The 112,500-nt window shown below is 59.0% G+C and carries 107 protein-coding genes, 1 tRNA gene, 1 other RNA gene and 1 pseudogene (1 of these 110 only partly in view); 53 read left to right on the top strand and 57 right to left on the bottom strand.

Going from position 1 to position 112,500, the window contains the following annotated elements:
• Both gabT and GHO03_RS03075 read left to right on the top strand, forming a co-directional pair.
• On the top strand, window positions 1-1,210 hold the 3' portion of the coding sequence (gene gabT, locus GHO03_RS03080; RefSeq protein ID WP_133143932.1) for a 4-aminobutyrate--2-oxoglutarate transaminase. Its footprint begins 74 nt before the window's first position; only the last 1,210 of its 1,284 coding nucleotides appear in the window; the start codon falls outside the window, past its left edge; it ends in the stop codon at window positions 1,208-1,210.
• Between the two features lie 145 nt (window positions 1,211-1,355).
• Window positions 1,356-2,597 carry an HDOD domain-containing protein gene (locus tag GHO03_RS03075; protein ID WP_133143931.1) on the top strand — a complete coding sequence of 414 codons (1,242 nt, stop codon included), beginning with the start codon at window positions 1,356-1,358 and terminating at the stop codon, window positions 2,595-2,597.
• Window positions 2,598-2,676: 79 nt separating this feature from the next.
• Here GHO03_RS03075 and desA read toward each other — a convergent pair whose 3' ends face one another.
• Entirely contained in the window at window positions 2,677-3,861 is a 1,185-nt protein-coding gene (gene desA / locus GHO03_RS03070) for a delta-9 fatty acid desaturase DesA (RefSeq protein WP_165446538.1), read from the bottom strand.
• 149 nt (window positions 3,862-4,010) lie between these two features.
• On the opposite strand from desA, the gene dibA reads away from it, so the two are divergent.
• Window positions 4,011-5,933 carry a phosphodiesterase DibA gene (dibA, locus tag GHO03_RS03065; RefSeq protein WP_095017810.1) on the top strand — a complete coding sequence of 641 codons (1,923 nt, stop codon included), beginning with the start codon at window positions 4,011-4,013 and terminating at the stop codon, window positions 5,931-5,933.
• Between the two features lie 7 nt (window positions 5,934-5,940).
• On the opposite strand, the gene GHO03_RS03060 is transcribed toward dibA, so the two are convergent.
• Window positions 5,941-6,225, bottom strand: coding sequence for a hypothetical protein (locus tag GHO03_RS03060; protein ID WP_016782995.1), 285 nt, complete (start codon window positions 6,223-6,225; stop codon window positions 5,941-5,943).
• Between the two features lie 125 nt (window positions 6,226-6,350).
• Between GHO03_RS03060 and GHO03_RS03055 the strand changes: the two genes are divergently transcribed.
• Window positions 6,351-7,010, top strand: a complete 660-nt coding sequence (locus tag GHO03_RS03055; protein ID WP_133143930.1) for a glutathione S-transferase family protein — start codon at window positions 6,351-6,353, stop codon at window positions 7,008-7,010.
• A gap of 143 nt (window positions 7,011-7,153) precedes the next feature.
• On the opposite strand, the gene argH is transcribed toward GHO03_RS03055, so the two are convergent.
• Window positions 7,154-8,548, bottom strand: a complete 1,395-nt coding sequence (argH, locus tag GHO03_RS03050; protein WP_095000670.1) for an argininosuccinate lyase — start codon at window positions 8,546-8,548, stop codon at window positions 7,154-7,156.
• Between the two features lie 257 nt (window positions 8,549-8,805).
• Between argH and GHO03_RS03045 the strand changes: the two are divergent.
• The 8 genes and pseudogenes from GHO03_RS03045 to rsd form a co-directional block, all read left to right on the top strand.
• Window positions 8,806-8,937 (top strand): annotated as a pseudogene (locus GHO03_RS03045) (sensor histidine kinase); the annotation flags it as partial.
• Window positions 8,934-9,680, top strand: a complete 747-nt coding sequence (locus GHO03_RS03040) for a LytTR family DNA-binding domain-containing protein (RefSeq protein ID WP_095000671.1) — start codon at window positions 8,934-8,936, stop codon at window positions 9,678-9,680. The pseudogene GHO03_RS03045 and the gene GHO03_RS03040, both read left to right, overlap by 4 nt.
• Before the next feature lie 126 nt (window positions 9,681-9,806).
• On the top strand, window positions 9,807-10,748 hold the full coding sequence (gene hemC, locus GHO03_RS03035; RefSeq protein ID WP_095000672.1) for a hydroxymethylbilane synthase: 942 nt from the start codon (window positions 9,807-9,809) through the stop codon (window positions 10,746-10,748).
• On the top strand, window positions 10,745-11,512 hold the full coding sequence (locus GHO03_RS03030) for a uroporphyrinogen-III synthase (RefSeq protein ID WP_133143929.1): 768 nt from the start codon (window positions 10,745-10,747) through the stop codon (window positions 11,510-11,512). The genes hemC and GHO03_RS03030 overlap by 4 nt, the downstream gene beginning before the upstream one ends.
• A 16-nt stretch (window positions 11,513-11,528) precedes the next feature.
• Window positions 11,529-12,656, top strand: coding sequence for a uroporphyrinogen-III C-methyltransferase (locus GHO03_RS03025; RefSeq protein WP_095000674.1), 1,128 nt, complete (start codon window positions 11,529-11,531; stop codon window positions 12,654-12,656).
• Window positions 12,653-13,894 (top strand): heme biosynthesis protein HemY, encoded by a 1,242-nt coding sequence (locus tag GHO03_RS03020; RefSeq protein WP_095000675.1) that lies wholly within the window; start codon window positions 12,653-12,655, stop codon window positions 13,892-13,894. The genes GHO03_RS03025 and GHO03_RS03020 overlap by 4 nt, the downstream gene beginning before the upstream one ends.
• A 220-nt stretch (window positions 13,895-14,114) precedes the next feature.
• Window positions 14,115-14,642, top strand: a complete 528-nt coding sequence (locus tag GHO03_RS03015) for a disulfide bond formation protein B (RefSeq protein ID WP_095017808.1) — start codon at window positions 14,115-14,117, stop codon at window positions 14,640-14,642.
• A 190-nt stretch (window positions 14,643-14,832) separates the two neighbouring features.
• Entirely contained in the window at window positions 14,833-15,303 is a 471-nt protein-coding gene (gene rsd / locus GHO03_RS03010) for a sigma D regulator (protein ID WP_095017807.1), read from the top strand.
• Window positions 15,304-15,362: 59 nt separating this feature from the next.
• On the opposite strand, the gene GHO03_RS03005 is transcribed toward rsd, so the two are convergent.
• Window positions 15,363-16,028: an FKBP-type peptidyl-prolyl cis-trans isomerase gene (locus GHO03_RS03005; protein ID WP_095000678.1), complete on the bottom strand. Its 666-nt coding sequence runs from the start codon at window positions 16,026-16,028 to the stop codon at window positions 15,363-15,365.
• A gap of 248 nt (window positions 16,029-16,276) precedes the next feature.
• Between GHO03_RS03005 and GHO03_RS03000 the strand changes: the two genes are divergently transcribed.
• Window positions 16,277-17,206: an AlgP family protein gene (locus tag GHO03_RS03000; RefSeq protein WP_133143928.1), complete on the top strand. Its 930-nt coding sequence runs from the start codon at window positions 16,277-16,279 to the stop codon at window positions 17,204-17,206.
• Here the strand turns inward: GHO03_RS03000 and GHO03_RS02995 are convergent.
• A complete protein-coding gene (locus GHO03_RS02995; protein ID WP_095024232.1) occupies window positions 17,203-17,667 on the bottom strand; it encodes a TIGR02444 family protein in 465 nt (154 codons plus the stop codon). The two genes, GHO03_RS03000 and GHO03_RS02995, sit on opposite strands and share 4 nt — an antisense overlap.
• A 50-nt stretch (window positions 17,668-17,717) precedes the next feature.
• Here GHO03_RS02995 and GHO03_RS02990 point away from each other — a divergent pair, with 50 nt between their 5' ends.
• The 5 genes from GHO03_RS02990 (at window position 17,718) to GHO03_RS02970 (ending at window position 22,624) form a co-directional block, all read left to right on the top strand.
• Window positions 17,718-19,628, top strand: coding sequence for an ATP-binding cassette domain-containing protein (locus GHO03_RS02990; protein WP_095000682.1), 1,911 nt, complete (start codon window positions 17,718-17,720; stop codon window positions 19,626-19,628).
• The gene (locus GHO03_RS02985) at window positions 19,628-20,185 is read left to right on the top strand and encodes a mechanosensitive ion channel family protein (RefSeq protein WP_133143927.1); all 558 of its coding nucleotides are present in this window, start codon (window positions 19,628-19,630) and stop codon (window positions 20,183-20,185) included. The genes GHO03_RS02990 and GHO03_RS02985 overlap by 1 nt, the downstream gene beginning before the upstream one ends.
• Before the next feature lie 100 nt (window positions 20,186-20,285).
• A complete protein-coding gene (locus tag GHO03_RS02980) occupies window positions 20,286-20,918 on the top strand; it encodes a LysE family transporter (RefSeq protein WP_095000684.1) in 633 nt (210 codons plus the stop codon).
• Window positions 20,919-21,039: 121 nt separating this feature from the next.
• Window positions 21,040-21,729, top strand: coding sequence for a cysteine hydrolase family protein (locus GHO03_RS02975; protein WP_232527664.1), 690 nt, complete (start codon window positions 21,040-21,042; stop codon window positions 21,727-21,729).
• A gap of 10 nt (window positions 21,730-21,739) precedes the next feature.
• Window positions 21,740-22,624 (top strand): LysR family transcriptional regulator, encoded by an 885-nt coding sequence (locus tag GHO03_RS02970; protein WP_095000685.1) that lies wholly within the window; start codon window positions 21,740-21,742, stop codon window positions 22,622-22,624.
• A 38-nt stretch (window positions 22,625-22,662) separates the two neighbouring features.
• On the opposite strand, the gene GHO03_RS02965 is transcribed toward GHO03_RS02970, so the two are convergent.
• The 4 genes from GHO03_RS02965 to GHO03_RS02950 are packed head-to-tail and all read right to left on the bottom strand — an operon-like array spanning window position 22,663 to window position 25,815.
• Window positions 22,663-23,409 (bottom strand): penicillin-binding protein activator LpoB, encoded by a 747-nt coding sequence (locus tag GHO03_RS02965; protein WP_095038701.1) that lies wholly within the window; start codon window positions 23,407-23,409, stop codon window positions 22,663-22,665.
• Between the two features lie 3 nt (window positions 23,410-23,412).
• The gene (lpoB, locus tag GHO03_RS02960; protein WP_095000687.1) at window positions 23,413-24,000 is read right to left on the bottom strand and encodes a penicillin-binding protein activator LpoB; all 588 of its coding nucleotides are present in this window, start codon (window positions 23,998-24,000) and stop codon (window positions 23,413-23,415) included.
• 35 nt (window positions 24,001-24,035) lie between these two features.
• Window positions 24,036-24,407, bottom strand: a complete 372-nt coding sequence (locus GHO03_RS02955; RefSeq protein WP_095000688.1) for a YcfL family protein — start codon at window positions 24,405-24,407, stop codon at window positions 24,036-24,038.
• A gap of 10 nt (window positions 24,408-24,417) precedes the next feature.
• Window positions 24,418-25,815, bottom strand: a complete 1,398-nt coding sequence (locus GHO03_RS02950; protein WP_133143926.1) for a COG3014 family protein — start codon at window positions 25,813-25,815, stop codon at window positions 24,418-24,420.
• Between the two features lie 372 nt (window positions 25,816-26,187).
• Here GHO03_RS02950 and GHO03_RS02945 point away from each other — a divergent pair, with 372 nt between their 5' ends.
• Both GHO03_RS02945 and GHO03_RS02940 read left to right on the top strand, forming a co-directional pair.
• Window positions 26,188-28,086, top strand: a complete 1,899-nt coding sequence (locus tag GHO03_RS02945; RefSeq protein WP_133143925.1) for a cytochrome c/FTR1 family iron permease — start codon at window positions 26,188-26,190, stop codon at window positions 28,084-28,086.
• A gap of 53 nt (window positions 28,087-28,139) precedes the next feature.
• Complete coding sequence (locus GHO03_RS02940; RefSeq protein ID WP_016783011.1) at window positions 28,140-28,592, top strand: YaiI/YqxD family protein; 453 nt, start codon at window positions 28,140-28,142, stop codon at window positions 28,590-28,592.
• Here GHO03_RS02940 and elbB read toward each other — a convergent pair whose 3' ends face one another.
• The gene (gene elbB / locus GHO03_RS02935) at window positions 28,593-29,258 is read right to left on the bottom strand and encodes an isoprenoid biosynthesis glyoxalase ElbB (RefSeq protein WP_133143924.1); all 666 of its coding nucleotides are present in this window, start codon (window positions 29,256-29,258) and stop codon (window positions 28,593-28,595) included. It lies immediately after the preceding gene.
• A 108-nt stretch (window positions 29,259-29,366) separates the two neighbouring features.
• Between elbB and GHO03_RS02930 the strand changes: the two genes are divergently transcribed.
• A complete protein-coding gene (locus GHO03_RS02930) occupies window positions 29,367-30,605 on the top strand; it encodes a sterol desaturase family protein (RefSeq protein ID WP_095020099.1) in 1,239 nt (412 codons plus the stop codon).
• Here the strand turns inward: GHO03_RS02930 and GHO03_RS02925 are convergent.
• A complete protein-coding gene (locus tag GHO03_RS02925) occupies window positions 30,583-31,203 on the bottom strand; it encodes a DedA family protein (RefSeq protein ID WP_086799407.1) in 621 nt (206 codons plus the stop codon). The two genes, GHO03_RS02930 and GHO03_RS02925, sit on opposite strands and share 23 nt — an antisense overlap.
• Window positions 31,204-31,657: 454 nt before the next feature.
• Between GHO03_RS02925 and ppk1 the strand changes: the two genes are divergently transcribed.
• Window positions 31,658-33,895, top strand: a complete 2,238-nt coding sequence (ppk1, locus tag GHO03_RS02920; protein WP_095000693.1) for a polyphosphate kinase 1 — start codon at window positions 31,658-31,660, stop codon at window positions 33,893-33,895.
• Window positions 33,896-33,956: 61 nt separating this feature from the next.
• Here the strand turns inward: ppk1 and ppx are convergent, their stop codons facing one another.
• The 5 genes from ppx to GHO03_RS02895 all read right to left on the bottom strand — a co-directional run bounded on the left by ppx (window position 33,957) and on the right by GHO03_RS02895 (window position 38,463).
• Window positions 33,957-35,459, bottom strand: coding sequence for an exopolyphosphatase (gene ppx, locus GHO03_RS02915; RefSeq protein WP_095000694.1), 1,503 nt, complete (start codon window positions 35,457-35,459; stop codon window positions 33,957-33,959).
• Window positions 35,460-35,631: 172 nt separating this feature from the next.
• Window positions 35,632-36,357: an amino acid ABC transporter ATP-binding protein gene (locus GHO03_RS02910; protein ID WP_095000695.1), complete on the bottom strand. Its 726-nt coding sequence runs from the start codon at window positions 36,355-36,357 to the stop codon at window positions 35,632-35,634.
• Window positions 36,344-36,994: an amino acid ABC transporter permease gene (locus GHO03_RS02905; protein WP_169916205.1), complete on the bottom strand. Its 651-nt coding sequence runs from the start codon at window positions 36,992-36,994 to the stop codon at window positions 36,344-36,346. Before GHO03_RS02905 ends, GHO03_RS02910 begins: the two co-directional genes overlap by 14 nt.
• On the bottom strand, window positions 36,991-37,656 hold the full coding sequence (locus GHO03_RS02900) for an amino acid ABC transporter permease (protein WP_095000697.1): 666 nt from the start codon (window positions 37,654-37,656) through the stop codon (window positions 36,991-36,993). Before GHO03_RS02900 ends, GHO03_RS02905 begins: the two co-directional genes overlap by 4 nt.
• Before the next feature lie 21 nt (window positions 37,657-37,677).
• Entirely contained in the window at window positions 37,678-38,463 is a 786-nt protein-coding gene (locus tag GHO03_RS02895) for a transporter substrate-binding domain-containing protein (RefSeq protein WP_095000698.1), read from the bottom strand.
• Window positions 38,464-38,720: 257 nt separating this feature from the next.
• Here GHO03_RS02895 and GHO03_RS02890 point away from each other — a divergent pair, with 257 nt between their 5' ends.
• From GHO03_RS02890 to GHO03_RS02865, 6 genes are all read left to right on the top strand, one after another.
• Window positions 38,721-39,428, top strand: coding sequence for a FadR/GntR family transcriptional regulator (locus GHO03_RS02890; RefSeq protein WP_095017797.1), 708 nt, complete (start codon window positions 38,721-38,723; stop codon window positions 39,426-39,428).
• A gap of 120 nt (window positions 39,429-39,548) precedes the next feature.
• A complete protein-coding gene (gene trxA, locus GHO03_RS02885; protein ID WP_016783018.1) occupies window positions 39,549-39,878 on the top strand; it encodes a thioredoxin TrxA in 330 nt (109 codons plus the stop codon).
• Between the two features lie 233 nt (window positions 39,879-40,111).
• A complete protein-coding gene (rho, locus tag GHO03_RS02880) occupies window positions 40,112-41,371 on the top strand; it encodes a transcription termination factor Rho (protein WP_016783019.1) in 1,260 nt (419 codons plus the stop codon).
• A 121-nt stretch (window positions 41,372-41,492) separates the two neighbouring features.
• Window positions 41,493-43,487, top strand: coding sequence for an acyltransferase family protein (locus GHO03_RS02875; protein ID WP_095020103.1), 1,995 nt, complete (start codon window positions 41,493-41,495; stop codon window positions 43,485-43,487).
• Window positions 43,488-43,556: 69 nt separating this feature from the next.
• Window positions 43,557-45,023 (top strand): 4-hydroxy-3-polyprenylbenzoate decarboxylase, encoded by a 1,467-nt coding sequence (gene ubiD, locus GHO03_RS02870; protein WP_095025174.1) that lies wholly within the window; start codon window positions 43,557-43,559, stop codon window positions 45,021-45,023.
• Window positions 45,023-45,991 carry a CDP-6-deoxy-delta-3,4-glucoseen reductase gene (locus GHO03_RS02865; protein ID WP_095000702.1) on the top strand — a complete coding sequence of 323 codons (969 nt, stop codon included), beginning with the start codon at window positions 45,023-45,025 and terminating at the stop codon, window positions 45,989-45,991. The genes ubiD and GHO03_RS02865 overlap by 1 nt, the downstream gene beginning before the upstream one ends.
• Here the strand turns inward: GHO03_RS02865 and GHO03_RS02860 are convergent.
• Window positions 45,988-46,470 (bottom strand): sn-glycerol-3-phosphate transporter, encoded by a 483-nt coding sequence (locus GHO03_RS02860; RefSeq protein ID WP_095020105.1) that lies wholly within the window; start codon window positions 46,468-46,470, stop codon window positions 45,988-45,990. The two genes, GHO03_RS02865 and GHO03_RS02860, sit on opposite strands and share 4 nt — an antisense overlap.
• 314 nt (window positions 46,471-46,784) lie before the next feature.
• Between GHO03_RS02860 and GHO03_RS02855 the strand changes: the two genes are divergently transcribed.
• Window positions 46,785-47,432, top strand: coding sequence for a gamma-glutamylcyclotransferase (locus GHO03_RS02855; protein ID WP_095000704.1), 648 nt, complete (start codon window positions 46,785-46,787; stop codon window positions 47,430-47,432).
• On the opposite strand, the gene glpT is transcribed toward GHO03_RS02855, so the two are convergent.
• Entirely contained in the window at window positions 47,429-48,784 is a 1,356-nt protein-coding gene (gene glpT / locus GHO03_RS02850; protein WP_095017794.1) for a glycerol-3-phosphate transporter, read from the bottom strand. The genes GHO03_RS02855 and glpT overlap by 4 nt on opposite strands.
• A 360-nt stretch (window positions 48,785-49,144) precedes the next feature.
• Here glpT and GHO03_RS02845 point away from each other — a divergent pair, with 360 nt between their 5' ends.
• The gene (locus GHO03_RS02845) at window positions 49,145-49,516 is read left to right on the top strand and encodes a hypothetical protein (RefSeq protein WP_095017821.1); all 372 of its coding nucleotides are present in this window, start codon (window positions 49,145-49,147) and stop codon (window positions 49,514-49,516) included.
• Between the two features lie 62 nt (window positions 49,517-49,578).
• The gene (locus GHO03_RS02840) at window positions 49,579-49,983 is read left to right on the top strand and encodes a flagellar basal body-associated protein FliL (protein ID WP_095000707.1); all 405 of its coding nucleotides are present in this window, start codon (window positions 49,579-49,581) and stop codon (window positions 49,981-49,983) included.
• Between the two features lie 128 nt (window positions 49,984-50,111).
• Here the strand turns inward: GHO03_RS02840 and GHO03_RS02835 are convergent, their stop codons facing one another.
• The 4 genes from GHO03_RS02835 to GHO03_RS02820 all read right to left on the bottom strand — a co-directional run bounded on the left by GHO03_RS02835 (window position 50,112) and on the right by GHO03_RS02820 (window position 55,620).
• On the bottom strand, window positions 50,112-51,230 hold the full coding sequence (locus tag GHO03_RS02835; RefSeq protein WP_095000708.1) for an ABC transporter permease: 1,119 nt from the start codon (window positions 51,228-51,230) through the stop codon (window positions 50,112-50,114).
• The gene (rbbA, locus tag GHO03_RS02830; protein ID WP_133143921.1) at window positions 51,230-53,962 is read right to left on the bottom strand and encodes a ribosome-associated ATPase/putative transporter RbbA; all 2,733 of its coding nucleotides are present in this window, start codon (window positions 53,960-53,962) and stop codon (window positions 51,230-51,232) included. The genes GHO03_RS02835 and rbbA overlap by 1 nt, the downstream gene beginning before the upstream one ends.
• The gene (locus tag GHO03_RS02825) at window positions 53,959-54,924 is read right to left on the bottom strand and encodes an HlyD family secretion protein (RefSeq protein WP_095000710.1); all 966 of its coding nucleotides are present in this window, start codon (window positions 54,922-54,924) and stop codon (window positions 53,959-53,961) included. The genes rbbA and GHO03_RS02825 overlap by 4 nt, the downstream gene beginning before the upstream one ends.
• 246 nt (window positions 54,925-55,170) lie before the next feature.
• Entirely contained in the window at window positions 55,171-55,620 is a 450-nt protein-coding gene (locus GHO03_RS02820) for an EVE domain-containing protein (RefSeq protein ID WP_095000711.1), read from the bottom strand.
• Between the two features lie 196 nt (window positions 55,621-55,816).
• Here GHO03_RS02820 and GHO03_RS25060 point away from each other — a divergent pair, with 196 nt between their 5' ends.
• Window positions 55,817-55,966 (top strand): hypothetical protein, encoded by a 150-nt coding sequence (locus GHO03_RS25060; protein WP_095000712.1) that lies wholly within the window; start codon window positions 55,817-55,819, stop codon window positions 55,964-55,966.
• A gap of 43 nt (window positions 55,967-56,009) precedes the next feature.
• On the opposite strand, the gene GHO03_RS02815 is transcribed toward GHO03_RS25060, so the two are convergent.
• The 4 genes from GHO03_RS02815 to GHO03_RS02800 form a co-directional block, all read right to left on the bottom strand.
• Entirely contained in the window at window positions 56,010-56,615 is a 606-nt protein-coding gene (locus GHO03_RS02815; RefSeq protein WP_095017791.1) for a 5-formyltetrahydrofolate cyclo-ligase, read from the bottom strand.
• Between the two features lie 85 nt (window positions 56,616-56,700).
• Window positions 56,701-56,878, bottom strand: a non-coding RNA gene (ssrS, locus tag GHO03_RS02810) — 6S RNA.
• A 31-nt stretch (window positions 56,879-56,909) separates the two neighbouring features.
• The gene (locus GHO03_RS02805) at window positions 56,910-57,227 is read right to left on the bottom strand and encodes a cell division protein ZapA (protein WP_095000714.1); all 318 of its coding nucleotides are present in this window, start codon (window positions 57,225-57,227) and stop codon (window positions 56,910-56,912) included.
• On the bottom strand, window positions 57,224-57,433 hold the full coding sequence (locus GHO03_RS02800) for a TIGR02449 family protein (RefSeq protein WP_095000715.1): 210 nt from the start codon (window positions 57,431-57,433) through the stop codon (window positions 57,224-57,226). The genes GHO03_RS02805 and GHO03_RS02800 overlap by 4 nt, the downstream gene beginning before the upstream one ends.
• A gap of 134 nt (window positions 57,434-57,567) precedes the next feature.
• Here GHO03_RS02800 and GHO03_RS02795 point away from each other — a divergent pair, with 134 nt between their 5' ends.
• The 8 genes from GHO03_RS02795 to gcvH all read left to right on the top strand — a co-directional run bounded on the left by GHO03_RS02795 (window position 57,568) and on the right by gcvH (window position 66,506).
• Window positions 57,568-58,125 carry a YecA family protein gene (locus tag GHO03_RS02795; RefSeq protein WP_095017790.1) on the top strand — a complete coding sequence of 186 codons (558 nt, stop codon included), beginning with the start codon at window positions 57,568-57,570 and terminating at the stop codon, window positions 58,123-58,125.
• 29 nt (window positions 58,126-58,154) lie between these two features.
• Complete coding sequence (gene pepP / locus GHO03_RS02790) at window positions 58,155-59,477, top strand: Xaa-Pro aminopeptidase (protein ID WP_095000717.1); 1,323 nt, start codon at window positions 58,155-58,157, stop codon at window positions 59,475-59,477.
• The gene (ubiH, locus tag GHO03_RS02785) at window positions 59,474-60,661 is read left to right on the top strand and encodes a 2-octaprenyl-6-methoxyphenyl hydroxylase (protein ID WP_133143920.1); all 1,188 of its coding nucleotides are present in this window, start codon (window positions 59,474-59,476) and stop codon (window positions 60,659-60,661) included. The genes pepP and ubiH overlap by 4 nt, the downstream gene beginning before the upstream one ends.
• A gap of 86 nt (window positions 60,662-60,747) precedes the next feature.
• Complete coding sequence (locus GHO03_RS02780) at window positions 60,748-61,965, top strand: 2-octaprenyl-3-methyl-6-methoxy-1,4-benzoquinol hydroxylase (RefSeq protein ID WP_176464258.1); 1,218 nt, start codon at window positions 60,748-60,750, stop codon at window positions 61,963-61,965.
• A gap of 94 nt (window positions 61,966-62,059) precedes the next feature.
• Entirely contained in the window at window positions 62,060-63,061 is a 1,002-nt protein-coding gene (locus tag GHO03_RS02775; RefSeq protein WP_095000720.1) for an extracellular solute-binding protein, read from the top strand.
• Window positions 63,062-63,207: 146 nt separating this feature from the next.
• Window positions 63,208-64,824: an iron ABC transporter permease gene (locus GHO03_RS02770; RefSeq protein WP_133143918.1), complete on the top strand. Its 1,617-nt coding sequence runs from the start codon at window positions 63,208-63,210 to the stop codon at window positions 64,822-64,824.
• Between the two features lie 153 nt (window positions 64,825-64,977).
• Complete coding sequence (gene gcvT / locus GHO03_RS02765) at window positions 64,978-66,060, top strand: glycine cleavage system aminomethyltransferase GcvT (RefSeq protein ID WP_095000722.1); 1,083 nt, start codon at window positions 64,978-64,980, stop codon at window positions 66,058-66,060.
• Between the two features lie 62 nt (window positions 66,061-66,122).
• Complete coding sequence (gcvH, locus tag GHO03_RS02760) at window positions 66,123-66,506, top strand: glycine cleavage system protein GcvH (RefSeq protein ID WP_095000723.1); 384 nt, start codon at window positions 66,123-66,125, stop codon at window positions 66,504-66,506.
• A 78-nt stretch (window positions 66,507-66,584) separates the two neighbouring features.
• On the opposite strand, the gene GHO03_RS02755 is transcribed toward gcvH, so the two are convergent.
• From GHO03_RS02755 to GHO03_RS02730, 6 genes are all read right to left on the bottom strand, one after another.
• On the bottom strand, window positions 66,585-67,727 hold the full coding sequence (locus GHO03_RS02755) for a DegT/DnrJ/EryC1/StrS aminotransferase family protein (RefSeq protein ID WP_133143917.1): 1,143 nt from the start codon (window positions 67,725-67,727) through the stop codon (window positions 66,585-66,587).
• 258 nt (window positions 67,728-67,985) lie between these two features.
• Window positions 67,986-68,300, bottom strand: a complete 315-nt coding sequence (locus GHO03_RS02750) for a DUF2388 domain-containing protein (RefSeq protein WP_095000725.1) — start codon at window positions 68,298-68,300, stop codon at window positions 67,986-67,988.
• A gap of 66 nt (window positions 68,301-68,366) precedes the next feature.
• Window positions 68,367-68,816 carry an NfeD family protein gene (locus GHO03_RS02745; RefSeq protein ID WP_095017786.1) on the bottom strand — a complete coding sequence of 150 codons (450 nt, stop codon included), beginning with the start codon at window positions 68,814-68,816 and terminating at the stop codon, window positions 68,367-68,369.
• Window positions 68,817-68,819: 3 nt separating this feature from the next.
• The gene (locus GHO03_RS02740; protein WP_153399109.1) at window positions 68,820-69,740 is read right to left on the bottom strand and encodes an SPFH domain-containing protein; all 921 of its coding nucleotides are present in this window, start codon (window positions 69,738-69,740) and stop codon (window positions 68,820-68,822) included.
• A gap of 95 nt (window positions 69,741-69,835) precedes the next feature.
• On the bottom strand, window positions 69,836-71,605 hold the full coding sequence (locus GHO03_RS02735; RefSeq protein ID WP_153399106.1) for a GspE/PulE family protein: 1,770 nt from the start codon (window positions 71,603-71,605) through the stop codon (window positions 69,836-69,838).
• Between the two features lie 106 nt (window positions 71,606-71,711).
• Entirely contained in the window at window positions 71,712-72,047 is a 336-nt protein-coding gene (locus GHO03_RS02730; RefSeq protein ID WP_095000729.1) for a hypothetical protein, read from the bottom strand.
• A 127-nt stretch (window positions 72,048-72,174) separates the two neighbouring features.
• Here GHO03_RS02730 and GHO03_RS02725 point away from each other — a divergent pair, with 127 nt between their 5' ends.
• Window positions 72,175-72,639, top strand: coding sequence for an Lrp/AsnC family transcriptional regulator (locus GHO03_RS02725; protein ID WP_095000730.1), 465 nt, complete (start codon window positions 72,175-72,177; stop codon window positions 72,637-72,639).
• A 164-nt stretch (window positions 72,640-72,803) separates the two neighbouring features.
• Here GHO03_RS02725 and GHO03_RS02720 read toward each other — a convergent pair whose 3' ends face one another.
• The 5 genes from GHO03_RS02720 to GHO03_RS02700 form a co-directional block, all read right to left on the bottom strand.
• Entirely contained in the window at window positions 72,804-73,736 is a 933-nt protein-coding gene (locus GHO03_RS02720) for a hypothetical protein (protein ID WP_153399103.1), read from the bottom strand.
• A gap of 240 nt (window positions 73,737-73,976) precedes the next feature.
• Window positions 73,977-74,450, bottom strand: a complete 474-nt coding sequence (locus tag GHO03_RS02715) for a glycine zipper domain-containing protein (RefSeq protein ID WP_095000732.1) — start codon at window positions 74,448-74,450, stop codon at window positions 73,977-73,979.
• A gap of 283 nt (window positions 74,451-74,733) precedes the next feature.
• A complete protein-coding gene (locus GHO03_RS02710; protein WP_372241700.1) occupies window positions 74,734-77,082 on the bottom strand; it encodes an FdhF/YdeP family oxidoreductase in 2,349 nt (782 codons plus the stop codon).
• Window positions 77,079-77,918: a formate dehydrogenase accessory sulfurtransferase FdhD gene (gene fdhD, locus GHO03_RS02705; protein ID WP_130872326.1), complete on the bottom strand. Its 840-nt coding sequence runs from the start codon at window positions 77,916-77,918 to the stop codon at window positions 77,079-77,081. Before fdhD ends, GHO03_RS02710 begins: the two co-directional genes overlap by 4 nt.
• Window positions 77,919-78,012: 94 nt before the next feature.
• Entirely contained in the window at window positions 78,013-78,900 is an 888-nt protein-coding gene (locus tag GHO03_RS02700; RefSeq protein ID WP_095000735.1) for a LysR family transcriptional regulator, read from the bottom strand.
• A gap of 103 nt (window positions 78,901-79,003) precedes the next feature.
• Between GHO03_RS02700 and lysM the strand changes: the two genes are divergently transcribed.
• Window positions 79,004-79,444: a peptidoglycan-binding protein LysM gene (gene lysM, locus GHO03_RS02695; RefSeq protein WP_095000736.1), complete on the top strand. Its 441-nt coding sequence runs from the start codon at window positions 79,004-79,006 to the stop codon at window positions 79,442-79,444.
• Window positions 79,445-79,520: 76 nt separating this feature from the next.
• Here lysM and yrfG read toward each other — a convergent pair whose 3' ends face one another.
• Entirely contained in the window at window positions 79,521-80,183 is a 663-nt protein-coding gene (gene yrfG, locus GHO03_RS02690; RefSeq protein ID WP_095000737.1) for a GMP/IMP nucleotidase, read from the bottom strand.
• A gap of 87 nt (window positions 80,184-80,270) precedes the next feature.
• On the opposite strand from yrfG, the gene nudE reads away from it, so the two are divergent.
• Together nudE and cysQ are read left to right on the top strand one after the other, a co-directional pair.
• Window positions 80,271-80,837: an ADP compounds hydrolase NudE gene (gene nudE, locus GHO03_RS02685; RefSeq protein ID WP_095000738.1), complete on the top strand. Its 567-nt coding sequence runs from the start codon at window positions 80,271-80,273 to the stop codon at window positions 80,835-80,837.
• Window positions 80,834-81,661, top strand: a complete 828-nt coding sequence (gene cysQ, locus GHO03_RS02680) for a 3'(2'),5'-bisphosphate nucleotidase CysQ (RefSeq protein ID WP_095000739.1) — start codon at window positions 80,834-80,836, stop codon at window positions 81,659-81,661. The genes nudE and cysQ overlap by 4 nt, the downstream gene beginning before the upstream one ends.
• Window positions 81,662-81,765: 104 nt before the next feature.
• Here the strand turns inward: cysQ and GHO03_RS02675 are convergent, their stop codons facing one another.
• From GHO03_RS02675 to rfbB, 5 genes are all read right to left on the bottom strand, one after another.
• Complete coding sequence (locus tag GHO03_RS02675) at window positions 81,766-82,221, bottom strand: thioesterase domain-containing protein (RefSeq protein WP_095017782.1); 456 nt, start codon at window positions 82,219-82,221, stop codon at window positions 81,766-81,768.
• 12 nt (window positions 82,222-82,233) lie between these two features.
• Window positions 82,234-83,625 carry a sigma-54 dependent transcriptional regulator gene (locus tag GHO03_RS02670; RefSeq protein WP_095000741.1) on the bottom strand — a complete coding sequence of 464 codons (1,392 nt, stop codon included), beginning with the start codon at window positions 83,623-83,625 and terminating at the stop codon, window positions 82,234-82,236.
• Window positions 83,622-85,436 carry a cache domain-containing protein gene (locus tag GHO03_RS02665; RefSeq protein ID WP_095017781.1) on the bottom strand — a complete coding sequence of 605 codons (1,815 nt, stop codon included), beginning with the start codon at window positions 85,434-85,436 and terminating at the stop codon, window positions 83,622-83,624. The genes GHO03_RS02670 and GHO03_RS02665 overlap by 4 nt, the downstream gene beginning before the upstream one ends.
• A gap of 146 nt (window positions 85,437-85,582) precedes the next feature.
• Window positions 85,583-86,455, bottom strand: a complete 873-nt coding sequence (gene rfbD / locus GHO03_RS02660; RefSeq protein WP_095001084.1) for a dTDP-4-dehydrorhamnose reductase — start codon at window positions 86,453-86,455, stop codon at window positions 85,583-85,585.
• A 17-nt stretch (window positions 86,456-86,472) separates the two neighbouring features.
• Complete coding sequence (rfbB, locus tag GHO03_RS02655) at window positions 86,473-87,555, bottom strand: dTDP-glucose 4,6-dehydratase (RefSeq protein WP_095000743.1); 1,083 nt, start codon at window positions 87,553-87,555, stop codon at window positions 86,473-86,475.
• Window positions 87,556-87,839: 284 nt separating this feature from the next.
• On the opposite strand from rfbB, the gene aguA reads away from it, so the two are divergent.
• Window positions 87,840-88,946 (top strand): agmatine deiminase, encoded by a 1,107-nt coding sequence (gene aguA, locus GHO03_RS02650; protein ID WP_095000744.1) that lies wholly within the window; start codon window positions 87,840-87,842, stop codon window positions 88,944-88,946.
• Window positions 88,947-89,051: 105 nt separating this feature from the next.
• Here aguA and GHO03_RS02645 read toward each other — a convergent pair whose 3' ends face one another.
• Window positions 89,052-91,130, bottom strand: a complete 2,079-nt coding sequence (locus tag GHO03_RS02645) for a TonB-dependent siderophore receptor (protein ID WP_153399100.1) — start codon at window positions 91,128-91,130, stop codon at window positions 89,052-89,054.
• 257 nt (window positions 91,131-91,387) lie between these two features.
• On the opposite strand from GHO03_RS02645, the gene GHO03_RS02640 reads away from it, so the two are divergent.
• From GHO03_RS02640 to GHO03_RS02625, 4 genes are all read left to right on the top strand, one after another.
• Window positions 91,388-92,083 (top strand): DsbA family protein, encoded by a 696-nt coding sequence (locus GHO03_RS02640; protein WP_153399097.1) that lies wholly within the window; start codon window positions 91,388-91,390, stop codon window positions 92,081-92,083.
• 250 nt (window positions 92,084-92,333) lie between these two features.
• Entirely contained in the window at window positions 92,334-93,617 is a 1,284-nt protein-coding gene (locus tag GHO03_RS02635) for an OprD family porin (protein WP_153399094.1), read from the top strand.
• A gap of 215 nt (window positions 93,618-93,832) precedes the next feature.
• The gene (locus tag GHO03_RS02630) at window positions 93,833-94,198 is read left to right on the top strand and encodes a type II toxin-antitoxin system RelE/ParE family toxin (RefSeq protein ID WP_153327163.1); all 366 of its coding nucleotides are present in this window, start codon (window positions 93,833-93,835) and stop codon (window positions 94,196-94,198) included.
• Entirely contained in the window at window positions 94,191-94,499 is a 309-nt protein-coding gene (locus tag GHO03_RS02625) for an XRE family transcriptional regulator (RefSeq protein ID WP_153399091.1), read from the top strand. The genes GHO03_RS02630 and GHO03_RS02625 overlap by 8 nt, the downstream gene beginning before the upstream one ends.
• A gap of 6 nt (window positions 94,500-94,505) precedes the next feature.
• Here GHO03_RS02625 and GHO03_RS02620 read toward each other — a convergent pair whose 3' ends face one another.
• The 4 genes from GHO03_RS02620 to GHO03_RS02605 are packed head-to-tail and all read right to left on the bottom strand — an operon-like array spanning window position 94,506 to window position 98,871.
• Window positions 94,506-94,829: a DUF3325 domain-containing protein gene (locus GHO03_RS02620; RefSeq protein ID WP_095000750.1), complete on the bottom strand. Its 324-nt coding sequence runs from the start codon at window positions 94,827-94,829 to the stop codon at window positions 94,506-94,508.
• Window positions 94,826-96,436: a PepSY domain-containing protein gene (locus tag GHO03_RS02615; RefSeq protein ID WP_153399088.1), complete on the bottom strand. Its 1,611-nt coding sequence runs from the start codon at window positions 96,434-96,436 to the stop codon at window positions 94,826-94,828. Before GHO03_RS02615 ends, GHO03_RS02620 begins: the two co-directional genes overlap by 4 nt.
• Window positions 96,433-96,735, bottom strand: coding sequence for a hypothetical protein (locus GHO03_RS02610; RefSeq protein ID WP_095000752.1), 303 nt, complete (start codon window positions 96,733-96,735; stop codon window positions 96,433-96,435). Before GHO03_RS02610 ends, GHO03_RS02615 begins: the two co-directional genes overlap by 4 nt.
• A 33-nt stretch (window positions 96,736-96,768) precedes the next feature.
• Window positions 96,769-98,871: a TonB-dependent receptor domain-containing protein gene (locus GHO03_RS02605; protein WP_133143913.1), complete on the bottom strand. Its 2,103-nt coding sequence runs from the start codon at window positions 98,869-98,871 to the stop codon at window positions 96,769-96,771.
• A 177-nt stretch (window positions 98,872-99,048) separates the two neighbouring features.
• Between GHO03_RS02605 and GHO03_RS02600 the strand changes: the two genes are divergently transcribed.
• Together GHO03_RS02600 and GHO03_RS02595 are read left to right on the top strand one after the other, a co-directional pair.
• Window positions 99,049-99,744, top strand: a complete 696-nt coding sequence (locus GHO03_RS02600; protein ID WP_133143912.1) for a response regulator transcription factor — start codon at window positions 99,049-99,051, stop codon at window positions 99,742-99,744.
• Complete coding sequence (locus tag GHO03_RS02595) at window positions 99,737-101,080, top strand: HAMP domain-containing sensor histidine kinase (RefSeq protein WP_133143911.1); 1,344 nt, start codon at window positions 99,737-99,739, stop codon at window positions 101,078-101,080. Before GHO03_RS02600 ends, GHO03_RS02595 begins: the two co-directional genes overlap by 8 nt.
• Here the strand turns inward: GHO03_RS02595 and dsdC are convergent.
• From dsdC to GHO03_RS02565, 6 genes are all read right to left on the bottom strand, one after another.
• Entirely contained in the window at window positions 101,022-101,981 is a 960-nt protein-coding gene (gene dsdC, locus GHO03_RS02590; RefSeq protein ID WP_095038713.1) for a DNA-binding transcriptional regulator DsdC, read from the bottom strand. The two genes, GHO03_RS02595 and dsdC, sit on opposite strands and share 59 nt — an antisense overlap.
• 83 nt (window positions 101,982-102,064) lie before the next feature.
• Window positions 102,065-103,411, bottom strand: coding sequence for a D-serine ammonia-lyase (gene dsdA / locus GHO03_RS02585; RefSeq protein WP_133143910.1), 1,347 nt, complete (start codon window positions 103,409-103,411; stop codon window positions 102,065-102,067).
• A gap of 42 nt (window positions 103,412-103,453) precedes the next feature.
• Window positions 103,454-104,794, bottom strand: coding sequence for a gluconate:H+ symporter (locus GHO03_RS02580; RefSeq protein WP_133143909.1), 1,341 nt, complete (start codon window positions 104,792-104,794; stop codon window positions 103,454-103,456).
• A gap of 224 nt (window positions 104,795-105,018) precedes the next feature.
• The gene (locus GHO03_RS02575; protein WP_150628613.1) at window positions 105,019-107,457 is read right to left on the bottom strand and encodes a TonB-dependent siderophore receptor; all 2,439 of its coding nucleotides are present in this window, start codon (window positions 107,455-107,457) and stop codon (window positions 105,019-105,021) included.
• A 112-nt stretch (window positions 107,458-107,569) separates the two neighbouring features.
• The gene (locus GHO03_RS02570; RefSeq protein WP_133143908.1) at window positions 107,570-108,517 is read right to left on the bottom strand and encodes a FecR domain-containing protein; all 948 of its coding nucleotides are present in this window, start codon (window positions 108,515-108,517) and stop codon (window positions 107,570-107,572) included.
• Entirely contained in the window at window positions 108,517-109,017 is a 501-nt protein-coding gene (locus GHO03_RS02565) for a sigma-70 family RNA polymerase sigma factor (protein ID WP_095000762.1), read from the bottom strand. Before GHO03_RS02565 ends, GHO03_RS02570 begins: the two co-directional genes overlap by 1 nt.
• 246 nt (window positions 109,018-109,263) lie before the next feature.
• Between GHO03_RS02565 and GHO03_RS02560 the strand changes: the two genes are divergently transcribed.
• A complete protein-coding gene (locus GHO03_RS02560; protein ID WP_095017820.1) occupies window positions 109,264-109,461 on the top strand; it encodes a type II toxin-antitoxin system HicA family toxin in 198 nt (65 codons plus the stop codon).
• Window positions 109,458-109,868: a type II toxin-antitoxin system HicB family antitoxin gene (locus GHO03_RS02555; protein ID WP_095017770.1), complete on the top strand. Its 411-nt coding sequence runs from the start codon at window positions 109,458-109,460 to the stop codon at window positions 109,866-109,868. The genes GHO03_RS02560 and GHO03_RS02555 overlap by 4 nt, the downstream gene beginning before the upstream one ends.
• A gap of 99 nt (window positions 109,869-109,967) precedes the next feature.
• Here GHO03_RS02555 and GHO03_RS02550 read toward each other — a convergent pair.
• From GHO03_RS02550 to GHO03_RS02540, 3 genes are all read right to left on the bottom strand, one after another.
• Window positions 109,968-110,043 (bottom strand) — tRNA-Thr (locus tag GHO03_RS02550).
• A gap of 186 nt (window positions 110,044-110,229) precedes the next feature.
• Window positions 110,230-111,594, bottom strand: coding sequence for a heavy metal sensor histidine kinase (locus tag GHO03_RS02545; protein WP_095020133.1), 1,365 nt, complete (start codon window positions 111,592-111,594; stop codon window positions 110,230-110,232).
• Window positions 111,587-112,261, bottom strand: coding sequence for a heavy metal response regulator transcription factor (locus tag GHO03_RS02540; RefSeq protein WP_095000765.1), 675 nt, complete (start codon window positions 112,259-112,261; stop codon window positions 111,587-111,589). Before GHO03_RS02540 ends, GHO03_RS02545 begins: the two co-directional genes overlap by 8 nt.
• Window positions 112,262-112,500: the final 239 nt, after the last annotated feature.

Genomic DNA, 112,500 nt, shown 5'->3' with positions numbered 1-112,500 from the left:
CCCGATCTTCGCCGAATCGGCGATTAACGCCACCGTTACCGACGTTGAAGGCCGCGAGTTCATCGACTTCGCCGGCGGTATCGCGGTACTGAACACCGGTCACCTGCACCCGAAAATCATTGCCGCCGTGCAAGAACAACTGACCAAGCTGACCCACACCTGCTTCCAGGTACTGGCTTACGAGCCTTACGTCGAGCTGTGCGAAAAGATCAACGCCAAGGTCCCGGGCAATTTCGACAAGAAAACCCTGTTGGTCACCACCGGTTCCGAAGCCGTTGAAAACGCCGTGAAAATCGCCCGTGCCGCAACTGGCCGTGCCGGCGTGATCGCCTTCACTGGCGCATACCATGGCCGTACCATGATGACCCTGGGCCTGACCGGGAAAGTCGTACCGTACTCGGCAGGCATGGGTCTGATGCCAGGCGGTATCTTCCGCGCGCTGTACCCGTGCGAACTGCATGGCGTGAGCGTGGATGACTCCATCGCCAGCATCGAGCGCATTTTCAAGAACGACGCCGAGCCTAAAGACATCGCTGCCATCATCATCGAGCCGGTACAGGGCGAAGGTGGTTTCTATGTGGCGCCGAAAGCGTTCATGGCCCGTCTGCGCGAGCTGTGCGACAAGCACGGCATCCTGCTGATCGCGGACGAAGTGCAAACCGGCGCTGGCCGTACCGGCACGTTCTTCGCTATGGAACAGATGGGCGTAACGGCTGACCTGACCACCTTCGCCAAGTCCATCGCTGGCGGCTTCCCGCTGGCCGGTGTGTGCGGCAAGGCCGAGTACATGGACGCCATCGCTCCAGGCGGTCTGGGCGGCACCTATGCCGGTAGCCCGATTGCTTGCGCAGCAGCGCTGGCGGTACTGGATGTGTTTGAAGAAGAGCACCTGCTGGACCGTTGCAAGGAAGTCGGCGAGCGCCTGGTAACCGGCCTCAAGGCTATTCAGACCAAGCACCCGGTGATCGGTGATGTGCGTGCGTTGGGCGCGATGATCGCGGTCGAGCTGTTCGAAGGCGGCGATTCGCACAAGCCAAATCCGACGGCAGTGGCACAAGTGGTTGCCAAGGCTCGCGACAAGGGTCTGATCCTGCTGTCGTGCGGCACTTACGGCAACGTCCTGCGCGTACTGGTACCGCTGACCTCGCCTAACGAGCAATTGGACAAAGGTCTGGCCATCATCGAGGAGTGCTTCGCTGAACTGGCGTGAGCTGCGCACCTGACGGTGTGACCTGATAGACAAAAAAACCGCTTCGGCGGTTTTTTTGCGTCTGAAGCGTCTATTTGGGTGTTTTGGCCTGTATCCGCGTGCGCCCTTTGACTAAGGTGCCTGTATCGCACGGGGAGCAAACTGGATGACGGTTGTAGATTTAATGGCAGCACCCACTGTATTGATTGCCGAGGCCGATCCCTGGACTCGGGATTTGCTCAAGCAAGTGGTGCTGACGGTACGTTGCGACGCTCAACTGGATGTCTGTGGCGACGGTCAGCAGGCGCTTGCGCAGTTGGGCAGGAAAACTTATGGCCTGGTGATTGCTGACTGTGAGCTGCCGGGTGTAGGTGGTCTGGATCTGTTGCGCACTGTGCGCCAACGCCGCGCGGTTGCAGCGCAGCCATTTATTTTGTTGAGTGCACGTAATGACAGCGCCAGTGTGCGCGAAGCCTTGCCGCTGGCGCCAACGGCTTATCTGACCACACCCTTGGATATTGCCGGCCTGACCAGGCGCCTCAAGAGCCTGCTGCTCTCGGCGGGGCAAGAGATTTCGTGTGACGTACCGGCACTGGCGCCAGGCATGACCCTCAAGCGTTTTCTGGAGCAGCGCCGCGCGTCTTCAGATGGCGCGCCGCTAAGAGTGGATGCGCAATCGGCGCTCAAGGGCAGCCTCACGCCTGAAGGGGTGGACCTGGCACGGCTTGAGCAGCAAGTACGCACCGATCCACAAATTACGGCGGTGCTGATTGCGGCCGCCAACAGTGCGGCGCAGCACCTTGTGAGCCCGGCCCAGACCCTTGCGCAAGCCATGCAGCGGCTGGGGCCTGCGCAAAGCGTGAACCTGGTCCAGGGGCTTACTCTCAAGTACAGCGCGCAGTTGAGCGATCCTTGCCTGGCGGACTACGCCGAGCGTTACTGGGCGTTGTCCCAGCGCGCGGCAGACTATGGCCGCACATTGGCAGGCATGTTGAATCTGGATCAGGAGCGTTGTTTCTGCGCCGGGTTGTTGCACTGCCTGGGTGATCTGGCCTTGGTGCGTTGCTTGCAGGAGTGGCGCCAGGCGGGTGGGGAGCTGGATACCCAGGCTATTGATGCCTCTCTGGCCGAGTTTGGCGCAGCCTATGGTTCAGCCTTGCGCACGCGCTGGCGATTGCCGCTGGAGCTGCGGGAGTTGATTGCGGCGATGTATCACCTGGGTGGCGGGGTGTACTCGCGAGAAGCGCTGGTGATGAACCTGGCGGCGCAAGTGGCCAATCTGGAGTCGGAAGAGGGGATTGCCGAGGTGGCCGGCGGGAAGACGGCGCGCTTGTTGCGGGTGGGTATGTCGCAGCTTTCGCAGTTGATCAAGAGCCCCTCACCCTCTCCCGGAGGGAGAGGGGACTAAAGGCAAAAGCGGATTTTCGTCACATTGAAGATCAGCCCCCTCTCCTTCCAGGAGAGGGTTGGGGTGAGGGTGCTTGCTCTTAAACCGCTGCAGGGCGCAGCGAGTAGGTCTTGAGCTGGTGGGCAAAGTCGCGCAGCGACTGGATCCCGCTGGCTTCTGCCTCGTGAACCCATTCCTTGATCGCCGCCAGCATGTCGTGACCGTTGGTGCTGGTTTTGACCCAGATCTGTTGCAGGGCCAGCCGCTTCTCGTAAATCACTTTCAGTGAGTGGCTATGCTCCAGCATCTTTTCAATACGCTGATGGTGGCGGTCTTCAAGCAGGCTGGTTTCGCGCGACAGCAGACGCTTGGCGCGGCGGAACTGATGACGCACCGAATGATCGACCTTGGCCAGCTCTTGTTGCACCAGCGGTGCAATCACCAGCTTGCGGTACTGCGCCATGATCTGGAAACGGTTGTTGAGGATCGCCATGGCGGTGTCCATATCCAGATTGCCCTTGCCTTCCACCCGGTGGGCGATAGGCGCAACACGCTGAACCTTGGCCAGGCGCAAAAAGCTGAAGACCTTGATCCAGGCCCAACCCAGGTCGAACTCCCACTTCTTGACCGACATCTTGGCCGAGTTGGGGTAGGTGTGGTGGTTGTTGTGCAGCTCTTCACCGCCAATGATGATGCCCCAAGGCACCAGATTGGTGGCTGCGTCGCGGCATTCGAAGTTGCGATAACCCACCGCGTGACCCAAACCGTTGACCACACCTGCCGCCCACACCGGGATCCACATCATCTGGATGGCCCAGATAGTCAGGCCGATAGCACCGAACAGCAACAGGTCGATGACCAGCATGAGCGCCACGCCGAGCATTTTGTAACGCGAATAAAGGTTTCGCTCAATCCAGTCTTCAGGGCAGTTTTTGCCATAAATACGCAATGTTTCAGGATTTTGCGCTTCTTCACGATACAGCTCTGCACCTTTTCGCAAAACGGTCGATAACCCTTTGATAACCGGGCTGTGCGGGTCATCGACGGTTTCGCATTTGGCGTGGTGCTTGCGGTGGATGGCTGTCCACTCACGGGTATTCTGCGCGGTGGTCAGCCACAGCCAGAAGCGGAAAAAGTGTTTCAGGCCACCATTGAGCTCAAGCGAGCGGTGGGCTGAGTAGCGGTGTAGATAAACCGTGACACCGATAATGGTCACGTGGGTCATCAACAGAGTGACTGCCACCAGTTGCCAGGCTGACAAGTCGAGAAAACCGTTGTACCACATAGGCTGTTTGGCCCTCGGGAAGATGAAAAAAACTGCAACACGCATTATCACCATGCAGCCAGATAAAACCAGTCGGCCTTTCAGATAAGAGTGCCCGGATGTTTCTTACACTATAATTCCCACTTTTTTGTAGGCGCATTAACTTTCTTATGTCTGTTTCTTCTCGCGATGCCTTGCGTACGGCCTTGTTATACGGGCTGCTAGCGGTTTTCTGGCTGCTGGTGACTGATCATTTATTGAACAGTTATTTCGATGATTCAGCACAGTTGGTGCGGTGGCAGCAGGTAAATGGCTATGTTTTTGCCCTGTTCAGCGCCGTACTGATTTTTTTCGCCCGGGCCCGTTTGTTCGATTTTTTGGGGATGAACCCCGGTCTGAAGCGCCAGCTTCAGGATAGGGAGCGCTTGCGTCAGGCAGCGGTGGTGTTTGACTGCACCCGTGAAGGGGTGCTGGTCAGCGACAGCCGCGGGGTGATCGTTCACGTCAACCGTGCCTTGGTTGAAATAACCGGCTATCCGGCCGAAGAGGTGCTTGGCCGACGCCCGAACATGTTCAAGTCGGGTCGCCACGGCCCCGCGTTTTATCAGGCAATGTTCAAGACGATCGATGAGCGCGGCGAGTGGCACGGCGAAATCTGGAACCGGCGCAAAAGCGGCGAGGTCTACCCGCAGTGGCAGACCGTGCGCTCGATTACCGATGACAAAGGCCAGGTCAGTCACTATGTCGCGGTTTTTTCGGATATCTCCGCGATCAAGAACTCCCAGACCGAGCTCGCACGTCTGGTTCACCATGATCCCCTGACTGACCTGCCCAACCGTCTGCTGTTCACCGACCGCACCGAGCAGGCGCTGGCTTCTGCGCAACGCCACCAGACCGGCTGTGCTCTGCTGATGATCGACCTCGATCACTTCAAGATCATCAATGACAGCCTGGGCCACAACGTCGGTGACCTGCTGCTCAAGGCGGTGGCCGAGCGTTTGCTCAGGGTGTTCGGCAAAGGCTTTACCGTGGCCCGGCTGGGCGGTGATGAGTTCGCCGTGCTGGTCGACAGCTGTGAGCACGCGAGCCAGGCCGCCGGGCTTGCGCAGCAGGTGCTGGAGGTCATGAAAGGCCCGTTCGATGTCGACAGGCATCAACTCTTTATCAGCGCCAGCGTCGGCATCAGCGTGTTCCCCGGCGATGCTCTGAACGCCGAGCAATTGCTGCGCAATGCCGACTCGGCTTTGTTCAAGGCCAAAAGTTCGGGACGCGAGGGTTATGCCTTGTACACCGAGGAGCTGACGGCCCATGCCCAATACCGGGTTGAGGTGGCCAGCGATCTGCGCCGCGCCCTGGAGCAGCACGAGCTGCGCGTGTACTACCAGCCGGTGCACAACCTTAAAACCAGCCGCCTGATTGGCGTTGAAGCACTGGTGCGCTGGGAGCACCCGCTGCGGGGGCTGTTGTCACCGGGTGAGTTTATCCCGATCGCGGAACGTACCGGGTTGATCGCCGAGATTGACGCCTGGGTGCTGGAACAAGCCTGTTGGCAGATGGTTCAGTGGCAGGCTGCAGGTGTGGAACTGTCGTTTGTGGCGGTGAATATTTCCAGCCGACTGTTTGCCCGTCCCGAGCTGTTTTCGCTGGTTTCAACGGTACTGGCAGACACCGGGCTGGATCCGGCCTTGCTGGAGCTTGAAGTGACCGAAAGTGCGGTGATGGACAACTCGCAAGTGGCCCTGGAGCAGATGCATCGTCTGCGGGTGCTGGGTTTGCGCCTGGCCATCGATGATTTCGGCACCGGTTTTTCATCTTTGCTTCGACTCAAGCGCCTGCCTGTGCAGAAGCTGAAAATCGATCAGGGCTTTGTCGCCGGCTTGCCTGGGGACAATGATGATGTGGCGATCGTGCGAGCGGTTATCGCACTGGGTCAAAGCATGGGCCTGGAGGTACATGCCGAAGGGATAGAGCAGGTTGAGCAGGCGCAGTTCCTGCTCGACCTTGACTGCAACCTGGGCCAGGGCTACTGGTTTGGGCGTCCGATGCCTGCCAAGGATCTGGACTGGCAGCGGGCGCCGGCAATTCGCCCCTGAACCGGGCTTAGTCCTTTTCTGGCGGCAGGGTCGGCAGCGCGCGCAGTGCGGCTTCGTACCACTCAGTGTTAAAGGCGCGATCTTCTTCGAGGATCGCGTCAATCTCCACGGCCAAAACATGGGCCATCATCTGCAGAATATCGTCGCGCTCGTAGCCGACTAGGGTCAGTTTGTTGAACGTGGCTTTGGCAGCAGGCGGGTTGTCGCTTTCAATCTGGTTTTCAATCGCCTGAATCAGGGTGGATTCGGCGAACTCTTCTTCTTCGTTGTCGATATCGGTTGGCTCGCTCATGGGCAGGCTCCTTGGGTAAAGGTTGGCAGTCTAACGGTATTCAGGATGCTGATGCTGCTAGCCAGCCTGATGGCGAAGCTCTATAACAGCTGCTGCCAACCCCAACACGGCCTGGAGGCTTTGTAATGCTCAAGCTTTATGGATTCGCAGTCAGCAACTACTACAACATGGTCAAGCTGGCGCTGCTGGAAAAGGGCGTGCCCTTTGAAGAAGTGCCGTTTTTCGCTGGCAAGACCCCTGAGGCGCTGGCCATCAGCCCCCGCGGCAAAGTCCCGGCACTGGGCGTTGAACAAGGTTTTATCAACGAAACCAGCGTGATCCTGGAATATATCGAGCAAACCCAATCGGGCCTCAGGCTGCTACCAGTGGATCCGTTTGAGCGTGCGCAGGTGTTGGCACTGGCCAAGGAAATCGAGCTGTATATCGAGTTGCCTGCCCGCGCCTGTTACCCCGAGGCGTTTTTCGGCATGCAAGTGCCCGACGCGATCAAGGAAAAGGCCCGCACCGAGCTGCTCGACGGTATCGCCTCCCTGGGCCGTCACGGCAAGTTCGCGCCTTATGTCGCGGGCGAGATCCTGAGCGTGGCGGATATCTACTTCGCCTTCAGCGTTGATCTGGCCTGTGGCGTCGCACACAAGGTGTTTGGTCTCGACCTGCTGGCCGACATGCCGGGTGCCAAGGCATTGCTGGAGCGTCTGCAGCAAAACCCGCACGTGCAGAAAATCGCCGCGGACAAGGACGCCGCCATGCCGCAGTTTCTGGCGTGGATCAGCAGCAAGAAATAACCAGTACACAGGGTGTCGCCCCCTATTGTGGGAGCGAGCCTGCTCGCGAAGGTCTCAAGAACATCGCGTTTATCCAGCAAAACGCGTTATCCATAACACCTTTCGCCAGCAGGCTCGCTCCCACAGGGGCGCCGCTTTGAGGTTTAACGGCTGGCCAGCAGCGCCTTGCCGCGAACTACTGCCGCTTTCACCTGCGCCGGCGCAGTGCCGCCGATGTGATCACGGGCATTGACCGAACCTTCAAGGGTCAGTACGGCAAACACATCGTCTTCGATCTGATCGCTGAACTGACGCAGTTCTTCGAGGCTCATTTCCGCCAGGTCCTTGCCGGTTTCAACGCCGTACTTCACAGCGTGGCCGACGATTTCGTGGCAGTCACGGAACGGCAGGCCACGGCGCACCAGGTAGTCGGCCAGATCGGTCGCGGTGGAGAAACCACGCAGCGCCGCTTCACGCATGATCGCGTGCTTGGGCTTGATCGCTGGGATCATGTCGGCAAAGGCGCGCAGCGAGTCGCGCAAGGTGTCGGCGGCGTCGAACAGGGGTTCCTTGTCTTCCTGGTTATCCTTGTTGTAGGCCAATGGCTGGCCTTTCATCAGGGTCAGCAGGCCCATCAGCGCACCGAATACACGGCCGCTTTTGCCACGTACCAATTCCGGCACGTCGGGGTTTTTCTTTTGCGGCATGATCGAGCTGCCGGTGCAGAAGCGGTCGGGCAGGTCGATAAACTGGAATTGCGCGCTGGTCCATAGCACCAGCTCTTCGGAGAAGCGCGACAAGTGCATCATCGCGATGCTGGCGGCGGCGCAGAATTCGATGGCGAAATCGCGATCGGAGACGTTGTCCAGCGAGTTGCCGCCCACGGCGTCAAAGCCCAGCAGTTGTGCGGTGAATTCGCGGTCGATCGGGTAGGTGGTGCCGGCCAGTGCGGCGCTGCCCAGAGGCATGCGGTTGGTGCGCTTGCGGCAGTCGACCAGGCGCTCGTAATCGCGGCTGAGCATCTCGAACCAGGCCAGCATATGGTGACCAAATGTTACCGGCTGTGCGGTCTGCAGGTGGGTAAAGCCGGGCATGATGGTCTCGGCTTCACGCTCTGCCTGTTCCAGCAGGCCTTTTTGCAGGCGGGTGATCTCGGCCAGGATCAGATCGATTTCGTCACGTAGCCACAGGCGGATATCGGTCGCAACCTGGTCATTACGGCTACGGCCGGTGTGCAGTTTTTTGCCGGTCACGCCGATGCGGTCGGTCAGACGCGCCTCGATGTTCATGTGCACGTCTTCCAGGTCGATGCGCCAGTCAAACGTACCGGCTTCGATTTCGCTCTGGATGGTTTTGAGGCCGTCGATGATGCTGTCGCGTTCGGCATCGGTCAGCACGCCGACCTTGGCCAGCATCGTGGCGTGAGCCACGGAGCCCATGATGTCATGGCGATAAAGGCGCTGGTCGAAAGTGACGGAGGCGGTGAAACGCGCAACGAAGGCGTCGACGGGTTCACTGAAGCGGCCGCCCCAGGACTGATTGGTCTTGTCGGTGCTCATGGATTCGCTCGTAATCGGCTGAGGGGAGTTACACAAATAGTTACCGCGAATCATAACAGGGTTGCCATTCATGGCGTTGACGCAGCTCGGCAGGTTTTTGTGTGAAGTGCGGTATAAATAAATTTCCGAAAGGAAATGTATCGTTTGAATACTTTCGCCTTGGCAACCGTCTACAGTTGGTCGTATGGATCAGTCATAGCAGGTCTTTGTAGATTGCCAGACGTATCCGGTATTAAATCGAGCAATCGAGGCAGGTGAATATTGCTGTGAGGTTTGCGGCACTTTTTGGCCTTCGCGCTAGTCTTAGCGTGGATCGCCGTGACAGTCGTCACATCACCTGTCTACGCTATCCTTGTGCGAGACTCACGCAGGAATACAGCGCTATATGAATGTCCTGATCGTTGATGACGAAACCCTGGCCCGCGAGCATTTGAGCCATTTGCTCAGCACGCTCGGGGGCTATACGTTGCTGGAGCCTGGCGCCACTAATGGCGAAGAGGCACTTAACCTGATCGAAAGCCTGAAACCGGATGTCGTTTTGCTCGATATCCGCCTGCCAGGCCTCGACGGGTTGCAGGTTGCAGCCAAATTGTGCGAGCGCGAGCTACCGCCTTCGGTGGTGTTTTGCGTGGCGCCTGACGAGTTTTCCGTACAGGCCCTGCAAGAGAGCGGTGTCAGCTATGTGCTCAAGCCGGTCACCGCAGATGCCCTGCGTGCTGCCCTGAAAGAGGCGCACCGGCCCAACCGCATCCAGCTGGCTGCACTCACCCGGCCTGCCGCGCAAACCGGCAGTGGCCCACGCAGTCATATCAGTGCCAGAACCCGAAAAGGCATTGAGCTGATCCCTATCGACCAGGTGATCTACTTTATCGCTGACCATAAATACGTGACATTGCGTCACGCTGGCGGTGAAGTTCTGCTCGACGAGCCGCTCAAGGCACTCGAAGACGAGTTTGGTGAACGCTTTGTGCGTATTCACCGTAATGCACTGGTGGCCCGAGACCGCATCGAGCGCTTGCAACGCACGCCCCTTGGGCATTTCCAGCTGTTCCTGCGCGGCCTGAACGGGGATGCGCTGATTGTGAGCCGCAGGCATGTGGCGGGTGTTCGCAAGATGATGCAGCAACTGTAATTCGTGCTCAAAAGGCGTGGATACGCCGTTTTTGGGCCAGGGAGGCCGAGGACTTTCTGATACAAGTCAAAGCTGTTTTGGCTGAGCTGTTATTATCAGCCGTATCTTTTCAGTACGGATTGATCCATGTCCTCTCGCGAAATCCGCATCGCTACCCGTAAAAGCGCCCTGGCTCTTTGGCAGGCCGAATACGTTAAAGCCCGTTTAGAGCAGGCTCACCCCGGTATTTTGGTGACGCTGGTGCCCATGGTCAGCCGTGGTGACAAGCTGCTGGACTCGCCGCTGTCGAAAATTGGCGGCAAGGGGCTCTTCGTCAAGGAGCTGGAAACAGCCCTGCTCGAAAACGAAGCAGACATCGCCGTGCACTCCATGAAAGACGTACCGATGGACTTCCCTGAAGGCCTGGGTCTGTTTTGCATTTGCGAGCGCGAAGATCCGCGTGACGCCTTCGTTTCCAACACCTATGCCAGCCTCGACGATTTGCCTCAGGGCAGCATTGTCGGCACGTCGAGCCTGCGCCGTCAGGCCCAGTTGCTGACTCGCCGTCCGGACCTGCAAATCCGCTTTCTGCGTGGCAACGTCAATACCCGTCTGGCCAAGCTCGATGCAGGTGAATACGACGCCATTATCCTCGCGGCTGCCGGCCTGATTCGCCTCGGTTTTGAACAGCGCATCACATCACCCATCAGCATCGAAGACAGCTTGCCAGCCGGTGGCCAAGGCGCAGTGGGTATCGAATGCCGCAGCGCAGATCCCGAAATCCATGCCCTGCTGACGCCTTTGCATCACGCCGATACGGCCGTGCGCGTTACGGCCGAGCGTGCGCTGAACAAGCATCTCAACGGTGGCTGCCAAGTGCCGATTGCCTGTTATGCCGTGCTTGAAGGCGAGCAAATCTGGCTGCGCGGCCTGGTCGGCGAGCCGAGTGGCGGTGTGTTGCTCAGTGCCGACGCCCGTGCGCCGCGTGCACACGCCAGTGAGTTGGGTGTGCAAGTGGCTGAGGCTCTGCTGGCCCAAGGGGCTGGGGATATTCTCAAAGCCGTTTATGGTGAGGCAGGTCACGAGTGACAGGCTGGCGCTTGCTGCTGACCCGGCCAGCCGAGGAATCGGCCGCGCTGGCCGCTGAGCTGGCGGCTGCCGGGATATATAGCAGCAGCTTGCCACTGCTGGCGATCAGCCCGTTGACTATGACTGATGCTCAGCGTGCGCTGATTGCGGGTCTTGACCGGTATTGCGCAGTGATTGTGGTCAGCAAGCCTGCGGCGCGCCTGGGGCTTGAGCTGGTCAGCCAGTACTGGCCGCATGCGCCCCGGCAGAAGTGGTTTAGCGTTGGCGCCGCGACGGCGCAGATTCTCGCCGATTACGGCCTCGATGTTAGCTACCCTCAACGGGGTGATGACAGCGAGGCGCTGCTGGCGATGCCCGAGTTCAAGTCTGCAGTGGGGGGGGATCAGCCCAGCGTGTTGATCCTGCGTGGGGAGGGTGGTCGCGAGTTGCTCGCGGATCGTCTGCGCAGCATTGGCGCGCAGGTCGACTACCTTGAAATCTACCGCCGCGTACTGCCGTCATACCCGCCTGCAACCCTGTCCCGGCGGGTTGAAGTGGAACGCCTGAACGCGCTGGTGGTCAGCAGTGGGCAGGGTTTTGAACATTTACGGCAGATGGCAGGCGATTCCTGGCCCATGCTTGGGTGCCTGCCGTTGTTTGTTCCAAGCCCGCGGGTTGCTGAGCTGGCTCGCAGCGCCGGGGCGCAACATGTTGTGGATTGTCGTGGTGCAAGCGCCACGGCTTTGCTGGCGGCGCTGCGGGAGCATCCCGCACCTGCTTTCTAATGCAAAGGATGGATTCGTGAGCGAAACAGTCTTGTCCAAAGAACACGTGCAGCCCGCGCCAGAAGCGCCGGCTAAAAAAACCGAACCTGCACCACAGGGTCGAGGCAATGGCCTGGCGGTTTTCGCCCTGTTGCTCGGCGCCGCCGGTGTTGCTGTCGGCGGCTGGGGGGTATGGCAGGTGCGTCAACTGCAAGCTGCCACCGCAGAGCAGTTGAGCGACGTACCGGCCCTGGCCGCGCAAACGCTTTCGATCAAGCAGGGCGAGCAGAAGCTGCTGGCGCGGCTCAACCAACTGCCTTCGGCCAGTGAACTGGATAATCAGCGCCAATTGGTCGTGCAGCTGCAAGGCGATCAGCAGCGCCTGAACCAGCGCCTGGAAACCGTGCTGGGCGAAAGCCGCAAAGACTGGCGCCTGGCCGAGGCCGAGCACTTGTTGCGTCTTGCCACCTTGCGCTTGTCGGCCCTGCAAGACGTCACCAGCGCCCAGGCACTGGTACAGGGCGCGGACGCGATTTTGCGCGAGCAGAACGATCCGGGTTCATTCGCCGCTCGTGAGCAACTGGCCAAAAGCCTGACTGCATTGCGCAGTGTTGAGCAACCGGACCGCACCGGACTGTTTTTGCAGTTGGCGGCCTTGCGTGATCAAGTGGCGCAACTCAGTGCGCTGGCCCCGGCCTATCAGAACCAGGGTGACTCGCTGGCCAGCCTCACCGCTGATGGCGATGGCGCGAGCCGTTGGTCCCGGTGGTGGGAGGAGATCTCGCACTACATCCGCATCGACTTCAATGCCGACAAAAATGTGCGCCCCCTGTTGGCTGGCCAAAGCCTGACCCAGGTTCGCCTGGCCTTGAGCCTGGCGCTGGAGCAAGCCCAGTGGGCGGCGCTCAATGGCCAGGAGTCGGTTTACACCCAGGCCCTGGCGCAGGCGCAAGATGTGCTCAAGGGCAACTTCAATGCGGATAACCCGCAGAGCAAAAAAATCCTCGAGCAAGTGATTGAACTCGGCAAGCAGCCGGTTACGGTAAAAACCCCGGACCTTGCGGCTGCCTTGAGCGCGGTACAGGCCTACCTTGAGCGTCGGCATGTGCGTGCGCAAGAGCCGGTCAAAGCGGCTGCCAGCCCGGCGCAGGAGGCACTTCCATGAAGCGCTTCTACGTGATTGTGTTCTTGTTGATTGCAGCTGCGGCCTGCATCGGCCTGGCAATTGCTGAAGATGCGGGCTATGTGCTGATCGCCTATAAAAATTTCCGTTACGAATCCAGTGTCTGGGCAACGCTCGCGCTGCTGGCCGTCCTGTGGCTGCTGGTGTGGGGAGTCAAGCTGCTGGTGGAGCTGGTGACGGCTTCTACAGGGCTGGTCAACCCGTGGTCGCGGCGCAACCGCAGCCGTCGAGTGCAGATCGCCATCGAGCAAGGCCAGATGGACCTTGCCGAGGGCCGCTGGGCCAGCGCACAGAAGCATCTGGCCCGTGCCGCCGAAGCCGAGCCGCAGCCATTGCTCTACTACCTGGGGGCTGCACGAGCGGCCAACGAGCAGGGGCACTACGAAGAAAGCGACAACCTGCTGGAGCGAGCGCTGGAACGCCAGCCTCAGGCCGAACTGGCCATTGCCCTGAGCCATGCCCAGTTGCAGGTGGACCGTGCTGACACCGAGGGCGCGCTGGTGACCTTGCAGGCCATGCACGAGCGCCATCCACACAATGTTCAGGTGTTGCGCCAGCTGCAGCGTCTGCACCAGCAGCGTGGCGACTGGACGGCGTTGATCCGCCTGTTGCCAGAGCTGCGCAAGGACAAGGTATTGCCGCCCAAGGAGCTGGCCGAGCTGGAGCGACGGGCCTGGGGGCAGAATCTGAGCCTGGCGGCCCAGCGTGAAAGCGAAGGCGAGGCGGGGTTGCAGTCACTTCAACGCGCCTGGCAACAGCTTACCTCGGCCCAGCGCCAGGAGCCCGCGCTCGTGCTGGCCTATGCCGAGCAATTGCGCCAGCTGGGCGCGCAAACTGAAGCCGAAGAAGTCTTGCGCGGGGCGCTCAAGCGCAGTTATGACAGCCATCTTGTGCGCCTCTATGGCCTGCTGCGTGGCAGTGACCCGGTGAAGCAGTTGCAGGCCGCCGAAGGCTGGCTCAAGAGCCATCCCGGCGATGCCAGCCTGCTGTTGACCCTGGGTCGCCTGTGCCTGCAAAACAGCTTGTGGGGCAAAGCGCGGGATTACCTTGAAAGCAGCCTCAAGGTGGAGCGCAACCCCGAAACCTGTGCCGAGCTGGCACGACTGCTGGCCCAGTTGGGAGATACGGGGCGCAGTAATCAGCTTTTTCAGGAAGGGCTGAATTTGCTGGATGAGCGTTTGCTCGCATCCCCCTTGCCAGTCACTGCCACGACCCTGTGAAGAGGCCAGCCTGGCGTGTGTTTCGGCACACGTGGGGCTGCCTGCAGTATTGAGCGAGCGAGGGGCAATCTGCCTTTTCCTACATGATTTGTTCTAAAGGCTTAGTGTTTCTGTTGGGGTTTCCTTGGTTTCTTCGAGAACTATCCGCTTAGGGTCACCTTGAAAGGGCTAATGGCTTTCATCTACCGTAACCAACTGTCTCTTTTGTCATGGAAAAGCCATGTTCTTGGCAGCTTCACGTTTTATTTTCTTTTTAGCCTTTGTAGTAGGCGCCTTGGTAATGGGCGGCACTTTTTATCTCGAGTACGGGCCCGGGCTCAAGCCTTGTTCGCTATGTCAGGTTCAGCGTTTTTTCTTGCTGGATTTCTGCCTCGTCAACCTGGTGGCTTTTGCCCATGGCCCCAAAGGTTTTGGCATGTTGTGTTACTCCCTTGCCTCCATGTTGTTCGCGCTGGGTGGCGCGGCGAGTGCCTTGAGGCAGGTATGGCTGCAAGAGCTGGCGCCAGATCAACTGATGCTCTGTCAGCCAGAGCTGGCGTGCATCTGGCGCGACATGTCGCCGAGTGAAATCATTTCGATGATTTATCGTGGCAGTGAGGACTGCACACATATTCACTGGACCATCTTTGACTTGAGCATTCCCGAGTTGAGCTTGCTGGCCTTTATCGGGCTGCTTGTTCTTGCCATCTTTCAGATCAGTCGCTCGATTGCCAGGGACAAATTACCCCGTGACTGCGACGTGAAGTAGCACTTGGGATTAAACACTTGTATGAATTTTCTCTCGTGGGTACCTTGAAGCAGTTGGCAAGCGGGCATAATCTGGCCCGCACGTATCACGGAGTTATGCCGCCCAATGCCCGTGCAATCGTGCAGGTTTTGGTTCACACAGGCCTGGCTGATGTCGGGTGGCATGGGCCCACAAGGGAAGAGAGATCATCATGCTCGAAAGATGCGAGAGTGCTCAGGAACGATTCAACGGCGTCCACCAACTGGTAGACCGCTGGTTGCTTGAGCGCCGTAAACTTGTGAAGGCTTATGCGGCTCTGCTGGAGCAGCAAAACAATCCCAAACGCGGGCCTCAAAAAGAGTTTTGCCAGCTGCTGGTCGACTATGTGTCCGCAGGCCATTTCGAGATTTACGAGCAGCTCAATCAGGAGGCCAAGGCCTTCAATGACGAGCGCGGGCTTGCCCTGGCAGAGACCATCTACCCGCGTATCAACGTGATTACGGAGGCCGCCCTGGCTTTCAACGATCATTGTGATGGTAAGGCCCATCGCCCTGACTGTGACAAGCTGGCAGAAGAGATCAAGGTTTTGGGCGCTCTGCTTGATGAGCGTTTTGAGCTTGAAGACTGCTTGATCGAAGTGCTGCACAGCGCGCACAAGCAGAAAGAAGCCGCTCAGGCTTAAGCAACAATTCATTTAAAAAACGGTGCGCAATGGCGCGCCGTTTTTTATTTCCGGGACGGTTACTTTCGGGTAGCGAACAGTTCGATTTCAAACACCAGTGGTGTATTGGGGGCAATCAGATCCCCGGCCCCCTGGGTGCCGTAAGCTTGGCTTGAAGGTATCGCCAGCCGCCATTTCGCACCCACCGGCATCTGTACCAATGCACTGCGCCAGCCGGCGATAACGCTGCCCAGGCGAAACCATTGTGGTTGGGTGCTGTGGTCGAACACGGTGCCATCGGGCAGTAGGCCCACATAGCTCACATACACCGAATCCTGTGGGCCGGGCTTGGCGCCTTTGCCGGGTTTTAGTTCGGTCAGGATGATGCCGTCGGCCAGCTCGCGAGCCTGGGGTTGCTGTTTTTCGACCAGCAAAAAAACTTCTTCAGCGCTCAGGGCGGCGTTGATGCCTGACGAGGCCTGCCCGGGATCTGTTTGAGCCTGATGCTGCGCCAGAATCTGGCCGATGCGCTCATCCGTCAGGGCCAGCGGTTTGCCTTGGTAGGCGGTGTGCAGGCCCTCGATCAGTGCCTGGATTTGAAGCTCGGGGACTTCCTGGCGCAAGCGTTCGCCCAGGCTGGCGCCCATGCTGTAGGCCAGATCGCGGGCGTCGTCGGGGGAGGGAGAGGGGGCTGCGTCAGCCACAGGCGCAAGGCACAACAACATCCAAAACATGTAACGCGGCATGGGGGTTCTCCGGCGTGATGTGCGAGCGATTATGCCAGCGCCCGAGCGGCGCCGATGTTTTAATTCGAAGGGGCTAAAAGACGTTTGGGCACTCTTTGAATTTAGCTGGCTTGGCCGTTAAAGATTGATCCAGCACAAGTTTTTCGACGTCATGCAACGTGCAGCTATCCTTAGTGTCAACATGCCCTAGCGGCGGTAGTTGCAGAGGTCTAGTATGAGCCGCACTCACTTCAGCCAGGAGGTAAACCATGTCGGCCAATAAGAAGCCCGTAAATACGCCGTTGCACTTGCTCCAACAGCTCTCAGGCAGTCTGCTTGAGCATTTGGAAAACGCTTGCTCCCAAGCGTTGGCTGATGCTGAGAAACTGCTCGCCAAGCTTGAAAAGCAGCGCGGTAAAGCGCAGGAAAAACTGCACAAGTCACGTGCAAAACTGCAAGACGCCGCCAACGCCGGAAAATCCAAGGCTCAGGCCAAGGCCAAGTCTGGGGTCAAAGAGCTCGAGCAACTGCTCGACTCACTCAAAGACCGTCAAAGCGAAACGCGCACTTATATTCTGCAACTCAAACGTGATGCTCAAGAAAGCCTGAAGTTGGCCCAAGGTATCGGTCGAGTCAAAGAGGCTGTTGGCAAGGCTTTGTCGAGTCGCGATGCCAAGCCTGCAGCGGCAGCGAAAAAACCGGCTGCCAAAGGGGTTGCCAAGGCTCCGGCCAAAGCACCGGCCAAAGCAGCTGCCAAGCCTGCCGGCAAAGTAGCGGCGGCTAAGCCTGCGACCAAGCCAGTTGCTGCAAAAACCGTAGCGGCCAAGCCGGCAGTGTCCAAAACGGCTGCGGCAAAACCGACCGCCAAACCCGCAGCAGCCAAACCAGTACCAGCAAAAGCCCCGGTAAAAGCGGCGGCCAAACCTGCTGCTAAACCTGCAGCGGCCAAACCTGCCGCTAAAACCGCAGCGGCCAAGCCCGCAACGGCCAAGCCTGCGGCAAAACCCGCAACGGCCAAACCTGCAGCGGCCAAGCCTGCAGCAGCCAAGCCTGCCGCAAGAAGGCCAGCAGCTGCCAAACCGGCCACGGCTCCGGCCAAGCCCGCCGTGACGTCCGCCGCCGCGGCACCCGCTACAACCCCGGCGTCAACTCCGGTAACCGCTACAAACTCGGCTACGACCCCAGCCAGCGCTTCTTAAGCGCGATTGATTGCGACGCGCAGCGTATGCAGCGCGTCGCAATCAGGGTGACCGGCATCGACCGTCATCTTCTGCAGCCAGGCGCAGGTATCCTGCGATTGCGTTTTCGACCAGCCATGAGTCACGGATTCCAGGCGCCGCAACAACATCCGTTCGGCCTCCAGCTCCAATGCCTTGACCTGCACGCGCAGCGTCGCCAGTGCATCGTCGTGCGCGGCTGCTTCGCGCCAGCGTGTTCGCAGTTGTCGTAACGGCTGAACCACTTCGTGCTGCCAGGGTCCGGCACAGGCATTCAGTTGCCCAAGGCGCGCCTTGTCGAAGGCCACGCCGCGCTCCTCAAGCCAGGCTGCACACAGCAGCACACACACATCCACACCCTGGTCCTGCAATTGCAGGCAGGCCTGCTCCACCCCAGGTCGGGCATAGAGGTTCAAACAGTAATTCCACAGGTCAGTCTGCATAGTGCAATTCGCGCCAGTTGAGAGGGAAGCTGGTAGACTCCGCCGCCATTATGATCCGACTTCAGAACCTGACTTTACAGCGTGGCCCGCAACGTCTGCTAGAAGACGCCGAGCTGACCCTGCACGCCGGCCACAAAGCCGGTCTGGTCGGCGCCAATGGCGCCGGTAAATCCACTTTGTTCGCCTTGCTGCTGGGTGAGTTGACGCCTGATTCCGGGGATTGTCTGCTCCCGGCCGACTGGCGGATCGCCCATATGCGCCAGGAAATCGACACCCTCGACCGCATTGCGATCGACTATGTGCTCGATGGCGACCAGCGATTGCGCCAGGTGCAGGCCGATCTGGCCAGGGCCGAAGCTGACGAGGACGGTGCTGCGCAAGCGCGCCTGCACTCCGAGCTGGACAGCGCCGACGGCTACACCGCCGATGCACGGGCGCGCAAAATGCTCGCCGGACTGGGCTTTACCAACGAACAGATGGATCGCCCGGTTGCCGATTTCTCCGGTGGCTGGCGGATGCGCCTGAACCTGGCTCAGGCCCTGATGTGCCCGTCGGATCTTTTGTTGCTCGATGAACCGACCAACCACCTGGATCTCGACGCCATTCTCTGGCTTGAAGACTTCCTCAAGAATTACCCTGGCACCTTGCTGCTGATCTCTCACGATCGGGACTTCCTGGATGCCGTGGTCGACAACATTGCCCACGTCGATCAGCGCAAAATCACCCTGTATCGCGGTGGTTACAGCGCATTTGAGCGTGCCCGTGCCGAACGTCTGGCCCAGCAGCAACAGGCCTACGAAAAGCAACAGGCGCAACGTGCGCACATGGAAAGCTATATCGCCCGCTTCAAGGCCCAGGCCACCAAGGCCCGTCAGGCGCAGAGCCGGATCAAGGCCCTTGAGCGTATGGAAGAGCTGAGCGCGGCCCATGTGGATTCGCCGTTCGACTTCGTGTTCCGCGAAGCGGTCAAGCTCTCCAGCCCGTTGCTCGACTTGTCCGATGCGCGCCTGGGTTATGGCGACAAAACCATCCTCGAGAAGGTCAAGCTGCAACTGGTTCCGGGCGCCCGTATTGGCTTGCTCGGGCCAAACGGCGCGGGTAAGTCGACCCTGATCAAAAACCTCGCAGGCGAGTTGGAGCCACTGTCGGGTCGGTTGGCCCGTGGCGAGAATCTGGTGGTTGGCTATTTTGCCCAACATCAGCTCGACTCACTGGATTCCAAGGCCAGCCCGTTGCTGCATATGCAGCGTCTGGCGCCGACCGAGCGCGAACAGACCCTGCGCGACTTCCTCGGTGGTTTCGACTTCCGGGGTGCGCGGATCGACGAGCCGGTACTGAACTTCTCCGGTGGCGAAAAAGCCCGCCTGGCGCTGGCATTGATAGCCTGGGGCCGCCCGAATCTGTTGTTGCTCGACGAACCGACCAACCACCTCGATCTGGAAATGCGTCTGGCGCTGACCATGGCTCTGCAAGAGTTCAGCGGCGCGGTGCTGGTGGTGTCCCACGATCGCCATCTGCTCAAGAGCACTACGGATGAGTTCCTGCTGGTTGCCGATGGCAAGGTTCAGGAGTTTGACGGCGACCTCGAAGACTACGCGCGCTGGCTGGCCGACTACCGTTTGCGCAATGCGCCGGTCAGCACCACGCTGGTCAACCCTGACAAGACCGATAAAAAGGCTCAACGTCAGGCCGCTGCAGCGTTGCGTCAGCAGCTGGCACCGCATAAACGCGAAGCTGACAAGCTTGAGAGCGAGCTGGGCAAGGTCAACGAAAAGCTGGCGAAAATCGAAACCAGCCTGGGCGACAGTGCCGTTTACGAAGCTGCGCGCAAAGATGAATTGCGTGATCTGCTGGCGGAACAGGCCAAGCTCAAAGTGCTCGAAAGCCAGCTGGAAGAGCGGTGGATGGAAGCGCTGGAATTGCTTGAGTCCATGCAAGCAGAACTGGAAGCCCTGTCCTGATGGAAGCCCTGCACTTGCCAGTGCCCGCCGAACTGATCGCACCGCTGTGGATCGGTGTGCAGATTTTGCTGATTCTGTTGGCGGGTTACTTCTCCCAACGTGTCGTGGCGCGCTTCCTGACGCGGCTGGGCGAGCGTTATCCGTTCCCGCCACAGCTGATGATGCCGCTGCGCGGCGGCTTGCGCTGGTTCATCATGGGCAGCGCAGTGATCGTCGTGCTGGAGCGTCTGGGGGTTTCGGCCACCGTGTTGTGGACGGCGCTGTCGGGCTTTGTGGCGGTGGCGGCGATTGCCTTCTTCGCCATGTGGAGCGTGCTTTCCAATCTGCTGTGTGCAGTGTTGATCTTTACCGTGGGGCCGTTTCGCATTGGCGACGTGGTGGAGTTGCTCGACACGCTGGACAAGCCCGGCGTCAAAGGCCGTGTGGTGGCCATCAATCTGCTTTACACCACGCTGATCGAGCCCGCTGAATCGGGCAATGGTAGCAGCATGGTGCAAGTCCCCAACAGTCTGTTCTTCCAGCGCTCGGTACGCCGCTGGCGAGAAAGCGACCTGTAACGCTCCCGCAGAGTCAAAACTACCCTCAGAAATTTGTGGTCAATTTTCAACCAACGCATTAGCTTAAGGGACTTGTTACAGATCTTGTCCGAGGTGTGCGATGTCGTTGGAAACGTGGTTGGCCTTTTTTGCTGCCTGTTGGGTGATCAGCCTGTCCCCCGGCGCTGGCGCGATTGCTTCGATGTCGTGCGGTCTGCAGTATGGTTTCTGGCGCGGTTACTGGAATGCCCTGGGCCTGCAACTGGGCCTGGCGTTGCAAATCGCCATTGTCGCAGCCGGTGTCGGCGCCATCCTTGCAGCCTCGTCTACCGCTTTCTATGCCATCAAATGGTTCGGCGTGGCTTACCTTGTTTACCTCGCCGTCAAACAGTGGCGTGCCCTGCCGGCTGATCTGAGCGATGACGCCGCCGTGCGTCCCATCGGCAAGCCGCTGGCTCTCGTATTTCGCGGCTTTCTGGTCAACGTCAGCAACCCCAAGGCGCTGGTGTTCATGCTCGCGGTGCTGCCGCAGTTCGTAAACCCGGCAGCGCCGCTGGTGTCCCAATACCTGACGTTGGGCGTGACCATGATCTGCGTCGACCTGATCGTCATGGCCGGTTACACAGGGTTGGCGTCCAAGGTCCTGCGTCTGCTGCGTACGCCGCAACAACAGCGCCGGATGAACCGCACCTTTGCCGGTCTGTTTGTTGGCGCGGCGGGTTTTCTGGCGACGTTGCATCGCGCTACAAACTGAAATCTGTGCAAAAAGCGCACAAGTCATATGCGCGCCCTGGCGTTGTTGCGAGGTATCGGTCTTTTTAGACTTTTACCCTCCGTTGCATCATTCCAAACCAGAGGTTCATATGACTTTTACAATGCCCAAACTACTGTCCTCATTGCTCGCCTGTCTGAGTCTGGCGGCAACTTCAGCCATCGCGGCTGAGCCTGCCGTCAATCCCAACCCCACTATCCGTGCCATGTCTGGCGCTGTTCCGATTGATCGTCTTGACCCGGCCTCTACGGCTTTACTGGTGATTGATTTTCAGCAGGAGTACTTCACCGGCCGGTTGCCGATCCCGGACGGCCAGAAGGCACTCAACAAGGCTCGCGAGCTTATTGCATTCGCGGACAAGGCCAGGATTCCGGTTTATCAGATTCAGCATATCGCCCCGGCGGGCTCAGCGGTTTTTGCGCTGGACGGCGAAGGTGTGAAATTCCACCCGCAGATGCTGCCTCGCGCGGGTGATACGGTGTTGCAAAAAACCACCGTGAGCGTTTTTGGCAGCACTGAACTGGACCGCCTGCTGAAGGAAAAAGGCATCAAGACGGTAATTATTGCCGGCCTGATGACCCATGCCTGCGTGGCCGGCGGCGCTCGGGACGCTGCGCCGCTGGGGTACCAGGTCGTGGTAGCATCTGATGCTTCCGCTACCCGCAGTATTACCCGGGCAGACGGCTCGAGCATTGATGCAAATAGCCTGCACCGCGCAGCCCTGGCTTCAGTCGAAGACACCTTTGGCGACGTCATGACTACGGCGCAGATCGTTAAATTGCCTCTAAAGTGAAGCTCAATCGATGAATCAGTTGCTGGCCATGCGGGCGTTTTGCTGCATCGTCGAGAATCGTGGATTTTCGGCAGCAGCCGAGCAATGGGAAACCACGTCTTCGACATTGTCCCGGCATTTACAGCATCTGGAGGCACAACTCGGTGTGCGGTTGATCAACCGCACAACCCGGCACTTGAGCCTGACTGAGGCAGGGGAGCGCTATCACGCGGCCTGCCTCGACATTTTGCAGCGGCTCGACCAAGCGGCGTTGGCTGTTGCCGACGATGGCAGCGAACCGTCAGGGACTCTGCGTATCAGCGTGCCTTTGGTGATCGGGACGCTGGAGTTGGGCAATTGGTTGCCCGGGTTCCAGCAACGCTACCCCAAGATCCGGGTAGACCTGTCCTGCGAGGACCGTTTTGTTGATCTGGTGGCTGAGCGCTTCGACCTTGCACTGCGCATCAGCGGCCCCCTGGAAGACTCCTCGCTGGTGGCCAAGAAACTGACCGTATCCGATCTGATTCTGGTGGCTGCACCCGGTTATGTCAGTCGCCAAGGCTTGCCACGCCAGGTCGACGAGCTGGCTACCCATCAGTTACTCGGTTTTACGGGGAGCAATGAGTGGCGGTTGAATTCGGCGCGGGCTGATACCGTGGTGGTGGCGCTCAACGGACGTTTCAAAACCGACACCATTACCTCCCTCCACAGCGCCGCGTTGGCCGGTCTGGGCATTGCCGCGTTCACACGGGCGACGGTGCAACAGAACTTGCAAAGCGGCCAGTTGGTACAGATTCTTCCCGACTACAACGCAGGCCAGCGTCATTACTTTGCCCTCTATCCGCACGCCCGCCTTCTGGCCCCCAAAGTGCGTGTTTTTGTCGAGTTCATGGCTCAGCATTACACGTCGGTCTGATCTCGGCTGTTGAGCGACAACTGGCTTGTGCTCAGGGCTCAGCGCAGAATCACCGCAGCTTCATCCTCGGGTAGTCTGTTGAGTGGTGCTGGCGCGCTCTTTGGCGGCTGAGGTGCAATGCCTGTCAGTTGCTCTTGTAGTTGCCGTACCACGTCCTCGCCAAGGGTTGCGGCTACGTCGCGTATAACCTGGGGCCGGTTAAGGGACACTCTGAGATCGTGGCGGTTTGTCAGTTTGATGTCCTCCCCTTTACCCATGGCAGTGAATGCTGAGGTGACCTCAAGGGTACGGGTGTTGATCAGGCTGAAGTCAGCAACCAGCGTCAACCCCAGTATCGCCGAATAACTCCTGGTATTGGCCAGTGCGTTGAGGTCCCGGGTGAAATCAATGTCAGACACCGTGCCAAACAGAACGTAGTCGGCGCCTTTGAAATGACCGGCCTTTATGCGCTTGATGACGTCATAAACATCCGTTTTGTCGCTGGCTTTGTAAGGCTTGGCCTGCACCAGTCGGAACAACCCGGATTTGAGAATCTTTCCTTTGATATCGCCACTGAAATTGCGCAACTCGTTTTGCTGGATGTAGCTGTTGCGGCTCTCGTACGTCTGGTAGCTCGCCGAGCCATTGGCGTGGTACGGGCCGGACTGAAAACGGTTACGTGCAGTGGTTGACTGGACGTATTGCTGTACGCGGGTCTCATAAGCCAGGTCGGTCACGGCTATTTTGGGGGCAGCTTGAACTTCCCAGATACAGAGCAGGCTGATAACGCATATCCAGATACGCATCGCTTAGCGCTCCGTTGTTTTGCGGATTTCTTTTTCGTCCATCCATTCCGCCAGGCCGCTTTCGAGATCGACCAGTTGCAGGTTGAATGTGTAGAAAACATCTTTGAAGTCCTTGCTGCGCTTCACAATCGAGGTGATGGAGCCTTCGAGGCGGTATTTGGCTGCGATCATGTTGCCGGTCTTGCTGATCGTCGTTTTTTTGTACAGGCCGCTTTGGTTTTGCAACTGAAGTTGGTCGACCTGGCTTTGCATGTCGGTGTTGTCGCTCGCAAAACGAACGGTGCCGGTTTTCATCAGTTGGGTTTTTATCGACGTGGTTATCTGGCGGGTATCGATGTACTCGCTGGTTTTGTTTTTCACATCGTAGACCTGTACCACCGGCCTTCCCTGAAGAATGCCGGACTGAGCAAGGGAACGTGTCATGCTTTCGGCGATCATCTGCAGGTCAGTCGAGCCAAACTCATTGGTGATCAGTTCCACAGCCTTGGTGTCGCCATAAGTTATGTTTTTGCCGCCGATGACTGGCGAAGTGTTGGAACACCCGCTGATCAGAATCAGCATAAGGGCGAGTAATGAAGTGCGTGCAAGCATGGAATAGCTCTCCAGGTGTGACAAAGGCTACAGGCTCAGGGGGTTTTCACTTCCAGGCGGAAATCCCTGGCTTGAGGCACTGGTGCAATAGCAGGAATAAAAGTGTTTTGTTTGGCGTACAGGGTGATGGTTTTCCAGCCTTCTTCATTGGCAACGGGAAAACCGTCCTTGCCCAGCCAGGTAAATCGGTAATAAACCATTCGGTTGTGGCGGCTGGTGTTGGTCATCTGGGCGTTTACGGTCATGAAGCCATTTACACGCGCTACGCGGATCGCTCCGGCAGAGATATGTTTGAACTTGCCCATGACCGTAATCTTGCTTGCTGCACTGTTGGGTTGTGGAGGTGACGGTGTGGCGCAGCCGATCAGTAAAAACAGCGCCAGAGCGCCCGAGAGCAAATATCGCATCGTGGGTTCCTCAGGGTTTTTGTCGGCTTATGAAAGCCAGCGGGGGGGTGACGGGTGTAGTACTGCCAGCGGCGGCATGGTGGAAAACGCGATTACCGATCGTGCGTATCGTGATGACCTGATAGCCGCGTTCGGCCCTTATGCGTATCGGCGTACTGCCCGGGATGTCGGGCAGACTAATTTGATGCTCACCACGGTTGAGGCGTAAACGCACCACATATGTGTTGTCTGCCAGGGTGCGCCAGGTGCGCGTATCCGCGTCTTCCAGAACAGTCGAAGCAACTCCCAGAAGCAGGCCGGCCAGCGGGTTGTCGTCATTGAGTTGTTTTTGTGCGACGCCTCGAGTGACAGCCCGCGCGCTGCTACGCAGGAGGATCCACGGCAGTTCATCGCGCAGGGCGCGACGCGACATGGTCGTGGTGGTGTTAAGCAAGGTGAGGGGATGAAGCTGGCCGTTGACGACGACATGGGTGAGGGGCGTATTGGGGGTGTAAGGCCTGATCACCGGAAATGACAGCGGCGTAATGACGAGGTTGTTGCTGATGGTTAATGGCAGTGGGAGACGTATTGAGTCTCGCGCCGGTGCAAAGCCATTTTGCAGCACTATCAGAACTTCGCTTTCATCGCTGCGGGCCTCTGGTTTGTCCAGGTTCAGCAGGTTTTGCTCGATCAGAGGTGTGTTGGGTCGCAGTTCTGCGGCCTTTCGATAGCCTGGTGCGGCAAGGCTTCGTTCTCCCAAAGCCTCGTAAAAAAAGCCCGCCAAATAATGACTAAAGGCGCTCTGATAACTATTTTTCAGCTCCAGTACGTCGGGTGCATCAAGACTTTTCAGCGGGTAGCCACGCAGATCCTTGAGCCGGGCCCGTACTCCCCTGCGTTCTGCTTCCTGCTCACGTTTCAAGTATTCCTTGTCCCGAAGTTCAGTGATCAGGGCTTCGCGTTCATGGGTTTTTTTGATTTCCGTGCGGGCACCTTCGAAATCGTTAAGGTTCAACAGATTCAGAGCCATTTGCGTACTCAACCAGACTTTCTCGTAGTCATGGCCTTCATAGCGGCGGACTTTGTCGTTGACCAGAAAACTGGAGAACTGTGCGAGGTACCTGGCGGTATCGAGCCTGACCGACTCCTCCCAGGCATATATCAATTTGTCAGCGTTGCGCCATGCCTTCTGGCTTGCAGCAAGGTCGCCCTTTGCGCGCAATAACTCGCCTTTTTCCAGGTAGTAGAGAAGGTCTTTGTTCTGGCTGCTGTTGTTTTGTTCGAGCAGGACCAGTGCGCCATCGACATTGCCAGCCGACAACTGCTGGTTGGTGGCTTGCAGTTCGCTGTCATAACTACGAAATACCGAGCATCCAGTCAGTAAGGTGAGCACGCTCAAAATGAGAGCGTTAAGGGCGCGAGCGGTCATGGGTATGAGTGTCCCCGGGCGTCTAAACCATAAATACTTGTCGATACCGCAGAGACCGGGCCCGAGTACGGGTGATCAGTTGTGGTGAAGGATCGGTATTTTTAGCAGCGTCGGCGGAGGGGAAGTAGCCTTAATCAGGGCGTGATGGCTGTGTTTAATCACTTTGGGAAATTGCCTACATTTGTGGCGATAGTTAACCCACAAGCACTTGCAATAAAGGGGCTATCAATCTGCAAGGCTCGCTATGTTTAGCCAGTTCAATCGCAGAATTGCAATTCGCTGATTTACGGCGCGATCGCATACGAGGGCCTTGAGTCGGCGGCCAGTAACGGTAAACAATATGTTACTTCTCATTTCCATCCGGATTGATCGATGACCTCCCGCTCGCGTTTTTTGGCATGGCTATTGTTGCCCGTGCTCGCGTTGTGCAGCCTTGTTGCCTCTGCCAACACCCCGGAAGGCGCCTCACAAGCGCTGCACCTGATTGACTACATTGGTGCTGACTATCCGCCTACAGTTGAAAACGGCAAGGTTATTGATGAGACCGAATACCGCGAGCAACTCGAGTTTCTGGCCGTGCTCAAAGGCCTGCTCGCGGACTTGCCGCAACGCCCTGAGCGTGAGGAGCTGCTGCAAGGCGTGAACGCCCTGCAAAGCGCCATCGAACAGCGTGTAGACGGCACCGCCGTTGCGCATGAAGCACGTCAGTTGGGTGCCAAACTGGCGGTGGCCTACGAGGTCAGCCAGGCCCCCGCCATTACCCCTGACCCTACCCGTGGCGCACCCTTGTATGCCCAGCATTGCTCGGTGTGCCACGGTGAAACCGGCGCCGGTGACGGCCCTGCCAGTGTCGGTATGACGCCGCCGCCTGCGAACCTGCGTGACGCGCAGCGCCTGGACCGGCTGAGCCTCTACGCGATCTATAACACCCTTGGCCTGGGGGTTGAAGGCACCGATATGCCTTCGTTTTCTGATCAGCTGGACGAGCGTCAGCGCTGGGACCTGGCCACCTACATCGCCGGGCTGAGTGCCGACCCGAGTGCCAGCAAGGCAGACAAAACCTACAACCTGGCGGACCTTGCCCGTCAAACCCCGAATGAAGTGCTGGCGGCTGAAGGCCCCGAGGCGACCGCAACGTTCCGTGCCCAGCGGGCGCAGCCGCCGCAAGTCAAACGCGGCCCGGCGCAGCTGCTCGACTACACCAGCGCCACCCTGGATAAAAGCCTTGCGGCTTACCGCGCCGGTGACCGTGAGCAAGCCTACGACCTGTCGGTGGCGGCTTATCTGGAAGGTTTTGAACTCGTTGAAAGCTCGCTGGATAACGTTGACGCCAATGTGCGCAAAAACACTGAAAAAGCCCTGATGGCCTATCGGCAATCGCTGCAGGACGGCTTGCCGATCGAGCAGGTCGAGCAGCGACTGGAAGCGGCCAAAGTCTTGCTCAAGGAATCTGCCGGGCTGCTGGGCAGCGATGGCCTGAGCTGGACTTTGAGCTATGTCTCCGGGTTGTTGATTTTGCTGCGTGAAGGCCTGGAAGCAATTCTGGTGCTGGCCGCGATTCTGGCTTTCCTGCGCAATACCGGCCAGCAATCGGCGGTGCGCAGTGTCAACGTCGGCTGGGGTCTGGCCCTGGTGGCCGGGCTGGCGACCTGGGCGCTGGCGGCCTATGTGATTGACGTCAGCGGTGCCCAGCGTGAACTGCTGGAAGGTTGTACTGCGCTGTTCGCCAGCGTCATGGTGCTGTGGCTGGGCGTATGGATGCACGACCGTCGTCACGCCGCCGCGTGGCAGGATTACATCAAAAGCAGCCTGGTCAGCGGTGGCGGTCGTTTTGGCTTCGCGATACTGGCGTTCTTTTCGGTGTACCGCGAACTGTTCGAAGTGATCCTGTTCTACGAAACCCTGTGGCTGCAAGCCGGCCCGGCGGGCCACAACGCGGTACTGGCGGGCGGCGCCACGGCACTGGTCTTGCTGATGGGCCTGGCGTGGATCATCCTGCGTGGCTCGGCCAAATTGCCATTGGCGCTGTTTTTCAGCATCAACGCGGCTTTGCTCTGCGCCCTGTCGGTGGTATTCGCCGGGCATGGCGTGAAAGCGCTGCAAGAGGCGGGCATCTTTGGCACGCGGCCTGTCGCGTTCTTCGACTTCGACTGGCTGGGTATTCATGCAGATGCGTACTCGCTGAGTGCGCAGGCCGTAGCCATTTTGGCAATTATCGTGTTGTACGGCCGAAGCAAACTGGCGGAAAAGCGTCGGGTGCAGGCTTCTTAAATCCTTATACACCTCCCCTCAGTGGGAGCGGCAACACTCAGGAGCAATTCTCTATGCGTGTCTGGATCGACGCAGACGCCTGCCCCAAGGCGGCAAAGGATCAGGTCATCAAGTTCGCTCTCAAGCGTCAGTTTGAGGTGGTGCTGGTGGCAGGGCAGAGCCAGATCAAACCGACCTACGCCCTGGTCAAACTGATTGTGGTGCCCAGCGGCCCGGATGCGGCGGATGATTATCTGGTGGAGCACGCCGTGCCCGGCGAACTGGTGATTTGCAGCGATGTGCCGTTGGCCGACCGGCTGGTCAAAAAGGGCGTTGCCGCGCTGGACCCGCGCGGCAAGGAGTTTGACCCGCAAAACATGGGCGAGCGCCTGGCGGTGCGTAATCTGTTTACCGATCTGCGCGAGCAAGGCCAGGTCAGCGGCGGGCAGGGTGCCTATGGCGAACGCGACAAGCAGGCGTTCGCCAATGCCCTGGACCGTATCCTGACCCGGCTGGCACGGGGTTGATCAGTTTTTTTGCGTCAGCTCAAGCACGCGGTCAACCATCTTGTTGATCCCTGACGCTGCTTCGCTGATGGATTTGGCGAGCATATAGGCCGGGGTGCTGACCAGCTTGCGGGCCTTGTCCTCGACAATTTCCGACACTTCACACTCTTGGTGGGTGCCACCCATTTTGGTGACGGCTGCAGCGGTATCTGCGTCGGTGCCGATGGTGCAGATCACGCCTGGGCCATAAATCTTGGCGGCAATGGCAGGTGAGATGCACATCAGGCCAATCGGTTTGCCAGCTTCGGCAAAGGCTTCGGCCAGGCTCAGCACATCAGCCTGAACCGAGCACGCAGCACCATCGGTGGCAAAGTTGGAGAGGTTTTTGGCGGCACCAAACCCGCCCGGTATGATCAGGGCGTCAAAATCCTCGACCTTGGCCTCACGAACATCCTTGATCTCGCCCCGGGCAATCCGCGCTGACTCCACCAGTACGTTGCGTGACTCGGGCATTGGCTCGCCGGTCAGGTGGTTGATGACATGCAGTTGTGCAATGTCGGGGGCAAAGCACTGTACTTTGGCGCCGCGCTGGTCCAGGCGTAGCAGGGTGATCACGCTTTCGTGGATCTCGGCGCCGTCATAGACGCCGCAGCCGGAAAGAATCACGGCAACTTTTTTAGTGGTCATGTCGATCTCCTTGTTCATGGCATTAATGTCGCCTGATTTGGCGCTTGATGCCATAGGGTTTCGCAGCAAGTGCGCCTACGCTTGATGGAATACCGCTCGGGGTGTGCCATGAAGCTGATTCTGTATGCCGTACCGTTTTTCTTTGTGCTGATTGCTGTCGAGCTGCTGGCCGACCGCTGGCGCGCAATGCACACCTATCGCCTGGCTGACACTATCAGCAGCCTGAGCGCCGGTGTGCTGTCGACCACCACCGGTTTGCTGACCAAAGGCGTGGGGCTGATCACCTACGCGCTGGCATTGAAATATCTGGCGCTGCTGCAATTGCCCGAAGACAGCCTGTGGGTGTGGCTGTTTGCGTTTGTCTTGTACGATTTTTGCTACTACTGGCACCACCGCCTGGGGCATGAGCGCAACGTGCTCTGGGCCGCGCATTCGGTGCATCATCAGAGCGAAGACTACAACCTGTCCACCGCCCTGCGCCAAACCAGCACCGGGTTTGTGCTTGGTTGGGTCTTTTACCTGCCAATGGCGGTGCTGGGTGTGCCGCTGCCGGTATTTGTCACCGTGGCCACCGTCAACCTGCTCTATCAGTTCTGGGTCCATACCCGCCATGTGCCCAAGCTGGGCTGGTTCGAGTGGTTGTTTGTGACACCTTCCAATCATCGGGCTCACCATGCGCAGAATGCTCTGTATATGGATCGCAATTACGGTGGAGTGTTCATTGTCTGGGACCGTTTGTTCGGCACTTTTCAGGAAGAAGACGACGCCGAGCCGGTGATTTTCGGCGTGACCACGCCGCTGCAAAGCTGGAATCCGCTGTGGGCCAACTGGCAGTTCTATGGCCAGTTGCTGGCTGATGCGCAGCGCACCGAGCGCTGGCGGGACAAGCTGAGGATCTGGTTTATGCCCACGGGCTGGCGTCCGGCGGATGTAGCGGCGAAGTACCCGATAAACAAGCCGGACCTGAGCCGGTTTGTAAAATTCGAGGTGCCACTGGCACGGCGCCAACAGGTGTATATCGCGGCGCAATTTGCAGTTTATCTGGCGCTGGGCAGTTATTTGCTGAATCTGGGCGAGACGTTGTCGCCCCAGGCGCTGATGCTGGGCTGGGGGTATATGGCGTTGGGGCTGTTTGTGCTGGGGGCAGGTCTGGAGAACCGGCCTTGGGCGCTGAAACTTGAGTGGCTGCGCCTGGCGCTCAACCTGCCACTGGTCTGGCTGGCCCCTGTGGCCGGTCTGTGGCCGGCCAGCGCATTGGGCTGGGTCGGCCTGTCCAGTTACACCCTGTTGAGCGTGATGGGGCTCTACGTGTGCAGAAACCGTATCACTCGGCTGGCGGGTTGCTGACTTCGGCGTTGCTCTTGTTTTTCTCTTCAAGAGCGGTCTGTCTGGCCAGGCGTGCATTCTTGAAGCGGCGGCGGGCCCACAGGCACAGGCCGATCAGGAGCAGGGCACCGAGCACCCACAGCTCATATTTCTTGACGTTGCCCAGCAAGCCTTCGAGCACGGCGCCAAAGTGATAGGCGGCGGTAGCCAGGGCAATGGCCCAGATGGCCGCACCAATGCCGTTGAGCAGCAAATAGCGGCCCGGAGGGTAGCCTGACAGGCCGATTGCCACGGGCATGACGGTACGCAGGCCGTAGACGAAGCGGAAACTCAGGACCCAGATATCCGGGTGCCTGCGAATGTGCTCCAGCGCCTTGTCGCCCATAAGTTGCCAGCGCGGTTTGCGCGCCAACAGTTTGCGGCCGTGCTTGCGCCCCAGGAAGTACCACAGCTGATCTCCGGCATAACTGCCGAGGAATGCCACGATCATGACCAGTTTGAGGTCCATGTATCCGCGGAACGCCAAGAAGCCTGCGAGAACCAGAATGGTCTCACCTTCAAAGAACGTCCCTAGAAACAGGGCGAAGTAGCCGAATTCTTGAAGAAATTGTTGGAGCATTGTCTGGATGCTGGCGAAATGAACGCGCAGCCTACGCCTTAAGGGACGTTCGGGAAAGTATCGAAATGTGACTTTGCGTTAACAAGTCCTACAAATCATGTGTATTTGACCTACATCATTAGCGTTGTCATCTAGTGTTCATGGCGAAGCGTTATAACCATGCGCGCAGGTGATTATTGCTTCGAACCTGTGGGAGCTGGCTTGACTGCGATGGGGTTGACTCAGTCAATCTGAAACTCTGCGGTGTTTGAATCGCGAGCAAGCCCGCTCCCGCAGTGTCTGCGTCGGTTGCCCAGGAAACAATTTCGACAAATCGGCCTCTAACCAGTCTCTGGCCCGCATAAAGCGCCCGGGAGCGGTTTAAACCCACAGGCGTTGATGGCATTCTGACAACTTGACTGCTGGTGTCGCTTAACTGTTACGAGAGTCAAACCCGCTCTTACAGGAACATTCAATGAATACCGAAGGACTTGCTGAAATCGTTGCCACTGAAGCTCAGCCGATTGTTGAGCCAGTCCCTGAAACCCCGCCTGAACAGCAAGCCCATGCGCCTGCTGCGGCCGAGTCGCACGCGGCGGTGCATCCGGCGATTGCCGTTCCTGGCCTTGATGACAGCAGCCTGTACATCCATCGTGAGTTGTCGCAATTACAGTTCAACATTCGCGTATTGGAACAAGCGCTGGATGAGTCCTATCCGCTGCTTGAACGCTTGAAGTTTCTGCTGATTTTTTCCAGCAACCTGGATGAGTTTTTCGAAATTCGTGTCGCAGGCCTGAAAAAACAAATCACCTTCGCCCGTGAGCAGGCCGGTGCCGATGGCTTGCAGCCGCATCAGGCGCTGGCCCGCATCAGCGAACTGGTCCACGGCCATGTGGATCGCCAGTACGCGATCCTCAACGACATTCTGTTGCCCGAGCTTGAAAAGCATCAGGTGCGCTTTATCCGTCGCCGGCACTGGAACACCAAGATCAAGGCGTGGGTACGCAAGTTCTTCCGCGACGAAATCGCGCCGATCATCACACCGATTGGCCTGGACCCGACGCACCCGTTCCCGTTGCTGGTGAACAAGAGCCTGAACTTTATCGTCGAGCTGGAAGGCATCGATGCCTTTGGTCGTGATTCAGGCCTGGCGATCATCCCGGCACCGCGTCTGTTGCCACGCGTGATCAAACTGCCTGAAGACGTGGGTGGGGCTGGCGACAACTATGTGTTCCTGTCGTCGATGATTCACGCCCACGCCGATGACCTGTTTCAAGGCATGAAGGTGAAAGGCTGCTACCAGTTCCGCCTGACCCGTAACGCCGATCTGGCGGTTGATACCGAAGATGTTGAAGACCTGGCCCGTGCGCTGCGTGGCGAGTTGTTCTCGCGTCGATACGGCGATGCCGTACGCCTGGAAGTGGCCGACACATGCCCCAAGCATCTGTCCGACTACCTGCTCAAGCAGTTCAGCCTGCATGAGACCGAGTTGTATCAGGTCAATGGTCCGGTCAACCTGACACGCCTTTTCAGCATCACCAGCCTCGACAGCCACCCTGAGCTGCAATACACGCCGTTTACCCCGGCGATTCCCAAGCTGTTGCAGAACAGCGAGAACATTTTTAGCGTGGTCAGCAAACAGGACATCTTGCTGCTGCACCCGTTTGAGTCGTTTACTCCGGTCGTCGACTTGCTTCGCCAGGCTGCCAAGGATCCGCATGTGCTGGCCGTACGCCAGACCCTGTACCGCAGCGGCGCCAACTCCGAAATCGTTGATGCGCTGGTTGATGCTGCGCGTAACGGTAAAGAAGTGACCGCGGTGATCGAGTTGCGTGCGCGCTTTGACGAAGAGTCCAACCTGCAACTGGCCAGTCGCCTGCAAGCTGCCGGTGCGGTGGTGATCTATGGCGTAGTCGGTTTCAAGACCCACGCCAAGATGATGCTGATTCTGCGCCGTGAGGCGGGGGAGATCGTGCGTTACGCGCATCTGGGTACCGGCAACTACCACGCCGGCAACGCCAAGCTTTACACCGACTACAGCTTGCTGACCTCCGACGACGCGCTGTGTGAAGACGTCGGCAAGTTGTTCAGCCAGTTGATCGGCATGGGCAAGACGCTGCGCATGAAAAAACTGCTGCATGCGCCTTTCACTTTGAAAAAGGGCATGCTGGACATGATTGCCCGCGAGACCCAGTTCGCTGTTGAAGGCAAACCGGCGCATATCATCGCCAAGTTCAACTCGCTGACCGATCCGAAAATCATCCGTGCGCTGTACAAGGCCAGTCAGTCCGGCGTGCGTATTGATCTGGTGGTACGCGGGATGTGCTGCCTGCGTCCCGGGATTGCCGGCGTTTCGCACAATATTCATGTGCGTTCGATCATCGGGCGCTTCCTGGAGCACACACGGGTGTTCTACTTCCTCAATGGCGGCGAGGAGCAGATGTTCCTGTCGAGTGCCGATTGGATGGAGCGCAATCTCGATAAGCGTGTTGAGACGTGCTTCCCGGTCGAGGGTAAAAAGCTGATTCTGCGGGTCAAGAAGGAGCTTGAGTGCTATCTGACGGACAACACCCACAGCTGGAGCCTTCAGTCGGACGGGCGGTATATCCGCAATACGCCAACGGGCAACCAGAACCCGCGCAGTGCGCAAGCCACGCTGCTTGAGCGTCTGAGCCTGCCGGTACTGGCCGTGAGTACCGGGCCATCGGTATAACGCTGTAACGACTGTGGGAGCGAGCCTGCTCGCTCCCACAGTTGGTTTGAGTTGTGCCCGGTCAGGAAACCGTCAGCACAATTCCGACCCGGGTCAGCCATTGCGCTTCTTGTTCGAAGTCAGCCTGGGTCAGCGGGTTCTGTTCCAGCCAGCCGTCGGGGAAGATGACGTCCAGGTGATCGCCCTCGGCGCGCAGCTTCACCTGCGAGGCTTCCTGGTTGCCACGGATGTGGTAGAACAGGATCGCAAAGCGCAACAGCACGCACAGGCGAATCAGCTTGATGCCGTCTTCGCCAAATTCGGCGAACTTGTCTTTAGGAATGTTGCGACGATGGCCGCGCACCAGCAGCGCGAGCATTTGCTGGTCTTCGCGTGAGAAACCAGCCAGGTCGGAGTGCTCTATCAAGTAGGCGCCGTGCTTGTGGTAATGATAGTGGGCAATGTCCAGCCCGACTTCATGCACCTTGGCCGCCCAGCTCAACAGTTCACGCCATACACCGTCCTTGAGGCCCCACGACTTGGCCACTTGATCGAAGGCGCGCAGCGCCTTGCGTTCAACCCGGGCCGCTTGCTCGCGATCGACATGGTAACGGTCCATCAGCGAGCTGAGGGTGCGCTCACGCACGTCTTCGTGGTGATGGCGGCCCAGAAGGTCGTACAGCACGCCTTCGCGCAGAGCGCCGTCACAGTGATCCATACGTTGCAGTTCAAGGGCGTCGAAGATTGCTTCAAGAATCGCCAGCCCGGCCGGGAAGATGGCGCGACGGTCGGGCTTGATGCCTTCGAAGTCGATCTTGTCCGCGTCGCCCAGCTTGAACAGCTTGCGCTTGAGCCAGGACAGGCCTTCGGCGTTTACTTCGCCGTTACCATGACCGCCCGCCTTGAGCGCCAGGCCAATGGCCCGAATGGTACCCGAAGAGCCGATGGCCTCATCCCAGGTCAGGCGGTGCAGGGCGTGCTCGATGCTCATGATTTCCAGGCGTGCAGCCGTGTAGGCCTGGGCGTAGCGTGCCGGGGTGATCTTGCCGTCGCGGAAATAGCGCTGGGTAAAGCTGACGCAGCCCATTTGCAGGCTTTCGCGTAGCAGGGGCTCAAAACGCTGGCCAATGATGAACTCGGTACTGCCGCCGCCGATGTCGGCCACCAGGCGTTTGCCCGGCGTGTCGGCGAGGGTGTGGGACACACCCAGGTAGATCAGGCGCGCTTCTTCACGACCGGAAATCACTTCAACGGTGTGACCCAGGATCTCTTCGGCACGCACGATAAACTCGTTGCGGTTGCGCGCCTCGCGCAATGCGTTGGTTCCCACAATACGCACGGCACCCAACGGCATACCGTTGATCAGTTGGGCGAAACGCTTGAGGCAATCGAGCCCGCGCTGCATGGATTCTTCGCTGAGCTTGCGTTCTTCGTCGATGCCGGCAGCTAACTGCACCTTGTCACCAAGACGCTCAAGTATGCGGATTTCGCCGTTCTGGGCCTTGGCCACCACCATGTGAAAGCTGTTAGAACCCAGATCAATGGCGGCGATCAGGGACGGATTCCTTGCTTGGGATTGGGGCATGGTTGAGGGGTCTCGGTCGATAACCCGGCCATCGTGCCACGATCAAAGGCTCGCGCCAACGCGTGATATCACCTGCCTTGATGTGGAGCACGAAAGCAATGAGGTTAGCTGTTATCCGAGGCCTCGTGTTTTCAGGCTCTGCGATTCCCGTAGCCTCGTACCTCGTCAGTGACTACAACGTTCCGATGAAATTCGCCAGTTCCGGGGTTTGCGGGTTGGCGAACAGCACTTTGGGGTCACCCACTTCATGCACCTTGCCCTGGTGCATAAACACCAGTTTGTCGCCAACTTCACGGGCAAAACGCATCTCGTGGGTGACCATGATCAGCGTCATGCCTTCACGGGCCAGCTGGCGCACCACGCTGAGCACTTCATTGACCAGCTCCGGGTCGAGGGCCGAGGTGATCTCATCACACAACAGCACCTTGGGTGACATGGCCAAAGCCCGGGCAATCGCCACCCGCTGCTGTTGACCGCCCGACAGGCGCTCCGGGAAGGCGTCGAACTTGTCGCCCAGCCCCACCCGTTCCAGCATCTGGCGCGCCAGTTCGGCGGCCTTGGCTTTGGGCACCTTTTGCACCACTTGCGGGGCCAGCATGACGTTTTCGCCCACGCTCAGGTGCGGGAACAGATTGAACTGCTGAAACACCATGCCGACCTTCTGGCGCAGGCTTCGCAAGTCTGCCCGGGCGGCATCCAGGTATTCGTCATCGACCTCAATCACCCCGTCGTTAATGGACTCCAGCCCGTTGAGGGTTCTGAGCAAGGTACTCTTGCCCGAGCCGCTGCGGCCAATGATCGCGACCACCTGGCCCTGTTCGACCGTCAGGTCGATGCCTTTGAGCACGTGGTGGTCGCCGTAGTATTTATGCAGGGCGGTAACTCTAAGCAGAGGCATGCAGTCTCCTTTCCAGATAGCGCGCACTGAGCGACAGGGGGTAGCACAAGAGGAAGTAACCCAGAGCCACCAGGCCATAGACCATGAAAGGCTCGAAGGTGGCATTGGCCAGCATGCTGCCGGTCTTGGTCAATTCGGTGAATCCAATAATCGAGGTCACGGCAGTGCCTTTGATGACCTGCACCGAAAAGCCGACGGTCGGCGCGATGGCGACCCGCAAGGCTTGCGGCAGGATCACGTAGCGCAATTGCTCCAGCGGGCTGAGTGCCAGGCTGGCCGAGGCCTCCCACTGGCCGTGGGCAATCGACTCGACGCAGCCGCGCCAGATCTCGGCCAGGTAGGCACTGGTGAACAATGTCAGCGCCAGGGCCGCGGCCATCCACGGCGAAATATCGATGCCCAGCAGGGCAATGCCAAAGAAGATCAAAAACAGCTGCATCAGCAGGGGCGTACCCTGGAACAGCTCTATATAACCGCGCGCCAGAGTGCGGGCGAAGCGGCTTTTGGAAATGCGCATCAGCAACACCAGCAAGCCGATAAAGCCGCCGCCGATAAACGCAACAAGAGACAAGGCGACTGTCCACTGCAAACCCGTCAGCAAGTTACGCACGATGTCCCAGAACGTGAAATCCATCAGCGACTCCTGCTCAGGTAGCGGCGGCCGAACCAGTTCAGTAACTGGCGGATCAACAAGGCCATGCACAGGTAAATCAGGGTGGTCAGGACGTAGGTTTCGAAGCTGCGAAAATTGCGTGACTGAATGAAATTGGCAAAAAAGCTCAGCTCTTCAGTGGCAATTTGCGAGCAGACCGCCGAGCCGAGCATCACGATGATGATCTGGCTGCTCAGAGCTGGCCAAACCTTGGCCAGCGCCGGTTGCAGGACCACATGGCGGAACGCCTCGAATCGGCTCATGGCCAGTGCAGATGCTGCTTCCAGCTGACCTTTGGGGATCGCCTGAATACCTGCGCGGATAATTTCCGTGGAATAGGCACCCAGGTTGATCACCATCGCCAGCACCGCGGCCTGCCACTCGCTGATATGCACACCCAGGCCCGGCAAGCCGAAAAAGATAAAAAATAGCTGCACCAGAAACGGCGTGTTGCGGATCAACTCGACATACAACCCGAACAACGCAGCGAAAGGTCGAATATTCCACGCCCGGACCACGGCGCCGACAATCCCCAGGCTGACGCCGAATACTGTGCCGATCGCTGTCAGTTCAAGGGTAAACAGGGCGCCGCGTAATAACAGGTCGCTGTTTTGCAGCACCGGTAAAAAGTCGAACTGATAAGCCATGATTGACCCCGTCGCAAAGTGTCAGAGGTCAGCTGGCAGCGGCTCTTTAAGCCATTGCAGCGCGTTTTTTTCCAGGCTGCCGTCAGCCTTGGCCGTGGCCAGAATCTGGTTCACCTTGTCCAGCAACTCGGGCTGGCCCTTGTTCACGCCGACGTAGACCGGTGAATCCTTGAGCTTGAGTTTCATGGCCGGGATGCGCTTGGGGTTGCGTTCGCTGATGGCGACCATCACCACGTTGCCGCTGGCGATCAGGTCCACCTGGCCTGCCAGATACGCGGCGATGGTCGAGTTGTTGTCTTCGAAGCGTTTGATGGTCACGCCGGCTGGCGCCACGTTGGTCAGTTCGATGTCTTCGATGGCGCCACGGGTCACGCTGATGGTTTTACCCTTGAGGTCATCTAGGGTCTTGATCTGCGCGTCTGGCGGGCCAAATACGCCAAGGTAGAACGGCGCATAAGCGTGGGAAAAATCGATGACTTTTTCACGATCCGGGTTTTTGCCCAAGCTGGAAATCACTACATCGACTTTGCCGGTGGTCAGATAGGGCACACGGTTGGTGCTGTTTACGGGCGTCAGTTCAAGTTTGACCTTGAGCTGATCGGCCAGCAATTTGGCGGTGTCGATATCCAGCCCGCGAGGCTGCATGTCCGGGCCGACCGAGCCGAAGGGCGGAAAATCCTGGGGGACTGCGACCTTGAGGGTGCCGCGTGCCATCACCTCATCGAGGTCACTGGCGTGGGCCGGGGCCTGGCTCAGCATCAGGCTGGCGAACAAGGCGCAAATCAAGGCGCTGTAACGCTGGGTCATGGCAATTCTCCGGAAAGGGCGCGCGGTGGTGTGCGCCGTTGAGCCAGAGCACAGGCCATGCCAACAGGGCTTTTATGACCGCCAGGGCTGATTTCAGAAGGCATGCGGCGGTCTGACTGGTCTGAACAGTGATGACGTTTTTTGCACCTCTATCGGGCGTTTCTCACAGGGCTTGAACCGGCTTGGGGCGTGACTTGCCGAGCGTTGGCAATAGCTTTACAACTACGCCTTTCCTGAGCCGATCAAGCCGATTTGTGATGAATTCAAGCGCACGGGCCGTACCCGAAGTGGCATTGCTGGCCATTCGTAAATTGATCGCCGAAAACGCTTTTGCGCCGGGAGATGCCTTGCCGTCGCAGCGCGAGCTGGCGGTGCAGTTGGGGGTCAGCCGGGCATCGCTGCGCGAGGCGTTATCTTCGCTCAGTGCCCTGGGCGTGATCAGTGTGCAGCCGGGTAAAGGCGTGTATGTGCAGGCCGCGCAAGCAGATGTCCCGGTTGTTCCGGTTACGGACTGGCCCTATGCAGCCCAGGCCTGCCCGCAGGATATTTTCCAGCTGCGATACGCACTGGAAGGTTTCGCTGCGGGGCTGGCGGCGGTGCGCTTGACCCGCGACGAACTGGATGTGTTGCAGGACAATGTCGAGGCAATGCGCCATGAGTTACGCGCCGGGGATTTTGAGCGTGCCGCGCAGCTGGACTTCGAGTTCCATCAACTGATCCTGCGTGCCAGTGGCAATCAGGCAATGGCCATTATGCTGATCACCCGTGGCGATATTTTTCTGGAAAGCCAGAAGCTGCCGTTTATCCGCCCGGAGCGGGCCATGGAAACCTGGCAGGAGCACCGCAAAATCCTCCGGGCCCTGGCCCGTCATGCCAGCGGCCCTGCACAAAAGGCCATGAGCGAGCACATTCGCCAGGCTGCCTCGCGAACCGGGATTGCCTTCGTCACCCCCGACGGCTCCTGAAACGGGCGATATCTGCACTCATGCACCACTATAGTGAGAGTCAATCGTCCCTCACCTTCCTGAACGCGGTGATGACAGCTATGATGTGCTACGTTTTTGCTTACAACCACGGAGACTTCCATGAGCAGCGATCTTATTAAACACGTCACCGACGCTAGCTTTGAGGCCGATGTTCTCAAGGCTGAAGGCGCTGTACTGGTCGACTACTGGGCTGAATGGTGTGGCCCTTGCAAAATGATCGCGCCGGTTCTGGACGAGATCGCAGAGACTTACAAAGGCAAGCTGACTGTTGCCAAGCTGAACATTGATGAAAACCAGGAAACCCCGGCCAAGCACGGCGTACGCGGTATTCCTACGCTGATGCTGTTCAAGAACGGCAACGTTGAAGCCACCAAGGTCGGTGCGCTGTCGAAGTCGCAGTTGGCTGCATTCCTCGACGCCAATATCTAAGCGTCGATAAAAGCCCCGCTAAATGCGGGGCTTTTTCATGGCTCAAGGACTAGACGCTATGAAACTCAAGTGGTACATTCGGCCCCGCACTGGTTTCTCCATTGCCCCCTGCAAGCCGTCGCCGACGCACTCCTTATCGAATTAGTACGCGATCCTGTCGCCTTCTCTGCGGCGCGGCCTCATTAAGCCCAAAGCTTAATTTCCCTCCCCATAAATGATTACGTCATTCCTATATGAACCTGACTGAACTCAAGCAAAAGCCGATTACCGAACTGCTCGAATTGGCCGAACAGATGGGCATAGAAAATATGGCCCGTTCGCGCAAGCAGGACGTGATTTTCTCCCTGCTCAAAAAGCACGCGAAAAGCGGCGAGGAAATCTCCGGTGATGGCGTGCTGGAGATTCTCCAGGACGGCTTCGGCTTCCTTCGCTCCGCTGACGCCTCGTACCTGGCAGGCCCTGACGATATCTACGTCTCTCCTAGCCAGATTCGACGCTTCAACTTGCGCACCGGCGACACCATCGTCGGTAAAATCCGCCCGCCAAAAGAAGGCGAGCGTTACTTCGCACTGCTGAAAGTCGACACGATCAACTACGATCGTCCCGAGAACGCGAAAAACAAGATTCTCTTCGAGAACTTGACCCCGTTGTTCCCGACCGTACGCATGAAGATGGAAATCGGTAACGGTTCCACCGAAGATCTGACCGGTCGCGTGATCGACCTCTGTGCTCCGATCGGTAAAGGTCAGCGTGGTCTGATCGTTGCTCCGCCAAAAGCGGGCAAGACCATCATGCTGCAGAACATCGCGTCGAACATTTCGCGTAACAATCCTGAAGTGCACTTGATCGTTCTGTTGATCGACGAGCGCCCTGAAGAAGTAACCGAAATGCAGCGTACCGTTCGCGGCGAAGTGGTTGCTTCCACCTTCGACGAGCCACCAACCCGCCACGTGCAGGTTGCCGAAATGGTGATCGAGAAGGCCAAGCGCCTGGTCGAACACAAAAAGGACGTGGTGATCCTGCTCGACTCCATCACCCGTCTGGCCCGTGCCTACAACACCGTTATCCCGAGCTCCGGCAAGGTACTGACCGGTGGTGTCGATGCTCACGCCCTTGAGAAGCCAAAGCGTTTCTTCGGTGCTGCGCGTAACATCGAAGAAGGCGGCTCGCTGACCATCATCGCTACCGCGCTGGTTGAAACCGGCTCGAAGATGGATGAAGTGATCTACGAAGAGTTCAAAGGCACTGGCAACATGGAACTGCCTCTGGACCGCAAGATCGCTGAAAAACGCGTCTTCCCTGCGATCAACATCAACCGCTCCGGTACCCGCCGTGAAGAGTTGCTGACTGCAGACGACGAGTTGCAACGCATGTGGATCCTGCGCAAGCTGTTGCACCCGATGGACGAAGTTGCAGCCATCGAATTCCTGGTCGACAAGCTTAAGCAGACCAAGACCAACGATGAGTTCTTCTTGTCGATGAAGCGCAAGTAACACGGTTTCTCGCACAAAAATCAGGCGCCCCGCGAGGGCGCCTTTTTTTATGCCAAAAAAAAGGAAGGTTTGTGCTTAACTTCGGTCAATAAAAACAATGTATTAGCGAAATTGAGCGTATATGACTTCTCTTGTTTATCGCAGGGACATTGATGGCCTGCGAGCTGTTGCCGTGATTGCCGTAGTACTGTTCCACTTTGGTGTGCCGGGTTTTTCAGGCGGATTCGTTGGCGTCGATGTGTTCTTCGTCATTTCCGGTTATTTGATTACCTCGATCATCTGGCGCCAGCGTGAGGCGGCACGCTTCAGTTTTGTCGAGTTTTGGGCCCGTCGCGCGCGGCGAATCCTGCCGGCCTTGTTCGTGATGATGGCCGCCGTGCTGGCTGTGGGCTGGTTCCTGATGGCACCCAAGGACTACGAAGAGCTGGGGCGTTCGGTGCGCTACCAGGTGATGTTCGTTTCCAACCTGCTGTTTATGCGCCAGGAGGGCTATTTCGATGCGGCCAGCGATCTAAAACCGCTGCTGCATACCTGGTCGCTGGCGGTTGAGGAACAGTTCTATATTGTCTTTCCCTTGCTGCTGACCCTGCTGTCCAGCCGATTCAAACACTGGCGGCTGGCTTTGTTCAGCCTGTTGCTGGTGTCGTTCGGGCTCAGCGTCTGGGCCGTGGCCCAGCATCCCGAGAAAGCGTTTTTCCTGTTGCCGATGAGGGCATGGGAACTGCTGGCCGGTGCCATGCTGGCGATTGCGCCTGCCAGCCAGAAGCGTCTGACCCCGGCGGCAGCGCAAGCTATCAGCCTGTTGGGCATGGGGCTGATTCTTGTTGCCGTGTTCGGCTATGACAACAGCACACCGTTCCCGGGTGCCGCAGCGTTGCTGCCCGTGCTGGGCGTGGTGGCCCTGATCTGGGCCAATGAGCATCAGAGCACCTGGGTCGGGCGTGTGTTGAGCACGCGGCTAATGGTCGGGCTCGGGCTGATTTCCTATTCCTGGTATTTGTGGCACTGGCCGGTTTTCGTGTTTGGCAGTTATGCCGGCGCGGAGGAGTTTGGTCCCGTGCTGACGGGCGGGTTGATTGCGCTGACGTTGATCCTCGGCTATCTGTCCTGGCGTTTTGTCGAAACGCCGTTTCGTGAGCGTCGAATATTGGCTGGCCGTCGTCAGATTCTCATCGCGGCGGGCTTGGGCATTCTGGTGTTGGGTATCGCCGGCCAGGCGCTGCGCTGGACCGATGGCCTGCCGTCGCGTTTGTCCGAGCAGGCGTTGCAATATGCGCGGGCCAGCGAATGGCGACCTGAGCTGATGGCCTGCATCACCGATGACAAGAGCCCGGCCGACACGCCGTTCTGCCGTTACGGACTATCGCCCGCCGCGCCGGCTCAGTTGCTGGTGTGGGGCGACAGCCACGCCACGGCCCTGATCCCGGCACTGGAAGAAAGCGCCCGCCAGCATGGCGTCAATGTGATGCTGGCCAGTTCGGCCGGTTGCCTGCCGCTTGAGGGGCTGGAGCACGGTACGCGGTGCGCCGATTACAACCGTCGTGTCGAGCGCACCCTGGCGACCGAGCCAGTGCGCGACATCCTGCTGGTAGCCCGCTGGAGCCTGTACTTGTATGGCGATGCCAAGGGCGATCACGGCCATGCGTTGCGCGATGGCAATGGCCACTATGACCGCGCGGTCGCCGAACAACGGTTGGCCGATGGCTTGCGGGCGAAGGTCGAGCAATTGCGCAAGGCCGGGTACCGCGTATGGCTGATGAAGGAGGCGCCGTTGCAACCGTTCAATCCGCCGTACCGCCTGAGCCGCCTGGCGATGCTGCACCAGCCAACCGCCGAAGTCGGCATGCCGGTTGAAGACCACCTCAGGCAAAAAGCGTTTATCAACCGGCTGTTTGCCGATATCGCGGCTGCTGATTCCAATGTGCAGGTACTGGACCCGACCCCGCAGCTGTGTGATGCCTCTGGGTTGTGCCGGGCCGAACAGGACGGTCATTCGTTGTATACCGATGACAATCACTTGTCCGAAATCGGCGCTCGCCTGGTTCTCCCGGCATTGGCCCCGCTGTTCGATGATCTGGCGTTGCGTGCCCCGGAGCAGGCCAATACCGCCCGCTGAGCAGCGATAAGCTGCCAGCGGCCGGCATAGCAGGTAGGATGTACGCCTATTTTAGGGGTGCCACCGTCAATGAAATTCAAGGATCTTCGGGATTTCGTGCAGCAGCTAGAGCAGCGCGGAGAATTGAAACGCATCCAGATTCCCGTTTCTCCAGTCCTGGAGATGACTGAAATCTGCGACCGCACGCTGCGTGCCAAAGGCCCGGCTTTGCTGTTCGAAAACCCGACTGGCCACACGATTCCGGTGCTCGGCAATTTGTTCGGCACGCCAGAGCGCGTGGCAATGGGCATGGGCGCCGAGTCTGTCAGCGAGCTGCGGGAAATCGGCAAGCTGCTGGCGTTCCTCAAGGAGCCCGAGCCGCCTAAAGGTCTGAAGGATGCGTGGTCCAAGTTGCCGATCTTCCGCAAGATCATTGCCATGGCGCCGAAAGTCGTCAAGGACGCGGTGTGCCAGGAAGTGGTCCTTGAGGGGGATGACGTAGATCTCGCCATGCTGCCGGTGCAGCATTGCTGGCCTGGCGACGTGGCGCCCCTGATTACCTGGGGCCTGACCGTGACCAAAGGCCCTAACAAGGACCGTCAGAACCTCGGTATCTATCGTCAGCAGGTGATTGGCCGCAACAAGGTCATCATGCGCTGGTTGAGCCACCGAGGCGGTGCACTGGACTACCGTGACTGGTGCGAAAAACACCCCGGCCAGCCATTCCCGGTATCCGTGGCCCTGGGCGCAGACCCGGCGACCATTCTTGGCGCCGTGACCCCGGTGCCCGACAGCCTGTCGGAATACGCTTTTGCCGGCTTGCTGCGGGGCAATCGTACCGAACTGGTGAAGTGCCGCGGCAACGACCTGCAAGTGCCGGCCACTGCCGAGATCATCCTTGAAGGCGTGATCCACCCTGGCGAGATGGCGCCCGAAGGCCCGTACGGCGACCACACCGGTTACTACAACGAAGTGGACAGCTTCCCGGTGTTTACTGTCGAGCGCATCACTCATCGGGTCAAACCGATCTATCACAGCACCTACACCGGCCGTCCACCGGATGAGCCTGCAATTTTGGGCGTGGCGCTCAACGAAGTGTTTGTACCGATCCTGCAAAAGCAGTTCCCTGAAATCACCGACTTCTACTTGCCGCCCGAAGGCTGCTCGTACCGCATGGCCATCGTGACCATGAAAAAGCAGTATCCGGGGCACGCCAAGCGCGTAATGCTGGGTGTGTGGTCGTTTTTGCGCCAGTTCATGTACACCAAATTCGTTATCGTGACTGACGACGACATCAATGCCCGCGACTGGAACGACGTCATCTGGGCCATTACCACGCGTATGGACCCCAAGCGCGACACGGTAATGATCGACAACACGCCAATCGACTATCTCGACTTTGCCTCACCGGTTTCCGGCCTGGGTTCGAAGATGGGCCTGGATGCAACCAACAAATGGCCGGGTGAAACCACCCGTGAATGGGGTCGGGTCATCGTCAAGGATGAGGCGGTCACTCGCCGGATCGATGACATCTGGAATCAATTAGGAATAGATTGATGCGTGTAACCTTGCAGCCTTCAGGTGCGGTACTGGAAACCTTGCCTGGCGAGCGAATTCTGGATGCGGCGCAGCGTCTGGGCTATGAATGCCCGCAGAGCTGTCGCAATGGTAATTGCCACGTGTGTGCGGCCTTGCTGGTTGAAGGCCAGGTCGAGCAGGCGGGAGACGTGCGTGATCATGGCGAGTTTTATACCTGCCTGGCGGCCCCGCTTGAAGACTGTGTGGTGTTGTGGGATGGCGTGCTTGCGTTGGGAGAATTACCGGTGCGTAGCCTGGCGTGTCAGTTGACCGAGTGTGTCGATATGGGTGGCGATGTGTGGCGGGTGCGCTTGCGCGCACCTGCGGGCAAGCCGCCGCGTTATCACGCCGGGCAATACGTGATGCTGGAGCGTGAAAACGGTGACAAGTCGGCATTCTCGCTGGCCAGCGCACCGCACTCGGGGCGCGACCTGGAGTTGCATGTACTGGTGCGTGAAGACAGCGCCCGCAAGCTGATCGAGCAGCTGCAGCGCAACAGGATGGTTCGCCTGGAGCTGCCATTTGGTGACACGCACTTGTCTGAATTGCCGGACGGGCCGTTGGTGCTGATCGCGGCGGGCACCGGCATGGCGCAAATGCACAGCCTGATCGAACATTGCCGTGCCAAGGGTTTCAAGCATCCGGTGCATTTGTACTGGGGCGTGCGTCGCCCGGAAGACTTCTACACCCTGGATGAATGGGCTGAATGGGAGAAAACCCCCAACCTGTTCCTGCATAAGGTAGTGAGTGATTTGTGTGGTTGGGAAGGGCGCTGCGGCATGCTGCATGAAGCCGTGTGCGAAGACATCAGCGATCTGGCCAGTGTGCATGTATATGCCAGCGGTTCGCCGGCGATGATCTACGGCACCCTTGACGCGCTGGTGGCGGCCGGCATGGATGCGCACCAGATGCGCGCCGATGTGTTTGCCTACTGCCCGCGACCTTAAAACCGCACGCCAGTGGTAATCATGGCGGCATTGAAGCCGAGCAACACCAGCTCGGCGGCTACCGGGCCGTAGTGGGCGCCGACTGAGGGAATGATCACCGGCGCAACGCCGAAGCGATTGAGGGGAATCTTGTTCTTGTACTCGCCGCGGTAACCTTGCAGCAGGCCGCCCGTCAACTTCAAGTAAACAGGATAAGTGTCGCTATCAAAGCGTTTGCCCGCGTAGGTGTAAAACGATCGCTGGCTGAATGAGTTGCGAAAGGTGGCCACTCCATAGACCAGCCCCGAAGCTTCATTGCGTTCAATACCAATCAAATCCTGATTGTTGTTGTGCTCGGAGTCAGGTGAAAAGTGTCGGGTATATACGCTGGTTTGCAGGTACCAGAACCCTTTGTCGTCCTGTGTTGTATTGTCTTGCGCCAGGGTTGTGCTGGCGTATGCAAGTATCGGTAAACAGTAGCAGAGAACTTTTTTTCGCATTTTGCACCTTCTGGTGGTTATTTGAAGTGTGCGTAGGGTGCACAGCTATCCAGAGGTACCTATCCTGTTTTAATTGGTGTAGGCAGTACCTAAGCAATGTCATATATGCTTGTAGGAATTTTCTTTTTCTTATTGGGTGTTTGTGCTTATTTGGCGCGTAACCGATTCTCGCCTGGTTTGAGTCGCTGGCTTGATTATCCTGTTTCGCGCCTGTCAGCAGCCTGTCCGGTTGGTCAGATCATTGAGTGTGCAGTGAGATAAGATTGGTGGATTAGTTTCTGTTACGTCATGTTTGCAGGATCCATTTCCCCGTTATGACTGTTATTGAATCTGCTGGTTTAAACTCGATCTACCCCCCGCAGCTTGATCTCGGGGCACCGTTGACTCCAGAGCAACTGCTCAACTCCGTGCACAGCACCATGGCGCGCCATCAGGGCGGGCCGGTCTGGTTATTTGCTTATGGTTCATTGATCTGGCGCCCTGAGTGCACGGCGGTCGAGCGCGTGCGTGGGCGGGTGCATGGCTACCATCGCGGGCTGTATCTGTGGTCTCACGAGCATCGCGGCACACCGCAGTGGCCAGGTCTGGTTTTTGGTCTGGATCGAGGGGGGTCGTGCAGTGGCTTTGCCTATCGCTTGCCAGAAGAAAACCTGGACGCCTCACTGCATGCCTTGTGGCTTCGCGAAATGCCGGTGCCCTCGTATCGCCCGCACTGGCTGACGTGCAGACTGGACGATGGCAGCCAGGTGCAGGCCCTGGGCTTTGTGCTGGAGCGGCATTTGCCCAGCTATGCGGGCAACCTGCCGGATGACGTGTTGAGCCAGGTGTTGGCCAACGCCAGCGGGCGCTACGGCACTACTCGCGATTATGTCGAGCAGACCGTAAGTGCCCTGCGCAGCCACGCCATGCCAGATCGAAACCTGGAGGCGCGGCTCAAGCGCTGCGTACCGATTGCGCCTTAAGCGGGAGCGGTTACCGCACGTTCTTCGCTGGCCTGGTTCTTGTGGCGCAGCGTCGGGATCATGAATGCGATGGCCAGCAGGCACGCGCTGATCAGCAGCACAAAGCCGCCATCCCAACCGAAGTGGTCAACCAGATAGCCCATGGCCGCACTGGCCGCCACCGAGCCACCCAGGTAGCCGAACAGCCCTGTAAAGCCTGCGGCAGTACCTGCGGCTTTCTTCGGTGCCAGTTCCAGTGCCTGCAAACCGATCAGCATTACCGGCCCGTAAATCAGGAAGCCGATTGAAAACAGCGCGATCATGTCCACGGTCGGGTTGCCTGGCGGGTTAAGCCAGTAAACCAGGGTTGCGACGGTCACCAGCGACATAAAGACAATGCCGGTCAGCCCGCGATTGCCGCGGAAAATCTTGTCTGACATCCAGCCGCACAGCAGCGTGCCCGGAATTCCCGCCCACTCGTAGAAGAAGTAAGCCCACGACGTGGTGTCCACCGTGAAGTGCTTGGCTTCCTTCAGATAGGTCGGCGCCCAGTCCAGCACGCCGTAGCGCAGCAGGTAGACGAACACGTTGGCCAGGGCGATATACCAGAGCATTTTGTTACGCAGCACGTATTTGACGAAGATCTCTTTGGCGCTGAATTCGTCTTCATGGCTGGCATCGTAACCCGCCGGGTAATCATTCTTGTACTGCTCGATCGGCGGCAAACCAACGGACTGTGGGGTGTCGCGCATGGTGACAAACGCAAACAGCGCCACCAGCAGCGCCACCGTGGCAGGTACATAGAAGGCCGCGTGCCAGTCGTTAAACCAGGCCATACCCAGTAAAAACAGCGGGCCGATCAGACCACCGCCCACGTTGTGGGCCACGTTCCACACCGATACCACACCGCCGCGTTCCTTCTGCGACCACCAGTGCACCATGGTACGGCCACTGGGAGGCCAACCCATGCCCTGCGCCCAGCCGTTGATAAACAGCAAAATGAACATCATGGTCACACTGGACGTTGCCCAAGGTGCGAAACCGAAAATGAACATCACTCCCGCTGAGATCATCAAGCCAAAGGGTAAAAAGAAGCGCGGGTTAGAGCGGTCGGACACCAGCCCCATGAGGAATTTGGATAAGCCGTAGGCAATGGCAATCGCTGACATTGCGACACCCAGTTGACCTCGGGTGTAGCCCTCATCGATCAAATAGGGCATGGCCAGAGAGAAGTTTTTGCGCAGCAGGTAGTAACCCGCATAGCCAAAAAAGATACCGGCAAAGATTTGCCAGCGCAGTCGTCGGTAGGTGCTGTCTATTTTTTCTTCAGGCAGAGGCGCCTGGTGTACGGCAGGTCGGAAAAAAGCAAACATTCAAGAGCTCCAAATTTCTTGTTATATCGGCGGTGCCGAACGTTACATTTTCGTTACTGAAAATGACAGGCCTTGCCCTTTAGAGCTGAAGGAAAAATCCCACATGCGATTTTCGCTTATGAACATGTCGCCTGGGTATAAAACCCCATACAGGCTGGCTTCGCTGCTCGGGTCTATCTGAAAACTATCCACAGACTCGGGGAACTCAGTAGCAAGGAATGTTTGAGTGGGATTTGAGCGCAGGTTCAATCGGAGCTATCCCACGCTGGTATCGGAGCTCGTGAACTGAGCTATTGGCCAGCACCTCAAATAGAATTTCCCCTTTGCAGCCCTATGGGGGTGCGCCGCCGGGAGAAGGCTATGAAGCTTGTGCTGGGGTTTGTGGCGTTTACTGCGTGGGCTGGCGAACCTGCGCCAGATATCAACAGTTTCACCTGCCTGAAGTTAAACCGGGAAATCAGAGGCTATATTCGTCGCGGGGTCGACCTGCCTCTGGCTGAGTTGACGCTGTTCAGGCAAACCCGCAACCGGTTGATTGAAGGGTTTGAGGACGGGCTGTATTCACGCGACCAGCTATCGACTGCCATGTACGAGCTATCGAGGGATGTGGAAAAGGTGGTCAAGACCTGCCGGCGCATAGGCAGTCGTCCATTTGTGGACATGTTGCCCGCGAGCGTTCAGAAACTGCTGATGGCAACCACAGGCACAAGTAAGTCACCCGCTGGCCGATAACGCTAGATAGGCCCTCAAGCAGCCCCGTATGCTTGCCTCCACACCGAATGAAGGAGCGAATTGTGAAAGCGTGGATCATGTTGATGCTGGCCCTGGCTTTGCCGATGGCGGCGGTCGGGGAAGAGGCGCAGGAAGGTGGCGACAAGGTCAGCTACATCAGTCTGAGCCCGCCATTTGTGGGTAATTACGGTCTGGATGGCAGTTCCAGGCTCAAGGTGTACAAGGCTGATATTTCCTTGCGCGTGACGGGTGCCGATGCAGCCAGGGCGGTCAAAGCCAATGACCCGTTGATTCGTAATCAACTGGTGGGGTTGTTTACCCAGCAGACCAGCGAAACCCTGGGCAGTGTCGAGGCCAAGGAGAAGCTGCGCCAGGAAGCCTTGAAGCAGATCCGGCAGGTGATGAGCGATGAAACCGGCAAGCCGATGGTGGACGATCTGTTGTTCAACAATTTGATCGTTCAGTAAAGGCGCAGCTACGGGCTTGGCTTTTGTGTGGGAGCAGGCTTGCTCGCGATGCAAGCGCCTCGGTACTTCAGGTGCGTCGAGGTGAAGCTGTCGCGAGCAAGCCCGCTCCCACAAACCCGTGCCCGTGCTTACGACGCCAGACTCTTGCGAAACCGCGCCAGGGCAATGGCGAAGAACACCAGACCGATGCCGGCCAGGGCCAGCAAGTCCGGCCACACTACGTTCACCCCCGCACCGCGAAACAGTATCGCCGCGCTCAGGCTTACAAAGTGGGTCGACGGCGAGCACTGCATCACCCATTGCAACCACACGGGCATGCTGTCCAGCGGCGTACTGCCGCCCGAGAGCAAGAGCATCGGGATGATCACCGGGATGGCCAGCAAACCGAACTGCGGTGTTGAGCGGGCCAGGGTCGCAAGGAATATCCCCAGTGCGGTACTGGCAAACAGGTACAGCGCGGTAACCAGCAAAAACAGGGTCAGCGACCCCGACAGTGGCACGCCCAGCGCCCATTTCACGATGACTTCCAGCGACACCCAGGTGCACAGCACCACCACCAGCATGTTGCTCCAGATTTTTGCCAGCATGATTTCCAGCGCCGTCAGCGGCAGTACCAGCAAGTGGTCGAGGGTGCCGTGTTCGCGCTCGCGCAGCAACGCGGTGCCCGTCAGCACAATGGCCAGGATGGTAATGTTGTTAACGATCTGTATCACCGCCAGAAACCATCCGCCTTCCAGATTGGCGTTGAACAATGCCCGGCTGGAGATCAACGCCGGGGCTTTCGCCGCTGCGTCACCCTGGCCGGCATAGTTGAGCAGCTCACGCTGGAAAATCTGCCCGATATACCCTGCGCCCATAAAGGCCTGACTCATGGCGGTGGCATCGACGTTGACCTGCAGGCCGGGTTGGCGGCCTGCCAGCAAGTCGGCCTGGAAGTTGGCCGGTACATTGATCACAAAGGTGTATTGGCCGTTATCCATGGCCTGATCGAGCTGGTCATAAGGCAAGGCTTGTGGGGTTTTGAACTCCGGGGGCAGCAGCGACTCACTGAGCTTGCGTGACAGAGGGCTATGGTCTTCATCAATGATGGCAACGCTGGCGTTGTGCACGCCGATGATCGAGCTCGATGCTGGCATATAAATCGCCACGGTAAAGGCATAGAGCAAGAACATCAGCAGCACGCTGTCATGGCGCAGGCTGGTGAGTTCTTTAAGGCCAAGGCGCAGGATGTGCGAGAACTTGTGCATCAAACCTCCTGCTTCTTGAGCATGATCAGGCTCAACCCGGTAAACGCCACAAAAAAGCCGAACAATGCCAGGCATTGCGGCCACAGTTGGCGCAGGTCGAGCGCTTTGGTGAAGGTGCCTACTGCGATATCAAGGAAATGCCCGGCCGGGAACAGCATGCCCATTACCGCCGAGGCTCCTTCGAGTGAGGAGCGCGGCACCAGCAACCCGGAAAACTGAATGGTCGGCAGGCTGGTGATGATCATGGTGCCCAGGATCGCGGCGATCTGGGTGCGCGTGAAGGCGGAAATCAGCAGGCCCATGCTGGTGGTCGACAGTACATACAGCAGCCCGCCCAGCGCCAGGGTCAAGCCGCTGCCCTTGAACGGTACGCCAAACAGCCAGCGGTTCATGGCCACTAGCAACGCCAGGTTGACCAGGCTCACCGCCAGATAAGGCGCCTGTTTGCCCAGCAGGAATTCAAGGCGTGTCAGGGGTGTGGCGTAGAAGTTGGTGATGGAGCCCAGCTCTTTTTCACGCACGATGCCCAGCGCGGTCAGCATGGCCGGGATAAACGCCAGGATTAGCGCCATCACGCCGGGGCCGATGGCATTGACGCTGATCACATCCTGGTTGTAGCGGAAACGGGTTTCCAGTTTGACTGAGGCTTGCCGGTTTTGTGCCTGGCTACTCAATGTGGCCAATTGTTCCAGGTTGGCCTGATGCACGGCCTGCACATAACTGCGGCTGGTTTCGGCGCGAAACGGCATGCCGCCATCAAGCCATGCGGCAACCGTGGGCTGGCGCCCGGCATACAAATCCCGGCCGAACCCCGGAGGGATTTCCAGGGCAATTTTTATTTCCGAGCGTTGCAGGCGTTTGTGCAACTCATCTGCACTGCGGATCGGCGTGTGTTCTTCGAAATACCGCGAGCCACGGAATGCCTCAAGATAGGCACGGCTTTGCGGGCTCTGATCCTGGTCGTAGACGGCGAAGGCGAGGTTTTCCACATCCAGCGAAATGCCGTAGCCAAAAATCACCATCATGAACAGCGCGCCCAGCAAGGCAAAGGCCATGCGCACCTTGTCGCGCAGCAACTCTTTGGATTCGCGACTGGCCACGGCAATCAGCCGGGTCAGGCTGAAACCCCTTTTGCTGACCGGTGGCGGCGAATTGACCGCAGGTGTGGAGACAGGCTCGGGAGAAGAGGCCGCGCTGGCGTCCTGATCGTTCTGGGCCTGTTCCAGGCAGGTGACAAACGCCGCTTCCAGCGTATCGCCGTGGAACTGGTGTTGTAGCGCATCGGGCGTGTCGCAGGCCAGCACCTTGCCGGCGTGCATCAACGAGATACGGTCGCAGCGCTGGGCTTCGTTCATAAAGTGTGTGGACAGGAAGATGGTCACCCCTTGCTCGCGGGACAACTCGATCAGCAAGCGCCAGAAATCATCGCGGGCGGCCGGGTCCACGCCCGAAGTGGGCTCATCGAGAATCAACACTTCCGGGCGATGCAGCACAGCCACCGCCAGAGACAGGCGCTGGCGCAAACCCAGGGGCAACTCGCCGGACTGTTGTGTGGCCACGTCGCCGAGATCGAAACGCTCGATCAATTCTTCGATACGCGGCTCGCTTTCGGCCTTGGGCAAGTCAAACAGTTGTGCGTGCAGCACCAGGTTTTGGCGCACGCTCAACTCGCCGTACAGCGAGAAGCTTTGCGACATGAAACCCACGCGCTTGCGGGTGGCCAGATCCTTGGCGTTCACCGGGTTGCCCAGCAATTTGGCGCTGCCTTCGGTGGCCGGCATCAACCCGGTGAGGACCTTCATGGTGGTGGTTTTGCCGCAACCGTTAGAGCCCAAAAAGCCAAAAATTTCGCCCCGGCCAATGGCAAAGCTGACGTTGTTCACTGCGGTGAAATCGCCGAATTTCAGGGTCAGGTCGTGGGCTTCAATGGCGATATCACTGTTGTCGCTGGTGCGCGGTGGAATCACCAGTGGCTCGCTGCTGTGGCCGCTGTCACCCTGATAGTGGGTGAAGGCCTCGTCGAGCTTGCCGGTTGTGGTGACTGCCGCCAGTTCCTGGCTCAGACCGGTGGCAATCAACTTGCCGCGATCAAGCATCAGGCAGTGTTCGAACTGCTCGGCCTCTTCCATGTAGGCCGTCGCCACCAGCAGCGTCAGTTGCGGGCGCTGGCGGCGCACATCTTCCACCAGCTCCCAGAAGCGTCGGCGTGACAGCGGGTCGACACCTGTGGTGGGCTCGTCGAGGATCAGCAGGTCGGGCTCGTGAATCAATGCGCAGCACAGCCCAAGTTTTTGTTTCATGCCGCCCGAGAGCTTGCCCGCCGGGCGCTCGGCAAAACGCTCAAGGTCGGTGGCCTTGAGCAGTTCGGCCATGCGTTGCTCGCAGTCGTCTTTCGACAGGCCAAACAGGGTGCCGAAAAAGCGGATGTTTTCGCTGATCGACAGTTCCGGGTAAAGGTTGCCACCCAGGCCCTGGGGCATAAACGCGATCAGCGGGTACAGGGTGTTGCGATGTCGGCGGTTATCAATCGGACCGCCGAGCACCTCAAGGGTGCCCTCCTGGAGCTTCTTGACCCCGGCAATCAGCCCCAGCAGGCTCGACTTGCCCGCGCCATCAGGGCCGATCAACCCGCAGCGCGTGCCTTTGGGCAGGCTGAACGTGATGTCCAGCAGCGCCTGCTGGCTGCCGTACCTGTGGCTGATGCCACTGGCGTTTAGCGCCAGATCATTCATTGCAGATTAGCCGGCCATGGTACATCGGCGGTTCGCACATAACCGGCACCCGGCATGCCCGGTTTGGCCTGGGGCACGGCACCCGGGTCGGTGAGGCGCAGCTTTACCCGGAATACCAGTTTTTGTCGCTCGTCGCGGGTTTCAACTTCTTTGGGGGTGAACTGGGATTTGGCTGCGACAAAAGTGATTTTGGCCGGCAGCGCCCGGTCTGGCAGGGCGTCGAGCACGATGCGTGCCTCAGAACCCACAGTCAATTTGCCGACCACCGAAGCGGGCATGTACAGGTTCATGTACTGGTCGCCGGGGTCGATCATCATAAATACCCGGCCGCCCGAGCCGAGGACTTCGCCAGGTTCGGCCAGGCGCAGCTGGATCACGCCGTTGATCGGTGCGCGCAGGCTGCTGTCGTCAATTTCGCTGGTCAGCTGTGCGACCTGAGCCTGGGATGAACCAATCGCGGCCTTGGCAGCCGCTACCTGGGCCTGGGCGGCGACTACTGCTGCGTTGCTGGTGTCGAATCGGGCTTGTTGCTGATCCAGTTGCTGACCGCTGGCAAAACCGCGCTGGGACAGTTGGCGAAAGCGCTTGAGTTCCTGGCTGGCCAGCAGTTTTTCGCTCTGGCGCAGTTGCACGTTGGCTTCGTTGGCGGCCAGGGTCTGGCGGGCGCGCAGCACTTCGGCTTCAGCTTGCGCACGACTGGCTTCCAGGGTGCGGGTGTCCATGCGGGCCAGCAGTTGGCCCTGGGTTACCCGGTCGCCTTCGTCAACCAGCACTTCAGCCAGACGCCCGGGGATTTTTGCTGCGATTTGCACTTCTGTGGCTTCGAGGCGGCCGTTGCCCATGCTGATGCCTTCGGGGAGGCGGTCGTGCTGGGATTTCCAATAACCGAACCCGCCTGCTGCGATCAGCAAGACAGCCAAAGGGATAACGAAATAATGGGAAATACGGTGATTGCTAGACATGCCGACATCCTGTGTCACAGAGCGCTCTAGTTTGACGGTTTCAAGCCGATTGCGACTTGATGCCAGTCAAAGGAAGTCCAGAGCGTAGACGCTAAAATCGGATGCTGCTTGTCAGGTGCAGAGCCGGAGTGTTGTAGGAGCGGGCTTGCTCGCGATGGGATCGCTGCGGATCACCTTATAAACCACACCGTCTGAATCGAGAGCAAGCCCGCTCCCACACCAAGCCCTCTCCCACAGCGATTCGCTTTACAGCAACCCCATCACCACAGCCCATTGCTCGCCCGTCACTGGCATCACTGAAAGGCGGCTGCCTTTTTGCACCAGCGGCATTTCGGCCAGAGCGCTTTGCTGTTTGAGGTAGTCGAGTTTGATCACCCGGGGAAAGGTCTGCTCATGGGCGACCTGCAGTGCGCTCCACGGGTTTTTCTCGACGCTGGCCTTGGGGTCGAAGTAATGACTTTCAGGGTCCAGGGCCGTCGGGTCCGGATAAGCGGCCTGGACGATTCGGCCTACTCCGGCAATCCCTGGCTCGGGGCAACTGGAGTGGTAGAAAAAGAACAGGTCACCCACCGCCATGGCTCGCATGAAATTGCGCGCCTGATAGTTGCGCACACCGTCCCAGCGAGCTTCGCCGAGCTTTTGCAAATCCTTGATCGAAAATTCGTCAGGCTCGGATTTCATCAGCCAATAAGCCATCTTCTATACTCCAGAAACATGCTGTGATTATTTTGTCCGGCAACATTTTGCTAAACCGACAGTCGGTTGACGTCAGCGTTTGCTTGCGTGTGCGTGTTGCCGCAAAATGCCCGCCTTTTAAGCTTGACGCTGCTGCACGGCCTATAACAAAAACCGTTGCTGTCATCGTGTTGATTTGCCTGAAGGAGGGCAATCGATGAAACGCAAACCGGATTTACTGTGGATGCTGGTTATTTTGTTCGGTTTGGGTGTGGTTACAACAGGCTACGCGCAAAGTCTCTGGTCAAATTCGACAGACGCGCCGATTGAGCTGGCGCAACAGCAAGTACAACCCTTCAAACGCTAAAAACTGATTCCTGGGCATCGCTTTGTCAGTGATGCCTTGATTGTCAGTGGGCGACGTACCACTGTCTGTCCGAGACCGTGCCCTGCAAAGGGACATCCCAACTGGCTTGGTCCAGGCACGCCACTTTCTGACATTCGTGGGCCAGCCCCAACAGTGTCGGCTTGCGCCAGCTTTGGCGTCTTGCCTGATAGGCCAGGCTGCGGTCATAAAAACCGCCGCCCATGCCCAGCCGTCCCCCCGTCGCATCAAACCCCACCAGTGGTAGCAGCACCAGGTCCAGCGCCCAGACCTTGCGTTGGCGTGCGCGGTTGATACGGGGTTCAAGAATGCGGAAACGGTTGGGGATCAGCTTTTCGCCGGGGGCGACCCGCTGAAAGACCATTTTAGTTTTCGGCCAGGCACTGAGAACCGGCAGGTAGGTGATTTTGCCCCGACGCTGAGCTTCGCGCAGCAGCAGTCGCGGATCGATTTCACCGTCAGTGGGCAGGTACAGCGAAATGTGTTTGGCGCGGCGAAACAGCGGGTGTTGCGCCAGTTGCCGGTACAGGCCACGGGCTGCCTGGCGTTGCTCGCAGGGCGACAGGTCGCGGCGGGCTTTGCGCAGGATTCGGCGAAGTTGCGGGCGGGAAGGCGGCGCAGGTTCGTTCATATGGCGTGCTGTTCAGGATCGAGACACCGGGTGGTGGCTCGTGCAAGCCAATGCCAGCAGTTGGCTGGCATTGCGCTAGGAAATCAGGCTCCCCGACGTACCGCTGTCGGCTTGGCCCTTGAACCCGAAAGTTCAAGGTGGAAGTTGCAGTAGACCTTAAGGCTTTCCGTCTAGCGGACATGCACACCGGCCCAACGTGCAAGCTCCAGGGTAGTGCGAATCGGCTCAGGGACATCGCTAACTGGCGAATACTCCAGGGAGTGGCGCGAGTATACCCCAAAGTAACGATTTGAATCAGCTTTGGCGTTCGTTCGGATCAGTGGCCAGCACCAGATCAACGCGATCGAGCAGGTCGCGTACCTGTTCTCGGGTAGTGCTGCTGGTCTGAACTTCGGCGACTTCCTGCTTGTGCAGCAGATCATGGGTAATATTCAGCGCAGCCATTACGGCGATACGGTCGGCGCCAATGACTTTGCCGCTGCTGCGAATTTCGCGCATTTTGCCGTCCAGGTAGCGGGCGGCGCTCACCAGGTTGCTGCGTTCTTCCTGGGGGCACATGATCGAATACTCTTTATCGAGGATGTGCACGGTGACGCTACTGCTTGAACTCATGAGTCTTGCTCCAGGGCTTTGAGGCGCGAAATCATCGATTCCACCTTGTTTCTGGCGATTTCGTTTTTTTCAATGAGGTGCGCGCGTTCCTCGCGCCAAGTCTTTTCCTGAGCAGTTAAGAGTGCGTTTTGACGGTTAAGTTGCTCGACTCGGCTAATCAGCAACTCGAGTCTAGCCATCAGTGCATGCAGGTCGGTGTCTTCCATTGTGTCCTACTGTGTATTTTCTGATGGGCGGTGACTGTCAAACGAGTTGACGCCTCGATGGTCTGGCACGGCTGCCGATGCTAGGATACAAGCCCTCCATTCTAGACATAGCGCCGCTTGGCGCCTAGCTGACCATGCCTATTCAGAATTCCCCGTATCAAGCCTTTGTAACCCTGCTGACCGCCAACGGCCACTCCGTCTCGCCTGCCGAACTGCATGGCCACCTGCTGGGTCGCAGCTGTGCCGGTGCCGGTTTCGATGCCGACGCCTGGCTGGTCGAAGCTGCCGAACTGTTGGCTGGTGAGCCACAAGACAACGTACGCAATGCCTTGATCGGATTGCAAGAGATGGTCAAGGGCGAGCTGACCAGTGACGACATGACCGTCGTGCTGTTGCTGCCGACCGACGACGCACCATTGACCGAGCGCGCTGCTGCCCTGGGCCAGTGGTGCCAGGGTTTCCTGTCCGGTTTCGGTCTGACCCGCCGCGCCTATTCGCTGAGCGATGAAGCCAACGAAGTGCTGCGCGACCTGGCCGCCATCGCTCAGGTGCAAGATGCCCTGGAAGAGTCTGAAGACGGCGAAAGCGACTATATGGAAGTGATGGAATACCTGCGCGTCGCGCCGCTGTTGCTGTTCACCGAAACCAAAAAAACTGCTGACGCCGCGCCAGCCAAGCCTTCGCTGCACTGATTGATCGACAAGAGGGAAACCGTCTGCCCATGATCCATATCCCGAAATCGGAATACGCACGTCGCCGCAAGGCACTCATGGCGCAGATGGAGCCCAACAGCATTGCGATCCTGCCCGCTGCGGCGGTGGCCATTCGCAATCGCGATGTCGAACATGTTTACCGCCAGGACAGCAATTTCCAGTACCTGAGCGGCTTTCCCGAGCCTGCGGCCGTGATCGTCCTGATTCCGGGCCGGGCACATGGCGAGTACGTGCTGTTTTGTCGCGAGCGCAACGCCGAGCGTGAATTGTGGGACGGCCTGCGGGCCGGGCAGGAAGGCGCAATTCGCGACTTCGGTGCTGACGACGCGTTCCCGATTACCGATATCGACGACATCCTGCCGGGCCTGATCGAAGGCCGCAGCCGGGTGTATTCGGCGATGGGCGGCAATCCCGAATTCGATCGCAATCTGATGGAGTGGATCAACGCGATCCGCTCCAAGGCCAGCCTCGGTGCCCAGCCGCCCAACGAATTCGTTGCTCTGGATCATCTGCTGCATGACATGCGCCTGTATAAATCGGCGGCAGAGCTCAAGGTCATGCGCCATGCGGCGCAAATTTCGGCTCGCGCCCATGTGCGTGCAATGCAGGCCAGCCGCGCCGGTTTGCATGAGTACAGCCTGGAGGCAGAGCTGGATTACGAATTTCGTAAAAGCGGGGCAAAAATGCCAGCCTATGGCTCGATCGTCGCCTCTGGCGATAACAGCTGCATCCTGCATTACCAGGAGAATGATGCACTGCTCAAAAGCGGCGATCTGGTGTTGATTGATGCTGGCTGCGAGATCGACTGCTACGCCAGCGATATAAGCCGTACGTTCCCGGTCAACGGCCGTTTTTCAGCGGAACAGAAAGCGATCTACGAGCTGGTTCTGGCTGCACAAGAGGCGGCATTTACCGAAATTGCCCCTGATAAACACTGGAATCAGGCCCATGAAGCCACAGTCCGGGTAATTACCGCCGGGCTGGTGGAGTTGGGGCTATTGCAGGGTGACGTTGACGAACTGATCGCCAGCGAGGCCTACAAGCCGTTTTACATGCACCGTGCTGGCCACTGGCTTGGGCTCGATGTGCATGACGTGGGTGAATACAAGGTCGAGGGTGAGTGGCGCGTGCTGGAGGCGGGCATGACCCTGACCGTCGAGCCGGGTATCTATATCAGCCCCGGCAACCTCGATGTCGCGAAAAAATGGCGCGGCATCGGCGTGCGAATCGAGGACGACGTAGTGGTCACCAAACATGGCTGTGAAATCCTGACGGGCGACGTGCCAAAAACTGTCGCCGAGATCGAAGCGTTGATGGCAGGCGCGGCATGAGCCGCGTCAATCTGGCCATCATCGGTGGCGGTCTGGTGGGGGCGAGCCTGGCGCTGGCGTTGCAGGCCGGGGCCAGGGCCCGTGGCTGGAAAATCGTATTGATCGAGCCGTTCGCCCCCGGCAACGCCTATCAGCCAAGCTACGATGCCCGCTCTTCGGCGCTCAGCTATGGTGCCCGGCTGATCTATGAACACTTGGGCCTGTGGCAGGCTATTGCTGAACGCGGTGAGCCGATCAAGGATATTCATGTATCCGATCGCGGGCGCTTCTCGACGGCTCGCTTGTCGGCCAGTGAAGAAGGCGTTCCGGCGCTAGGGTATGTGGTCGAAAACGCCTGGCTGGGCCAGTGCCTGTGGAAAAGCCTGGACCCGGACGTGATCAGCTGGCGTTGCCCGGCTGAAGTTATCCACATGCAACCGCTGGATGATGGCTATCGCCTGACCCTCAACGACGAAACCACGCTGGACTGCGATCTCGCCGTCCTGGCTGATGGCGGGCGTTCGGGCTTGCGCGAGAAACTGGGCATCCATGTGCGTCAGCAGCCCTACAACCAGAGCGCGCTGATAGCCAATATCACGCCGAGCCAGCCCCATGCTGGCATGGCGTTCGAACGTTTTACAGAAGAAGGCCCGATGGCTCTGCTGCCATTGCCTGACAACCGCTGCGCGCTGGTGTGGACGCGTTTGGGGATGGACGCGCAGCGTCTGGCAGCCCTGGATGAGCGCAGCTTTCTCAGCGAGTTGCAGGGCGTATTTGGCTATCGTCTGGGCACCCTCAAACGAGTGGGCGCGCGGCACCTGTATCCTTTGACGCTGATTGAAGCGCAGGAGCAGGTACGTCCTCATCTGGCGGTGCTGGGCAATGCGGCCCACAGCCTGCACCCGATTGCCGGACAGGGTTTCAACCTGTCCCTGCGCGATGCCCGGGCGCTGGCCGATGCCTTGTTGGGCAGTGACAAGCAACCCGGGGATTTCGCCACCCTGCTGAGTTATCAACAGGCGCAGCAACTCGACCAGCAACTGACCATCGGCTTCTCCGACAAGGTGACGCGGGTGTTTGGCAGTGAGCAGCCACTGGTGTCCTTTGGTCGCAACCTGGGCCTTCTAGGCCTTGACCTGTTGCCACCGGCCAAGCGCTGGTTTGCCCGTCAGGCAATGGGCCTGGGCACCCGCGCAGACAGTTGATGACGACCGGGGCGAGCTTGCCCCGTGTCGATCCATTTTTTCAGGTGCGGCGTACGCCGCTAGCGAGACAGGCTTAAAGCATGGAAATGCGCGCAGATCTGCTGATTGTTGGGGCCGGAATGGTCGGAAGCGCACTGGCGCTGGCGCTCAAGGACAGCGGGCTGAAAATCCTGCTGCTCGACGGTGGCCCGCTGAGCGTCAAGCCGTTTGCCAGCGAAGCGCCGTTCGAGCCTCGGGTCAGTGCCCTGTCGGCGGCCAGCCAGCGCATTTTGCAGCGTCTGGGCGCCTGGGACGGCATCATCCACCGCCGTGCCAGCCCGTACTCGCATATGCACGTGTGGGATGGCAGCGGCACCGGGCAGATCCACTTTTCGGCAGCCAGCGTGCACGCGGACGTGCTGGGCCATATCGTCGAGAACCGTGTGGTGCAGGACGCACTGCTGGAGTGCCTGCAGGGCAGTTGTATTGAAATGCTGGCCAATTCACGCCTGGAGCAGATGCGCCGCTCTGGCGACGACTGGCTGCTGACCCTGGCCGATGGCCGCACCTTGCGGGCGCCGCTGGTGATTGCCGCTGATGGCGCCAACTCGGCCGTACGTCGCCTCACCGGCTGTGAAACCCGTGAGTGGGATTACCAGCACCACGCTATCGTCACCAGCGTACGGTGTGCAGAACCGCACCAGCAGACCGCCTGGCAGCGTTTTACCGACCAAGGGCCGCTGGCATTCTTGCCGCTCGAGCGTGACGGTCAGCAGGAGTGGTGCTCGATCGTATGGTCGACCACCCCCGAACAAGCCCAATACCTGATGACGCTGGATGACGCAGCGTTCAGTCGTGAGCTGGAGCTGGCTTTTGAAGGTCGTCTTGGCAGTGTGCTGAGTGCCGATCCACGGGTATGCGTGCCACTGCGCCAGCGCCATGCCAAACGCTATGTCGCCGAAGGCCTGGCGTTGATCGGTGATGCGGCGCACACCATCCACCCGCTGGCCGGGCAGGGCGTGAACCTGGGCTTCCTGGATGCAGCAGTGCTGGCCGATGTGCTGATGCACGCGGTGGACCGTGGCGAACGTTTGGCGGATGTGCGTGTGCTGAGCCGTTTCGAGCGGCGGCGCATGCCCCACAACCTGGCGCTGATGGCGGCGATGGAGGGCTTTGAACGCTTGTTCCAGGCCGACTCCCTGACCGCCCGCCTGTTGCGCAACACCGGTTTGAAATGGGTGGATAAAATGCCCGAGGCCAAGGCCTTGTTTGTGCGTCAGGCACTGGGCCTGAGTGGCGACCTGCCGCCGTTGGCCAGGCCGTAACATCTGGTAACTCCTCCGGGGCGAGTTAGGTTGAGATGGCAAATGTGATTCACTACCATTTACGCCCGATTCGCATTAAGAGAGACCGCCCCTCATGTTGGCACGCAAGCGTCTACTGACTGCCCTGGCCCTGACCGTTTTTGCGAGCGGTGTTTCTGCTGCCGATGAGGTGGTGGTTTACTCCTCGCGTATCGACGAACTGATCAAACCGGTATTTGATGCCTACACCGCGAAAACCGGGGTCAAGGTCAAGTTCATCACCGACAAGGAAGCGCCGCTGATGCAGCGCATCAAGGCCGAGGGGCAAAACGCCACCGCCGATCTGTTGCTAACAGTGGATGCCGGTAACCTTTGGCAAGCTGAGCAAATGGGCATCCTGCAACCGTTCACCTCCGAGGTGATCGACAAAAATATCCCGCCGCAATATCGCTCTTCTTCTCACGAGTGGACTGGTCTGAGCCTGCGCGCACGGACTATCGCCTATTCGACGGACCGGGTTAAACCAGAAGAACTGTCGACCTATGAGGCTTTGGCCGACAAGAACTGGGAAGGTCGCTTGTGTCTGCGCACTGCCAAGAAGGTTTACAACCAGTCGCTGACCGCCACCATGATCGAAGTGAATGGCGCCGAGAAAACCGAAGAAATCCTCAAGGGCTGGGTCAACAACCTGTCCACAGACGTGTTCTCGGATGACATCGCCGTGCTTGAAGCCATCAACGCCGGGCAATGTGACGTGGGCATCGTCAACACTTACTACTACGGTCGCCTGCACAAGCAGAAGCCCGATCTGGCGGTGAAGCTGTTCTGGCCCAACCAGGCGGATCGTGGCGTTCACGTCAACTTGTCGGGTATTGGCCTGACCAAGTACGCGCCGCATCCTGAAGCGGCCAAGGCATTGGTGGAGTGGATGACCACCCCTGAAGCCCAATCGATTTTCGCTGGCGTAAACCAGGAATTTCCGGCCAACCCAAGCGTTCCACCTTCGGCGGAAGTGGCGAGCTGGGGTAGCTTCAAGGCCGATGCACTGCCGGTTGAAGTGGCAGGCAAGCGCCAGGCTGAAGCGATCCGCATGATGGACCGTGCTGGCTGGAACTGATCAAAATCTGAAGTAATACCTGTGGGAGCGGGCTTGCTCGCGATAGCATCGCCGGGGTTTCATTGGAAACTGCGGTGTTTGCATCGCGAGCAAGCCCGCTCCCACATTTGTTTTCACGTCGTCCCATCCACCTCCGAGAGTTTTTCGTGGCCCATCCTGCCCAACGTCGCTGGTACCCGCTGGTTTTTGTCATTGCTGCCCTGGTGCTGCTGCCGCTGAGCGTGTTGCTGCTGTCCTGGCAAAGCATTGATGCCCAGATCTGGAGCCACTTGTGGGACACGCAGATGCCGCGCCTGCTGGGCAACACCCTTACACTGATCGTCGGTGTGGGCATCGGCGTCACGCTGTTGGGCGTAAGCCTGGCCTGGTTGACCAGCCTCTGTGAGTTCCCTGGCAGGCGCTGGCTGGACTGGGCGTTGATGCTGCCGTTTGCGATTCCCGCCTATGTGCTGGCGTTTGTGTTTGTGGGCTTGCTGGACTTCGCCGGGCCCATACAGACCCTGCTGCGCGAGTGGTTCGGCATGGGCTTGCGGCTGCCTCGGGTGCGCTCAACCGGGGGGGTGATCACCGTGCTGATTCTGGTGTTCTACCCCTATGTCTACCTGCTGGCGCGCACGGCGTTTCTGGCCCAGGGCAAAGGCCTGATGGAAGCGGCACGGGTGCTGGGGCAAAGCCCGTGGCAGGCATTCTGGCGCGTGGCATTGCCGATGGCGCGCCCGGCAATTGGTGCCGGCGTAGCGCTGGCCTTGATGGAAGCCCTGGCTGATTTCGGTGCTGTGTCGGTGTTCAACTTCGACACCTTCACCACGGCTATTTACAAGACCTGGTACGGTTTTTTCAGTCTGTCGACGGCAGCACAACTGGCCAGTTTGCTGTTGCTGGTGGTCATGCTGGTGCTCTACGGCGAGCGCCGCGCCAGGGGGGCCAGCCGTGCCAGCAACGAGCGACCACGGGTCACTGCCCTTTACCACCTGAGCGGGCCCAAGGCATGGCTGGCCAGTGGCTGGTGTCTGCTGGTGTTTGCCTGTGCATTCGTGATCCCGATGTTGCAACTGGTGGTGTGGTTCTGGCAGCGCGGGCGCTTTGATCTGGACGAGCGTTATGTCGGTTTGATCGTGCATACCCTGTATCTGGGGGCAATGGCGGCGCTGATTACCGTCAGCGTGGCGCTGGTGCTGGCCTTTGCCCGACGCCAGGCGCCAACCCCGGCTATCCGTGCCGGGGTCAGCCTGGCGAACCTGGGCTATGCCTTGCCGGGTTCGGTGCTGGCGGTGTCGATCATGCTGGCGTTCAGTTATCTGGACCGCGAACTGGTGATCCCTGTTTCGGGGTGGCTGGGCGGTGCGGGCAAACCGTTGCTGCTGGGCAGCCTATCGGCCCTGTTGCTGGCGTATCTGGTGCGATTTATTGCCGTGGCCTATGGGCCGCTGGAAAACAGCCTAGCGCGGATTCGTCCGTCTTTGCCCGAAGCCGCCCGCAGTTTGGGCGTCAGTGGCCCGCGACTGTTTTTCAAGGTGTATCTGCCATTACTGCTGCCGGGCACCTTGAGCGCTGCGCTGCTGGTGTTTGTTGATGTGCTCAAGGAGATGCCGGCGACCTTGCTGATGCGCCCGTTTGGCTGGGATACGCTGGCCGTACGCATCTTCGAGATGACCAGCGAGGGTGAGTGGGCGCGGGCTTCGCTGCCGGCCTTGACCCTGGTACTGGTCGGTTTGTTACCGGTCATCGGTTTGATTCGACGCTCGGCCCATCGCATCGGTTAGGTGTCAGTCCTCCTGCATGCGGCTACAATGCGCGGCATTCGGTGCGGTCTGTCTGTCAGGCCAGGTTTCTGCGTGATGTAAAAAAGCCGCTTGTTTGGCTTGAAATGCTCCGCAGCCTGTCCGCACCTTCGCCAAGCCCGGAAGGAGAAACCCATGGGACAGCGTACGCCTCTGTATGACCTGCATCTCGCCCTAGGCGCGAAGATGGTCGATTTTGGCGGTTGGGATATGCCTTTGCATTACGGCTCGCAGGTTGAGGAGCACCATGAGGTGCGCCGCGACTGTGGGGTTTTTGATGTCTCGCATATGACCGTGATCGACATCACCGGGCTTCAGGCCAAGCAATGGTTGCAGTATTTGCTGGCCAACGATGTCGAACGACTGAACACCCCCGGTCGCGCCTTGTACAGCGCCATGCTCAACGAGCAGGGCGGCGTGGTCGACGACATGATCGTCTACCTGATGCCTGGCGGTTATCGGCTTATCGTCAACGCCGCCACTCGCGATCAGGATCTGGCCTGGATGCAGGCTCAGCTTAAGGGCTATGACGTGCAACTGCAGGAGCGTCCAGAGTTGGCCCTGCTGGCCATTCAGGGGCCACAGGCGCGACATAAGGTCGCCGAACTGGTGAGCCAGGCCCGTGCCCAACTGATCCAGCAGCTCAAGCCCTTTGAAGGGCAGAGCTGTGGCGACTGGTTTATTGCCCGCACCGGCTACACCGGCGAAGACGGCCTTGAAATCGTGCTCCCGGCCGATCAGGCCCCGGCTTTTTTCAACGATCTGGTCGGCGCCGGTATTTCACCGATCGGCCTTGGCGCCCGCGACACCTTGCGCCTGGAAGCCGGCATGAACCTCTACGGGCAGGATATCCACCTGTCGGTGTCCCCCCTTTGCGCCAATATGGCCTGGACCATTGCCTGGGAGCCTGCTTCACGCAAGTTCGTGGGGCGCGAAGCGCTGGAGGCCGAAAAGGCCGGTGGCGTGCAGCTCAAACTGGTGGGTTTGGTGCTTGAAGAGCGGGGTGTTTTGCGCGCCCATCAGGTGGTTCGCATCGCCAATGTTGGCGAAGGAGAGATCACCAGTGGTAGTTTCTCTCCCACGCTAAGCAAATCGATCGCTCTGGCGCGAGTTCCGATGGCAACGGCTGACCGTGCCGAGGTTGAGATTCGTGGCAAGTGGTACCCGGTTCGCGTAGTCAAACCGACTTTTGTTCGTCTTGGCAAAGCCTTGATCTAACGTTTACTGGCGGGCGTGCACAGAGTGCATGCCGCTGACATTTATACTTGAGGACACTGAATATGAGCCTGATCCCTGCCGAGTTGCGCTTTGCTGAAAGTCACGAGTGGGCCCGTCTGGAAGCAGATGGCACGGTTACCGTAGGCATCAGCGATCACGCTCAGGAAGCCTTGGGGGATGTGGTGTTTGTTGAGCTGGCTGAAGTTGGCAAAGTATTCGCTGCTGGCGATACCGCGGGTGTTGTGGAGTCGGTAAAAGCCGCTTCCGACATCTACTCGCCGGTGTCGGGCGAAGTGATTGCCGTCAATGAAGCGCTGGCTGACAGCCCTGAGTCGCTGAACAGCGAGCCGTACACCAGCTGGATTTTCAAGCTCAAGCCAAGCAACACCGCCGAGCTGGAAAAACTGCTGGACGCTGCCGGCTACAAGGCTGCAATCGGCGAGTAACGAGCAAAAGAATATCAACTGTGGGAGCGAGCCTGCTCGCGAACAAGCTTCGCGAGCAGGCTCGCTCCCACAGGGAGGTCAGGCGTTTTGCAGAACTGCTTTCACCGCTGCCACCGAACGCTCTACATCGGCCTTGGTCATCGCCGTAAACATCGGCAATGATACGATCAGGCGCCCGACACGTTCGGCCACCGGGAACATCCCTTCTTTAAAGCCCTGCGCGCGGTACAGGCTGAGCAAGTGAATTGGCGGGTAGTGGTAACCGATGCCCACGCCCAATGCCTGCATTTCTTTCATAAAGGTCGCCCGCGCCGGTTGACCATCCTTGCGCTCAGGCAGCACGAGCTGGAACAGATGCCAGTTGGTGTTGTTGAAATCCGCCACCGGCAGTTGCGCGCCGTATTCCGCTTCAAAATCCGACCCGAAGCACTCAAAGTAATGCTTGGCCAGCGCCCGACGATGGGCGGTGATGGTTTCGATATGGGCGAACTGGCCCAGACCAATCGCAGCCGCAATGTCGGTCATATTGAACTTGCCACCCAGCACGTCGACATCCAGGCCGTCGAAACCGGTACGGGTAACGCCTTGCAGGCGGTATTTTTCGGCCAGCCGCGCTTCTTCTTCATTGTTCAGTACCAGGCAACCACCTTCGGATGAGGTGATGTTCTTGTTGGCCTGAAAACTGAAAGAAACGAAATCGCCGCGTGCGCCAATGCGCTCACCTTGCCAGTTGGAGCCCAGGGCCTGGGCCGCATCTTCAACCACGCGCAGGTTATGCTTTTTGGCAATTGCGTAGAGCGCGTCCATGTCCACTGGCAGGCCCGACAGGTACACCGGAATGATGGCCTTGGTGCGCGGGGTAATGGCTGCTTCGAGCTTGTTAAGATCGATATTGCGGGTTACCGGGTCGATATCGGCAAACACCGGCGTGGCACCGACTTCGATAATCACATTGGCAGTAGCGACCCATGAAATAGGCGTGGTGATGACTTCATCGCCGGCTCCGATTCCGGCAATGCGCAGAGCGATTTCCATGGTGCAAGTGCCGGAGTTGAAAGTGCGCACCGGGCGCCCGCCAAAATACTCGGACAATTGTGCTTCGAATGCCTGCACCTTGGGCCCGCTGGTGATCCAGCCCGAGCGCAACACGTCGCCCACGGCAGCAATGGTGGCTTCATCAATGGTGGGTTTGGAAAACGGCAGGAAAGGCAGCGAGCTCATAGAGGCATGACGTCCGATGTGAGTGAATTTGAGTAACCAAAGAGCAACAGCATAGCGCTCAAGATCATACCCGCAGGATCACTCACAGCTGGTGAAAATTCTGTATGGCGGCTGAATGAGCAAGGGCCGTATTGCGTAGCAGCTGCTACAGGAAAACTGCAACTGTGGGAGCGAGCCTGCTCGCGAAGGTCGTTCGCGAGCAGGTTCGCTCCCACAATAAGGCTTGACCTGCAACAGAGAATCCACAGATGGAGGTGTTTACTCAGCCGTGGCGTTTTTAACCAGAATCGCGTTAGCCAGGTCCATATCGCTGACTTTCAGGTTCGGGTTATCGGCGCGCACTTGTTGCATGGCCGATTCCAGGTACGGGCCACGAATTGATCCGTTACTGGCGACAAAACTGCCGGCGTCATCTTGAGCTGCGATGACTTTGCGGTCTTTTTTGAAGGTCAGGTAAGTGGACCCGGTGGTTGCGCCGGAAGACAGCACATTACGCCAGAAGCTGTCGGCCATGGCCGAACCAACAGGCAGGGACAGCAAGGCGATAGCGGCAACAGCATATTTGAGACGCATGACGGTGACTCCGGATAGATTAGCTATAGTATTTGATTGCCAATAGTGCGCAGGAGTTCCGTAACCTTACGGCACAATTTCTACGCTCAACACGGCTCCGTTTTGTTCGGTTACGCGTACCGATGTTCCCACCGGAGCGTCAGGCCCTACTGCCATCCATACGCTGTCCCCTACCTTGATTTTGCCCCGCCCTTCGACAATCGCCTGTTGCACGATAAAAGTACGACCGATCAGCTCATGACCGCGGCGGTTGAGGTTCGGCTGGTCGCCACTCTCCCCAGTGCCACGTTGGCGCCGCCACCAGAATACCGCCGTGAGGATCGCCAGCACGCCAAACAGCGGCAATTGCAGTGTCCAGGGCAGCTCCGGGGCCAGGAACGTCAAGCCGCCCACAATCAGGGCAGCAAGGCCCACCCACAGCAGATAACCACCGGCGCCGAATACCTCCAGAATCAGCAGTACCGTGCCAAGAGCCAGCCAGTCCCAGAAGTTCAGGTCTTGCAGAAACTCCCACATGTATCAGGCCTTCCTGGTATCAAAGGTGGCTTTGACGATTTCGCTGATGCCTCCCACGGCGCCGATCACCTGGCTGGCTTCCAGCGGCATGAGGATGACCTTGCTGTTGTTGGCAGAAGCCAGTTTGCCCAGCGCATCGATATATTTTTGTGCAACAAAATAGTTGATCGCCTGTACGTTGCCTGAGGCAATGGCTTCCGACACCACTTGTGTGGCGCGGGCTTCGGCTTCGGCCTGGCGTTCGCGGGCTTCGGCTTCGAGGAACGCTGCCTGGCGGCCCCCTTCGGCTTCGAGGATCTGTGCCTGTTTTTTGCCTTCGGCGGTGAGGATTGCTGCGGCCCTTAGCCCTTCAGCTTCAAGAATTTGCGCACGCTTGATACGTTCGGCTTTCATTTGCCCGGACATGGCGGCCATCAGGTCGGCCGGCGGGCTGATGTCCTTGATCTCGATACGGGTGATTTTGATGCCCCACGGTGCCGTTGCTTCATCGACTGTGCGCAACAGTTTTTCATTGATGCCGTCACGCTGACTGAGCATGGCATCCAGCTCCATGGAACCCAGCACGGTGCGGATGTTGGTTTGCAGCAGGTTGCGGTTGGCATGCTCGAGGTTGTTGACCTCATAGGCGGCTTGCGCCGTGTTGACCACCTGGAAGAAACACACGGCATCGATTTGTACCGTGGCGTTATCGGCGGTAATCACTTCTTGTGGGGGGATATCCAGCACGCTTTCCATGACGTTGATCTTGCGTCCGATACGATCCATCACCGGGATGATGATGTTCAGGCCCGGCTTGAGGGTATTGGTGTATCGCCCGAAGCGTTCCACCGTCCATTGATAACCTTGCGGCACCACCTTGAAGCCCATAAAGAGCACGGCAATGGCCAGGGCGACAAATAACAGGATCACAGTACCCACTTGCATAACCATTCCTTGTTTTTGAGGTGTAAGAAACAAACGAGCGTGAAGCGTAGCGATCTAGAAAATTGTCCAACTCCCTGGATTTTAGTCAAAACAACTCAAGCATGCGGGGTGACTCGCAGTGCTTCTTGCAGTGAGGTCACCCCGTCTGCAACTTTTAGGGCCGCAGCAAGCCTGAGGCTGAGCATTCCTTGTGCACCTGCCTGGCGACGAATGGCGTTGAGGTCGGTTTCGCGGCCAATCAGCCCCCTGAGTTTTTCGCTTATGACCATGACTTCGTAAACACCGACCCTTCCGGTGTAACCGGTTTCGCGGCACTGCGCACAACCAACGGCCCGGCAGATTGTGTCCGGTGCTGCCCCGGCCCAGGCCGGGGCAAAATCCTGCCATTCGTCGGGAGCCGGCGGATGTTCGGTCTTGCACTCCGGGCACAAGGTTCTGACCAGTCGCTGGGCCATGACACCCAGCAATGTGGCCTTTATCAGATAGGGGGCAACCCCGAGTTCTTGCAGGCGGCTGATGGCGCCGGGAGCGTCGTTGGTATGCAGGGTCGAGAGCACCAGATGCCCGGTGAGTGCAGCCTGAATAGCCACTTCGGCGGTTTCCAGATCACGTATCTCACCGAGCATGATGATATCCGGGTCCTGGCGCAGCAGCGCCCGCACACCGTTGGCGAAGGTCAGGTCAATGTTGGTCTGAACCTGCATTTGATTGAACGCCGGCTCGATCATTTCGATGGGGTCTTCGAGGGTGCACAGGTTGATTTTGGGGGTGGCCAGTTGCTTGAGCGTTGCATACAGGGTGCTGGTTTTGCCCGAGCCGGTGGGGCCGGTATTCAAAATAATGCCGTTGGGCCGGGTGGTCATGTGCTGCCAGCGTTGCAAGTCGTTAGGGGAGAGGCCCAACTGGTCGAAATCTTTGAGCAGGACCTGCGGGTCAAAAATACGTATCACCATTTTTTCGCCAAAGGCGGTGGGCAGGGTGGCGAGCCTCAGTTCCACTTCAGCGCCCTGGGGCAGGCGGGTTTTTATCCGGCCGTCCTGGGGTTTGCGTTTTTCGGCAACATTCATCCGGCCCAGGCTCTTGAGGCGACTGACAACGGCCATCGTTACCTGTGGCGGGAAGTGGTAAACATCATGCAGCACGCCGTCGATCCGAAAGCGCACGCAACCCTGCTCACGGCGGGGCTCCAGGTGGACATCGCTGGCGCGTTGTTCAAAGGCGTACTGAAACAGCCAGTCGACGATATTGACGATGTGCGCATCGTTGGCATCCGGTTCCCGGTCGCCTGCGCCCAAGGTCAGCAGTTGTTCGAAATTGGCCGGCGGGCTGGTCTTCTGATCGTTGAGTACAGCCCCAGTGACCGATTTGGCCAGCTGGAAAAACTCTACGTTGAGGCGCTGGATTTCCAGGGGGTTGGCAATGACACGTCTGATAGGGCGCTTGAGCGACTGGCGCAAATCGGCCTCCCAACTGCTGACCCAGGGCTGGGTGTTGGCAACTGTGATGGCTGAGGCATCGGCCGCCACCGCGATGATTCCATGCCGCTGGGCGAAGGCAAAGGACATTGCTCCGGTCACGGTGGCGACATCGACCTTGAGCGGATCAAGGCGCAGGTAGGGTTGCCCTGCATGGTTGGCGAGCCAGGCAGTGAGGGTTTCAAGATCGAGAATCCTGCCTCCCCGATCGGGATCGCAGAATTGTTGCTGCGCAAGAAATACCAGGGGGTGGAGGGTGGCACTGGACGCTTCGCGACTGCGTACCATTGCCTGCGTGGCGCAGCTTTGCTGGATACGATTTTGCGCCAACAGCGCGGATAACAGATTGTTGAGGTTCAGCCACCGGTCATGGGACGGGGTGATGCGCATAACGGCTCCTTGAGGCATCGGCGCAGACAGGTCCTTGTCTGGCCATGTACCTGATAAAGCCTAGTTGCGCCGTGTTGGCCCGCCTGCCACCAATGGTTGCGAACTATTACCCGCAAGCTTGCATTGCCGGGTCCTTGGCGGCCTGCACGGGTTGCAGCTGCATGTCGAAGACGCTGATCAGGCTGCGCAGTTTTTCGCCGATGATCCGGGCACGGTGCCAGCTCTGTTCGTGACTGCGGATGTCAATGCTCAAGGTGTCCCCGTCACGTACCACATCCACTTGCTGCGGGATCAGTTGCTGCAGGGCAAACAGATTGAGCACCCGGCACAGCACGTCGGCATCGGCTTCGGCCTGGATACGGAAAAGCACCTGGCAAGGGGCTGCATTGCTGGCCCATACGTCGGGGCGAGGGGCGTGGGTAATGACTTCAAGATGCGGCATGCAATGGCTCCTGTTCAGACTGGAGAAATATTTACACGTCGCGGGAGAATTTTTTTATCTAAGATGTTTTGAATTGACGATAAATAGACTCGAACAAGTCTCAGCTTATTCATTAATGGGTATTTTTATGCAAAGCGAGCTGGATGCTTACGACCGACGCATATTGGCGCTGCTGCAAGAGGACGCTTCGCTGTCCAGCGCGCAGATCGCGGAGAAGGTGGGGCTTTCGCAATCGCCCTGCTGGCGGCGGATCCAGAAGATGAAGGACGAGGGCATCATTCGTGGCCAGGTCACCTTGCTCGATCGCAAGAAAATCGGCCTCAATACGCAAATTTTTGCCGAGATCAAACTCAATGCACACGGTCGCTCAAACTTCACCGAGTTTACTGACGCGATCCGCGGTTTCCCCGAAGTGCTGGAATGCTATGTGCTGATGGGAGCGGTAGATTTTCTGCTGCGTATCGTGACGGCTGATATCGAAGCCTACGAGCGGTTTTTCTTTGAGAAACTGTCGATGGTGCCGGGCATTCAAGAGGTGAATTCGATTGTGGCGTTGTCCGAGATCAAGTCCACCACCTGCCTGCCGGTCTGAATCCCGGAAAACAAAACGGCCTTCTCAAGGAAGGCCGTCGGCTGGGTTTGCGCACTGTTATCAGTGAACAAACAACGCAATCAGAATAATGATCGGAATTGGAATACCGAGGAAAAACAGCAGAAGTGAGCGCATTTTATTCTCCAGTCAACGAATAGCCCGGGTTAAACCAGCGGGGTTGTGGTGGTGGGGGTCAGATACGTCACGGCATCGCGGCGACGGCCGCCGAAGGTGGCGCATAGGCTGGCAAAGAAAGCGCCGATCAGCAGTGTGATAAACATCCACAAGGTGGACCAGGCGGCGACCTTGGCAGCGGTATCAGCGGTATCAGCGGCTTCCTTGGCTTTTACCTTGGCCTCTTCAACAGCCTGATGGGCCTTGGCGTAGACCTGGTCGACCCGTTGTTCGGCTTCAGGTTGGCTGAGGTTGGTGCGCTGGGCGATGATTTGGGCCAGGTAGGTACGGTCTTCACTGCTCAATTGGCCGTCATTGGCCAGGCTGTGGGCGAAGATGCGGGCCACGGTGCCATGGGCTGCGTCTTCGCTGACAGCGGTGCCGCGGTCATCGCGAAACAGGCTGTCGATAAAATAGTCCGAACCTTTGTCGCCATTGTTGGCTGCGGCACTGCCGGCTGCACTGCTGATCGCCGTTGCGGCGCCTGAAGCTACGCTGGCCCCGGCTTGAACGCCGCTGCCGATCACGCTGCTGACCGAGCCTGCAACCAGGGTAGCGGTTACCAGCGTGGCCACGGCCCATGCCAGAAAACCATGGGCGGTGTCGCGAAAGTAGGCTTCATCGCCATGCAGGTTGGTCCATTTGACCCGCAAACGACCGGCCAGATAACCGCCCATGCCGGAAGCAATGATCTGGGTAACGGCCAGCCAGACGATGGCGGTAATACCCAGGCCTTTGGCGCCCACCCCTTCATTGGCCCACGGAGAAACCGCAGAAAACCCAAGCCCCGCCCCTAGCATCAGCAGCAGCAGGGAGAGGACGGCAGCAGTGGCGGCGCCGGCAAAGATGGCGGCCCAGGAAACACCGGATTGACCGGAGGAATCTTGCAGGGCTGCGGGATAGTGTTCAGTTGTCCCGATCATTGTTGTTGTGCTCCTGAATGGTAGGAAGTGCAGCGTTCATTCAGGTAATTGCAGGGGATGTGCCAACCCTGTGTTGCAGGTAATTCCATATCTTTCAATGGCTTGCAAATGGTTGGTTTTTTCGGTGTATGCAGATTGCATGATCAGGGGCAAAACAGGCGGGCGTAATGCATTGAAACAATTTGCCCGGAGCAGGCGCAGGTAAAAAAAACGGGAGCCTTTCGGCTCCCGTTGTACGCATCAGTCGTGACGATGCTTGTTTTTGCGATGGCCATACGCGTGGCCACGGCCGCGATGATCGTCGCGGTAGTAGCGACGGTTATCGCGGTCACGATAGCGGCGATCGTCGCTGTCGCTTTTATTGCCCATATAGTTGCCCAGCGCGCCACCGGCACCACCGCCAGCGGCCGAGCCCACCAGTGCGCCTGTGCTGCCGCCGACACTGCGGCCCAGCACGTTACCGCCTGCAGCACCCAGTGCGCCGCCAATGGCGGCTTCACCACGGCTGCGTTTGTCGGCACCTACGGCACTACCTGCCGCACCACCCACACCTGCACCAATCGCAGAACCGGTCGAGCCGCCGAGCTGTTGGCCAACAACGGCGCCAAGAACCCCGCCTAATGCGCCGCCTACACCGGCTTCGGTGGTGCCACCGGCCGAGGCTACGCCACTGACCAGGCCAAGGGACAACAAGAGAATCGAGGTGAGCTTCATGGATGAGCCTCAAAGAGATGACGGCGCGATCCTGAGGCTGCAAGCGGTTGGTGACAATCGAAATCCGACGAGTAGCACGAGTTGTACACAATTCTATAAGTTGTTGTTTTTACTAGGGAACTTAATCTGTTTTCGAGGGTCTGTTAGCTAGTTCGGTTAGGTCGTTTTCGTAGGAAAACGGCCTTTTTTGTGCCTGAAATTTGAAGAGCCCCTAGCCCTCTCACGGAGGGATAGGGGCTTGATCGTACGCGGCCTTAAGCGCTCTACAGAGAGCGCTTTTGACTTATCCCGCTTTGGCCATGATCAGCGTTGACGGGCTGGCTGCCTCCAGGCAAATCGCCACGAACTTGGACGTAGGCGTATGGCTGCCATCGCCCGTGCTTTCCAGAGGCACCAGCGGGTTGACCTCCGGGTAGTACGCCGCAGCTTGCCCGGCAGGAATATCAAACGCCAGCAGGGTGAAATTTTTCACCCTGCGCTCGTGCCGGTCATCCCAGATCGAAACGATATCGACCTTCTGCCCCGGCTTGAAGCCCAGGCGGATGATGTCGGCTTCGTTGACGAACAGCACATCACGCTGGCCCTTGACCCCGCGATAGCGGTCATCGAGGCCATAGATAGTGGTGTTGTACTGATCGTGAGAGCGCATGGACTGCAAGATCAGGTCGGGCAGCCGGCCTGTAGCGCGGGTGCGGGCATCTACCAGGTCTTGAGGCAGTGCGTTGGGGCGGAAGTTGGCGCGCCCGGACGGCGTGTTCCATTGTCGCGCACCGGCCGAGTTGCCCAAATAGAAGCCGCCCGGGTGTTCGATGCGCGTGTTGAAGTCCTTGAAACCGGGAATGGTGTCGGCAATCAAGTCGCGAATGCGTCGGTAGTCAGCGACGACCCAGTTCCAGTCAATCGGGTGGGTGCCCAGTGTGGCCGCAGCAATGCCGGCAATGATTGCGGGCTCCGAGCGCATCTGCCTGGACAGTGGCTGCAACTGGCCATTGGAGGCGTGGACCATGCTGAACGAGTCTTCCACGGTCACCGCTTGCGGGCCTTCTGCCTGAATGTCGATATCGGTACGGCCCAGGCATGGCAGGATCAGCGCTTGTTTGCCGTGCATCAGGTGGCTGCGGTTGAGCTTGGTGCTGATCTGTACAGTCAGGGCGCAATTGCGCAGGGCTTGTGCGGTGCGCGGGCTGTCTGGAGTGGCCTGGGCGAAGTTGCCGCCCAGGCCGATAAACACCTTGGCTCGGCCTTCAAGCATGGCGTGGATGGCTTCAACCACGTTGTGGCCGTTTTCACGGGGCACCTTGAACTGGAAGCGACGCTCCAACGAATCGAGGAAGGCCACCGGCGGACGTTCGTTGATGCCCATCGTGCGGTCGCCCTGTACGTTGCTGTGGCCGCGTACCGGGCACAGGCCGGCGCCGGGGCGGCCTATATTGCCGCGCAACAGCATCAGGTTGGCGATTTCCTGGATGGTCTGCACCGAATGACGATGCTGGGTGATGCCCATCGCCCAGCACATGATTACGTTCTTGCCCTTGAGGTACATGCGTGCGGCGCGTTCGATATCAACAAGGGTCAGGCCCGATTGCTCCACGATATGGTCCCACGAGGTGTCGTCGAGGCTGGAGATGTAATCGAGAATGCCCGCAGTGTGCTCATTCAAAAATGCATGATCGAACACGGCCGGTTCGCCTGCGGCCTGGGCATCGCGCTCCCACTGCAGGAGGAACTTGGCCATGCCGCGCAACAGCGCCATGTCGCCGCCCAGTGCCGGGCGCAGGTAGGCCGTGTTGGTCGGACGGTCGCCGTTGATGAGCATTTCCAACGGATGCTGCGGGTGCTGGAAACGTTCCAGCCCGCGCTCCTTGAGCGGGTTGACGCACACTACCTGGGCGCCGCGCTTGACCGCCTCGCGCAGTGGTTCGAGCATGCGCGGGTGGTTGGTGCCGGGGTTTTGCCCCAATACAAAAATCGCATCCGCGTGCTCGAAATCATCAAAGGTCACGGTGCCTTTACCCACGCCGATGCTTTGCGCCAGGGCCACGCCGCTGGCCTCGTGGCACATGTTCGAGCAATCCGGGAAGTTGTTGGTGCCAAACGCGCGCACAAACAGTTGGTACAAATACGCCGCTTCGTTGCTGGCCCGGCCCGAGGTGTAGAACTCGGCTTCGTTGGGGCTGGCCAGGTTGAGCAAGTGCCTGGCGATCAAGGCGAAGGCGGCATCCCAGCTGATGGGGACGTAGCGGTCGGTTTCCGGGTCATAGCTCATGGGCTCGGTCAGGCGGCCCTGATATTCGAGCCAGTAATCACTTTGCTCCAGCAGCGCGCTGACGCTGTGCTTGGCGAAAAACGCCGCATCGACCCGGCGCTTGGTAGCTTCCCAGTTCACTGCCTTGGCGCCGTTCTCGCAAAACTTGACCAGGCCGCTTTCCGGCGAATCACCCCAGGCGCAGCCCGGGCAGTCGAAGCCGCCGTTCTGGTTGGTTTTGAGCATCATGCGCAGGTTTTTCAGTGCGTTGTCGCTGGTCAACCAGGCTTGCGCCACACTGATCAGCGCGCCCCAGCCACCGGCCGGGCCTTTGTAGGGCTTGTAGCGGGGAGTCGGGGTTTTGTCGGCTTGATGGTGTGTGCTCACGGTTGTTTCTCCTGCGCGGGGCTGTAGACCCTGGGCGCGCTTTTTTGTGGCAGATGAATAAGGTTGAGGTTGTGCCGCCGCGCCCATTGCAGCGCCAGGCCCGTGGGCGAGGACAGGCTGATCAGGGTCTGGATGCCGGCGCGCAGCACTTTTTGAATCAGTTCCAGGCTGCAACGGCTGGTGACGATTGCTGCGCCACCCGTCAGATCGATTTGCTGGCGTACCAGAGCACCGATCAATTTATCGAGGGCGTTGTGCCGGCCGATGTCTTCACGACCCAGCAGCAGCCGGCCCTGGCCGTCCATATAGACTGCAGCGTGTACGGCGCCGCAGTGCTGGCCCAAGGGTTGAAAGTCGCTGATGCGCTGGCGCAGGCCTTCCAGCCACTGCGCCGGTGGCAAAGGCGCGCCGGGCAATACCTGGAGATCGGGCAAGGCCTGTTCCACCGCTTCCACCCCACACAGCCCGCACCCACTGGTGCCGGCCAGTTGGCGGCGTTGCTGCTTGAGGTTCCAGAACGCCCGGCTGGCGATTTCGACCTGAGCGTATTGGGCAGACCCTGCACCGGTCAGTTTGAGGTCGTAGATTTCGCTGGCGTCTTGAATGATGCCGCTGCCCAGGCTGAAGCCGACGATAAAGTCCTCAAGGTCAGTGGGTGTGACCAGCATCACGGCCTGACTGATGCCGTTATAGGCAATCGCCAGGGCGACCTCTTCGGCCAGTGCAGTTTGCGCACCACCACTGTGGTCCAGGTTGACGTAGTCATAGCTCTGGCTGGCAGCAGGCGCGGGCGTGACAGAAGCAGGCGCCGCGCACAGAGGGCGCTTGGCGTTCATAAGACAGTACCGACAATCAATTGAGCTCTAAGCCTAGGCGCGACACAGTGTCGCGTCTAATCGCTAGTGCTGATCTATTGATAGATGGCGTCGATCAAGAAGAGCTTGGTGATTTCTGATAAAGCGCGAAACAGGCTTCGGCCAGCGCTGAGCGCGGTGCCTCACGACGCATGATCAAACCCAGGCGGGCCAAGGTGCGTGCATCTTCTATGGGGTGCAGGCGCAGGTGGTCGGTCAGGGCTTCCAGCCCGCCCTCAAGGGGCATCACCGCGCAACAAAGCCCGCCGTGGACAGCTTGTAACAGTTGATGAACGGCATCGGTTTGCAACAGGGGTTGTGGCGTAAGGCCCCGGCTGTGGAAGTTGTGGTCGATGGACTGGCGAAAGTGCATGCCGCTGCTGAGCAGGCCCAACGGCAAGCTGGTCAGCGCCTCCCAGCTAAGCGGCTGGTCACCGAAGTTGAAATACCGCTGGTCGTATAGCAGGCCCATGCGGGTTTCGCCCAGGGCCAGGGAGTCAAAACGTTCCTGGTCAAGGCGTTCAAGATAGGAGACACCCACGTCCAGCCGGTTGCTGGCCAGTTGCTCAAGGATTTGTTCCGAGCTCAGTGCTGACAATTCGAAGCGCAGATCGGGATGTTCCTGATGCAGACGCTGCAACAGCGGCAGGGGGTCAAAACTCGACAGCGGCACCACGCCCAGGCGCAGAGTACCGATCAGGTTACCGCGACAGGCAGCGGCTTCGGCCTGCAAACCGTCGTAGGCGGCCAACACGGTACGGGCCCAGGCCAGCACCCGCTCGCCAGGTGCGGTAAAGCTTTCGAAGCGCTGTCCGCGATTGACCAGTTGCAAGTCCAGTTCCTGTTCAAGGCTGCGCAAACGCATGGACAGGGTGGGCTGCGTGATATGGCAACGCGCGGCGGCCTGACCGAAATGTCGGGTTTCGTCGAGGGCAATGAGGAATTTCAGCTGTTTGATGTCCATCGTCGCTCCGGGTGCAATTCAGCGGGCGATTCTAGCGCGCTTGCACATGGCGTAGATGGTCTACGCTCTTGAGTCTGGATCTTCCAACCTAGGAGCGTGATGTATGAGTATTTTCAGCTTTGTGAAAGAAGCCGGCGAAAAATTGATCGACCTGCTGACACCGGGCAACGCCAATGCGGGCGAGGAGCTCAAGAAGCACGTACAGGAAGTGGGCTTGGGCAATCCGAACATCACCGCTACCGTGGAAGGCGACAAAGTGACAGTCAGCGGTGAAGTGGCCACCCAGGAAGAGAAAGAAAAAATCATCCTGGCGGCGGGTAATATCGCAGGCGTGGCCAGTGTTGAAGACAAGATCACCGTGACCGGCCCGGCTGTTGTGGCTTCGCGTTTTGTCGTGGTGAAAAAGGGCGACACCCTGAGCGCAATTTCGCTGCAGGTGTACGGCAACGCCAATCTGTACAACAAGATTTTCGAAGCCAACAAACCGCTGCTCAAGGACCCGAACAAAATCTATCCGGGCCAGACGCTGCGTATTCCTGAGTAAACCGTTTTACCCTGTGGGAGCGAGCCTGCTCGCGAATGCACTTCGCGAGCAGGCTCGCTCCCACGGGTTCAGAGATTCACAGCCCTTCCAGCAACTCGCGATAGTCCCCCAGCGCAGCAAATTCTGCAGTGTCTTTCGGGCCTTTTTGGCTGTCGGGCTGTTTCACTGCCAGCAAGTGAGCCACCCCAAAATCACGGGCACTGCGCAAAATTGGCAGGGTATCGTCGATAAACAGGCTGCGGGCTGGGTCAAAACCGATATCTGCTTGCAGGGCATCCCAGAACGCCGGGCTTTCCTTGGGATAACCGTAGTCGTGGGAACTGATAAGTCGCTCGAAATACGGGGCCAGCTCAATGCGCTCCATTTTCAACGACAGCGAATCACGGTGCGCGTTGGTGATCATGATCACCCGCTTGCCAGCTTTGTTGATGGCTGCCAGAAAAGTATCGGCATCGGGGCGCAAGGCAATCAGATGAGCGGTTTCGAGTTTGAGTTCGCGCACCGGGATCTTCAGCTCGCGGCTCCAGAAATCCAGGCAGTACCATTTCAACTGGCCCGCGTTGCCTTCAAATAGCGGCGTCAGTTCCAGATCCGCCATCGCCCGGCTGATGCCATGCAGCTCGGCATAGCGTTGGGGCAGGTGCTCCAGCCAGAAATGGTTGTCGTAGTGCAGGTCGAGCAGCGTGCCGTCCATGTCGAGCAGCACGGTATCAATGTCGCGCCAAGGTAAAACGGTCATGCAAAACTTCTCCCACAGGTAAAAATTTCCGACACAGACAATCGGAAAAGCCGGGGTATAGTACCCCGTTCATATTGAGGAGCCGCTATGCGCCAAAAACCCACCGTACTTGCCCGTGAAATTGTTGCCAGTAGCCGATTGTTTCGGGTTGAAGAAGTGCAACTGCGCTTCTCCAATGGAGTAGAGCGCACTTACGAACGGTTGGTGGGGCGCGGCAACGGTTATGGCGCAGTGATGATTGTGGCCATGATCGATGCTGAGCACGCGATTCTGGTTGAAGAATATTGCGGCGGCACTGATGAATACGAAGTTTCGCTGCCCAAGGGCCTGATCGAGCCGGGCGAAGATGTGTTGGCTGCGGCTGAACGAGAGCTCAAGGAGGAGGCCGGTTTCGGTGCTCGCCAGCTCGAGCATTTGACCGAGCTGTCCCTGTCCCCCGGCTATATGAGTCAAAAAATTCAGGTGGTCCTGGCTACCGATCTTTACGAAGAGCATCTGGAAGGCGACGAACCTGAGCCGATGCGCGTTGATCGGGTCAACCTGCGTGAGCTGTCGAGCCTGGTGCTTAACCCGCAATTCAGCGAAGGTCGTGCCCTGGCCGCGCTGTATCTGGCCCGCGATCTGCTGACCCAGCGTGGAGCATTCCAGCCGTGAGTGTCTTGCCCCATCCTTTGCTTGAAGGCGTGATCAAACTGGCCCATGCCGCTGGCGACGCGATTTTGCCGTTCTGGCGAGCGGGCGTTGAAGTCAGTGCCAAGGCCGATGATTCGCCAGTCACGGCCGCTGATCTGGCCGCCCATCACATCCTGCTCGATGGCCTCACCGCGCTGGCCCCGAGTATTCCGGTACTGTCGGAGGAAGACGCCAATATCGCGCAAGACGTGCGCGCGGGTTGGACGCGCTGGTGGTTGGTTGACCCGCTGGATGGCACCAAGGAATTCATTTGCGGCAGTGAAGAGTTCACCGTCAACATTGCGTTGATCGAGCAGGGTCGTGTGGTGTTTGGCGTGGTATCCATGCCCACCAGCGGTCGTTGCTACTACGGCGGCGCGGGCCTGGGGGCCTGGCGGGCGGAGGGCGATGAACCTGTGCCCATCAGCGTGCGAAACACACCGCCTGCGGGTGAGGCGTTGACCGTAGTCGCCAGCCGCCGCCATTCCAGTCCTGAGCAGGAGCACTTGCTGGCCGGTCTGAGTGAGCATCTGGGCGAATTGAAGTTGGTCAGCGTGGGCAGTTCCTTGAAGTTCTGTTTGCTGGCTGAAGGAGCGGCTGATTGTTATCCGCGCCTGGCGCCGACTTCGCAGTGGGACACGGCGGCGGCTCAGGGTGTGCTGGAAGGAGCTGGTGGTGTGGTGCTGCAACTGGATGGTGAACCGTTCAGTTATCCGGCCCGTGAGTCGCTGCTCAATCAGTCGTTTCTGGCGTTGCCGGCGCAGGCGCCGTGGCGTGAAAAATTGCTGGATCTGGCACAACGCTAGTCCACCCCTGTGGGAGCGGGCTTGCCCGCGATGCAAACGCTGCGGTCTTTCAGCCAGACCGCGCCGCGGCCATCGCGAGCAAACCCGTTCCCACAAAAATCGAGTTAGCGGTGCAACACGTACTGCCCGCTAAACCTCACCGCATCTTCCCCGCCCTGAACATTGACTACCCGCGTTTCCAGGGTCAGCCGCGCGCGGCCGTGGCGTTTGTACATGGCCAAAAACCTGTTCCATTGCGCATCATCTGGCGCATCACATACCGCAATGGCGTCCTCGGTCACGGGCAGCGGGTAGCTGATATGACCTTCCTGAATCACGATATGCCCGTCTTCGATTCCCGCTTCGCGCAGGCTCAAATGCAGCCAGCCCCAGCCCGCCAGCACTGCGCCGCAGTACAGGCTGCCGCCGAACATGGTGCTCTTGTGATTGATATTGGCTTCAAGCGGCAACTGCAGACGCAACTGCCGGTCTTGCCAGCCCAGTACCTTGAGACCCATTTCCCGGGTCAGCGGGATGTCGTGATGAAGAACTGACTCCAGATAACGACTGTCGCGGTTCATGCTGCGGCCTCTTTAATCAAGTTCATCTGGGTGTGGATGGCTGGCGCTGTCGAAGTTCAGCCCGTGCTTGCGCAGCTTGTCGTGCAGGGTCTTGCGCGGCACACCCAGTGCTTCGGCCAGGCTGCGCATGGAGCTGTGGGTGCGTTCAAGCTCGGCGGCGATCAGGCTTTTCTCGAAGTGCTCGACCTGCTCGCTCAAGCCGCCAGCTACTTCATTGCCCGCTGCTGGCTGGCCTTCAGCGGAGTTATCCAGAGCCAATTCAAGGCCCAGGGCAAAGCGCTCGGCGACGTTTTGCAGCTCGCGCACGTTGCCAGGCCAGGTGTGGCGCAACAATAAAGCCCGCTGCGCCGGTTGCAGCACGTTGGGCGTCAGGTCATGGCGCACGCTGGCTTCGCCGGCAAAATAATCGAACAACATCAGCACATCTTCACCCCGCTCACGCAGGGGGGCGATGCGCAAGGGCGCTACGTTGAGGCGGTAATACAGGTCGGCGCGGAAGCGGCCCTGATCGGCGGCCTGGCGCAGGTCTTCCTTGGTGGCGGCGATCACCCGGATATCCAGCGGGATCAGCTGGTTCCCACCCAGGCGCTCGACCACGCGCTCTTGCAGTAAACGCAGCAATTTGACCTGCACGTCCAGGCTCATGCTCTCGATTTCGTCGAGGAACAGGGTGCCGCCATTGGCGAACTCGAACTTGCCAATGCGCCGCTTCTGCGCGCCGGTAAAGGCCCCCGGCTCATGCCCGAACAGTTCGCTTTCAACCACGGATTCAGCCAGGGCCCCGGCATTGATCGCCACAAACGGGCCGTTACGCCGCGCCGATAAATCATGCAGCGCCCGTGCAACCACTTCTTTGCCCGAGCCGGTCTCGCCGAGGATCAGCACATCGGCCTTGGTGGCGGCCAGAGCGCCGATTTGCTCGCGCAAGCGCAACATGGCCGGTGATACCCCCACCAGCCGCGAGCTCAGCAACTGGCGATCGCTCAGAGCCAGGCGCAGGCTGCGGTTGTCCATAACCAGAGCGCGCAAGGCCAGAGCACGACGCACGCTGTCGAGCAGGGCGTCACTGGCAAAGGGCTTTTCGAGAAAGTCATAGGCACCTGCACGCATGGCCTGCACCGCCAGCGGCACATCGCCGTGACCGGTAATCAGCAGCACCGGCAGTTCCGGGTCCTGGCCATGCAGTTGCGCCAGCAGCTCAAGACCGTCCATGCCCGGCATGCGGATATCGCTGACTACCACACCCGGCCAGTCCCGGCCGATACGCTCGGCCAGGCCGTTGGCTTCGGCCAGTGGCAGCACCTTGAGCCCGGCCAGGTCCAGGGTCTGATACAAAGCCTGGCGCAGATGCGGGTCATCATCGATCAGGATGACCTGAACGTGCGGATCGATGGGCTGGCTCATGACCTGGAGTCCTCTGAAGCTTGCAAGCTCACACCTGGCGCACCTGCGCGCAGGCGTAAGGTAATTAAGGCGCCGCCTTCTTTGTGGTTGGCGAACAACAATTCGCCACCAAAGGCGCGGATCAGTGTGTCGCAAATGGCCAGCCCCAGGCCCAGCCCCTGAGTACGGGTCTTGGTGGTATAGAAAGGCTCACCGGCGCGGCCCAGCGCTTCCATGCAAAAACCCGGGCCGTTGTCGCGAATGTACACAGTGACGCCTTCCGGCGTGGATTGGGCACTTAGCCACAAGCGCCGGGGCGGGCCTTTTTCGGTCAAGGCATCGAGGGCGTTGGCCAGCAGGTTACCCAGTACCTGACGCAGGCGTGTTTCACCGGCTTCAACCCAGAGCGTGGCGGCGGGCAAGTCACGGATCAGTTCGACTTCCATGCTGCGTCGACGCTTGGCCAGCAACGCCAGGGCATCGTCCAGCGCCGGTTGCAGGGCGACGCTTTCCGGTGCGTGGCGATCGCGGCGGGCGAAGGCGCGCAGGTGGGCAATGATGGAGGACATGCGGCCGGTCAGTTCGTTGATCAGCTTGAGGTTGCCGCGGGCATCGTCGATACGTTGGTGGTCGAGCAACACTTCGGCGTTTTCGGCATAACTGCGGATAGCCGCCAGCGGCTGGTTGAGTTCGTGGCTGATGCTGGCCGACATGGTGCCCAGCGCCGACAGCTTGCCTGCCTGCACCAGATCGTCCTGGGCGCGCACCAGTTCCTGTTGCGCATGTTCGCGCTCCAGTACCTCTTCACGCAGACGCCGGTTTAGCCCTTCAAGGTCGCTGGTGCGCTCTGCCACACGCATTTCCAGCTCGCGGCGGGCCTTGGCTTCAAATGCAATGCGATCCAGGTAATGACGCCGACGCTGCATCATTAAACCGATCAACAGCATGACCACCAGCAAGGTGGCGCCGCCGATGGCCAGCACGGTGCGCACCGAGCGGTCGATCAATGTGCGAGGGGCAAGAATGTTCGCCTGCCAGCCGGTTTCGTCGATGGTCTGCGTCTGTACCAGCCAGGCACTGGGGTCGAGCGCCAGGGGCTTGGGGTCGCTGGTGGGGTAGGGGAGAATGGCGAAAATGGCCTGACGTTCTTCCTCAGACAGATCACGGGTGGACCTGAAGCGCCATTCAGGGCGCGAAGTGAGAATGACCACCCCATTGCTGTCGGTCAGCAACAGTTGTTCCGGTGTTTTGCCCCAGAGTCGCTCGGTGTGGTCGAGGTCGACCTTGACCACCAGTACGCCAAGCTTTTGGTTGTCTACCTCAACCGGTGCGGCAAAGTAGTAGCCGCGTTTTCCGGAGGTCGTGCCCTGGCCGAAAAAGCGCCCGAGCTTGCCTTGCATCGCTTCGCTGAAATAGGGGCGGAAGGCAAAGTTACGTCCGATAAAACTATCGCTTTTATTCCAGTTCGACGTCGCAATAGTGTCACCATGAGCATCCACCAGGTACATGACTTCAGCGCCGGTCTGGCTGGTGATTTCACTGAGCAACTGATTGGCTTTACTCAGGGCTTGCGGGCTTTCTGGGTCAGCCAGCAGCTCGCGCAGGTCAGGCAACTGGCCCAGAATCTGCGGCAGCACCTCATAGCGATGCAGCGTGCCCAGCAGGTTGGCCACGTACAGGTCGAGCGTCTGGCGGTTTTGCCCGGCCAGTTCGCTGCGGTAATAGCGCTCGGCCAGGTGTTGCAGCGGCCACAGCAAAGGCGCCAGGCACAGCGCCAATAAGGCCAGGCTACGCCAGCGGGGTCTGCGAGGAACTGAGGAAGAGGTGATCATCGTTGAGCTGCGCTGCAAGAATACGTTGCAGTATACCCAACGAACCCTGTGGGAGCGGGCTTGCTCGCGATGCAAACGGCGCGGTTTGTCAGGCAGACCGCAGTGATGTCATCGCGAGCAAGCCCGCTCCCACAAGGGGATTGGCGTTAGCGTGGTTGCTCGGCCACGCAATCGCTCAGCGCGGCGGTCCATTCGGGTTGGGTGACTTGCCATTCGCGGGCCAGCTTGCTGCAATCCAGGCGCGAGTTTTGCGGCCGTGCTGCGGGTGTCGGGTAGGCGCTGGCAGGAATGGGTTCCAGCGTCGCGCAGGCCTTGCCCTGGGCGCTCAGGTGCGCGGCGATGGCCTGGGTAAAGCCAAACCACGAAGTTTCACCCTGAGCAGTCAGGTGGTAGGTGCCCCATGCCCCGGTTTCACCGGCTTGCCAGCGCTCGATCAATGCCCGCGTGCTTCGGGCTATGGTGCCGGCCCAGGTCGGTGCGCCGATCTGGTCAGCCACTACGCGTAATTCCGGGCGTTCTTGCAGCAAGCGCTGCATGGTCAGCAGGAAGTTTTTACCATGGGTCGAGTACACCCAACTGGTGCGCAGGATCAAGTGTCGGGCACCGCTCGCCGCGATGGCCAGTTCTCCCGCCAGCTTGCTTTTGCCGTATACGCCGAGCGGGTTGGTGGCGTCGTCTTCGGTGTAGGGCGCAGGTTTGCTGCCATCAAACACGTAGTCGGTGGAGTAGTGAATCAAGGGGATGCCCAGGGCCGCCGCTTCTTCAGCAAACACACCCGGTGCGGTGGCGTTGATGGCAAAGGCCAGTTCCGGCTCGCTTTCAGCCTGATCCACGGCAGTGTGAGCTGCGGCAATGATGATCAAGTCCGGCTTGTGCGCCCGCACCTGGGCACGGATTTGCTCGGGCTGGCTCAGATCGAGTACATCGCGGCCCAGCACAATCAGGTTGCCCAGACCGGCAAGGTGCTTTTGCAACTCAACGGCAACCTGGCCGGTTTTGCCGCTGATAAGGATGTTCAACGGGGTTTTAAGGTCAGTCACGCGATCAGGTCCCTGGGCTCGGTGAAGCCCAGGCGCTGGCCCTGATAGCTGCCGTCTTGCACGCGCTGGCACCACTCCAGATGGTCCAGGTACCACTGCACGGTTTTGCGCAGGCCGGTTGCGAAAGTTTCTTCGGGCACCCAGCCCAGCTCGCGTTCAATTTTGCCGGCGTCGATCGCGTAGCGCTGGTCGTGGCCCGGGCGGTCCTGGACGAAGGTGATCAGGTCGGCAAACTGCGCGACGCCCGCCGGACGCTCGGGCGCCAGTTCTTCGAGCAGGGCGCAGATGCTGCGCACCACGTCGATGTTCTTTTGCTCGTTATGCCCGCCGATGTTGTAGGTCTCGCCTACGACACCTTCGGTCACGACTTTCAGCAGGGCGCGGGCGTGATCCTCGACGAACAGCCAGTCACGCACTTGCAGGCCATTGCCATACACCGGCAGCGGCTTGCCGGCGAGGGCGTTGAGGATCACCAGCGGGATCAGTTTTTCCGGGAAGTGGAACGGCCCGTAGTTGTTCGAGCAGTTGGTCAGCAACACCGGCAAACCGTAGGTACGGTTCCAGGCGCGGACCAGATGGTCGGACGCCGCCTTGCTGGCCGAGTACGGCGAGCTTGGCGCGTAGGGGGTAGTCTCGGTGAACAGATCGTCGACGCCGTGCAGGTCGCCATACACTTCGTCGGTGGAAATATGGTGGAAGCGAAATGCGCTTTTTTCCGGCTCAGGCAAGGTCAACCAGTAAGCGCGGGTGGCTTCCAGCAGGCTGTAGGTACCGACGATATTGGTCTGGATAAAGTCCGACGGGCCATCGATGGAGCGGTCAACGTGTGACTCGGCCGCCAGGTGCATGATCGCCTGCGGCTGGAAACGCGCAATGATCGCGCTGACCGCTGCCTGATCGACGATATCGGCCTGCACGAATTCGTAGCGGGTATCGGTGGCAATGCTTTGCAGCGATTCCAGGTTACCGGCGTAGGTCAGCTTGTCGAGGTTGAGCACTTCATGCCCGGTATTTTTGATCAGATGACGGATCAACGCTGAACCAATAAAACCGGCGCCGCCGGTGACTAAAATGCGCATGTGGTGATTCCTTATTCCCTGAAGGCACTTAAACGTATGAGGTATAGCTTGTGGGGATGCGGCGGGGGGTGCAAGTGGGAGCTGTCGGGAAAATAGCGGTAGGGATAAAAATGCAGATTAATATCTGTTTATTCACGGTTTAAATACGCGTTGAAACTTATAAAGTGTTTTTGTTGTCGATATTTATCGGCTATAAGTGTGCTCGCCGTTGACGCAAAGCTGAGCTGCGTCCACTGTCCTGTTTGTTTCGCACTCAAAACCCAAGACGTTTTCCAGGAGTCCAGATGACCACTTTGCACAGTTCGCCGCGCGCTGACGGCTTTTACATGCCTGCCGAATGGGCTGCGCAGACCCAGACGTGGATGATCTGGCCTGAACGTCCGGACAACTGGCGCCTGGGCGGCAAGCCGGCACAGGCGGCGCACGCGGCTGTGGCCAAGGCCATTGCGCGTTTTGAACCGGTGACCGTCGGGGTATCGGCAGCCCAGTACGAAAACGCCCGCGCTCAGCTCGATGTGCCGAATATTCGTGTGGTCGAAATATCCAGCGACGATGCCTGGGTACGCGACAGCGGTCCGACCTTCGTGATCAACCGCAGTGGCGAAGTGCGCGGCGTAAACTGGGATTTCAACGCTTGGGGCGGCTTCGACGGTGGTTTGTACTTCCCGTGGAACCGTGACCAGCAAGTGGGCAGCAAGGTACTGGAAATCGAACGTTGCCCGCGTTACTACACCGAAGGTTTTGTGCTTGAAGGCGGCTCAATCCACGTCGATGGTGAAGGCACGCTGATCACCACGGCCGAATGCCTGATGAACCGCAACCGCAACCCGCATCTGTCACGCGAAGAAATCGAAGACGTGCTGCGCTCGCATCTGGCTGTGGACAAGATCATCTGGCTGCCGGACGGCCTGTTCAACGACGAAACCGACGGCCATGTGGATAACTTCTGCTGCTACGTTGCTCCGGGTGAGGTATTGCTGGCCTGGACTGACGACGAGCGTGACCCTAACTACGTGCGCTGCCATGCGGCGATGAAGGTGTTGGCGACCAGCACTGACGCCAAGGGGCGGCCGTTTGTGGTGCACAAAATGCCGATCCCGGGGCCGATGTATGCGACCCAGGAAGAGTGTGACGGTGTTGATAAAGTGGCTGGCAGCCAGGACCGTAATCCGACTGAGCGTCTGGCCGGTTCCTATGTGAACTTTCTGATCGTCAACGGTGGCATCATCGCACCGAGCTTTAATGACCCTATGGATGCGCAGGCAAAAGACATTCTGCAGAAAATTTTCCCGCAGCACGAAGTGGTGATGGTGCCGGGTCGTGAGTTGCTGCTGGGTGGTGGCAATATCCATTGCCTGACCCAGCAGCAGCCTGCGCCGTACAAAATCTGAGGGATGTGGGAGCGGGCTTGCCCGCGATAAATGCGCTGCGGTCTGTCTGACATACCGCAGTGATTCAATCGCGAGCAAGCCCGCTCCCACAGGGTCAGTACTTATTCAGAACTTGTACGTCCCCGTCATCACCAGGCTGCGCGGCTCGCCCGGCATGATCTGCGCGGCGCTGGTGGCCGACGCATAGTAGTAACGGTCGGTCAGGTTGGTCAGCGCACCGCTCACATCCCAGTCTTTTTCGCGATACCCCGCCAACGCATCCCAGCGCCCGTAGCCCGGCAATACCACGGTGTTCTGGTTATCGGCATAACGCTGGCCCACCAGGGTCAGGCCCGTTTCGGCGTACCAGCCCATCTCCGGCTTCCAGGTAATAAACAGGCTGCCATTGTGCTTGGCCACGCCATTGATGCGTTTGCCCTCAAGCCCGTTGTTGTCCTTGACCACCGTTGCATCCTGCACACCCACGCCGCCGCGCATGTACCAGTTGCCGCCCAGCTTGCCGCTGGCGGTCAGTTCGATGCCGCGTGAGCGTTGCAGGCCGGAGAGCAGGGTGATGGTCGGGTCGTCCGGGTCCTTGGTGCGGCGGTTGTAGAGTTCCAGCTCATACACCGCCAGGGTGGTGCTCAGACGGTCATCCAGCCAGTCGCTTTTGACGCCGATTTCCTTTTGCTTGGTCAGCTCCGGACTCAGGTCGTTGGTGTTGCCTGCAGCACCGGGGGTGATGCCGATCAGGCCGCCGCCCACCGGTGAGAAGGTCTTGGTCCACGAGGCGTAGAACGAGTGGTTTTGCAGCGGCGTCCAGACCACGCCAAGGCGCGGGCTGGTGCTGTGGCTTTGGCGTTCTTCGGTCGGGATCAAGGGCCTGAGATGGTTGGTGGTCTCGACGTTAAAGCGGTCGTAACGCAAGCCGGCCAGTACCTGCCATTGATCGTTGAGGCGAAGCTGGTCCTGGACATACAGGCCCTGGCTCTCGACTTCGGTGTGGTTGTCGCTGGAAATTACCATCGGCCCGGTCGGGCGCAGGCTACGATCGGGGTTGTACACATCTACTGGCGGTACGCCCCCGGCTTTGTAGAGTTTGGGGTCGCGGCGCTGGCTGCCGAGTTCCAGCCCGGTCAGCAGGCGGTGCTCCAGGCCAAAGGTGTCAAAGCCGCCTTCGATTTCGAGGTTGTTGAAAATATTGCGGGTGGTCATGTCCTGCTGCCAGCTCTGGCGGTTGACCTTGTTGATTTTCGGGTCGTAGCCGGTCAGGTAGGTGTTTTCGAACTGGCTGTCGAGCTTGAACACGCCGAGGGTATGGCGCAGTTGCCAGTTGTCGCTCAGTTCATAGCTCAGGCGCGAGCGCAGGTTCTGGACTTTATCGTCGATAAAATCGTTTTGCCCGCCGTAGGTGGTGCCACGGCTGACATCCGCCGGGCGCCCGTCGATGCTCGGAATGCCGCGATCCGGGGTACGGTTGTAGCGGTTGTATTCGTATTGCACCAGCCAGTTCAGGTCGGGAGTAATTTGCCAGCTTATCGATGGCGCGAACAGCTGACGGTTACCGCTGACGTGATCGCGAAAGCTGTTTTTGTCTTCGTTGCCCATGTTCAGGCGCAGGCTCACGGTGTCACTCGGGTCAGCGCTAAGGTCGGCATACAGGCTGCGCAAATCCTCGCTGCCGCCCTGGGCCTGAATGCTCGACTGGCGGCCGGACTGGGGCATCTTGCTGACGCGGTTGATGATCCCGCCCTGGCTGCCACGGCCATACAGCACGGCCGCCGGGCCCTTGAGCACTTCAATACGCTCGATATTGTGCAGGTCGCGTACGTATTGGCTGTCGTCGCGAATACCGTCCAGATAAAAGTCGTTGCTGGCGTCAAAGCCGCGGATGCGCAGGCTGTCAAAACGGGTATCGGCAGTGCTGCTGACGTTGGGAATCCCGCTCAGGGCTTCGCCGATGCTGTTGATGCCGTAATCAAGGACGTTGCTGGTTTTTACCGAGTCGATGGCTTGCGGCACATAACGCGCCGGAGTCGAGGTGCGAGTCGCGGTGGTGACATCCTTGACCCGTGGGTTATCGGCCTCAGCTTCGCTGGCGCTGATCGACAGCTCCGGGAGCACAGTGGTGGCGTTACTGAATCCGGCGTACAGCAAGGCACACAGCCCCAGATTCAAGGGTGTTAAACGGCAGGGGGAGAGCATGGTTGAGGGGTGTCCGGGCGGTTGAGAGGGTCGTTATATTTTTAGGGCGTGAATGGTAATGGTTCTTGTTGCCTTGTGTTAAGAATTACCAATAGCGCGCCCTGCAAATATGTTTCTGTTTATTTCTCTGCCCTGCAGCCCTTACAGCACCTGATTCGCCCGGTTCGCGCAACACACTAAAAGGCATACCGATGTTTTTCCCCTGGCCCTGCAAGACTAGGCTGGCGTTCTGTTTTAGTGATGACCCGGAGCCCTACATGACCGCTACACCTGTCCTGCATTACATCTACGACCCCCTGTGCGGCTGGTGCTATGGCGCCAAGCCGCTGATCGACGCCGCGCGCGATATTTTGCCGATCGTGGCCCACGGTGGCGGGATGATGGCAGGCGCACATCGCCGAGCTGTGTCGGCGCAACTGCGCGATTACGTGATGCCCCATGACCAGCGCATAGCCCAATGCACCGGGCAACCATTTGGCGAGGGGTACTTCGAAGGCTTGCTGCGCGACACCACGGCAGTATTCGATTCGGCGCCGCCGACCACCGCCGTGCTGGTTGCCGAACAATTGGCCGGGCGCGGCCTGGAGCTGTTGGGGCGCCTGCAAACGGCGCATTACGCAGAAGGGCGGCGGATTGCCGATAAAGACGTATTGCTGGCAGTGGCGACCGAAATGGGCCTGGATGTCGATGCATTCCGCGCCGCTTACGCTGCGATGAGCGGCGATGTAACGCAGGCCCACTTCAAGGCCAGCCGGGCATTGTTGTCCCGGGTTGCTGGGCAGGGCTTTCCGACTGTTGTACTGGAGCAGTCCGGCCAGTATCAGGTGATCGACCTTGGGCCGTATTTGGGCAAGCCTGAAGCTTTTGCTGCCTGGTTGCGCCAGTGCGCTGGCGTCACCGGTACAGACACAATCGTTTCAGCGCCAGCCTGTGGCCTGGATGGTTGTCAGTAACAATTTCTGACACTTCGGTCAAAGCTTTGAAAAGCCTTGGCAATTAACAAATTTTTCACGAAATTGACACCTCGCCTTCACGGCAGCTAGGATCCCTGCCAACGCCTGTGGCGATAAGCCATACACCAACTTTTCGAAAGACCTGCACACAGTCTTCGTGCGGGTCTTTTTGTTTATGTGAAGCAACCACCACTCAATGTTTCAGCTTGAACCCCACAGCGCGCTTCTATTCAGAAATAAGGAAAATAATATGTTGAACAAACGGATAGGTCTTCTCGCTCTGGGCGTACTCAGTGCTACCCAGGCTATGGCTAACGATCAAGCTGACGCAAAAGGTTTTGTAGAAGACAGCCACCTCAATGTACTGGCGCGCAACGCCTACATCAGCCGTGACTACAAAAACCACCAACAAGACAAAGCTGAATGGGGCCAGGGTTTCCTCGGCACATTCACTTCGGGCTTCACCCAGGGCACCGTAGGTGTGGGTGTGGATGCTTTCGGCATCTATGCACTGCGTCTGGATGGCGGTCGCGGCAACAGCGGCGCGGGCGGTATCGATTTCTTCAAGCAGGGCGCCAGCGGTAAAGCGGCTGACGACATCGCCAAGGCTGGCGCTGCGGTGAAGGTTCGCGTGTCCAACACTGTGCTCAAGTACGGCGATCAAATGCCTGCGCTGCCGGTGTTGATGTATGACAATTCGCGTCTGATGCCGGAAAGCTTCACCGGTACCCTGTTGACCTCCAAGGAGATCAACGGTCTGGAAATCAACGTCGGTCGTTTCACTGCAGAGTCGCGTAAAAGTGCTGAAGCACGCGACAGCGGTGACTTGAAAAGCATCAACGTGTTCGGCGGTAGCTACAAGTTCACCGACAACCTGTCGGCGTCCCTGTACGGCTCCGAGATGGAAGACGAGCTGAACAAGCAATACGTGGGCGTAACCTACGCAATCCCGCTGCAAGACAAACAGTCCCTGACGTTTGATTTCAACGGCTACCGTACTCACGTAAAAGAAGACTACGCCCGTGACGTGCTGAAGGTTGACGGCCAGGACAACAAGATCTGGAGCCTGGCAAGCACCTACGCTTTCGGCGCGCACACGGTGACCCTGGCGTACCAGAGCAGCACCGGCGAAATCGGCTACCCGTACGGCCGCTATCGCAACGCAGGCGGCGTGGGCGACGGTGGCAACACCATCCTGCTGGCCAACTCCTACTGGTCCGACTTCAATGCCAAGGACGAACGTTCGTGGCAGCTGGGTTATGGCTTCGACTTCGGTGCCGTTGGTATTCCGGGTCTGACCTACAACATCGCCTACGTGCGCGGCACCAACATCGACGACGGTTCCGACCGTGGCCGTGGTACCGAGCGCGAAATCTTCAACCAGGCCAAGTACGTCGTACAAAGCGGCCCGGTCAAAGACCTGAGCGTGCGTCTGCGTGGCTCGTGGTTGCGCGTATCGAACAACGCCAGCGAGTACAACGTGGGCGGCAACGAAGTACGTGTATTTGTTGATTACCCGATCAGCATTTTCTGATGCTACCGACCTGTTGAACAGGTTGGACATCTGAATAAAAACGCCCCGACTGGTTCGGGGCGTTTTTTTTGGCCGCGATTAACCGCGGCGTGAGGAACGCATCCGGATGAAACCATCACTCACACTTGGGTTGGACCGAGAACTAGTTGGCCATTATCGGAAGTGTTTAAGATTATTCCCTTGAGATTATATTCCTTTGGTGGAATATTTTGAGCATGACATGGAACGTTGAGTACACCGACGAATTTGGCCTATGGTGGGAAACGCTCAGTGAAAAGGAACAGGTCAGCGTGGCGGCCAGTGTCAAATTGCTAGAGCTGCTCGGTCCGGCCCTGCGCTTCCCCCATTGCAGCGATATCAAGGGGGCACGCTACGGTAACCTTCGCGAACTACGCGTGCAGCATGGAGGTCGCCCCTACCGGGTGCTTTATGCCTTTGACCCACGCCGCTGCGCCTTGCTGTTGACGGGCGGTGACAAGACCGGTCACGACCGATGGTATGAAGAGAATGTCCCTTTGGCGGAAATTCTCTACGAAGTCCATTTGCAGACACTGATTGAAGAGGGCCAGGAAAATGGCTAAAAAATTTGCCGAACTTGAAGCGCGCATGTCCCCAGAGGCGCGTGAGCAAACCCAGGCTTTATACCATCAGCATTTGCAGGAAATGCCTTTGCACGAGTTGCGCAAAGCTCAGGCGCTGAGCCAGGAGACACTGGCCAAAGCGCTGAATATCAACCAGGCGGCAGTTTCCAAAATGGAGCGGCGCACTGACATGTATGTCAGTACGTTGCGTAATTACATTCAAGCCATGGGCGGCGAGCTGGAAATCATCGCGACTTTCCCGGATGGTCAGGTAAAAATAGAAAACTTCGCGCACAAATAACGCGTTCTAAAATACCCAAACCGCCAATGCCATTGAAGGCCCTGCAACGGCCAGCGGCACGATCAGGCGCGGCCGGTATGTCAGCAATATCACCAGCCCGCCAGCCGCAACGCTGAGCACTGCCGCCCACAAGGCGATACCCACTGACGGGCCCAGTTCGATAACGCCGGGGATCACCGCGCCAACCAGCAGCAGCCAGCCCAGCAGGCGCAATAGCTGGCGCTTGAACGGGCTGCCTTTGTCTGCAAACACCTGCCCATGATGGCGCTCGGTACTCAGGCTGAGTGCGCTGAAACCACTGAAGCTCAACGCCAGGCATATCCAGATCATGCTGCGCTCTCTTGTCGGGTGTTGACCGTACGCGGTTGGCGCTGTGGCCGTTGCAGCGGTTGATGGCGGTTGAGTTTCCAGGCCGCGTAGCCAAGCAGCGCTGCACTGGCGAGCAAGGTCAGGTCCATGCCCGCCAGCAACCATTGGCCCTGTGCAAGGCTGGCCAGCAGATGGCTGTGTGCAAGGCCGAAACTGAACAGCGGCAAGGCTGCAAATAACCCTGCAGCTACCCAGAGCTGTTCAAGCCAGGCTCGTTTGTGGCTGCGCAGCAGTGGATGAACCAGGCACAGCAACCAGATGATAAAGAAGCTGCGAATTTCCCAGGCGCTGCGCTGGGTCATGTCCACGGGTAATAACCGATTAGCCCAAAAATAGGCGGCAATGGCCAGCGGCAGACCCGCAACAGTGCCGACATTGAGCACCTCGACCAGACGATGGCCGATGGGTGTGCGCCACAGTTTCTGCCGTTCCGGCAGGCGTTTGACCACCCATAGCACCAGCCCGGTGGCAATCATTGCCGTACCCACGACCCCGCTGATAAAGAAGAACCAGCGCAGCGGAGCACCGGCAAAGCGGATCAGGTGCAGGCTGGAAAACACGTTATAGATTGCGTTGGGCGTGCTGATCGCAGGGGCGGGTGGGCTGTTCAACAAAGCACCACTCACACCGTCAAAACGCAGCCGTTCGCTGTTGCCCCGGTCGATCAGGCTGTCGCCACCGCGTTCACGCAGTTCGATGACGGCATCCGATGTGCCGGACCGGGTCACGCTGATGCTGCTGACTCCTCGGGGCCAGCGCTGCTCGGCCTGGGCCAGCAGGGGGGCAACGTCCGTCAGTGGCACCTGCTCGCCCAATGGCTGATCGCCTGCACCCATTGCTGGCGCAGTACGGGCACCGCGTCCGCCGCTTTCGTTGAAGAACTTTTGGGTATCACCGCGATAGGCGCTTTCAACGCCCCAGGGCATCAACATAAACATCAGCAGCAACAAACCGCTGTAAGTGATCATCAAGTGAAACGGCAGGGCCAGCACTGCAGTGGCATTGTGCGCGTCCAGCCATGAGCGTTGTCCCTTGCGTGGACGAAAAGTGAAGAACTCCTTAAAGATTTTTTTGTGGGTGATCACCCCGCTGACAATCGCCACCAGCATCACCATGGTCGCAATACCGACGATCCAGCGCGCCAGCACTCGCGGCATGCCGTACAGCTCAAAGTGAAAACGATAAAGAAAACCGCCGCCACGGGTTTCCCGCGGGGTCACCGGTTCGGCCGTGCCCGCATCCAGGGCCACGCTTTGGCCGCCCCTTTTGACGACCGGCTGGCCGATGTCGAACCACTGTGCCTGCGCCCCGGCATTGCGTTCGCCGGGCAGGGTGAGGGTCCATTGCGCAGCGTTGGGCGCCAGGCTTTGCATGGCTTGCGCAAGGCGCTGCGCGGTCTGGTTGTCGGGCACAGAGGCGTGCAGTTCAGGTTTCATCCAGAACGTGATTTCTTCCTGAAAAAAACTCAGGGTACCGGTCAGGAACACGGCATACAGCAACCAGCCGAGTAACAGCCCGACCCATGTGTGCAGCCAGGCGTTGGCCTGACGAAAACCGAGGGCCTTCATGGCATGACTTCCCGCAGCAGCAGGTGGAGGGCCGGCGGCACGCAGCAAGCCAAGGCAACAAGCCAGGCCCGGATTGCAGATGCGGCGCTAAATGCCCAGATTGCCATCGCGCAATACAGCGCAAAGGCCAGCATGGTGGCGCTCAGCACTGCCTGCGCCCGAGGCCCGGGCAGCAACAGACTGAGGCTCGCCGCCGCCAAGGCGGCAAACAGGTAACTGCCAAAAATGGCCAGTACGGTGCGTGCGGCAATGGCCAGACGGTAGGCCGTCTGCGGCGCAGGATTAAGGGCATCGCTCATATGAATACCTTGGGCGCGCAGCCCGGTTCAGGGTCAGAACGTATAGTTGGCTTTGACCCAAAAGCGTCGGCCGTCTTCGGCATAGGAATAATCGGAGTCCACATCCTGCTCCCTGACCTGATTGGTCAGGTTATAGCCGACCAGGCTCAAGGACAGATCCTGGGTAGCTTGCCAGGTGGCGCCCACATCCACGGTAGTGATGGCTTGCTCGCTTTGTGACACGGCGCCGCCCTGACCCCAGGCAATGCTGGTTTCTTCACCGCGATAGCTGACGGTGGCGAAGCTGGAAACCGAGTCGATGATTTGCCAGTCCAGCGTCGCGCTGCCAGAGTGCTTGGGCGTGGCCACCAGGGGCTGGCCCTCGGCCAGTGGGTAGCCAAAGCCTAGAATGGTTGCCTCGCCGCTGGACACTTTGGAGTGCAGGTAGGTGTACTCGCCCTTGAGCTGCACCCGGTCGTTGAAGCGATAACGGGCAGCGGTCTCGATGCCGCGCACCGTGGCACCGGTGATATTGAAATAGGTGCTGTAGATGCGCCCGGTGATCGGGTCTGCAGGTACCGGGCTGCCGTCCGGGTAGTACAGCTGGCGGGTGCCGGTGTTGGCGATCTTGTTTTCGTAGTCGGTGTCGAACAGCGTGACATTACCGCTGAATTTTCCACCGGCGTCGTAGTAAAGGCCGATTTCGCGGTTTTCGCTTTCTTCCGGTTTCAAATCCGGGTTGCCCCAGGTGTAAGCACCACCGCGTTGCGGCAGGCCGATATTGGGGTTGGTCTGGGTGATGGTCGGCGACTTGAAGCCCTTGGCCACGCCGCCTTTTAGCGTCCAGTCCGGATTGAGGCGCCATACGCCGTAAAAGCGTGGTGTCCAATGGCGACCGAAGAACTCGTTGTCGTCCATGCGAATACCGGTGGTCAGGCTGAAGCTGTCAGTCACGCTCCATTCGTTCTCGGCGAACAGCGATTTTTCTGTCATCGAAGTGCCAATCCCAGCACCCTGCGGGCTGGCGTAATAACCGTCCGCCTCCAGCTCGTCTTTTTTCCACTGGGCGCCGGCAACAAAGACGTTGCGGTCAAACGGCAGGCTGATTTTGCTTTCGAATACCGAGTTGGTGACTTCAGGCGTGACGCTCTGATTGCCGGTCTGGACATCGCTGGCGCGGGTCGCTTCTTCGCGATACAGGCTGATATCGGTAGTACCGAAATCCCAGTTGCCGGTGTGGGCCAAAACATAAGTATCGCGGGTGTACTGGTTGTTGTTTTTCGCGGCTGTAGGCGCCAGGCTTTTGCCCGGGTTGTTCCAGAACTCCTGCTCGGTGCGGCCGACTTCGAGCATGAACTCCTGTTGCTCATCAGGGGTCAGCCACAGGCGTGCGGTGCCGCTGTGGCGGGTCGATTTGGAGAAGCCGTTGAGGATTTTGTCCTCGTCGCGTTGCTTGTCGTAGCCCCAGAGCTGAATGCCGAGACGGTCTTCGACCAGCGGACCGGACACGTACCCGTCCAGTTGCGTGCTGTCACCTGCTTTGGAGCTGTCCTGGAAGGTGTGGTCCGCGGATACCGACCCTGACCATTGCCGCGCCACTTTGCGAGTGATGACGTTGATCACCCCGCCCAGTGCTTCGGAGCCGTAGAGCGTGGACATCGGGCCGCGCACCACCTCAATACGATCAATCGCTTCGACGGGCGGTATCCAGTTCATGCCCAGGCCTTCGGAGGTGCCGCCCTTGAGCGTGACCTGGCTGGTGTTCTGGCGACGACCGTCAATCAGGATCAGGACGTGGCTGGACTCCATGCCGCGAATGGAAATCTCGCCCTTGTCACCGCCGATGATGCTCACGCCTTCAACATTGCGAACGGCATCGGCAAGTGAGCGGAACTGCTTGTTTTCCAGCTCTTCGCGGGTAATCACCGAGATGCTGGCGGGTGCATCGCGCACGTCCTGGCTGAAGCCCGAAGCCGTAACCACCGTTGAGCCGACCTCCAGTGGCGCGGCATTGGCCGTTGCCCCGGAAGGTAGTTCTTCTTCATCGGCGCAAACTGCCGTCAGGGGCAGGCCAAGGCTGACCAGTGCGGTAAAAATAGCCAGAGGCTTGCGGGCAAAAGGAGAGGGGGCAACGGTGCTGCAGCGGTGGCAGTTCATAAACAGCGTTCCTGGGATTCTTGCTATTGCGCAAATGAAAATAATAAGCTGTCTCAGTTGCGTTTCTTGTTTGCGAATGTTGCCAGCTCAACCTGACCGGAACCTGACGAGCCCTCGTTGATTTCCCGCTGCGCCGTTTTTTATCGTCGTGGCTGACCTTTTTGTGGATTGAAGTAAATGAAAGTGCTGGTTGTTGAGGATCACCGGGCACTGCGCGGTTTGCTGATCGAGCATCTGCTGCAAGCCGGATTTGCCGTGGATGGCGCCGAAGATGGGCGCACGGCCCAGGCTTTGCTGGAAGTCGGCAGCTATGACGCGATGATCCTGGATCTTGGCTTGCCGGACATGGACGGCATGTCGCTGCTGGCCATGCGTCAGCACAGCGCCAATGCCGATTTGCCGTGCATCATCCTGACTGCGCGGGATGCCCTGCAAAGCCGGGTCAACGGGCTGAATGCAGGCGCGGACGACTACATTCTCAAACCCTTCGACATGCAGGAACTGGAGGCGCGATTGCGCGCAGTCTTGCGCCGTCCCGGAAGCCGTGTCAGTACCTTGTTGCGCTGCGCCAATCTGACATTCGAGCCTGAAACCCGGCACTTGAGCGTGGATGGCCACCCCGAGGTGCTGGTGCTGGCCCGACGCGAAGCCATGCTGCTGGAAGAAATGCTGCGCATCGCACCGCGTATCGTGATCAAGGAGCAACTCGAAGAGCGGCTGTATGCCTTCAATGAGCCTGTGACCCTGAATGCCATCGAAGCACTGGTCTCACGACTACGGCGCAAACTCGCTGAGGCGGGTGCTCATAGCCGGATCGAGACCGTACGCGGGCTGGGCTATCGCTTGCTTAACCTCGATCCCGCCCATGATTAAGCGCAGCCTGCGCTGGCGGCTGTTGACCGCCATGCTGCTGGTGTTCGCCCTGGGTTTTGGCAACCTGGCGATTTACCTGTATGGCACCCGCGACGAATTGCGCCGCGGGGTAATGACTATTGAAGCGCAGGTGATTGCCGATGGTTTTCGGGTGGACAGCGACCCTGCCAGCCTGCCGCGCCACTATGCCGGTGGCGAACTGTCTTATTCGTTGTACTCGGCCGATGGTCGATTGTTGTGGAAGTCCGAAAACCTCAAACATCCCCGTCGGCTCAAGCAGCCAGGTGCGAACCCGGGCTGGATGCGCTGGAGCGCTTTCAGCGGGCGGGTGGTCAGCGTGCCGGTGGAGTTGCCCGACGGTGCCATATTGATGGTGGCCAAGCAGGACAATCTTGAGCGCGAAGTGATTGGCAACCTGCTGGCGGCCCGCTTGCGCCAGAGCCTGGTGATGATGGTACCTATCGGTTTGCTGTCATTGGGTCTGATCCTTTTATTGCTGCACTGGACCTTGCGTCCGGTGCGGGTGGCGGCCAAGTTGGCGCGCAGTATCGGGCCGGCAAACCCAGAACAACGTATCCCGCTGGACAACCTGCCGAGTGAAATCCAGCCCCTGGCGGCTGCGGCCAATACGGCGCTTGATCGTTTGGCTGCGGCCTACACTGCCGAACGGCGTTTCGTGGCCGACGCAGCCCATGAACTGCGCACGCCGTTGACCGTGCTGGATTTGCGCTTGCAAGCAGCCCGGCGCACAGGGCAGGTCGAGTGGCCTGCGCTGGACATGGAAATGCGCCAGATGCGCCGTTTGGTGACTCAGCTACTGGAACTGGCGCGTCAGGAAGGCGAGGCCGCCCAAGGCCATAACGGGCAGCAGCGCACCCATCTCTCGCGTCTCACTCGCGAAGTCTGTGCCGCGCTGTTACCGCTCTTTGAGGCCAGTGGTCGGGTAATCGAGGTGGATATCACCGCAGGTTGCGAATGCCGGGGCAATCCCGATCAGTTGCGTGAAGCTTTGGGCAACCTGCTGGAAAACGCGCTGGTCCACGGCATGGGCACTGTTCAGGTGACCCTGCGCAAGGTGGCCGGGCACTTGCAGTTGGAGGTCAGCGACCAGGGGCAGGGTATTGCGCCAGAGGAGCGCGAAGCCATGTTCCTGCGCTTTCGCAAGGGCCGGCAAAGCAGCGAAGGTACCGGGTTGGGGCTGGCGATTGTGCGTCAGATCGTGCAAAACGCAGGTGGTCATGTAGCGTTCGTACAGGCGCCGAACACCACCATCAGGGTCAGTTTGGCCGTTGCTCAATCGTCTGTTCCTGAGCGCACATGTGCAACCAGTTCATAAACACCTGCAAGCGCTTGGGCACCACATTGAGCGGTGGGTGCACCAGATAATAATCATAGTGACCGTACTGCCTGAAACCGCCAAAAGGCAGCACCAGTTCGCCGCGATCAACACGTTTTTGCACCAGTTGCTGGCGCCCGATGGCGATCCCCGCGTGGCTCATAGCGGCCGTGACGCACAGGTCCGAACGGTCGAAGGTCAGGGTACGTTTGGGCAGTTCCGCGAGCAGGTTGTGTTGTTCGGCCCACAGGGTCCACTCGGCATCATAGGCGGCATGGTCCCAGGCCAGGGAGTCGTGCAGGGTGGTGCAGTTGCTCAGATTTTGCGGGTTTTCGTGCAGACGGTGACGCTGCGCATATTCCGGGCTGCACACCGGCGCCATGCATTCGCGCATCAGCCGCTGGCTGGTGAGGCCGGGGAATTCGCCGTTGGCGTAGTACAAGGCCAGATCTATTTTGCGTGTGCGAAAGTCGACATTGTCATTGCCCACCCGCAGGTCCAGTGAGACCAGCGGATAGCGCTCGATAAAGTCGGCCAGCCGGGGCACCAGCCAGCATTGGGCCACCGATGGCCTGGCATAGAGCGCAATGGCTCCGGCAATTTCTGGCTGTGACGAGCGTTCAAGGGCTTCGGACAATTCCCCCATCGCACTTTGCAGAATTTCGAAAATTCGCTCGCCTTCGTCAGTCAGGCTGACCTGGCGGGTAAGGCGCTGGAACAGCTTCATATTCAACGCCGTTTCCAGCCGGCTGATGCGGTGGCTGACGGCGCTGGCGGTCAGGCAAAGTTCCTGCGCAGCGCGGGCAAAACTCAGGTGTCGGGCGGCCACCAGAAAGGTATGAAGGTTGGCGAACTGGCTGCTGTTGAGCCGTGAGCTGATGCGGGGAGGAAGATTAAGCACGGTAGTTTGCCCTCAAGCCAAAGGCCGACTTCTTGCAGAATGTGGCAATGAGTCCATCTTGCCACATCCGCTTTACGCCTGAGTCAGCCCAGTAACTCACGACCCTTGGCCAGATAGGCGTCCATCTCGGCCGCAGGCACCATATTTCCTCCCGTTGCCCACACCAGGTGGGTGGCGTTGGCCATGGCCTGCGGGCTCAGGCCAGCGCGGGCCAGATAGCCTTGCTGCTCGCCCAGTACCCGGGCAATACCTGGCACACCTGCCAGTGCGGAAGGCTCAAGGCGCAAGCCTTCACTGCGTTCCATCAGGGCCAGCAGGCTGTACATTTCCTCGTCGCTGACGGTGTAGAAGCCGTCGAGCATGCGCTGCATGGCCTTGCCGACAAAGCCGGAAGCGCGGCCCACGGCGAGGCCGTCTGCGGCGGTGACGTTATCGATGCCGAAATCCTGCACGCTGACTTCGTCGTGCATCCCGGTGTACACACCCAGCAGCATGCAGGGCGAGTGGGTCGGTTCGGCGAAGATGCAATGCACTGCATCACCAAAGGCCAGCTTGAGGCCGAAAGCCACGCCGCCGGGAGCGCCCCCCACACCGCAGGGCAGGTACACAAACAGGGGATGCTGGGCATCCACGGTGATTTGCGCCGCCGCGAACTGCTGTTTCAAACGCTCGCCGGCCACTGCGTAGCCGAGGAACAGATTGACCGAGTTTTCATCGTCGACAAAATGGCAACTCGAGTCGGACTCAGCCTGCTGGCGACCCTGGGCCACGGCCACGCTGTAATCGCTTTCGTACTCCACCACAGTAACGCCGTGGGAGCGCAGCTTGTCTTTCTTCCATTGCCGGGCATCGGCTGACATATGCACGGTCACTTGAAAGCCCAGCGCAGCACCCATGATGCCGATCGACATGCCGAGATTGCCGGTGGAGCCGACGGCGATTTTGTACTGGCCAAAAAAGGCCCGGGCCTTGTCGCTGTGCAGCAGCGCGTAGTCGTCGTCGAGCTTAATCAGGCCACCGGCCAGGGCCAGGTCTTCGGCATGCTTGAGCACTTCATAGATCCCGCCGCGGGCCTTGATCGAGCCGGAGATGGGCAGATGGCTGTCGCGCTTGAGCCACAGCGCGCCATTGAGGCTTTGCCCGTAACGCTCGCCGAGCAACGGCTGCAAATGCGTCAGGGGCAGGATGTCCGACTCGATAATGCCAGCACTGTCCTCTGTCTCAGGGAAGGCAACCCGCAGGTAGGCAGCAAACCGCCCAAGGCGTGCGCTGGCATCGGCCACGTCGGCACTGGTCAGGCCTGTATCGCCAAGCGCCTGCGCTACCGGTGCCACCCCGGGGTTGAACCAGGTGGTTTCTTGCAACGCGACCAGTTCGCGGATCAGCGGGAAGCTGGCGCACCAGTTTTCAAGTGTTCTGCCCAAAATCATGGCGGGGTCCTTTAAACGATAAGTCTGAATATACGGTTTGAATCAAACAAAGCGCGACAGCAGCAGGGTCAGCCCCAGCGCGATCGATGAAGCCAGTACGGTGGCGGTGGTAAAGGTTTTCAGGGCGTCGGTCAGGGATACACCCAGGTACTCCTTGACCACCCAGAAGGCCGAATCCGTGACATGGGTCCAGCCCATGGCTCCGGCGCCGATGGCGATGCAGATGATCACCTTGCTCACGGTGGGGTGAGCTCCCAGCATAGGCAATACCATGCCTGCGGCGCTGATCATGGCCACTGTTGCCGAGCCGACCGCGAAGTGCATCAAACCGGCCACCAGCCAGGCCAGCACGATGGGGTTCATATTCAATTGGGTCAACGAGGCGGACAGCGCGCTACCCACGCCACTGTCGATCAGAATGCCATTGAATGCCCCGCCGGCACCGATGATCAGCAGGATACTGGCCAGCGGCGGAAAACTCTTTTGCGTGTAAGCCAGCAGGTCGGCCATGGTCAAACCGCGGCGCAAGCCCAGTGCCCAATAAGCGAATACCACGGCAATCGACAGTGCGATCAGCGGGGTGCCCATAAACGAAATCACGCTGAATGCGGTGGATTCATGGGGAAGGCCGGCAGCGAAACTTTTACCGACCATCAGCAGCAACGGCAGGGCGATGGTCAGCAGGGTGACGCCTAGGCCTGGCAGGTCGCGGGTTTTGCTGTCATCGCAATGCTCGTTCAAAAAAGCTTCCTGAGTGGCTGGTGCTTCGGTCTTGCACACCAGTTTGACCCACAGCGGCCCGGCAATCATGGCGGTCGGCAGCGCGACAATCAGACCGTACATGATTACTTTGCCGACATCGGCGCCCAGCATCCCGGTGATCGCCATCGCAGCAGGGTGTGGCGGCAACATGCAATGCACCGTCATCAGCGACACCGCCAGAGGTACGCCCAAGTACAGCAGGTTGATGCGAGTCTCTTTGGCCACTACATAAATCAGCGGAATCAGAAGCACGAACCCCACCTCGAAAAACACCGGGATGCCTGCGATAAATCCGACGAGCATCATCGCCCACGAAGCGCGGTCCTTGCCCAGGGTGTTCAACAGCGTCTGAGCGATGCGCTCCGCACCGCCGGACTCCTCCAGCATCTTGCCCAGAATCCCGCCCAGGCCAATGATCGTTGCCAGAAACCCGAGGGTTCCGCCGACACCGGCTTCATACGACGAAGCAATTTTTACCAACGGCATGCCTGACCCGATTCCCACCACAAAGCTCGCAGCGGTCAAGGCCAGAAAGGCATGAACGCGGACTTTGACGATAAGGAAAATGATCAGCGCGATGGCGCAAAACAACACCAGCAAAAGAGTGGGACCGCTGTGCATGGGAGGTGCTCCGGGAAGCGCTTTTATTGTTGAAATAAGTGATCGTCGTCACTTTGCTTCCGGCAATTAGAGGTTACATCTCCGTAGGCTGACAAAGGATGGTTTTTCATGGGACAGATGATGTGGTGTCATCTGTTGGAGGGTAAAACAGGTGGGAGCGAGCCTGCTCGCGAAGGCTTTAAGAGTTTCGCGAGCGGGCTCGCTCCCACAATTGGATATGCGTGTCAGAAATCCCAGCGAGTGGTCAGCATAAAGTTGCGCGGCTCGCCATAAATCGCCGAGTTATAGAACCCGATATTGGTGTAGTAATACTTGTCGAACACGTTGTTGACGTTAAGCGTGGTCGACAGGTTTTCCGTGAATTGATAACGGGTCATCAGGTCCACCACCCAGTAGGGCTTTTGCGAGAAGTCTTCGTACCTGTCCTTGGGGCCGTTGAACATCTCTTGCCAGGCCGTGCTCTGCCAGCGTGCGCCACCGCCCACGGAGACTTTGTTGAGGTCGCCCTTCAGTTTGTAGATGGTGTAGAAGCTCAGTTGGTCTTCGGGTTCGAAGGTCGAGATCTTTTTACCGTTGTCATCGCGTACCACCTTGTGCGTGTAACCGGCCTGCAGGCTCCAGCCCGGGCTCAGCTCGCCGGATATCTCCAGCTCGTAGCCCTTGGTTTTAGCCGCAGTGCCCTTGAAGGCATAGTTGGGCGGGGTGGGTTGCAGGTTGTTCCAGGCATCGTCGGGGATGGGACGGTTGCTTTCCTTGACCTCAAAGTACGCCAGGCTGGCGTTCAGACGGCCATCGAAGAACTCGCTCTTGAGGCCGATCTCGTAGTTTTCACCCTCGTCTGGGTCAAGCATTTTGCTGTTGCGATCCAGGTTGTAGAACTCCTGGGGCATGAATACATCGGTGTAGCTGGCATAGGCCGTCAGGTAATCGGTCAGGTCATAAGTAATGCCCGCATAGGGAATCAAGCGTCCTGTTTCGCGATAGGTATTGGTGGTACCCGTAAGGGTGTAGTCGACCACCCGCCCGCCCAGAAACACTTTCAGCTCATCTGTGACATTCAGGCGCGTGGTTGCATACATGCCGGTCTGGCGCACGGTGTCATCGCTGATTTGAGATGCGTTGCCCCAGTCAGGTTTGGCCAGATGGCCGTCCCAGTTGAAGTAATCCACCAGATTGGGGGTGGAGAAGGTCACGTCCCAATAGCCTTTGCCTTTCCAGTTGGCGGTACTGATGGAGCCGCCCAACACCAAATCGTGTTCACGGCCGAGAAACTCGTAGGGGCCGCTGACATAGAGGTCGGCCGCGTCGCTGGTGGTTTCGCCCTTGTAACGTTGAGCATTGATATTGGCGGTGCCATCAGCCGCAGGCTGGTTGAACTGAATCGCCCCCAGCTGGGCATCGTAGCCATTGATCTTGTGGTCCAGTTGCAGCTTGCCCACCCAACCACTGCCCAGGTCCTGTTCCAGGGTCGCGAACACCGTGCGGGTGTATTGCTGCCAGCTGCTCCAGTCGGTGGCGTTGCTGAATGAGCGTTTGGCGCTGTTGATCTCGCCCGCGTAGTTGTACAGCGGGAAGCTCCCCGACCAGGTGGAGCCCTGGGGTTTGTTGTCCTGATAATCGGCGCCCACGGTCAGCAAGGTGTCTGGCGTCAGGTCGACTTCGAGGATGCCGTAGAACACCGAACTCTGGTTGGAGTAGCGGTCGATATACGATTGCCGGTCCTGATAGGCCGCTACCGCACGACCGCGCACATTACCGGTTTCGGTCAATGGGCCGCTGAGGTCTACTTCAGTCCGGTAGTTGTCCCACGAGCCTGCGCCTGCGGTGATATGGCCGTGAAAATCATGGGTGGGTTTTTTACGCACCAGGTTGATGGTGCCGCCCAGGGACCCTGCCCCGCTGAGCAAACCTGAAGCGCCCTTGAGTACCTCGATACGGTCATAAATAGCCATGTCGCTCAGGGTATTACCCGCTGAATAGGCAACGTTGCGGACGGCGGAGGGGATGCCGTCGTACTGGAAGTTGTTGATCGAAAAACCACGCGAGTAGTAGTTGGTGCGGTCCGTGTCGTAGGCCGAGACGGTAATGCCCGGGGTATGGCGCATCACGTCGTCAACATTGTCGAGGGCGAAGTCATCCATATGCTGGCGGGTGATTACGCTGATCGATTGCGGCGTTTCCCGCGGTGTGAGCACCAGGCGAGTGGCCGTGGCGATAGCGCCCGGCGTGTAGGAACCGGTGCCTTCGGTAACGGTACCCAACTGGTTGGTGACAACTTGAGTGGCCCCCAGCTCCAGCGCGGCTTCACTGTTGCTGGCGACCAGTACATAACCCCCGTTGCTCTGGCGCTCGGCTTGCAACCCGCTATTGGCAAGCAAGCGCTCCAGGCCTTCCTCGACGCTGTATGAACCTTCAAGCCCGCCGGTCTTGAGGTGACGGGCCTGTTCGGTATCAAACGAAATCGTAACCCCAGCCTGCACACCAAACCGGGTCAGGGCGCTGCCCAGAGGGCCAGGGGCAATCTGGTACTGCGCCTGGCTTTGCGCTGCGGCCTGGGTAGGTAGCAGCGCCAGACCGGACAGGCTGGCGAGGGACGCGCCAAATACCGCCAGGCGCACAGCGCGGGCTATTTTGGTGGTGGTATTGAGGGGGAGCGGGGGCATTCGATGATCCTTGCGTGGTCATGGCACAAACGCGCTGTAGTCGCGGCTTATGTCATTGACGGATGAGAATCTAAATCAGCAAGGTTAAAGTTCAAGCCATTTGCACCTGAGCTTATGCCGGTTCGATGCTGGCCCAGTAGCGGGTGAAGAAGCGAACGTTGACTGGCAGGGTTTTACCCAGATTCTCCAGCACCGTATCGGTGTCATCGATACGAAAGGCCCCCGAGATGCGTAAATTCTGAACGGCTGTTGCACAACGCAGCACACCCGGACGGTAACGACCCAACTCCTCGATAAAATCGCCCAGGCGCCAGTCGTCCACGCTCAACATGCCCTGTACCCAGGCGGTTGAGGCCGCAGGCAAAGGCTGAACCCTGCCGATTGCATTGCTATCGAAAGTGACTTGTTGTCCGGTCTCCAGACGCAGGGGCTGATGGATCAGCTCAAGCGGGCGAATTTCCACGGCGGATTGCAGCACCCCGACTCGCGTGTGCTCGGGCAATTGGCGCACGCTGAAACGGGTGCCAAGGGCGCGCACGCTGCCGTCCTCGGTATGCACGATAAAAGGACGCTGCTCAGGATCCTTGGCGGTCTGAATCAAGATTTCACCCTGGTGCAGACGAATCACACGCTGTTTGGCGTCGAAGTGGATATCCAGCGCCGTGTTGGCGTTCAGCTCCAGTTGTGAGCCATCCTCAAGGCGCAGCGAACGCCGCTCACCGACGCCGGTACGCTGCCCCGCAAGCATCGAGCGATAGGGCACCTGCTCGGCCGCCAGCCAGGTACCGCTGCCAACGGCCAGCAGCATGCCAAGGATTTTCAGCACATCACGGCGTTGGGTTTTCGCGGCGTCGAGGCTGGAGAGAGCGGCCTCCTGGGGCATCAATGCCCATTGGCGCTGGAACCTCTCAAGCCGTGCCCAGGCCGCTTCATGTTGTGGGCAGGCTCTCAACCAGGCCTGCCAGTCCCGGGTGCGAGCCTCGTCGGTGGTGCCGTCATTAAGTTGTACATACCAGGTGGCAGCAGCCTCCAGCGCCTTGAGATCCGGGGCAGGGGACATCAATTGTCGACCAGCAACAGGCAGCGGGTCATGGCGCGAATCAAATGATTTTTCACCGTGGTAACCGACACCTCGAAACGCTCGGCGACGGCAACATAACTCAAGCCTTCGAGCTGCACGGCGAGGAAAATTTCCCGCGTTCTGGGGCCCAGCTCATCGAGCAGGCTGTCGATCGAAATCAGCGTTTCGATAATCGACAGGCGTATTTCTGGCGAAATATCCACAGGCTCGGGCTTGAGTGCCAGCGCCTGCAGATAGGCTTGCTCGATGGTGCGGCGGCGCACTTTGTCGATCAACAGCGAGCGGGCAATGGCGCTCAGATAACCACGGGGCTCCCGAATGGGTGTGTCATGGCGTGCAGTCATGACCCGCAGGAACGTGTCCTGGGCCAGGTCGCAGGCATCCGCCGTATTGCCCAGGCGCACGCGCAACCAGCCCTTTAGCCAACTGTTGTGATCGCTGTACAACCGATGAAGAGCTGAAGGGTCGAGCGCCGACATAATGATGCAACCAAAATGTAATTGGTAATCGATCGCATTATTGTGATGGGACAGTATTTATGCAAGGGGGAGGTTCATTGGAGGGGGGGGCGGACAGCGATAATACTGCTGGAGATAGAGTCGTTCGGGTGCACAGGGTGTAACACAACTCTAAGCCGATCGCGTGTTTTGGTGTGTAGTGTGTGTATTTTCCGATTGCACCATTTTTCAATGGTGTGTAGCGTACACACAATGCGTGGTGATCAAGTGCGAAGTCGTGAGCTTATTGAATTATTGGTGGCAGATGGATGGTTTGAGATCGCAATCAAGGGAAGTCACCATCAGTTCAAGCATCCAGCCAAAGCGGGTCGGGTAACGGTTCCACATCCCAAGTCAGAAATTGCCATAGGGACGCTGCACAACATTCTCAAATCCGCAGGTCTCAAGGGAGAGTTACGGTCATGAAATTTCCAGTGGTCATACATAAAGACGCAGATTCCGAATTCAGCCTAACGGTGCCTGATGTGCCAGGCTGTTTTTCTGCCGGGAGCACTTTTTCGCAAGCGCTGGATAACGTGCAGGAAGCATTGGCTTTGCATCTGGAAGGCATTGTTGCGGACGGCGGCGAGCTGCCGCAGGGCAAGGACGTGGATGCCCACCTGGAGAACCCGGATTTTGTCGGTGGAATATGGGCAATCGTTGACTTCGATTTGACGCCTTACCTTGGCAAGTCGGTTCGGTTCAACGCTTCTTTGCCAGAAAACCTGTTGCAGCGCATTGATGAACGAGTGAGCAGGGACCACCGCTATGCATCCCGTTCGGGGTTTCTAGCAACAGCTGCATTGCGCGAGCTGAGCGTTCAGAATTTTTAATCGGCTCAAGACCATCACCATGTGGTGCTCTTGAGTCTTCTCCAAACCCTGAAAACAAAAAAGGCCCACCTTTCGGTGAGCCTCTTCTGGTGTTGCGTATGGTGCCGGCACCAAGAGTCGAACTCGGGACCTACTGATTACAAGTCAGTTGCTCTACCAACTGAGCTATACCGGCGTTATGGGCGACGAGTATACCCGGATGTTTGGGCTTGTAAACCCCTGATAACAGACTATTTTCACGTTTCTGACCGGCGCTCGGTGAAGGAGGGGGGCAAGTGCTCCGTCGTGACCCGATTTTTCGCCGAATTGGTCAGCGCCGACACTTCGTCGCACCGCCGCGCCCACAGGAAAACTAAAAAGGTTATTGAGCAAACCCCAGTTCAAACAGCGTGCCGCTGGTATCACTGACCACCCGCACCTGGCCGCCATGCAATTGCATGATCGAATGCACAATCGCCAACCCGAGCCCGCCCGAGTCCCCCGGTTGGGCCCGTGAAGGATCGACCCGGTAAAAACGGTCAAACAACTTGCCCAGATGCTGCGCCTCAATCGGCGGGCCAGGGTTGTGCACACCGATCCAGCAAAACCCGGCATCGTCATGGCGCTGCAAGCGTACGGTAGAGCCCGGTTGAGCATGGCGCACGGCATTGGCCAGTAAATTGCCCAGTGCCCGCTGCAGCAGCTGTTGATCGGCCATCAGCGAGCCGCTGAGCTGATTGTCCAACTGCAGCTGCCGGTCCTCAGCCAGTGCTTCGAAGTAATCGCACAGCTCGTCGCCCACCTCACCAAGGTCCAGCACTTGCAACTGCAACGGGCGCTGGCCGTGTTCGGCGCGAGCGAGAAACATCAGGTTTTCGGCCATACGGTTGAGCCGCTCGTACTCTTCGATATTCGACGCAAGTACTTCCTGGTACTCAGTCGGGCTGCGTGACTGGTTCAGTGCCAGGCTGTTGCTGCCCAGCAGGTTGTGCAACGGCGTGCGGATTTCATGGGCCAGGTCGGCGGAGAACTGTGACAGCCGCGCAAAGCTGTCTTCCAGGCGTGTCAGCATGGCGTTGAGAGCCTGTACCGGCTCCTTGAGTTCGGCAGGCACGTCATGTGTGGCCATGCGCTGGTCAAGGCTGCGCGGATCGATGCCAGCCATGGCGTGGGCCAGCTCACGCAAAGGCTCAAGGCCGCGGCGCAACAGCAGCAGGCCAAGGCCGAAAGCCAGCAGCGCGCCCAGGCCCACGGCGCCATATAAACGCATACGGTAGCTAGCGAGCATTTGCTCACGCTCATCCAGGCGTTTGCCTACGGTCACCCTGAGGATTTCATCGGCCGGGCCTCGGGCCATGCCGGCGAGCAGCACTGTCTGGTCCAGTGTCTGGATATCGGCACGCTGTGGCGCCCGGTCCTGAGCAATGGGCGGTATATCAGGCAAGTCCTGCCGGTGCGGGTTAATGGCGATAAGCGGGCTGCCATCTGCCCGCTTGACCAGTAGCACGCTGTCCAGGTTGCCCAGCATGTTCTGGTACAGGCGCGGGCGCTCCTGCAGGGCTTCGAGGCTGTCGCTGTCATGCAGCAGGGCGCGCACTTGTTCAAGGCGCCCGAGTAGTGCCTGATCGTCGCGAAACGCCAGTTCGGCGGCCAGCGATCGATACAGAAACACTCCGATCACACTCAGTACCAACGCGCAGGTCAGGGCGATCGCCAGCGCCAGACGCCAGGCGATGGATTTACTCATCGGGTGCTTCCAGTTGATAACCAACGCCGCGCACGGTGTGGATCAACTTGGGCATGTAGGGATCGTCGACCTTGGCCCGCAGGCGACGCACGGCGACTTCGACCATATTGGTGTCGCTGTCGAAATTGAGGTTCCACACTTGGGAGGCGATCAGGGTGCGGGACAGCACCTCGCCCTGGCGGCTGGCCAGCAGTTGCAGCAGGGCGAATTCCTTGTTGGTCAGGCTGATGCGCTGGCCACCCCGGCTGACGCGACGGCGCAGCACGTCGATTTCAAGATCGGCGATGGCATACGACTCGGCCTCGCGTAGCGGGCCGCGACGCAGCAGCGTGCGTACCCGGGCGAGCAACTCGGCAAAGGCGAAAGGTTTGAGCAGGTAATCGTCGGCGCCTAGCTCCAGACCGCGCACGCGGTCTTCGATAGCATCCCTGGCGGTCAAGAACAGCACCGGTGTGGCGCCGCGCTGGCGAATCAGTTGCAGCAGTTGCCAGCCATTGAGCCCCGGCAGCATCACGTCAAGGATGATCAGGTCGTATTCCTGCTGTTCGACAAAATAGCGCCCGTCCAGGCCGTTGAGTGCCACATCCACGGCAAAGCCGGACTCCTTGAGGCCCTTGGCCAGGAAATCGGCGGTCTTGGCTTCATCTTCAACCACTAGCAAACGCATCGCACACCTCGATCAATCGTCTGCACAGGCTAGGCGCCTTCGTCGGTGTTGCCTATTACAAACTTGTAATGCAACTGACGGGGTTCTGACGAGGAGCGCTGGTTAAGGTGGGCCCATTCGTACAGGAGCTTGCCCATGATGTTGAAAACCTTGTTGTTGTGGACTGCCGTTGGCGTTGCCGGCGTGGCCCAGGCGGCGCCGAATCTGGCGCGCCATGCCGATCTGGACCTGGCCACCGC

Origin of the sequence: Pseudomonas sp. FSL R10-1339 (assembly GCF_009600545.1) — a bacterium.
In the GTDB taxonomy this organism is placed as follows: Bacteria; Pseudomonadota; Gammaproteobacteria; order Pseudomonadales; family Pseudomonadaceae; genus Aquipseudomonas; species Aquipseudomonas bubulae.
Note: the sequence above shows the minus strand (reverse complement) of the source record. Positions and strands in the feature narration are given on the sequence as shown.

Bases quoted from the DNA above. Each gene is read 5' to 3' on its own strand.
- GHO03_RS03075 (WP_133143931.1), top strand. From the start codon at position 1,356: ATGACGGTTGTAGATTTAATGGCAGCACCCACTGTATTGATTGCCGAG.
- desA (WP_165446538.1), bottom strand. From the start codon at position 3,861: ATGTGGTACAACGGTTTTCTCGACTTGTCAGCCTGGCAACTGGTGGCA.
- dibA (WP_095017810.1), top strand. From the start codon at position 4,011: ATGTCTGTTTCTTCTCGCGATGCCTTGCGTACGGCCTTGTTATACGGG.
- GHO03_RS03060 (WP_016782995.1), bottom strand. From the start codon at position 6,225: ATGAGCGAGCCAACCGATATCGACAACGAAGAAGAAGAGTTCGCCGAA.
- GHO03_RS03055 (WP_133143930.1), top strand. From the start codon at position 6,351: ATGCTCAAGCTTTATGGATTCGCAGTCAGCAACTACTACAACATGGTC.
- argH (WP_095000670.1), bottom strand. From the start codon at position 8,548: ATGAGCACCGACAAGACCAATCAGTCCTGGGGCGGCCGCTTCAGTGAA.
- GHO03_RS03040 (WP_095000671.1), top strand. From the start codon at position 8,934: ATGAATGTCCTGATCGTTGATGACGAAACCCTGGCCCGCGAGCATTTG.
- hemC (WP_095000672.1), top strand. From the start codon at position 9,807: ATGTCCTCTCGCGAAATCCGCATCGCTACCCGTAAAAGCGCCCTGGCT.
- GHO03_RS03020 (WP_095000675.1), top strand. From the start codon at position 12,653: ATGAAGCGCTTCTACGTGATTGTGTTCTTGTTGATTGCAGCTGCGGCC.
- GHO03_RS03015 (WP_095017808.1), top strand. From the start codon at position 14,115: ATGTTCTTGGCAGCTTCACGTTTTATTTTCTTTTTAGCCTTTGTAGTA.
- rsd (WP_095017807.1), top strand. From the start codon at position 14,833: ATGCTCGAAAGATGCGAGAGTGCTCAGGAACGATTCAACGGCGTCCAC.
- GHO03_RS03005 (WP_095000678.1), bottom strand. From the start codon at position 16,028: ATGCCGCGTTACATGTTTTGGATGTTGTTGTGCCTTGCGCCTGTGGCT.
- GHO03_RS03000 (WP_133143928.1), top strand. From the start codon at position 16,277: ATGTCGGCCAATAAGAAGCCCGTAAATACGCCGTTGCACTTGCTCCAA.
- GHO03_RS02995 (WP_095024232.1), bottom strand. From the start codon at position 17,667: ATGCAGACTGACCTGTGGAATTACTGTTTGAACCTCTATGCCCGACCT.
- GHO03_RS02990 (WP_095000682.1), top strand. From the start codon at position 17,718: ATGATCCGACTTCAGAACCTGACTTTACAGCGTGGCCCGCAACGTCTG.
- GHO03_RS02985 (WP_133143927.1), top strand. From the start codon at position 19,628: ATGGAAGCCCTGCACTTGCCAGTGCCCGCCGAACTGATCGCACCGCTG.
- GHO03_RS02980 (WP_095000684.1), top strand. From the start codon at position 20,286: ATGTCGTTGGAAACGTGGTTGGCCTTTTTTGCTGCCTGTTGGGTGATC.
- GHO03_RS02975 (WP_232527664.1), top strand. From the start codon at position 21,040: ATGCCCAAACTACTGTCCTCATTGCTCGCCTGTCTGAGTCTGGCGGCA.
- GHO03_RS02970 (WP_095000685.1), top strand. From the start codon at position 21,740: ATGAATCAGTTGCTGGCCATGCGGGCGTTTTGCTGCATCGTCGAGAAT.
- GHO03_RS02965 (WP_095038701.1), bottom strand. From the start codon at position 23,409: ATGCGTATCTGGATATGCGTTATCAGCCTGCTCTGTATCTGGGAAGTT.
- lpoB (WP_095000687.1), bottom strand. From the start codon at position 24,000: ATGCTTGCACGCACTTCATTACTCGCCCTTATGCTGATTCTGATCAGC.
- GHO03_RS02955 (WP_095000688.1), bottom strand. From the start codon at position 24,407: ATGCGATATTTGCTCTCGGGCGCTCTGGCGCTGTTTTTACTGATCGGC.
- GHO03_RS02950 (WP_133143926.1), bottom strand. From the start codon at position 25,815: ATGACCGCTCGCGCCCTTAACGCTCTCATTTTGAGCGTGCTCACCTTA.
- GHO03_RS02945 (WP_133143925.1), top strand. From the start codon at position 26,188: ATGACCTCCCGCTCGCGTTTTTTGGCATGGCTATTGTTGCCCGTGCTC.
- GHO03_RS02940 (WP_016783011.1), top strand. From the start codon at position 28,140: ATGCGTGTCTGGATCGACGCAGACGCCTGCCCCAAGGCGGCAAAGGAT.
- elbB (WP_133143924.1), bottom strand. From the start codon at position 29,258: ATGACCACTAAAAAAGTTGCCGTGATTCTTTCCGGCTGCGGCGTCTAT.
- GHO03_RS02930 (WP_095020099.1), top strand. From the start codon at position 29,367: ATGAAGCTGATTCTGTATGCCGTACCGTTTTTCTTTGTGCTGATTGCT.
- GHO03_RS02925 (WP_086799407.1), bottom strand. From the start codon at position 31,203: ATGCTCCAACAATTTCTTCAAGAATTCGGCTACTTCGCCCTGTTTCTA.
- ppk1 (WP_095000693.1), top strand. From the start codon at position 31,658: ATGAATACCGAAGGACTTGCTGAAATCGTTGCCACTGAAGCTCAGCCG.
- ppx (WP_095000694.1), bottom strand. From the start codon at position 35,459: ATGCCCCAATCCCAAGCAAGGAATCCGTCCCTGATCGCCGCCATTGAT.
- GHO03_RS02910 (WP_095000695.1), bottom strand. From the start codon at position 36,357: ATGCCTCTGCTTAGAGTTACCGCCCTGCATAAATACTACGGCGACCAC.
- GHO03_RS02900 (WP_095000697.1), bottom strand. From the start codon at position 37,656: ATGGCTTATCAGTTCGACTTTTTACCGGTGCTGCAAAACAGCGACCTG.
- GHO03_RS02895 (WP_095000698.1), bottom strand. From the start codon at position 38,463: ATGACCCAGCGTTACAGCGCCTTGATTTGCGCCTTGTTCGCCAGCCTG.
- GHO03_RS02890 (WP_095017797.1), top strand. From the start codon at position 38,721: ATGAATTCAAGCGCACGGGCCGTACCCGAAGTGGCATTGCTGGCCATT.
- trxA (WP_016783018.1), top strand. From the start codon at position 39,549: ATGAGCAGCGATCTTATTAAACACGTCACCGACGCTAGCTTTGAGGCC.
- rho (WP_016783019.1), top strand. From the start codon at position 40,112: ATGAACCTGACTGAACTCAAGCAAAAGCCGATTACCGAACTGCTCGAA.
- GHO03_RS02875 (WP_095020103.1), top strand. From the start codon at position 41,493: ATGACTTCTCTTGTTTATCGCAGGGACATTGATGGCCTGCGAGCTGTT.
- ubiD (WP_095025174.1), top strand. From the start codon at position 43,557: ATGAAATTCAAGGATCTTCGGGATTTCGTGCAGCAGCTAGAGCAGCGC.
- GHO03_RS02865 (WP_095000702.1), top strand. From the start codon at position 45,023: ATGCGTGTAACCTTGCAGCCTTCAGGTGCGGTACTGGAAACCTTGCCT.
- GHO03_RS02860 (WP_095020105.1), bottom strand. From the start codon at position 46,470: ATGCGAAAAAAAGTTCTCTGCTACTGTTTACCGATACTTGCATACGCC.
- GHO03_RS02855 (WP_095000704.1), top strand. From the start codon at position 46,785: ATGACTGTTATTGAATCTGCTGGTTTAAACTCGATCTACCCCCCGCAG.
- glpT (WP_095017794.1), bottom strand. From the start codon at position 48,784: ATGTTTGCTTTTTTCCGACCTGCCGTACACCAGGCGCCTCTGCCTGAA.
- GHO03_RS02845 (WP_095017821.1), top strand. From the start codon at position 49,145: ATGAAGCTTGTGCTGGGGTTTGTGGCGTTTACTGCGTGGGCTGGCGAA.
- GHO03_RS02835 (WP_095000708.1), bottom strand. From the start codon at position 51,230: ATGCACAAGTTCTCGCACATCCTGCGCCTTGGCCTTAAAGAACTCACC.
- rbbA (WP_133143921.1), bottom strand. From the start codon at position 53,962: ATGAATGATCTGGCGCTAAACGCCAGTGGCATCAGCCACAGGTACGGC.
- GHO03_RS02825 (WP_095000710.1), bottom strand. From the start codon at position 54,924: ATGTCTAGCAATCACCGTATTTCCCATTATTTCGTTATCCCTTTGGCT.
- GHO03_RS02820 (WP_095000711.1), bottom strand. From the start codon at position 55,620: ATGGCTTATTGGCTGATGAAATCCGAGCCTGACGAATTTTCGATCAAG.
- GHO03_RS25060 (WP_095000712.1), top strand. From the start codon at position 55,817: ATGAAACGCAAACCGGATTTACTGTGGATGCTGGTTATTTTGTTCGGT.
- GHO03_RS02815 (WP_095017791.1), bottom strand. From the start codon at position 56,615: ATGAACGAACCTGCGCCGCCTTCCCGCCCGCAACTTCGCCGAATCCTG.
- GHO03_RS02805 (WP_095000714.1), bottom strand. From the start codon at position 57,227: ATGAGTTCAAGCAGTAGCGTCACCGTGCACATCCTCGATAAAGAGTAT.
- GHO03_RS02800 (WP_095000715.1), bottom strand. From the start codon at position 57,433: ATGGAAGACACCGACCTGCATGCACTGATGGCTAGACTCGAGTTGCTG.
- GHO03_RS02795 (WP_095017790.1), top strand. From the start codon at position 57,568: ATGCCTATTCAGAATTCCCCGTATCAAGCCTTTGTAACCCTGCTGACC.
- pepP (WP_095000717.1), top strand. From the start codon at position 58,155: ATGATCCATATCCCGAAATCGGAATACGCACGTCGCCGCAAGGCACTC.
- ubiH (WP_133143920.1), top strand. From the start codon at position 59,474: ATGAGCCGCGTCAATCTGGCCATCATCGGTGGCGGTCTGGTGGGGGCG.
- GHO03_RS02780 (WP_176464258.1), top strand. From the start codon at position 60,748: ATGCGCGCAGATCTGCTGATTGTTGGGGCCGGAATGGTCGGAAGCGCA.
- GHO03_RS02775 (WP_095000720.1), top strand. From the start codon at position 62,060: ATGTTGGCACGCAAGCGTCTACTGACTGCCCTGGCCCTGACCGTTTTT.
- gcvT (WP_095000722.1), top strand. From the start codon at position 64,978: ATGGGACAGCGTACGCCTCTGTATGACCTGCATCTCGCCCTAGGCGCG.
- gcvH (WP_095000723.1), top strand. From the start codon at position 66,123: ATGAGCCTGATCCCTGCCGAGTTGCGCTTTGCTGAAAGTCACGAGTGG.
- GHO03_RS02755 (WP_133143917.1), bottom strand. From the start codon at position 67,727: ATGAGCTCGCTGCCTTTCCTGCCGTTTTCCAAACCCACCATTGATGAA.
- GHO03_RS02750 (WP_095000725.1), bottom strand. From the start codon at position 68,300: ATGCGTCTCAAATATGCTGTTGCCGCTATCGCCTTGCTGTCCCTGCCT.
- GHO03_RS02745 (WP_095017786.1), bottom strand. From the start codon at position 68,816: ATGTGGGAGTTTCTGCAAGACCTGAACTTCTGGGACTGGCTGGCTCTT.
- GHO03_RS02740 (WP_153399109.1), bottom strand. From the start codon at position 69,740: ATGCAAGTGGGTACTGTGATCCTGTTATTTGTCGCCCTGGCCATTGCC.
- GHO03_RS02735 (WP_153399106.1), bottom strand. From the start codon at position 71,605: ATGCGCATCACCCCGTCCCATGACCGGTGGCTGAACCTCAACAATCTG.
- GHO03_RS02730 (WP_095000729.1), bottom strand. From the start codon at position 72,047: ATGCCGCATCTTGAAGTCATTACCCACGCCCCTCGCCCCGACGTATGG.
- GHO03_RS02725 (WP_095000730.1), top strand. From the start codon at position 72,175: ATGCAAAGCGAGCTGGATGCTTACGACCGACGCATATTGGCGCTGCTG.
- GHO03_RS02720 (WP_153399103.1), bottom strand. From the start codon at position 73,736: ATGATCGGGACAACTGAACACTATCCCGCAGCCCTGCAAGATTCCTCC.
- GHO03_RS02715 (WP_095000732.1), bottom strand. From the start codon at position 74,450: ATGAAGCTCACCTCGATTCTCTTGTTGTCCCTTGGCCTGGTCAGTGGC.
- fdhD (WP_130872326.1), bottom strand. From the start codon at position 77,918: ATGAACGCCAAGCGCCCTCTGTGCGCGGCGCCTGCTTCTGTCACGCCC.
- GHO03_RS02700 (WP_095000735.1), bottom strand. From the start codon at position 78,900: ATGGACATCAAACAGCTGAAATTCCTCATTGCCCTCGACGAAACCCGA.
- lysM (WP_095000736.1), top strand. From the start codon at position 79,004: ATGAGTATTTTCAGCTTTGTGAAAGAAGCCGGCGAAAAATTGATCGAC.
- yrfG (WP_095000737.1), bottom strand. From the start codon at position 80,183: ATGACCGTTTTACCTTGGCGCGACATTGATACCGTGCTGCTCGACATG.
- nudE (WP_095000738.1), top strand. From the start codon at position 80,271: ATGCGCCAAAAACCCACCGTACTTGCCCGTGAAATTGTTGCCAGTAGC.
- GHO03_RS02675 (WP_095017782.1), bottom strand. From the start codon at position 82,221: ATGAACCGCGACAGTCGTTATCTGGAGTCAGTTCTTCATCACGACATC.
- GHO03_RS02670 (WP_095000741.1), bottom strand. From the start codon at position 83,625: ATGAGCCAGCCCATCGATCCGCACGTTCAGGTCATCCTGATCGATGAT.
- GHO03_RS02665 (WP_095017781.1), bottom strand. From the start codon at position 85,436: ATGATCACCTCTTCCTCAGTTCCTCGCAGACCCCGCTGGCGTAGCCTG.
- rfbB (WP_095000743.1), bottom strand. From the start codon at position 87,555: ATGCGCATTTTAGTCACCGGCGGCGCCGGTTTTATTGGTTCAGCGTTG.
- aguA (WP_095000744.1), top strand. From the start codon at position 87,840: ATGACCACTTTGCACAGTTCGCCGCGCGCTGACGGCTTTTACATGCCT.
- GHO03_RS02645 (WP_153399100.1), bottom strand. From the start codon at position 91,130: ATGCTCTCCCCCTGCCGTTTAACACCCTTGAATCTGGGGCTGTGTGCC.
- GHO03_RS02640 (WP_153399097.1), top strand. From the start codon at position 91,388: ATGACCGCTACACCTGTCCTGCATTACATCTACGACCCCCTGTGCGGC.
- GHO03_RS02635 (WP_153399094.1), top strand. From the start codon at position 92,334: ATGTTGAACAAACGGATAGGTCTTCTCGCTCTGGGCGTACTCAGTGCT.
- GHO03_RS02630 (WP_153327163.1), top strand. From the start codon at position 93,833: ATGACATGGAACGTTGAGTACACCGACGAATTTGGCCTATGGTGGGAA.
- GHO03_RS02625 (WP_153399091.1), top strand. From the start codon at position 94,191: ATGGCTAAAAAATTTGCCGAACTTGAAGCGCGCATGTCCCCAGAGGCG.
- GHO03_RS02620 (WP_095000750.1), bottom strand. From the start codon at position 94,829: ATGATCTGGATATGCCTGGCGTTGAGCTTCAGTGGTTTCAGCGCACTC.
- GHO03_RS02615 (WP_153399088.1), bottom strand. From the start codon at position 96,436: ATGAAGGCCCTCGGTTTTCGTCAGGCCAACGCCTGGCTGCACACATGG.
- GHO03_RS02610 (WP_095000752.1), bottom strand. From the start codon at position 96,735: ATGAGCGATGCCCTTAATCCTGCGCCGCAGACGGCCTACCGTCTGGCC.
- GHO03_RS02605 (WP_133143913.1), bottom strand. From the start codon at position 98,871: ATGAACTGCCACCGCTGCAGCACCGTTGCCCCCTCTCCTTTTGCCCGC.
- GHO03_RS02600 (WP_133143912.1), top strand. From the start codon at position 99,049: ATGAAAGTGCTGGTTGTTGAGGATCACCGGGCACTGCGCGGTTTGCTG.
- GHO03_RS02595 (WP_133143911.1), top strand. From the start codon at position 99,737: ATGATTAAGCGCAGCCTGCGCTGGCGGCTGTTGACCGCCATGCTGCTG.
- dsdA (WP_133143910.1), bottom strand. From the start codon at position 103,411: ATGATTTTGGGCAGAACACTTGAAAACTGGTGCGCCAGCTTCCCGCTG.
- GHO03_RS02580 (WP_133143909.1), bottom strand. From the start codon at position 104,794: ATGCACAGCGGTCCCACTCTTTTGCTGGTGTTGTTTTGCGCCATCGCG.
- GHO03_RS02575 (WP_150628613.1), bottom strand. From the start codon at position 107,457: ATGCCCCCGCTCCCCCTCAATACCACCACCAAAATAGCCCGCGCTGTG.
- GHO03_RS02570 (WP_133143908.1), bottom strand. From the start codon at position 108,517: ATGTCCCCTGCCCCGGATCTCAAGGCGCTGGAGGCTGCTGCCACCTGG.
- GHO03_RS02565 (WP_095000762.1), bottom strand. From the start codon at position 109,017: ATGTCGGCGCTCGACCCTTCAGCTCTTCATCGGTTGTACAGCGATCAC.
- GHO03_RS02555 (WP_095017770.1), top strand. From the start codon at position 109,458: ATGAAATTTCCAGTGGTCATACATAAAGACGCAGATTCCGAATTCAGC.
- GHO03_RS02545 (WP_095020133.1), bottom strand. From the start codon at position 111,594: ATGAGTAAATCCATCGCCTGGCGTCTGGCGCTGGCGATCGCCCTGACC.
- GHO03_RS02540 (WP_095000765.1), bottom strand. From the start codon at position 112,261: ATGCGTTTGCTAGTGGTTGAAGATGAAGCCAAGACCGCCGATTTCCTG.